The following is a 115,343-nucleotide window of genomic DNA, read 5'->3' as shown; positions in this document are numbered from 1 at the left end:
TGAGGATGCCGGCGAGATCGCCGACCCCGTCGCCGTCAGTGTCCTGAAACGAGCGCGGGTAGATCTGATAAAAGATGCCGTCGCGCCACCAGTTTTCGTCGTTCTCGGCCATGCTGGAATCGCCACCTTCGAAATCTGCCTCGCGCCAAGCAACGCGCTGGCAACGCTGGGGTTCAGACCAGCAGGCCTTTGAGACCGCCGTGTGACGGCGGAAGCGCCTGTTCCCGCATCCGGAATGCCGAATCTTTTGCTTGGCGGGCCGCCAAAAATCGGCAATGTGAGGCCATGACCGAGCAAACCGAACAATCCCAGGCGGCGAAAGCGGGCGCAATCATCGTTCCCGTGACGCTGTTCGAGCAGAACTGCACCATCATCTGGGACGAGCCCAGCAAGAAGGCCGTGGTGATCGATCCCGGCGGGGACGTTCCAAAAATCCTGGACGCGATCAGCCAGACCGGCGTGACCGTGGAGAAGATCTGGCTGACGCACGGCCATATCGATCACGTCGGCGGTGCCGCCGACCTGCGCGACGCACTGAAGGTGCCGATCGAAGGGCCGCACGTCGCCGACAAGTTCCTGCTCGACAATGTGGTCGAGAGCGGCGCGCGCTTCGGCATGAGCGGCGTGCGCAATTTCGCGCCGGACCGCTGGCTGGAGGAAGGCGACACCGTCTCGATCGGCGATCTCTCCTTCGACATCCTGCACTGCCCGGGCCACTCACCCGGCAGCGTCGTCTTCTTCAACAAGGAGCTGCGCTTTGCCCATGTCGGCGACGTCCTGTTCGCAGGTTCGGTCGGCCGCACCGACCTGCCCGGCGGCAGTCACGCGACGCTGATCAACTCGATCAAGACGAAACTCCTGCCGCTCGGCGACGACGTCGGCTTCATCTGCGGCCATGGCGCGGGCTCGCGCATCGGCCATGAGCGGATGACGAACCCGTTCATCACCGGGGAGATGTAGCTTTACTGCGTCACGAGCACACGCCCTCATCCTGAGGAGCCCGCGATAAGCGGGCGTCTCGAACGATAGCCGCGCGTGAGAGACGGGCCTTCATGGTTCGAGACGCGCGTTCCGCGCTCCTCACCATGAAGGTCCTGCGACGCAGCGAGTTTTAGGCTGCCCTACTCCGCGGCATCTGCGAGCGCCGCCGGCTCGCTCAAATGCCGCTCGCCCCAATCGCGGATCGCCGCAATCACGGGCACGAAGCTCTTGCCCTTGCGGGTGAGGCGGTATTCGACCTTCGGCGGCACCACGCCAAAATCGCGGCGGTCGATCAGCCCGCTCTCGGTGAGCGCCTTCAATTCGCGGCTGAGCACCCGCGGGGTGATCTCGGCGCTGCCCGCGGCACCTCGGAGCAGGCCGCTCCTGATCTCGCCATAGCGGCGCGGGCCGTCCTTCAGGTCCCAGACAATCCGCAGCTTGTACTTGCCTGCGATCATCTTCTGGAAGGCTGCGACCGGGCAGCTCCGCAGGGCCGATCTCGCTTTCGCCATCTCGTCACCTCTCTGCGCTCACAGGAGGATAGGAGGGATGCCGAAAAAGTCCATACTATCAATTTTGTCCATACTTGCAGAACTGCTCACGAGGCGCAGATGATGACGCACACGACGAAGGGAGCGTCACATGAAGCACTTCATGATCACGTATCAGTTCAGGAACGGCACGACGGAGGCCTGGCACCAGGAGATCGGCCGCTTCATCAAGGCGATCAACGAGGATGCGGAGCTGAAGGGACGGATCGGCTATCGCTGCATGAAGAACCGCGACGACAACAGCTATCTCCACCTTGCCAGCGTCACCGACGATGCCGCGCAGAAGACCCTGCAATCGCGCGACTTCTTCAAGCACTATACCGAGATGACGCGAAAGGTCGCCGACGGCGAGGTGACGGTGACGCCGATCGAGCTGATCGATCAGACGGCGTAGCGCTGGTCGGATTGCTGCGCCAAAAACGCAAACATCGTCCCGGATCCGCGCTGCGCTTGTCCGGGACGACAGTTGGGATTGGTTCTACTTCATCAGGCCAGCGGCCGTCAGCGCGCGCGTGATGACGGCGCTGAGGTCGAGGCGACGCCTGGCCTTCTTGCCGGGCTTGGCCTTGAGCTTTGCATTTCCTTGCGGCTCGGCAACGGCGGTACGGATCGACCTTGCAAGATGCGGCGCGGGCGACAGGGCCGGCGCCGGCTTCGCCGCCGCGGTCGGCTTCTTCTCGGGCGCGGCGCTGCGGATCCATTCCGTCAGGCCGAAGAATTTTGCGATGTGATACGACGAAGAAATGCCCGCCTCGATCAGGAAGGCGCCTTCGATGCCGTAGCGATGATCGTTGTCGGCGACGCCGAGCGGCGTGCCGTGCGCCATGTCGGTGATGGCGAAGGATTCGACGATGGTCTCGCCGTCCGCATTCCACCAGGCCTGGCGTGGATAGCCGTCGACGACGGTTTCCGACATCGGCGTCAGCGGCAGGTCATGCAGGTCAAGCCACTGCTTGACGATCTCATCGGCATTGCCGGGATTGACGGTGCGGTCGGCGCTGCCGTGCCAAACCGAAATCTTGGGCCAGGGACCGCGATGGTCGGACGCCTTGCGCACGAGATCGCCGAGCTCGCGCGCAGGGCGCTCCGGCGAATGAAACATACCATCGAGAGCCTGACGCAGATTCGATGCCACACCGTAGGGCAGGCCCGCAATGATGGCGCCAGCCGCGAAAACCTCCGGATAGGTCGCAAGCATCACCGAGGTCATGCCGCCGCCGGCCGACAGGCCGGTGATGAAGATGCGCCGCGCGTCGATGCCGTGCGTCGAGACCATGTGCGCGATCATCTCGCGAATCGAGCGCGCCTCGCCGCTGTCGCGCGCAGTGTCTTCCGGACTGAACCAGTTGAAGCAGGTGTTGGCATTGTTGGCGAGCTGCTGCTGCGGCATCAACAGCGCGAAGCCGTAATGCTTTGCAAGCGTCGACCATCCGGCGCCGAGATCGTAACCAGCCGCGGTCTGGCCGCAACCATGCAGCACGACGACGAGTGCACGCACCTGCTGCAATTGCGCCGGTACGTACGCGAACATGCGCAGGTTTCCGGGATTAGAGCCGAATCCGGTGATCTCCGTCAGCGGACTGTGCTGGCCCGTGCCGCGCAAGTTTTCGGCAAAGCGCAGACCGTCCAGCTTTGGCAGACGTCTTAAGAGATCGACATTCCTGGTTAACGACACCGACAGCTCCTGATGGGGCAACTTCCAACGCCACCCCAAAACAGATAGTTGCTGCGACGCAAAATAAAAAGTCTGTGTGCCGTCAATCCCCGTGAATTAACGGGCAATTCGACTACGCAATCGACAACGTTGCCTAGAGTTCATGCGGGCGCGCGGCGCATCCATGTCAGAAATGCGACGCAGATCATGATTAACGTCGCAAACAGGGCGATCGCGACAAAAAAACCTGCACGCGATGAGTGCAACGATTCGACAGCAAAGAATACCGCACCGATTGCGGCGACACCGGCTGCATTCCCGATCTGAATGGTTGTGCCGTACATGCCGGATGCCGAGCCTGCCGCGACAGGCTTCACCGTCGAGAGCACGGCACCCGAGAGCGGCGCCATCACGAGACCCTGGCCATAGCCGAAGATGATCATGGTGAGCGCAAGCATGACCGGCGTCGGCGCATCGACAGAGAAGGCAAGAAGCGCGAGCGCCGCGAGACCCGCGGTCTGAAGCGCGCAGCCCTCGATCAGCACCTTGGTGCCACGATGCCGCGCCCGCACGCCGCTGTGGCGCGACGCCACGACGAAGGCGAACGCGAGCGGAATGAAGGCGCTGCCGGCCGCGAGCGGCGGAATCTTCAACCCCTTTTGCATGAACAGCGTCATGATCAGGTAGAAGGACAGATTGGCGAGAAAGAAAAAGAACGCGGCGCCAAGTCCGCGCAGGAAAGCAGAGTCCGACAACAGCGTGAGATCGATCAGCGGCATGCCGCCGCGCCGCGCCACGGCGTGCTCCAGGCGCAGGAAGAACGCGAGCATAGCGACTCCAATGGCCACCACGCCCCAGAGCCACGGCGCCCAGCCAGCATCGTGGCCGAACAGCAGCGGCCCGATCAGGCACAACAAGCCTGCGAACAAGACAAGACTGCCGGCGACGTCGAGCCGCGTGCCGACTCGTCGCGTGGCCTGTGGCATGATGCGCATCGCGGCGGCGATGATGAGGAGGCCGAACGGCACGTTGACGAAGAACACCGAGCGCCAGCCGGCATGCGCAAGGTCGATCGTCAAGAGCAGGCCGCCGAGCAGGAAGCCGGCGGCACCGGCGAGCCCCAGCACGATGCCATAGATGCCAAACGCGCGGTGGCGCGACCCGTCAGTAAATAGAAGATGCAACGTCGCCAATACTTGCGGCACCATCAGTGCCGCGGTTGCGCCTTGCGCCAGCCGCGCGATGATCAGCTCGGAAGCGGATTGCGCAAGCCCGCACCACAGCGAGGTCAGCGTGAAGCCGGCAACACCGGCCAGAAACACGTTCTTCGTGCCATGGATGTCGCCGAGCCGACCGCCCGTGACCACCAGCGTCGCATAGGCGATCAGGTAGATCGCAACCACGGATTCGATCTGCGCCGGCGTCGCATGCAGGTCGACCGCGATGGTCGGGATCGCGACGTTGACCACGAAGGCGTCGACGCCGAACATGAACTGCGCGGCCACCACGATCGCCAACACCCACCAGCGGCGACTTGAATCCAGCGGCTTTGCGACGATCCGATGCATTGGCACGCGCCCGTTTCGAATTTCTCTGGCCGGATGCTTTCAGATTGGATGCAGCGGAGCGATTACCTCCGAGGTAGGATTCGCGCACTCTTCCTTCCGCCTGCGGCAAGAGAGAAAAGAAGCACGGTCGCTCTCATCCCCGCACATAGCTGCATTCCGCCGCGCGGGAGACGGCGCGATTGCCTTCGCATGCGCGAGCACGTAGCTTCGCGGACCAAACAAACAGAAAATTCAGCCGGAGAGAACGCCATGGCGCGCCTGAAATTCGGAGCCTTTCTTGCCCCGCATCACCCGATCGGGGAGCATCCGATGCTCCAGTTCCGGCGCGATCTCGACCTCGTCGAGCAACTCGACGCGCTCGGCTATGACGAGTTCTGGTGCGGCGAGCATCATTCCTCCGGTTGGGAGATGATTGCGTCGCCAGAGATGTTCCTGGCAGCGGCCGGCGAGCGCAGCAAACGCATCAGGCTCGGCACCGGCGTCGTCTCGCTGCCCTATCACCATCCGTTCAACGTCGCCCAGCGCATGGTGCAGCTCGACCACATGACCGGCGGACGCGCGATCTTCGGCTCCGGCCCCGGCGCGCTCGCATCCGACGCACATACGCTCGGCATCGACCCGATGACGCAGCGCGACCGTCAGGACGAGGCGATCGCCATTATCCGCCGCCTCTTCAATGGCGAGCGCGTCACTGCCAAGAGTGATTGGTTCACGATGAACGACGCCGCGCTCCAGCTCCTGCCGCTCCAGGAGGAGATGCCGTTCGTGGTGGCCTCGCAGATCTCACCCTCCGGCATGACGCTCGCCGGCAAATATGGCATCGGCATCATCTCGCTTGGCTCGATGACGACGCAGGGCCTGATGTCGCTGCGTCAGCAATGGGAATTCGCCGAGGATGCCGCGAAAAAGCACGGCACCAAGGTCGATCGCGCCGACTGGCGCGTGCTGCTCACCTGGCACATCGCCGAAACCCGCGAGCAGGCCCGCCGCGAGGCCGGCGCCGGGCTGATGCGCTGGCACAACGAATATAATGTCGGCACGCTGCAACGGCCGGGCCTGACCGCGTTCTCCTCGCCGGACGAGGCCGTGGACAAGACCGCCTTCGTCGACGGCGCGGCCTCCACCATCGGCACGCCCTATGATCTCGTGAATACCATCAAGAACGTGATGGAGGTGTCCGGCGGCGTCGGCGCCATCATCGGCTTCGTGCACGACTGGGCCAATCCGGAAGCCACGCGCCGGAGCTGGGACATGGTCGCGCGCTATGTGGTGCCCGAGATCAACGGCTACATCGACGGACTTCGCAGGTCGCAAAAATTCGTGATCGAGAACCGTGCGATCTTCGAGCGCGCGGGCCAGGCGGTGATGGCCAAGATCATGGAGAACGAGAAGGCCGCCGAGGCCCTGAAGCAGACCGGCCCCGGCCGCGTCGCGATCCCCGCCGTCAACGCGCCGGATTTGCAGAAGGAGGCGGCGAAAAGGCAGGCCTAGGGTCCGCGGCATTCGCTTGCGAACGCCGTCACATCGGTTCCGCCCCAACTGTGCTATGCTGACTGCGTAGCCGGCCGCGTGGTCGCACGATCCCGTTCGGTCAACAACCGGAGCCAACGCCATGTCGATGCAGAGTGTGGCCTCGCCCGCGATCAGCTGGACCGCCCCCAGGCGCAACGAGCTCAAGCACATTCCGGGTGACGAGGGCTGGCCGATCATCGGCAAGACGCTCCAGGTGCTGGCCGACCCCAAGGGGCACATCGAGGCGGCCGGGGCGAAATATGGGCCGGTCTATCGCACCCACATTTTCGGCGAGACCAATGTCGTGCTGCTCGGGCCCGAAGCAAACGAGCTCGTGCTGTTCGACCAGCAAAAGCTGTTCTCCTCGACCCATGGCTGGAACAAGGTGCTCGGCCTGTTGTTTCCACGCGGCCTGATGCTGCTCGATTTCGACGAGCACCGCCTGCACCGCAAGGCGCTGTCGGTCGCCTTCAAGTCCGGGCCGATGAAGTCCTATCTCAGCGATCTCGACAAGGGCATCGCGGCGCGAGTGGCGCAGTGGAAGACGAAGCCGGGCGTGATGCAGATCTATCCGGCGATGAAGCAGCTCACGCTCGATCTCGCCGCGACGTCGTTCCTCGGCGCCGATATCGGGCCGGAGGTCGACGAAATCAACCGCGCCTTCGTCGACATGGTGGCGGCCGCCGTCACCCCGATCCGCCGCCCCCTGCCGGGCACGCAGATGGCGCGCGGCGTGAACGGGCGCAAGCGGATCGTCGCCTTTTTCAGGGAGCAGATTCCGCTGCGCCGCGCCAGGCAAGGCGGCGAGGACCTGTTCTCGCAGCTCTGCCACGCCACCCATGAGGATGGCGCGCTGCTCTCCGAGCAGGACATCATCGACCATATGAGCTTCCTGATGATGGCCGCGCATGACACGCTGACCTCGTCACTGACGTCCTTCATCGGCGAGCTCGCGGCGCATCCGGAATGGCAAAGCAGGCTGCGCGACGAGGTTACGGCGCTAAAACTGTCGGCTGGCGCGCCGACGAGCTTCGACGATCTCGAAAAGATGCCGCTGTCGGAGATGGCGTTCAAGGAGGCGCTGCGGATCAAGCCGCCGGTGCCGTCGATGCCGCGCCGCGCGATGCGCGACTTCACGTTCAAGGGGTTTACGATTCCGGCCGGCACGGCGGTCGGCGTCAATCCGCTCTATACCCATCACATGAAGGACATCTGGCCGGAGCCGGATCATTTCGATCCCTTACGCTTCACCGAGGAGGCGCAGCGCAACCGTCACCGCTTCGCCTGGATACCCTTTGGCGGCGGCGCGCATATGTGCCTCGGCCTGCACTTCGCCTACATGCAGGCGAAATGCTTTGCGCGGCACTTCTTGCAGAATCTCGAGGTATCGCTGGAGCCGGGCTACAAGCCGGACTGGCAGATGTGGCCGATCCCGAAGCCGCGCGACGGATTGCGGGTTGTGGTGAAGGCGGTGTGACATCGTCGAGATCGTAGGGTGGGCAAAGCGAAGCGTGCCCACCACGTCTGTCGCAATCGTGGAGAGATGGTGGGCACGACGCGCGAAGAGCGCGTCTTTGCCCACCCTACGAATCCCGCCCTGCCTCGCCTTCCGGTATACGCCACCTCGCGATCACAATTTTGGCACCTTCAGCGACAAAGACTTCTGCTGGTCGCTCCAGCCTGCCCATGGGATGTTCCTGTCTTCGAATGCTTCAAGGCCAATCGACCGGCACTGCGCGGTGTCGTCGTTCCAAGGGCCAATAGTCCCGCCTGCCAATGCCGGGGCAAGCTATGCTTGCGCAGGCGGCCTGTGCAGCGCCTTCATTTGCAGCCCGCCTTCCGAGTTCGCTTTGCGGTTGAACGGCAGATGATGAAACTGGTCGACGAATTCCGGAAAGGCTGGCTCGGCATCTCGCCGCCTTCGCTGGCGCTCAGCGTCGGCTTTGCGACGATCTGTCTCGTGCTCGCGACGCTGGTGCGCTGGGGCCTCGCCCAGGTGCGGCCGGACATCTTCTTCACGCCGTATTTTCCGGCCGTGTTCTTTGCCGCCGCATTCGGGGGCCTGCGCATCGGCGTCATCACCGCGCTGATCGGCGGCGTGCTTGGCGTCAGCCTGAATTTCGGCGATGCCCATGCCGACACCGCGCGCTTCGTCCTGCTCGTGCTGTACTGGGCCGTCACCGCGCTCACGATCTGGGGCGTCGAGCACTACCGCTCACTGCTCATCGAGCAGCGGCGGATCTCCAAGCGCCTTATCGAGGAAGAGGATTATCGCAAGCTCCTGGTCGACGAATTGCAGCACCGGCTGAAGAACAAGCTCTCGACCGTGCACGCGGTGCTGCATCAGGTGCTGCATGACCAGCCGCAGGTCTGGGCCCGCGTCGATCCGCGGCTGCGGTCGCTGGCGGCAACTGACGATCTGATCGCGCGCGTCGACAATTCCGGCTGCGACATACGCGACCTCCTGATTTCCGAGCTCGGCCCTTACGGCCATGTCCGCTTCTCGCTGAACGGCGAGCGGCTGTTCCTGCCGGCAAAGCTTGCGGTCACGCTGTCACTGATGTTTCACGAGCTCGCCACCAATGCGAGCAAATATGGTGCGTTTTCTGCACCACGCGGCCTGTTGCAGGTGTCCTGGACCGTCTCCGACGATCGTCTCACCATCACGTGGGACGAAACGGAAGGACCCAGCGTCGACAAGGTCTCGGCACCGGGCTTCGGCACCAAATTGTTGAAATCGGCGCTAATCGCCTTCGACGGCAAGACCGAGATCTCATACCTGAAGAGCGGCGTTCATTGCATCATGCAATGTCGCATTCCCAAATCCTGACACTTTGGCGGCAAAGCCAAAGCAGTCCGCGCGCATTCCTCGCGGTTTCGCAGGTGCCGTTGATACTCTGTTAATGACGATGGGTGCCGCGCGTGCCGGCGCGAACAGGTTGTGGAAACCACGCCTGTATTTCTGCGTATCCCTTAACCAAAACTAAGAGGGACTTCGGCAAGATCGCGCCATTACAAAGCCGCGCCCGAACAACAAGATTCATGAATTCTATGGACGACAGCAAATACTGCGGCGCGACTGATGCCGAGCTCGGATTTCTCAAGGAAATCGTTAGAATGCTGCCTGCCGGCGTGACCGTGCAGGACGCGCGCGGCGACCTCATTCTGGTTAACGATGCCGCCGCCCGCCATCTCGGCATGGATGGCAACCGGCCCACACCGGACCTGGCGCAGCGCCGCCAGGCCTGCCAGCAGGCGATGCGGGGCGGCCAGCCGGTGGTGGCCGAGGAATCCGTCCATGATGGCACCGCGCGCCAGGTCCTGCTCACCACCCATCGTCCGGTCCGCCTTGCCGGCCGCGATCTCCTCATCTCCACCTCCTCCGACATCACCGAGCAGAAGAATTTCGAGGACCAGCTGTTTCGCTCGGCCTATTTCGACGAGCTCACCGGCCTGCCCTCCCGGCGCGTGATCGAGCACCGCGCCAACGGCATTTTGGCGCGCGAGCACAGCGGCGAACGTTTCGCACTCGCCTTTCTCGACATCGATAATTTCAAGCACATCAACGACTATTACGGTCATTCGGTCGGCGATGCGCTGCTGGTTGAGCTATCGAAGCGGCTCGGCCGCGACTTGCGCGAAACCGACATGCTGTCGCGGATCTCGGGCGACGAATTCCTGCTGCTGCTCTCGCCGATCAAGAGCGAGGAGGAGGTCGCCGAATTTATCCAGGCGACGCTGAAACGCCTCACCGCGCCCTTCTTCATCGACTCTTCCGAGATCTTCGCCTCCACCTCGGTCGGCGTCAGCCTCTATCCCGATCACGGCCGCTCCTTCGAGGTGCTGCGTCAAAATGCCGACATCGCGATGTACCGCATCAAGAACGACGGCAAGGGCTCCGCCGCGTTCTTCGATTCCGGCATGGAGCGCGAGGCGCTCGCGCGCATGAAGATCGAGCAGTCGCTGCGGCTCGCCATTCTCGAGAAGCGTTTCTGCTGCGCTTTCCAATCCAAGGTCGACATCCGCACGCAGGCGGTGAAGGGCATCGAGGCCTTGGTGCGCCTGCGCGACGACGAGGGCGTGATCCAGGCACCGGGCTCGTTCATCAACCTCGCGGTCGAGCTCGGGCTGATCGACGAGCTCACCCATCTCGTGCTGGCCGAGATCGTGCGGTCGATCGACCTGATCAACGACACCTTTGGCGCGGAAGCCAGCATCAGCATCAACATCGCCGCCAAGCAGGCGGGCAATCCCGAATTCATGCGCTCTTTTGCGCGGGCGCTGGACGAGACCGGCTTTCCGAAACGCTTCATGATCGAAGTGACGGAGGACGCCTTCGTCGCCACGAATCTTTTTCAGTCCGAGATCCTGCCGATGTTCCGCAAGCTTGGCGTCGGCATCTCCATCGACGATTTTGGCATCGGCTACTCCTCGCTTTCGGCTCTCGCCGACATCACGGCCGACGAGCTCAAGATCGACCGCTCCTTCATCACCGACATCCATAAGCGCCCGCGCAGCCAGGGCATCTTGCGCGCGATCGAATCCTTGAGCGAGGCGCTGGGCATGACAGTCATCGCGGAAGGCCTCGAATCCTATGAGGAGCTGGCCTATCTCCAGGCCGCGACCAAGATCCGCTATGCGCAGGGCTATTACTTCGCCCGGCCGATCTTCCTGGAGGAGCTGAAGCTCGCAACGCCCGCGGCCAGCGAAGCGCGCGTCAGCACCGCAAGCCGCCCGGCGCAGCAGAACCGCCAGGGCTATTCGCGCGCGAGCGGATACCGGCGATAGGGTCGGCGCTGGTGCAACATTCTCAGTGTCGTCCCGGCGAAGGCCGGGACCCACAACCCCAGGAAGGAGTCGTGGCGCGAGCTGGTAACCACGAGTCTTCGCCAAACCACTTCCTGTGGTAATCGCGACGAGCGCAGAGCGCTCGCGCGGAGGTCCTGGATTTGCGCTCCGCTTCGCTGCGCTTGTCCAGGACGACGTGCTGGACGAGTTTTCGCCCTTTGAAATTGCTGGCCTTTTGCTAAGAAGCAGGCGAACGTCCGGGCTTGCCTCGCTTGGCAGCCACCGAGGTACGCCATGTCCGCCTCCGTCGTCAGCGATTCCGCCTATATTCGCGCCCGCGCCATGGAGACGCTGTTCGAGCGGCTGGAGCATCTCTGCGAGGGTGCCATTGCGATCGATCGCAGCGGGCGCGTGGTCTATGTCAACGAGAAATACGTCACCGCGATCGGCCTTTCGCACGAGTCCGAGGCGCTCGGACGTCCGATCGAGGAGATCATTCCCAACAGCCTGATGCGGCGGGTGGTGGAGACCGGCGAGCCGATCATCCTCGACATCATGGAGCTCGGCGGCGAGCAGCTCGTCGTCACCCGCATGCCGATCGAGGACGAGCGCGGCAACATCATCGGCGCCATCGGCTTCGTGCTCTATGACCGCCTCGAGGGCCTGAAGCCGCTGCTCGCGCGTGTCACTCAGCTCGAGAGCGATCTGCGACTGGCGCGGCGGCAATTGTCGCATGTCCGCGCCGCACGCTTCACTTTTGCCGATTACGTCGGCGCGACGCCAGGCATCGCACAGGCCAAGGAGCTGGCGGCGCGCGCCGCGCGGCAGAACGTCACCGTGCTGCTGACCGGCGAGACCGGGACGGGCAAGGAGATGCTGGCGCAGGCCATCCACAACGCCTCCTCCCGCGCCGAAAAGCCGTTCGTCAGCGTCAACGTCGCCGCCATTCCCGACACGCTGATCGAGTCGGAATTCTTCGGGACAGTGCCGGGCGCCTATACCGGGGCCGACCGCAAGGGCCGCGAGGGAAAATTCCGCATCGCCGATGGCGGCACGCTGTTCCTCGACGAGATCGGCGAGATGCCGCTGCAGCTCCAGGCCAAGCTGCTCCGCGTGCTGCAGGAGCGCGAGATCGAGCCGCTCGGCTCCGACAAGGTCACCAAGATCGACGTGCGCGTGGTCGCCGCGACCAATGTGGATCTGCACAAGCGTGTCAGCGACGGCGCGTTCCGCGCCGATCTCTATTACCGGCTCAACGTGCTCTCGATCGGCCTGCCGCCCTTGCGCGACTGTCTCGGCGATCTTCCTGACATCTGCGCGCGACTGCTCGAGGACATCAGTGCGACCGGCGACTACGTCAACGCGAAGATCACACCGAGCGCGCTCGCCGCGCTTGCCCGCTACGACTGGCCCGGCAACGTCCGCGAGCTCCGCAATATTCTGGAGCGCGCGCTGATCCTGAGCGACTCGGGACGGCTGACCGGCGAGGATTTTGCCCGCATCCTGCCCGTCGGGGACACCAGACCTGTGGCGCAGGTCCGCACGGGCGGCACCATCGTCCCCTATGCCGAAGCGGAAGCCGAGTTCGAGAAGCACACGCTCGAGCAGGCGCTCGCCGCCAGCAACGGCCAGATCTCGGAAGCCGCAAAGATGCTCCAGATCTCGCGCGCGACCTTCTACAAGAAGCTCGCCAAGTTCGGCCTCGCCTCGGGACCGGCTTCCGTCTGAGTTTCGAGACTGAAAGTGTCCGGAGTCTCAGACTCCGGACACTGCGCACCGCGCTCCCTTCCCGTCGCCGATGCGCGAATTGCCGGGTTTTCAGCCACTTTGCCCACAACCGCCGCATCTGGCGCGGAGCTTGCTTTTCGCTCTGCACAAAGACGCATGTTGCAAGTGCGCGCTTGGCAAAAACAGGGAGAACCCAAGATGAGTGGAGCGATCACAGTCAATCAGCTTCAGGCAAAGCAGCCATCGCACGTCACCGTCGCCACTGCGAGCCTGATCGGCACGGCGATCGAATGGTACGATTTCTTCCTCTACGGCACCGCCGCCGCGCTGATCTTCAACAAGCTGTTCTTTCCGACCTTCGACCCCATGATGGGCACGCTGCTGGCGTTTGCGACCTATGCGCTCGGCTTCATCGCGCGCCCGCTCGGCGGCGTCGTGTTCGGCCACTACGGCGACAAGATCGGCCGCAAGACCATGCTCTATCTGACGCTTCTGATCATGGGCGCTGCGACCGCGGCAATCGGCTTCCTGCCGACCTATGAGACCGCCGGCATCTGGGCCGCGATCCTGCTCGTCGCCTGCCGCCTGATCCAGGGCTTTGGCTTAGGCGGCGAATGGGGCGGCGCCGTGCTGATGGCGGTCGAGCACGCGCCCGAGGACAAGAAGGGCTTTTACGGGAGCTGGCCGCAGCTCGGGGCGCCGCTTGGCCTGGTGCTCGGCACGCTGGTGTTCTCGGTCGTCTCGTCGATGCTGACCGACGCGCAGCTCTATGCCTGGGGCTGGCGCATCCCGTTTCTGTTCTCGATCGCGCTGGTGCTGGTCGGCCTATGGATCCGCTTCACCATCGCGGAATCGCCGGAGTTCCAGAAGGTCAAGGACACCAAGCAGGAAGTGAAGATGCCGATCCTCGAGGCGATCCGGATGTATCCGAAGAACATTCTGCTCGCGATGGGCGCGCGCTTCGCCGAGAACGGCTTCTTCTACATCTATGCAACCTTCGTGCTCGCCTATGCGACGCAATCGCTCGGCATGAACAAGCAGGACATGCTGAACGGCGTTCTGATCGCGGCCGCGATCGAGACGTTCACGATCCCTGCGTTCGGCGCGCTCTCCGACCGCGTCGGGCGGCGGCCGGTTTACATCTTCGGCGCGGTCTTTTCCGCGCTGATGTCGTTCCCGCTGTTCATGCTGCTGTCGACCAAGAATCCGCAAGCCGCCTGGATCGCGATCGTGCTGGGTCTCGCCGTCGGACATGCGGCGATGTACGGCCCGCAGGCGAGCTTCCTGTCGGAGCTGTTCGGCACCAAGGTGCGCTATAGCGGCGTCTCGCTCGGCTACAATCTCGCCTCGATCTTCGCCGGTGCGCTGTCGCCGCTGATCGCGACCGGTCTGATGACGGCCTATGCGCCGGCAACCTGGCCGATCTCACTGTACATGATCGTGCTCGCGATCATCACCATTGTGTCGGTCTACTTCGCCACCGAAACACGCAAAACAGCTCAGGCCTGGGCGGCCTGAGCCTCGTCTAGCGCCGCAGGGAGCGGCCTGTTCGAGGGTCGCTCCCCGCGATAAGATCGACCAAAGCGCGATGAGATTAGGTAGAATCGTCATCGCGCTTTAGGTTGTTGTTTGAGCATGATCTTTCCGGAAAACCGCTTCACACTTCTCCGGATCATGCTTTAGAGCAACAATAACGGCATGCGGTCCAGGGATCGGGAGAAACGCCGTGAGCCAGCACCCAGCTCTGCCTTACCTACGCAATTCCGAGAAGGGCAAGATCGTCACGGCGGCGGAAGCCGTCATGCTGATCCGCGACGGCGACACGGTCGCCACCGGCGGCTTCGTCGGCATCGGCTTTGCCGAGGAGATTGCGATTGCGCTGGAGGAGCTCTATCTCTCCAACGAGGGCGATGCGCCCTATACGCAAGGCAAACCGCAGAATCTGACGCTGGTCTATGCGGCGGGCCAGGGCGACGGCAAGCATCGCGGCCTCAACCATTTCGCGCATGAGGGCCTGGTCCGCCGCGTGATCGGCGGGCATTGGGGACTTGCCCCCAAATTGCAGCAGCTCGCAATCGCGGGCCAGATCGAGGCCTACAACCTGCCACAGGGCGTCATCACGCATCTGTTCCGCGACATCGCCGCGCACCGTCCCGGCCACATCACCCGCGTCGGCATGGGCACCTTCGTCGACCCCCGCAACGGCGGCGGCAAGCTGAACGCGCGCACCACCGAGGACATGGTGGAGCTGATCAAGATCGGCGGCGAGGAGTGCCTGCTGTACAGGACGTTTCCGATCCATGTCGGGATCATTCGCGCCACCACCGGCGATCCCGACGGCAACCTGACCATGGAGAAGGAGGCGCTGACGCTTGAAGCGCTCGCCATCGCTATGGCCGCGCATAATTCCGGCGGCATCGTCATCGCCCAGGTCGAGCGGGTCGCCGAAAGCGGCAGCCTCAATCCGCGCCAGGTCAAGATCCCCGGCATCCTCGTCGACTGCGTCGTGGTGGCAAAGCCCGAGCACCATTGGCAGACTTTTGGCACGCAATATAACCCGGCCTTCTCGGGCGAGATCAGGGTGCGTGCCACGTCGCTCCCCGCAATGCCAATGAACGAGCGCAAGATCATCGCCCGCCGCGCCGCCTTCGAATTGAAGGCCAACAGCGTCGTCAATCTCGGCATCGGCATGCCCGAGGGAATCGCCTCGATTGCCAACGAGGAGCGGATCATCGATCTCATCACGCTGACGGCCGAGCCCGGCGTGATCGGCGGCATCCCCGCCAGCGGAATCGACTTTGGCGCGGCGATCAACACGCAGGCCGTGATCGACCAGCCCTACCAGTTCGATTTCTACGACGGCGGCGGGCTCGATGCGGCTTTCCTCGGCCTTGCCCAGGTCGATCGTGCCGGCAATCTCAATGTCAGCAAGTTCGGACCGAAGCTTGCCGGCGCCGGCGGCTTCATCAACATCAGCCAGAACGCCAAGGAGGTCGTGTTCGTCGGCACCTTCGGCGCGGGCAAGCAGGCCATTGCGGTCAGCGACGGCAGGCTGTCGATCGTCCAGGAAGCGAAGTCGCGCAAGTTCGTGGACCATGTCGAGCACGTCACCTTCAGCGGCGTCGTGTCGGCGGCGCGTGGGCAGCGCGTGCTCTATGTCACCGAGCGCTGCGTCTTCAGCTTACGACCCGACGGCCTCGAGCTCGTCGAGGTCGCCCCCGGCATCGATATCGAGCGCGACATCCTGCGCCTGATGGACTTCAAGCCGCTGATCCCGCGCGACCCCGCCCCGATGGACGCGCGCATTTTCCGCGACGATCTGATGGAGCTGCGCGAACGGCTTCTGACGATCCCGCTCGACCAGCGCTTCACGCTGGACGAGCAGCAGAACCTGTTCTTCGTCAACCTGGAACGCTATCCCCTGCGCAGCAAGGCCGATATCGACGCCATCGCGCGGATCGTCGAGGCCAGGCTCGCCCCGCTCGGCCGCCGGGTCTACGCCATCGTCAACTACGACAACTTCTCGATCCTCCCCGAGCTGATGGACGACTACTCGGCCATGGTCCGCAGCCTCGTCGACCGCTTCTATTCCGGCGTGTCGCGCTATACGACTTCAGGGTTCCTGCGCATCAAGCTCGGCGAGGCCTTGGAGAAGCGCGGCGTAGCACCGCACATCTTCGAGAGCGCAGCCGAAGCGCAGTCGGACTGGCGGCAGATCGAAGGGACGGACGGACGCGATGACGGCGCGTCACGCGGCGCGCGGCAGGCTCAAAAATGATGCAGGCCTTGCATGCGCGATTTCAGGCGGAAGGTTGAATTGCAATGTTCGCCGCGCTGTGCAAATCGCTGTTGCCCAACAAAATCAATCAGGAGGGACCATCTTGCGTTTACCAGTCATAATAACAACAACCATAGCAACAACGATTTTTGGCCTCGCCGCAGCCACCGCCGCGCGCGCAGATGACCTGAAGATCGCGCTGATCTACGGCAAGACCGGTCCGCTGGAGGCCTATGCCAAGCAGACCGAGACCGGCCTGCAAATGGGTTTTGAATACGCCACCAAGGGCACCATGACGCTCGACGGTCGCAAGATCGTCATCATCACCAAGGACGACCAGGGCAAGCCGGACCTTGCCAAGGCCGCGCTCGCCGAAGCCTATCAGGACGACAAGGTCGATATCGCGATCGGCACGACGTCGTCGGCCGCGGCGCTGGCGATCCTGCCCGTTGCCGAAGAGAACAAGAAGATTCTGATCGTCGAGCCTGCCGTCGCGGACCAGATTACCGGCGAGAAGTGGAATCGCTACATCTTCCGCACCGCGCGCAACTCCTCGCAGGACGCGATCTCCAACGCGGTCGCGATCGGCAAGCAGGGCGTCACCGTTGCGACGCTGGCTCAGGACTATGCCTTCGGCCGCGACGGCGTCGCCGCCTTCAAGGAGGCGCTGGCCAAGACCGGCGCGACGTTAGCTGCCGAAGAATATGCCCCGACCTCGACCACCGACTTCACCGCGGTCGGCCAGCGTCTGTTCGACGCGCTAAAGGACAAGCCGGGCCGCAAGGTGATCTGGGTGATCTGGGCGGGCGCCGGCAATCCGCTGGCCAAGCTCCAGGACATGGATCCGAAACGCTACGGCATCGAGCTCTCGACCGGCGGCAACATCCTGCCGGCGCTCGCGGCATACAAGGCGCTGCCGGGCATGGAAGGCGCGACCTATTACTACTATGACATCCCGAAGAACCCGGTGAACGACTGGCTGGTGGCCGAGCACCAGAAGCGCTTCAACGCGCCGCCGGACTTCTTCACCGCGGGTGGCTTTGCCGCTGCGATGTCCGTCGTCGCCGCCGTCACCAAGGCGAAGTCGACCGACACCGAGAAGCTGATCACGGCGATGGAAGGCATGGAATTCGACACGCCGAAGGGCAAGATGGTGTTCCGCAAAGAAGACCATCAGGCGCTCCAGAGCATGTATCACTTCAAGGTCAAGGTCGATCCGAACGTTGCCTGGGCCATCCTCGAGCCGGTGCGCGAGCTGAAGATCGAGGACATGAACGTTCCGATCCGCAACAAGCGCTGAGCTTCTTTCTTCACCTCCCCCGCTTGCGGGGGAGGCCGGGTGGGGGCTCTTTCCTCTTGGGGGTTCTCGCCTGCGGAGACACCCTCTCCCGTAGCCGACGCTCCGCATCGGCGTCCTTTTCTAGAACGGCGGCCGCAGGCCGCCTATGCCTCCCCCGCAAGCGGGGGAGGGTGCGCAGTATGATCCGCGGTTAGATCCTCATCTCATCATTCGCCAGACTGCCAATGACGCTGACCCTTGAAACCCGCGACCTCACCATCCGCTTCGGCGGCCATGTCGCGGTCAACAACGTCACCTGTAGCTTCCGCCCGGGCGAGCTCACCGCCATCGTCGGACCGAACGGCGCCGGCAAGACCACCTATTTCAACCTGATCTCGGGCCAGTTGCGCGCGACGAGCGGCAGCATTTTGTTCGACGGTACCGACATCACCGAGCATTCCGCGCCGCTGCGCACCCGCGCCGGCCTCGGCCGCGCGTTCCAGCTCACAAACCTGTTTCCGAACCTGACGGTGGAAGAGAATGTCCGCCTCGCCGTGCAGGCGGCGAACGGCACGCATTACGAGATGCTGCGGCCCTGGATGGTGCGGCGTGACCTGATCACGCGCGCGGACGGCATCCTCGATCAGGTCGCGCTCGGCGGCCGCCGCGGCGTCGCCGCGACCGCACTGTCGCACGGCGACCAGCGCAAGCTCGAGGTCGCGCTGATGATCGCGCTGGAGCCGAAAGTGTTCATGTTCGACGAGCCGACCGCAGGCATGAGCATCGACGAGGTGCCCGTCGTTCTCAATCTCATCGCACAGCTCAAGCAGGACAGCAGCAAGATCATCCTCCTGGTCGAGCACAAGATGGACGTGGTGCGTTCGCTCGCCGACCGCATCATCGTGCTGCACAACGGACAACTCGTTGCCGATGGTCCGCCGGCCGAGGTGATCGCTTCCCCCATCGTGCAGGAAGCCTATCTCGGCGTCGCACCCAAGAAAGCTGCAGAGGGCGCAGCATGACCGACCTACTGACACTGTCCGGCGTGCACACCCATATCGGCCGCTATCACATCCTCCAGGGCATCGACCTCGTGGTCCCTCAGGGGCAGACCACCATGCTGCTCGGGCGCAACGGCGCCGGCAAGACCACGACGCTGCGCACCATCATGGGCCTGTGGCAGGCCTCCAGCGGCGAGATCAGCCTCGCCGGCGCGCGCATCGAGGGCCGCGCCACGCCCGACATCGCCCGGCTCGGCGTCGGCTACGTACCGGAGAGCATGGCGGTGTTCTCCGACCTCACGGTGAGGGAGAACCTGGTGCTGGCGGCGCGCGACGGCCCGCTCGACGACGCCCAGCTCGATTGGATTTTTGGCTTCTTCCCGGCGCTGCGCCGCTTCTGGCTGTCGCGCGCCGGCAGTCTCTCCGGCGGGCAGAAGCAGATGCTCTCGATTGCGCGGGCCATCATCGAGCCGCGCAAGCTCTTGCTGATCGACGAGCCGACCAAGGGGCTGGCGCCCGCGATCGTCATGGCGCTGATCGAGTGCCTGAAGGAGATCAAGCGCAAGGGCGCGACGATTCTCCTGGTCGAACAGAACTTCTTTGCCGCCCGCGAGCTCGGCGACAGCGTGCTGGTCATGGACAACGGCAAAATCGTCCATCGCGGCGAGATGGCGGCGCTCGCCGCCGACGTGCCGCTCCAGGAGCGGCTGCTCGGCCTGAGCCTAGAGGCACATCAATGACCGACCTTGCCGCAACCGATCCGCTGCCGAAGCCGAAACGCGACATCGCGCCGATCCTGCTGCCGATTGCGCTCGCACTCGCCGTGATTCCCTTCGTCGGCTCGACCAGCTCCTGGCTCACTCTGACTGCCGCGAGCCTCGCCATGGGCATGATGATCTTCATCATGGCCTCGGGGCTCACGCTGGTGTTCGGCCTGATGGACGTGCTCAATTTCGGCCACGGCGCCTTCATCGCGGTCGGCGCCTATGTGGCGACCCTGATCCTGCTGCCGTTCGCGGCCGCGATGCAGGCGGATTCGCTCTGGCTAAACCTTGCGGTGCTTGCGCCGGCCGCGCTGCTCTCGATGGCGGTGTCCGGCGCGCTCGGCCTCGTCGTCGAACGCGTGCTGATCCTCCCCGTCTACGGCCAGCACCTGAAGCAGATTTTGATGACGACCGGCGGCCTGATCGTCGCCGAGCAGACGCTTTATGCCGTGTGGGGCCCGCAGATCATCCCGCTGCCGCTGCCGACCTCGCTACGCGGCTCCTTCATCATCGGCGACGTCGCGATCGCGAAATACCGCCTGCTTGCGATGCTGGTCGGCCTCGTCGTCTTCATCGCGATCCAGCTCGTGCTCAACCGCAGCAAGCTCGGGCTCCTGATCCGCGCCGGCGTCGAGAACCGCGAGATGGTGGAGGCGCTCGGCTATCGTATCCGCCGCCTGTTCCTCGGCGTGTTCATGACGGGATCGGCCCTCGCCGGCCTCGGCGGCGTGATGTGGGCGCTCTATCGCGAGCAGGTTCACGCCTCCATGAGCGACGACCTCACCGTGCTGATCTTCATTGTCGTCATCATTGGCGGGTTAGGTTCGATCGGCGGCTGCTTCATCGGCGCACTTCTGGTCGCCATGGTCGCAAATTACGGCGGCTTCCTGGTGCCGAAACTCGCACTCGTCTCTAACATCCTACTGATGGTCGCCGTTCTGATGTGGCGGCCGCGCGGCCTCTATGCGGTGACCAGCCGATGATGATCCTGTCAGGCGACCCGCCGCGGAGCCGCGTTCTCACCCTCACTCTCCTCGTCATCATCCTGGCGCTGGCGGCAACGCCCTATTTGTTTCCGGGCGCCAAGGCGATGAACGTGGCGGCCAAGATCTGCATCTTCGCTGCGCTGGTCGCCTCCTATGACCTCCTGCTCGGCTACACCGGCACGGTGTCGTTCGCCCACACCATGTTCTACGGCATCGGTAGCTACGCGATCGCGATCGCGCTCTATTCGATGGGGCCCAATTGGGGTGCGGTGGCAACCGGCATCGTCATCGGCCTGCCCCTTGCGGCGCTGCTGGCGCTTGCGATCGGGCTGTTCTCGCTTAGGGTCGCGGCGATCTTCTTTGCAATGATCACGCTTGCGGTCGCCTCCGCTTTCCAGGTGTTGGCCTCGCAGCTCTCCTGGCTGACCGGCGGCGAGGACGGGCGGAGCTTTCAACTGCCGGAGCTACTGCGGCCTGGCACCGTGCTGATCCCAAAGAGCCTTGCAGGTTTCGAGTTCAACGGCCGGACCCTGACCTTCTATCTCGTCTTCGTTGCGTCGGCCCTGATGATCCTCGCGCTGCTGCGAGTCGTGAACTCTCCGTTCGGCCGCGTGCTCCAGGCGATCCGCGAGAACCGGTTTCGCGCCGAGGCACTCGGCTACCGCACCGTATTCCACCTCACCTATGCCAATTGCCTGGCTGCGCTGGTTGCCGCCAGCGCCGGCATCCTCAACGCTCTGTGGCTACGCTACGCCGGCCCCGACACCTCGCTGAGCTTCTCGATCATGCTGGATATTCTCCTGATGGTCGTGATCGGCGGCATGGGCACGATCTACGGCGCGATCATCGGCGCGACGATCTTCATCCTTGCGCAGAACTATCTGCAATCGTTGATGGGCGTTGCCTCGAAGGCAGCAGCCGACGCCGGCCTGCCGCTGCTGCCAGGCCTGTTGCACCCGGATCGCTGGCTGCTGTGGCTCGGACTGCTCTTCATTGCCAGCGTCTACTTCTTTCCGACCGGCGTGGTCGGACGTCTGCGCAATGCCGGCGCCAAGAAGACGTGACGCCTCACGCGTTAAGCCGTCATTAACGATGCGGCGCCCGCCCCTTCATCTGTGCAATACACAACCTTGAGACGACGCAGCACGATTCATCGCTTGCCAGACCGGCCTAATGGCCTTGTGGTAACCGATTAAAGCTTGGGTAACCGGCTTTCCTAAGGTTTGGGCCATCTGTGCATAGTAAGCCTCTTCCCCTAGGGAGGGGGAATGCGCCGGATGTCGTCCACGATCACGAGCAGAATATCCGCGGCCGCCAGGGGCGGCTGGAACGCTGCCATACGGCGCGGACCCGTGCTGTGGCTGACGCTGAGCGGCGCCCTGCTGGTGGCCGGCATTTTCGTCGTCACCACCATGGCGATCGGCGACTTCCGCGAACGCGCCCTCGTCAACAACGAGCGCGAGCTGGAAAACACGGTGCTCTTGCTGACTCGCCATTTCGATCAGCAGTTCGAGGATGCCGAGACTGTCGCCGCCGATCTGATCGCGCAGATGAACCTGCCAGACATCTCCTCGCCCGAGATGTTCCGCGAGCGCATGTCGAGCGATGAAGCCCATCGCATGCTTACGAACAAGATCAGCGCCGTGAACTATCTCGGCGATATCGCGATCTACGACACCGACGGCAACATCATCAACTGGTCGCGACACGAGCCGTTGCCGAAGATCAACATCTCCTCACGGGCCTATTTCCAGACCTTCAAATCCGATCCGCAATCCGAGCCGGTGCTGCTGGAAACCGTGCGCAGCCTTCTCATCGGCAGGTGGACCACGGTGGTGGCACGCCGGCTGACGAGCCCGCAGGGCGAATTCCTCGGCGTCATGCTGCGCCGGATCGATCCTGAGAGCTATCAGAAATATTTCTCCTCCGTTGCGCTCGGCAAGGGCGCAGCCATCTCGCTGTTCGACCGCCGCGGCGCGATGCTGGCACGCTACCCGCACATCGATGAGCTGATCGGAAAAAGTTACGCCAACGCACCGTTGTTGCAGAAGATTGCGACCAAGGGTGGCCGGCAGACGGTGCGGATCGAGAAGAGTCCGATCGACGGTCAGGGGCGGCTGGGTGCCGGTGCGCCGCTCGTGCATTTCCCGATCATCATCATCGCGACCAATACGATGGAATCGGCGCTTGCGGACTGGCGCGAGCAAACCCGTTTCATGATCATCGCGGCCACGCTGGTGGCGACGATCATTGCACTCATCCTCTATCTCATCATCCGCCAGATCAGTCGCCAGAGTCGCGAGGCGCAAGCGCGAATCGAGTCGGAACGACTGCGGCTCGACACTGCGCTGAATAACATGTCGCAGGGCCTGGTCCTCTACGACGCCACCGGACACATCGTCACCTGCAACCGGCGCTATACCGACCTGTTCGGCCTGTCCCCGGACGTCATCAAGCCCGGCTGCCACATCCAAGACGCAATGTACCACTGCAAGGAGATGGGGCTATTCGACGGCGACGTCATCGAATTCTGCGCCGGCGTGATGCGGATCGTCGCCGAGGGCAAGGTCTCGACAAAAGTGACGGAGCTGCCCGATGGGCGCGCCTTCCAGATCATCGATACGCCGCTCGCACAGGGCGGATGGGTCGCCACGATCGAGGAGATCACCGAGCGACGCAATCTCGAGCAGGAGCGCGACCGTAACTACACTTTCCTGCGCGAGATCATCGACCACATCCCGTCGCAGATCACGGTGAAGGACGCGCGCACGCGACAATATCTGCTGGTCAACCGGATTGCCGATGACGTGTTCGGTGAATCCGGCGCGTCGATCGTCGGCAAGACCGCCTTCGACATTATTCCGGAGCGGGACGCCAAGACCGTCACTTGCGACGACGACCGCCTGCTGCGATCGCCCGACGAGCTGCTCGTGGACGAGCGGGCCTGGGAAACGCGCACCGGCGGCCGCCGCCATGTCATCTCCAAGCGCATCGGCATTCGCGACAAGGCCGGCGAGCCGCGCTACATCATCAACGTCATCGAGGACGTGACCGAGCGGCGCCGCGCCGACGAGAAGATCGCGCATATGGCGCATTACGACGCGCTGACCGACCTGCCGAACCGCGTGCTGTTCCGCGAGCAGATCGAGCGCGAGCTCGAGAAGGTCGCGAGCGGCCAGCAGTTCGCGCTGCTTTACATCGACGTCGACGAGTTCAAGGGCATCAACGATTCACTCGGCCATCATGTCGGCGACGAGCTGTTGAAGGCGGTCGCGGCCCGCATCCGCGCCTGTCTCAAGCCGGGCGACCTGATCGCGCGGCTCGGCGGCGACGAGTTCGCGGTGATCCAGACCAGGATCGAGACATCCGCCGACGTGCTCGCGTTCGTGACGCGGATCCACGAGGCGATCCGCCGGCCCTACCATTGTCTCGGCCATCAGCTCTCGACCGATGCCTCGATCGGCATCGCGCTGGCGCCGCAGGACGGCATCGATCTCGACCAGCTGATCAAGAATGCCGACCTCGCGATGTACGGCGCCAAGGCGGAGGGACGCCGCACCTATCGCTTCTTCGTGCCGGCGATGGATGCGTGTGCCAAGGCACGCCTTGCGATGGAGCAGGACCTGCGTCAGGCCCTGGTCGACGGCGGCTTCGAGCTTCACTATCAGCCGCTGGTCAATCTGCGCTCCGGCGAGGTCTCCGGCTGCGAGGCGCTGCTCCGCTGGCGCCACCCCGAACGCGGCATGGTCTCGCCGGCCGAGTTCATTCCCGTGGCTGAGGACACCGGCCTGATCAACGAGCTCGGCGACTGGGTGCTGCGCACGGCCTGTGCCGAGGCCGCAAGCTGGCCCCGCCATGTGCGGCTTGCGGTCAACGTCTCGCCGGTGCAGCTCAAGTGCGAGACACTGGCTCTGAAGATTGCCGGCGCGCTCGCCGCGTCCGGTCTCGATCCCTGCCGCCTCGAGCTCGAGATCACCGAGGCCGTGCTGATCCGCGACGACGAGGCCGCGCTCTCGATCCTGCATCAGCTCCGCTCGATCGGCGTGCGCATCGCGCTCGACGATTTCGGCACCGGCTATTCGTCGCTGAGCTATCTGAAGCGCTTCCCGTTCGACAAGATCAAGATCGACCGCTGCTTCGTCGCCGACATCGCTGAGACCAGCGGCGCACCCGTCATCGTTCAGGCCGTGGTCAACATCGCCGGCGCCAGCAACATGACCACCGTCGCCGAAGGCGTCGAGACCGAGGCGCAGCGCGATATGCTGCGCGCCCTCGGCTGCACGGAGATGCAGGGCTATCTGTTCAGCGCGCCGAAGGCCGCGAACGATGTGCGAAAACTGTTCAGGCCGAGCAGCGCGCAAGTGCAGGCGGTGGCCTGAAGATGGCGAAGCCCGCCCGCCCCAAACAGTTAGACGTCGCGCATTCCTATGCCGTGCGGCTGATGCAGCATCTGGTGGTCCCGACCTTCGTGATCGACCCCAAGCGCCGCGTCGTGATCTGGAACAGAGCCTGCGAGCGCCTGACCGGGGTTGCCGCCTCCGAAGTGATGGGCACGAGCAAGCACTGGCAGGCCTTCTACGAGACGAAGCGCTATTGTCTTGCCGATCTCGTCGCGCTCGACCTGCCCGAGCAGCTGCCGGAGCTTTATTCCGAATACACCGCGCGCGGTCACAACGGGCTCGGCTTCGGCGCCGAGAACTGGTGCATGATGCCGAAGCTCGGCAACCAGCTCTATCTTGCGATCGATGCTGGCCCGATCCACGACGAGGCCGGCAATCTGATCGCGGTGGTCGAGACCTTGCGCGACCTGACCGACCAGAAGCGCGCCGAGATGGCCCTCAAGGAGCTCGCCAGCAAGGATGGGCTGACCGGGCTCTCCAACCGCCGCTCCTTCGACCAGATGCTGATGACCGAATGGTCGCGCGCGCAGCGGACGCAGCTGCCGCTCTCGCTGCTGTTCGTCGACGTCGACCATTTCAAGCTGTTCAACGACCTGCACGGCCACCAGACCGGCGACGAATGCCTGCGCGCGGTCGCCAACGTCGTCCGCAGCCACGCTGCGCGCCCGCTGGACCTTGCGACGCGCTATGGCGGCGAGGAGTTCGCGATGATCCTCCCCGAGATGAATTGCGAGGCCGCCTGCACCCTCGCCGAGCAGATCCGCTGCGCGGTCATGGACTTGCGGATCACGCATGGCGCGGAGGGCGCCGGCGACCACGTCACGCTCAGCGTCGGCGTCGCAAGCCACGTCCCCGGCGAACACGACGACCGCCCGGACCGATTGCTCGGAGCAGCCGACCAGGCGCTCTACGCCGCCAAACGGCTCGGCCGCAACCGTGTCATCTCCGCCGAAGCCATGTTGGCCGAATTCGCCCGCCTCGATCGCGGGATTCGGGAGGTTCCGGCCCTGGCAGCGCGCCGGTCCAGCCGGAGCTGACAAGGGCGTCGAGCGGAGGTTGCCGACCCCGCGCCAATCAGCTAAATGGGGCCTCGCTGCACCCGTAGCTCAGCTGGATAGAGCGTTGCCCTCCGAAGGCAAAGGTCACACGTTCGAATCGTGTCGGGTGCGCCAGCAAGTTCAAGCAGTTGTACGATTTTCGCCGTTTCGAAGGTGAGCCCGGGTAAGCAAGCCGAACGGCCGCACTAGCCTTTAACGATTCCGGTTATCTCAAGGCTGAACGCGACCGAACAGCTTGTTCGCGAGATCGGCCGAGGCATGAGCCTTGCCGACAAAGGCGGACAGATAACCAAGCACTTCGCCGGTTGCAGAGAGGATTGCGTCGCCCTCGACGCGGTAAGTCTCGCCGTTCTTGCCGATGAGCTTACCATCCTTGACCGATCCGATTGCCTCGCCGGTTTCAGGGTGAAGAACAACACCATAGGCTTCCATCGCGTCGCTCCTCAGCTTTGGCTGTATTGATCGCCGACCGGCACGATCGGCGGCTTCGGCGCCGCGACGGCGAAGGTGATCGGGTTCACGCTCAGGGCGATACTGCCGGGGCTTAGCAAGCCGGTGCTGCCGGCTGTGACGGCGATCTGCGCCATCTGCTTCACAGGCGGCTAAAGATACTCGAAATGGCTGCCGGCAAGCTAGGCGCTGAAGGCGGTGCCGAGAATGACGGGCGCTAATGGGCTACCAGTACGCTGTCTGATCGACATGTCCATGTACTCGAATCAATAGCGCTACCACCTGAACAATACGCTCCCGCGCAGTCCGGGGCGTCACAGGGACGTGAGTGCCCCGCGCCGACCGACCTCACTTGGCATCAGCCCGATCTTGGTTGGGAGGGTTTTCAACACCCACGAAACGCAATAGATCGCGGCCGCCCCGAGCCAGCCGCGAAGCCCCTCGCGCACGGCTCAGGTTGCAGAATTTCCCTCGGAGGTGACATGCAGGATCTTGTCACCCCTTCGGACGCAGCCATCGTCAAAATGGAATCCGAACAAGGTCTCGGCCTCATCTCCGAAGACGGTCAAATACCGGATTTGACCGTGAACGATAATCCGCGCGTCACCCTTGGCGATCGCCATCGCCTGTTCCTGTGTCAGAGGCTCGGTTGAAATCAGTTTTATGCTCTCGACAGCCCCGCTGCCGAGAGAGGAGCTCGACCTGGGCCCAGACTGTTTGAGCGTGAGGGGCCGTTTGTCGCTCTTGAGGCGATATTTGAGGGCTGCCACAAACGTCGTGCTATGCGAGGGCGTCTGGCCACTGTTCTTGGCAACGACAGAGATAGAGACCGGCTTGCCGACTTCGTACTCTTCTGTCCGGCAATTTTGGACGGAGACATAGGCCCGCAATTGCAATCCGGCGTTCCGATCTGCACTTTTGACCAAGGCGCGCGTGGCTAGCCATAACGCCACAGTCGCCAGGAACAGCAGGAACGTGAAGCCGACCAATAGCGTATCGCTTACCTTGAGGCGATAGCCGTAGATGGCCGGCCAATATTCGTCTCCTTCCGGCGTGGCTTCTCTGATCAGATCAGGCCTTTTTCCCCCGAGCACGGCTCCTTTCTCGAGATCAGCTTCGGCGAACTTCTGTTCGTAAACGGGGTTCGCCTGCTTTTCCGTTGTATTGGGTCCATAGACTCCCCAAAAGACGCTTCCGCCGAGCGCGAAGCCCATTACAAGAGCAAACAAGGGCCAAATCAGAGAGCGAGGCGTCATGGCAATTTGCATTGATGTGAAAAACTCAGTTCTGAAGCTAAAGTTGACTTAGAGCCCGCGTTTTGCGGCTCCAAGGCCTCTCTCACCCACGACCGGCAGTAGCTTGAAGGCGCTCCACGTCGCTAGTAATCGATAATTTGCGCCATATTTGCAATGCCGCTTTGATCGCGGGATGTGGCATCGAAAGATCACCCTGGGCGAAATGCGCGAGATCGGATGTCCGACCGGGGCGATTATGGAGCACTAGCAAGTACCGCCCGCACCCAGAGCGCAGCCGTGGGATTGTCAGGAAAAGCCCCAGCTGAAACCTCACGGACAATCAGATTGGTCCCCGGTGGGAGCATAACACCGGTTTCGTCATTAGGAGAGATCACACCCGAAGCTTCCTGCTGAACGTCCCTTCGCCAACCCGGAAGCCGCTGCCGGCAAGCCCGTCGAGCTTGCCGCCGGCATCGAAGCCGTCCAGGACGGCCACATCCCATCTCGGGAAGATCAACGCGCCGTTTCTCTACGCTTAAGGCCAACGGGCCCGAGTTTGGCGCCGGGATCAAACACGCGGTCGAACGCGGTTGGCTCGAGCTGCACGAGAGCGGGACCTATGTCCGGCTCCTGAAGGTCGACGCCGCGGGACATCAATCGGAATGAAAAAGAAACCCGCCTCCGAGTTAGGGAAGAACTGCACGAAATGCGTCCGAAGGCGGGGGCACGAGGACTTAAGTATTGCCATAACATCGAATGACAGTCCGTAAGCCCGCCATCCGACCAGATCAAACTAGCAGGACACCTTGGGAAAAAGTGGTAATTGGGTCTAGCGTGACTCTTGGACGCACCTCTGTGAGGTTGCTGGCCTTTCGAAGATCCGATCGAGGTTAGCCGGGCGCAAGCTGGTCACGCTGCGCGATGCGAGTACATCGCCAAGCTGCCCAAGGCCGTGCACAACGCGCCTTTCATCAAGACTGCCGTCGTGCAGGGGGTTACCGACGGCGCGACGGCTGGCAGAAGCACTGGATCAAGGTGAAGAACCGGAGCCACCCCGCGATGGGGCGCGAGATCTGAGGGCACCTACGTTTAAGCAGTACAGGTCGTGAAACTGCGAGGTATATTCATTTTTGATACGCATGACCAAACCGGATACGGTCGCCAACGTGAAGGACTCATAGACCCGCGATCTCTTAAGGCACCGAGGAACAGTGAAGTGTTGCGAGCGTTGAATTGCGGCTGGAGGCACAGCTGTGATCCGTTATTTTTTCGACATCAGGGACGGAGCCGCGCTTTATCCGGACGAAGAAGGCCTAGAACTGGCGAATCAAAGATCCGCCGAGCGGGAGGCGGTTAATACGTTGGCTGACATGGCGAAGGATCCGCTCGGTATGCGCGATCAGCAGGACATCGCTATCGAAGTCCGCACAGAGGTTGGACCGGTTTTTCAAATCGCCCTCGTATTCGGAGCGAACCGGTTGAAGAACTAGTGAAAATCCGAAGGCATCCCGCCCATGACGCGGATTCGGCGCCGGCAACAGATAGCGGTCGAGGGCGGCTGACTGGAGGCGCACGCGAACGGGACCATGCCGAACCCGCGAACCCAGGGCCTAGGGTTGCAGCATCAAGAGGATGCGATGGCGGTCTTGCTGGCGCCGCCGCTGGCTCTCACGCAACGCCTCCAATTCAGCCTCAGCGTAGCAGGTATCTTGATTCTGTCGTTTCAGACTAACTAGCAGCGCCTCTTGCTCTGCTAAGCGCCGCTCGCACCCAACTACCTCACGCTCTACCTGCCTCAACTCATCGAGAAGTGCGTCATTAATCATCATCATCAAACACGCTGACTCTGCCGACTGGTCCAAGGCAGGGCCCGCGCGGAGAGCCCCGCAAATTGAGACTACCCCGCCTCGCCAGGTCTGGAGAGTTCACTAACGCACACAACCCACATTAAATTTCAAATCCTCCAAGTTCAGTTTTCGATGCGGTCAGCACAGCTCTAGGAACCTAGGATGCTCTCTACACTTGCTTCTTTTTCTTCTCTTCCCAGGGAGCTCCCATGGCCAAAACGAATTGCTTGATTGTGCGAGCCGTCGGAAGTCAACTAGATCAACTGCGCGGAGAGGCATCCCGCCTTTCCCGAGGAAATAAGATCGACTGGTGGGTTGAGCGCGGCGACATTGGGACGCGGTTTTGCTTTGAGACCGCTGAAGCGAAACAAGCGTTTGCGTCAATCTGCGAAAACTTCGCAGTTGCTTGTAGGGAAGTCTAGCGAACGGTGTAGCAGGCCCGCCCGCGTGAACGGTGGCCTGTTCGAGTTTCACTTTTTCAGGCAAAGACCGATTGTCGGCGGGGTCCCGCACTTCGCGCCGTCCGCGGTTCCTCCACTTGGACAGAACACGGAGACAAGGGTTTCGTTGCTGTCGCAGTTGACGGCGCCGTCGGTCTGCACCGTTCGGATATTGAACGACGCTGGATCGCCCTTGTCGCCCTTGTCACCTTTCGGTCCCTGGGGTCCTTGTGGTCCCTGCGCGCCGGCTGGGCCTTGGGCACCTGGCACACCCTGAATCCCTTGGGCACCTTGCGGGCCGGCCGGCCCCTGCGGTCCTGGATCACCTTTCGGTCCAGGCTCCCTGCCACATGCTGCAAGTACGAGCGCGGCAGTCATCACGGCTACCGTAATCACTTTACGCATTGCGATCCTCCCGACGAGCGAAAAACAGTAAACGTAGCGGCAAAATGACACGATGGCCAACAGCGGAGCTTGTGGTGCAATGCGTTAGCCTCTGTGGTCAGGCTTTGATCCGTAAGGGTCGGAGATTTCCAATGTCAGATGCAACGCGATTTCAGTATACGAGCTCCTCGGTTCCGAAAGCTTACGATGAGTTCTTCGTGCCGCGGTTATTCGAGCCATGGGCAATACTGTTGCTCGATGAGGCCAATCTTCAAAGTGGCGAGGCCGTCCTGGACATCGCCACTGGTCCCGGGACGGTTGCACGACTCGCTGCAGCACGAGTTGGGCCCAAGGGCCGCGTCGTGGCGATCGATATCGCACAGCCAATGCTGGACATCGCTAAGGGCAAAGCGCCGCTCCTAGATGCTGCCCTGATTGAATATCTGCAATCTCCGGCCACGCAACTGCCATCCGAGGCCGGCGTGTTCGACGCGGTGTTGTGCCAGCAGGGATTGCAGTTCTTTCCTGATAGACCGGCCGCCCTGAGAGAGATGCATCGAGTACTGAAGCCAAATGGACGTGCGGCAATGGCCGTGTGGGCGGAGCTTGAACGCAATCCGATATTCGTAGCGTACCATACAGCCCTGCGTGCCACAGTGCCCTCCGAGCTGGCCGATTTAGCGACAGCACCGTTCAGTTTCTCAAGCGGCACGGCGTTGAAGGCCGCAGCCGAAAATGCGGGTTTCCGCCAAGTCCGTTTGTTGACGCCGAAGCTGCTCATGGTGTTGGAGGGTGGGTTGGAGCAAGCAGTACAATCCTTCGCTGCCACGCCAATATCGCCGAGTGTTGCAGCACTTCCCCAAGACGTTCAGGAAGCTTTCTTTGCCCGCGTGCGGCACGAAATGACTCCCCTCTTAAGGGAGGGCAAGGTGGTCGGGGAAATGCATTCAAATATCATCATAGCCAATCGCTAACTTCACGCCCGATCCATGCTGGTGAGCGGCCGACATGTCAAAGCAACGCAAGGATGTTTGGGCCAGTGGAAACGCCTACGCGCCGAAATTTATAGAGCCTGAGCATGATCTCCGCGCAAACCCGTTCCGCGTTTGTCGCGGGGGAAAACCGCTCCACACTTTTTCGGATCATGGACTGGGTTCGCAGCCGTGGCGCCTCAGTTGCGCTGGATCAGGTCCCAGCGGTTGCCACAGATATCCCTGAAAACCGCGACGACCCCATAGGCCTCATACCGCGGCTCTTCGACGAAGCGCACGCCGGCTGCGATCATGCGCGCATGATCGCGACCAAAATCATCCGTCTCCAGGAACAGAAAGACCCGCCCGCCGGCCTGGTCACCAATGCGCGCTACTTGGGCCGGATTGTCAGCCCGCGCCAATAGCAGGCCGGAGCCGGCGCCCCCCGTGGGCGCACGACCACCCAACGCTTGCCGCCGCCAAGCGGCGTGTCCTCGCAGAGCTCGAAATCCAGGGCACCGGTGAAGAAGGCGATCGCCTCGTCATAGTCCGCGACTACGAGGCTGACGAGGGAAAGCCGCTGATTCATCGTCCAACCAAGGGAGTTGCGCGACGTTGGCTGTCAAGAAGGGCAGGATACCATGATATCGGCTCGGTCAGGCGGCAGCGCGATGTGGCGTGCTGCAGCGTGAGTGCATGTAGCCGCTCAATTCCAGAGCCGGCGCACCTCCTCCAGTCAGCCAATGGTGTGTGCATTGCAAAACGGCATAGAGGCCCTAGCGCATTTCCTTCCGCGGGTGCATGCTGCCTTTCGCGGGGCTATGAGGAGGCTTGGCGATGCGTCACCCATCCAAACCGCTACTCGACAAGGCATTCGCTTACAAGGCCGGCGCGATCGGTCTCGGGTTGCTTCCCATAGCTATGGCGTTCGCTGCAGTCCTTATACCCTGATCGCGGCGTCGGACCCGCGAGCGCGACTTCGCAAGGCTTTCCACACCTGCGACCAGCAGTGGGCTTGCACTGCGCGGGTCCACTAGGAGTTTATCATTTGCCAGCCAGTTTCGGACGTCGCTGATCGCGGCATGCACCGCCCTCGCCCGCCGCAACGAGGGCGTTCCTTGTCGTGCGACTCGACTGGTCTACTTCGGCAATGCGCCGTTGTCGCGAGCGGACGGTGCCTGCCTCAGAGCGGGCAAGCTGTGCCCGGCGCCGGCGCGCACCCCTGACCAGGAATGATCGGTTGTGGCGTCGGAAGCGGCGGCCACGGATGAATCGGCACCGGATGGATCGGCACCGGATCGACCGGGATATGTGGCGGCCACCACGGCAACGGCGGAGGGCCGATGTGCACGGGAGGCAGCGGACCGATGATGATCGGCAAAGCGGGGTTCGCGGCATTACTGTCGGCATGCGCGACGCCGACCAATGCGCTCACAACGAGGGATGAGAGGCAGAACGCACGGAAAATCATTGTCGTCGGCTCCTGACTAGGCGCACGGCCAATACGATCGTGCCAAGCAAGAATTCCATTGCGCATCGCCAGCGCCAAGCCGGACATGAGAGCTAGAGATAAACGACTAGTCCCAAACAACTAGCCGCTCACCGAGGCGCAGCCGCAATCGAAAGCCCAGTTTGATGGACCGATTCTGCGGCGCGGCGGCAAGCTGACGGAGACACCGTCGAGCTTCCCGAGGTCTCTTTCAGTTTCAGTGCTTGCTCGGTTCGAACATCACGATCACGCCGGTGGGCTCCGGCTCGTGCGCCCTGAGGCTCGTCAGTTCCGGGGCGGTTCGGTCAGCGAGACCGTTGGTCTGTTCTTGAATACGTCGCCGATGGCGCGAAAAAAAATCGATACATGGATCGATACATGGAAGGTGCTTTTGAGGGTAACACGCGAGCGTTGAGTAACGCGCTGTCGCGGGCAACCGCCGGTTCGGTCGCAAAGTCGCGACGAGCGGCATCACTGACGCGTCTCGCGTCCAGTCGTCATCGACCGCGGCACGCCCATCAGCGCGCCGACGGCCGTCGCGGTCGCGCAAACTCCTTCAATGCTTGCTCGGCTCGAACACCACGATCACGCCGGTCGGCTCCGGCTCGTGCGCCCTGAGGCTGGTCAGCTCCGGATCGCTCCAGTCGGCAAGGCTGACGACTTCGCCGGTCCGGCTCTCCATCGCGGATGAGTCGGTGGGCTCCAGCACTTTCAGTCCGCTCTCGTCGACGAAGAACGTATGATCTCCGAACAGGCTGTTGAGCTGAGGCACGGCCGGGTGTCCGTCGGGAAGCACCTGGGCGTCCAACTGTCTCATGGTCTCCTTGACCTGGATGGCGTTCAGCTTCATGAGCCGCTCCATTTCGCGCTTGTGTGGTGTCCCTGGCGTCGCCGTGGCGGACTTTGTTCCAGCACTGGCCGCCCCGGCTTAGACTCCCGAACAGATCGCACGCGCAATTGTTCCGCAGCGCCTCCACGTCCGAGGCGATCGGTTGCGTCCGCCGTGCTCGTGGCATGATTGGGGCGACATCGAGATGGCAGTCGCACGTGGTCCAAAACGCGGCGGCGGTTGCATTCTCAAGAGGCGGCTAAAGATCAAGACGCGTCTAGAGATCGAAATTGGTCGGCAGCATGACCACATCGCGAATGGTCATGCCACGCGGGCGCGTCAGCATGAACATCACCACATTGGCGACCTCGCTGGCTTCGAGCAGGCTTCCGGAGGCCCTCGCTTCCTCCAGCTTCTCCGGCGGCCAGCCCGCGATCAGTGCGGTGATGACGGGACCGGGCGAAATCGATCCCACGCGGATGCCGTGCTTGATCACCTGGCGTCGCACGGTCTGCACGAAACAGTTGATCGCCCATTTGGACGATGCATAGACCGGCTCCCACGGTGTCGGAAAATGCGCCGCGAGCGAACTCGTGATGATGATGTCACCCGTCCGGCGCTCGATCATGTGAGGCAGCACGTCGTGGACATTCTTCATCACGACGTTGACGTTCAGGTTCAGCATCCGGTCGATCGCGATGCTGTCGGCCTCGACGAGATCGCCGCCAATGTACGTGCCCGCATTGGCGTGCAGGATGTCGAGCTGACCGGTCTTCTCCAGAACGCGCGGCAAGAGCGTGGCGCACTCCCTCGGGTCCAGCAGGTCGATGACGAGCGGGATCGCGGCGTCGCCGTGCCTGTCGCAAATGGCCTTCAGGGCTGCGGCGTCGCGGTCGACCAGCACCACGCGCGCGCCTGCGGCCAGCATCGCCTCGGTGCTCGCCAGGCCAATGCCCGACGCAGCCCCTGTCACGACGGCAACCTTGCCTTCCAGATCTCCTGCCATGGGCGCTTCTCCCTTGCTGGGCGCTTCTTCAGGCGCCCGCCGTGGCGCGGGGCCGTCACTCCCCGCGGTTTTCCCCGACCGATAACGCGCAGATGCGCGAGAGGTGCGTGTAGGGCAGGCCCGTCTCATTGGCCCAGGCATTGAACTGCGCCTGCACCTTGGCGAGATCGCCCTTTGACTTCACCTCCTCGGCGATGTCGAGGCCGGCATCGCGCAGGCACGCGACGACGTCCCTGGAGGTGACGAAGCCGTCCCAACCGACGAAGCGCAGCAGCATCTGGCCGGTGTTACCGCCCAGCCGGCTGCCACGCTTGGCAAGCAGATCGAGCAGGCCGACCTCGTCCGAAGCCGGCCATTTCGCCAGAAATTTTCCGAAGCTGCCATGCTCCTTGGCGATCTCCTGCACGAAGGTGGCATTCTCGCGCACCGACAGGATCTTTGCACCGTTGCGCACGATGCGGGCGTCGCGCATCAGGCCTTCCCAGTAGTCCTCGGGCTGAAAGGTCAGCTTGGCCGGCTGGAAGTGCAGGAAGGCCTGCTCGAAGCCGTCCCATTTTGAGTGGATCACGCTCCAGGCAAAGCCGGCGCAAAATACCCGCTTCGTCATCTCCGCGAGAATGCGATCGTCAGGCAGCTTTGTCAGCGCCTTTGCATCGGGCTTCGCCGGCAGGAGCTTCTCGAGCTGCTTGGGCCCGCCCTTGCGCTTCTCGGCGCGGGCGCGAATGGTCTTGAACGAGGTCATGCGATCACCTGCCATGAGGCCGCGCTACGACACCAGACTTCGCCGGGGAGGTCCAGCCCTTGCCAATTTGCCGCGGCTGCGGGCCGGCCACGCTGGTCTGCTTCTTGCTTTTCCGATGCGGAATTCCCGCGTTTTCTCATTTTCTGACCTGACGGATTTTCAATGCGCTGCCTGGTCGTCGCCGACCTACATTACTCGCTGCCGCAGCTCGACTGGCTCGTCAGCGCGGCGCCGCAATTCGACCTCGTGATCTTCGCCGGCGATGCGCTGGACATCTCCTCGCAGGTGGATTTTCGCGCGCAGATCGTGGTGGTGAAAAAATACCTCGCGATGCTGGCGCGTCAGACGCGCGTCATCCTGTGCTCGGGCAATCATGACCTCGACGAGCGCAGCGCCGAGGGCGAGAAAATCTCGCGCTGGATCACGGAGGCCCGCGAGCTCGGCATTGCCTGCGACGGCGACGACCTGAGGATCGGCGACACGCTGTTCACGGTCTGCCCGTGGTGGGACGGCCCGGTGGTCAAGGCGCGGATTGCCTCGCAACTGAGCGAGGCCGCCACAAGACGACCGCAGCGCTGGATCTGGGCGCATCACGCGCCACCTGCGAATTCGCCGACGAGCTGGGGCGGCAAGCGCTTCTTCGGTGACGTCGATCTGGTGCAATGGATCGCGCAGTATCAGCCGACGATGGTGATCTCCGGCCATGTGCACCAATCGCCCTTCATCACCGACGGCGCGTGGTACGACCGGCTCGGCACCACCTGGGTGTTCAACGCAGGCCTCCAGCATGGCCGGCCACCGACCCACATCGTGCTCGATCTCGACGCGGGCAAAGCGTTCTGGCTAGCGGCAGGCGAAGCGCAATGTATCGATCTCGATGCGGCCCTGCGGCGGCCCGCGTCGGCAGTCGCCGAGCCGCCGGACTGGCTCACATTCTTGGATCGGATTGCCGATCCGAGCCTGGCGAAACCTCCTGCGACGGCAGGTTGATCATGCTTTGCAGGACGTCGCCGACCATCGCCAGATGGTTGCCTTGCCCGGCATATTGCCGCTTGAGATCGGCAAGATAGGTGTTGGCGACGTTGAGCCGCTGCGCCAGCATACGCGCAAGCAGAAGCGCGACCTCGGGCTCCTGGATCAGGAACGAGGCGGCATCGTCGAACTCGTAGATGACGGAATCGGCGCAGGCGCGCACCGTCGCGGTGTGCGGCTGTTGGAGCAGTACCGACATCTCACCGAATACGGCGCCGGGCTCGGCGATGGTCGCAACCACGGTGCCGCCCTTGATCACCTCGAGCTTGCCTTCCATCAGCACGTAGAGATGCCCCGAGGCGCCGCCCTCGGTCAGGATCAGCGCGCCGGCTGCGACCCGCCGCTCCGTTCCGCTCCTGCAATAGTCCAGCACCGCGCGCATGTTGATATCCCCGTCCGTGCCAGACTAGGCACCGATGCGATCGGCGTCGAAGGGATAAAAGCGGCGAAGCTGCTCAACTTTTCGGCATCAGTGGCCATACCGCATCGCATCACAGGCTCGGCGCCGGCTCCAGCGGCAAGGACTGCAAGCCACCGAAGCGGCGTTCGCGCCGATGGAAGGAGGCCAGCGCCTCGGCGAGATCGCTGGCCTCGAATTCGGGCCACATCCGCTCGGTGAAATGCAGTTCGGCATAGGCGCCCTCCCACAGCAGGAAGTCCGACAGGCGCTTTTCGCCGGAGGTGCGGATGATGAGATCGACATCGCGCAAGAACGCTTCGCCGGTGACGAGCTGCGAGAAGGCCTCTCGGGTGAGGCTCGTCAGCGCGGCCGCCTTGGCGGCGGCGTTGAGGATGGCGTCGCGCGCCGAATAATCGACGGCGATGCGCAAATGCAGCGCTTTGCCGTGGGCGGTTGCGCGCTCGGCGCCGGCGATTGCCGCGGCAATGCCCTCGGGCAGGCGGTCGCGACGGCCGATCACCGAGAGCCGGACGCCGTTCTTGACCAGGCTCTGCACCTCGTTGGCGAGATAGAAGCGTAGCAGCGTCATCAGGGCCGCGACCTCGGCCCTCGGCCGGCGCCAATTGTCGGTCGAGAACGCATAGAGCGTCAGGGTGCCGATGCCTTGCTTGGGTGCGGCTTCGACGATGCGCCTGATCGTCTCGACACCGGCTTCGTGGCCGCGGACGCGCGACAGGCCGCGCCGCGTCGCCCACCTGCCATTGCCGTCCATGATGATGCCGACATGAAGCTTGTCGTTTGCCTGCGTGACGTCACTTTGCATTGCAAAGTCTCCGATCAAAAAAGGGGGGGGGTCAGGTCGAGATGATGCCGAGGCGGCCGAGCGGCGGCGCCTCGCGGCCGGCGGCCTTGGCGGCATCGCGCACCAGGCGTTCGAGCACGGTGAGATAATCGAGGAACCGGCGGCGGCCGGCCTTGGTCAGCCGGCAGGTGGTGTGGGGACGGTTGCCTTCGTAGCCTTTGGTCACGTCGACGAGGCCGGCCTCCTGCAGCACGGCGAGATGCCGGCTGAGATTGCCGTCGGTCAGGCCGCAGAGCTGCTTGAGATCTGCGAAGGCGAGCCCCTTCGGATGCGCCATCAGCGAGGTCAAAAGGCCGAGCCTTGCCTTTTCATGGATGACGCGATCGAGCCCCTCATAGGAGAAGGGTGCACTTTCAATCTTCGACATCATGGTCTCCGGACGCAACATAGAGAATGCCGGCCATCAGCGACTGCCCGATTACGAAGGGCAGCCCCATGGTCCAGGGCGAGAGCGTGTGAGTCTGGCTCGCCAGCACGACGATCACAAAGCCCGACACGAAATACCAGGCGCCCGCCAGCGCGACACTGCGCGGCAGCGAGCGGACGGAAGCGAAGATGCCGAGCGACACCAGGACCTGCCACAGGCCCGGCAACAGCCAGAGCGTTTCGGCCGCGAACTTCCACAACACCACCGCGAGCAGCACGCCGGCAACGCCAGCCGGCAGGAACTGCTCGATCGCCTGGTGAATCATGACATCGGCAAGACCGGAGTGATGGCGGCGCGAGCGCGCGCGCATCTCGATCCAGATAACGAAGCCCGAGAGGCCGGCCGCAAGACCCCAGCCGAGGAAAAAGGCAAGCGGCTGAGCGCTCGGATCGTCAATAAACCAGTATTGCAGGATGGTGGTGATGAGCGCGAGCGCGCCGGTTGCGACCATCGTCGCGGGACCATAGCCACGAAAGGCGGTGCCGGCTGCGATCTGGCTGCGGATCGCCACGATATCGGCCAGCGCCTTATCGAGATCGCGCATCTGCAACGTCGAACCTCGCTACACCCGCGGACCCCATCCGGGGGCGTCGTTTACTTTGTAATGCAAAGTATACCGTATCGCAAAGTAAAAGCAAGGGCGCCGTCATCCAACCGGGCGACGGCCGGCGCCGAACAACTGCCGGTTGCGCCAAACCGGGTCGTACGGGTAAGGTGTCGAACGAGAAGCGTTCCGGGGCTTTGCAATGTTGAAGTGGGCAGTGGCATGCGTGCTGCACATCGTTCTGATCGGGGTTGTCAATGCCGCGGGGCCGTTCGGATCCGTCAATATCGGCAATTGGATCGGCGGCGCGTTCAGCAATGATGAGTCCGGCGCGTTCTCTCATTGCGCAGCGACGGCGCCGTATGCCAACGGCGTCATTCTGGTCGTCGCCCAGAATGCAGCGGGCTCGTGGCTGCTGAGCTTCGCCAGTCCCGGTTACAAGTTCAACAAGGACGAGAACGCCGCGATCGACGTGACCTTTGACGGCCAGGAGCAAGCGCGCGTGTTTGCCACAGCCAATCGATCCGACATGCTGACCGCGATCATGCCGCCGAACGTGGTGCGGTCGTTTCAGAAGGCGAGCCTGATGGTCGCGACGGCCGGCCGCACCGTCCTGCAATTCCAGTTGACGTCGAGTGGGCCCGTGATCGCGGCGCTGGCCAATTGCGTCACCAAGGTGAAGGCCGACGGGCTAAGCAAGGCCGGCGATTTCACCAAGGTCGCGGCGAAGCCGGCGCCCGCTGACAAGCAGGCGCCGCCCAGCGGCAAACCGGGCAAGACCGGAAGCTACAGCGGCACAGGCTTCGTGGTCAGTGGCAGCGGTCACGTCGTCACCAACAATCATGTGATTGACGGCTGCGTCGGGGACATCAAGGGCAATCTCACCGGCGAAGCGAGGATGGTGCTGCGCGTGGTGTCGCGCGATGCGGTCAACGATCTGGCGCTGCTGCAGGCGCCAGCGACGGCGACGTTCAAGGACTTTGCCAAGATCCGCGATCGTTCAATCCGCTCCGGCGATTCCGTCGTGGCGATCGGCTTTCCATATCATGGCCTTTTGACCTCCGACTTCACGGTCACGACGGGCATCGTGAGTTCGCTCAGCGGCATTCTCAACGACACCCGTCACCTACAGATCAGCGCGGCCGTCCAGCCAGGCAACAGCGGCGGCCCGCTGTTCGACACGTCCGGCCAGTTGATCGGCGTGGTCGTGTCGAAGCTCGATGCCAGGATGCTGATGAGGGCGACGGGAACGATCCCCGAAAACATCAACTTCGCGATCAAGACCGGCGCGATGCGCGACTTCCTCGACAATTCCGTCGTGCCCTACCAGACCGCCGAGCCGAAGGGTGAGCTCAAGACCACCGACATCGCCGGCAACGCCCGCGCCTATACGATGCTGATCTCGTGCACCGGGACGGAGCAGGCCGACGCAAAGCGATAGGTTTGCTGCGCGTTGCCGCAACAAGCGCGACTGTCATTCCCCGCGAAGGCGGGGAATCCAGTACGCCGCGGCCTTTCCGTACTCGTCACGGCCTCTGGAATACTGGATCGCCCGCTTTCGCGGGCGATGACACTGTGGATGTGGACGGCGCCTTGCCACAAGCGTCGCTGAAGACCCAGCAACCCGACCAGCTCAGCCATGGCAGCACGCCGCCTTTGCTGCATCAGGCTCGTACTGGTCGCGTAGCCGCACCCAGTCCATCGGATAGGGCAGGCCTTCCTCGTGACGACCGAGCGGGGTGAGATCGAGATACTGGTAGGCCGCGTTCATCATGTCGAGACCGCGGGCAAAGCACGAGTAAGTGTGAAAGACGGCGCCAGTCTCGTCGCGGAAGAACACGCTGATGCCGGGCAGCTCGGGGCCGTAGAACGGCGTGGTGCCGAAATTGTATTTCGGCTCGCCGTTGTCGATCTCTTCGCGCGTAAACGTTACGCCAAAGTCATGGTTGAAGTCATTGTCATTGTCGCCCGAGGACACCCAGTCGAACGTCCAGCCCATGCGCTTCTTGAAGGCCTCGAGCTTGGCAACCGGCGCGAGCGAGATCGCGACCATGGCGGTATCGCGCGCGGCCAGATGTGGCACCATGCGCTCAAAACCGTCGGCCCAGAACGAGCAGCTCTTGCAGGCCGCCTCCCAATCGGGCGCGAACATGACATGCTGCACGACGAGCTGCGGGCGCCCCTTGAAGAGGTCGGCAAGCGTCACCTTGCCGTTCGCGCCGTCGAACACGTAATTCTTGTCCACCTTGATCCAGGGAAGGTTGCGGCGCTCCTCGGCGAGACGCTCGCGCGCTTTGCTGAACTCTTTCTCATGCGCCAGGTGCGCCTTGCGGGCAACGATCCACTCCTGGCGGGAAACGATCTGATGTTGCTGCATGATGAACTCCGTTGATCAGGCGACGAAGGCGTCGAGCTTGTCGAAGAACGAGCTCCAGCCGCGTTGATGGTTGTCGCGTGCGGTTTCGTCGAAGAACTGGGCATGATGGAAGATCATCAGCGTGCCACCGTTGTCGGGCTTGAACGTGATGGTGACGAGCGACTCGCGTTCCGGCGTCGAGTGCCAAGCCCAGGAGAACACCAGCCGCTCGTTCGGCACGACCTCGCGGTAGGTCCCCCCGGCCTCGAAATATTCGCCGTCGTCGCGGGTGAAGCTGATCCGGTAGCGGCCGCCGGTACGGACGTCGAGGTCGGCCTGCACCGTCGCGGGCTTCATGTTCGGCGGGCCGAACCACTGCGCTAGCTGCTCTGCCTGCGTCCACGCGGCGTAGACCCTTTCCGGCTTCGCGCGGAGCCGGCGCGTGAGGGTGAGGCTTGGACGTTCGCCGGCGCGGGCTGCGGCTGCTTGGTTGACGGCCATGGGTCTTCCTCCACAAAAGCTGCAAGGCGATCGAAATTGTCGGACCAGAAGCGCGCGTAGCGATTGAGCCAGTTCATCGCCTGCTCCATCGGCTGCGCGGTGAGCCGGCAGGCGACCGTCCGCCCGGTCTTCTCCCGCACGATCAGGCCTGCATCCGACAACACCTCGAGATGCTTCATGATTGCGGGCAGCGAGATCGAAAACGGCGCGGCCAGTTCGCTGACCGACAGGCCGTCCTCCTCGCCGAGCCGTGCCAGCAGCGCACGCCGCGTCGGATCGGACAACGCCGCAAAGGTTCGGTCTAGCGTCTCGCTCTGATACTTAACCATGTGGTTTAGTATAGGTGGAAGCAGCCTGCCGTCAAGCGGGAACGCGCATATGGAGGTCCGCACGACTGCGTGATTGCGCGCTCGCCTAAAAATCGGTTCCGGAACGCAAATGAAAAAAGCCCCGCCTCGCGGCGGGGCTTCGTCAGCGTCGACATGCGCGAGCCGGTATCGCTACTCGACCTTCAGGCCGGCGAACTCGACGACCTTCTTCCACTTGTCGGTCTCGGCCTTGATCATGTCGCCGAACGCATCCGGCGTCTGCACGAGCGGCTCGCCGCCGAGCTCGACCAGGCGCTTGGTCATGTCGGGCTCTTTCATGATTGCGTTGATCTCGCCGTTGAGCTTGGCGATGATCTCCTTCGGCGTGTTCTTCGGCGCGCCCATGCCGAACAGCGCACTCGCCTCGTAGTTCGGGACGGTCTCCGCGATCGCCTGCACGTCGGGTAATTGCGAGGAGCGCTCGGCCGTGGTGACGCCGAGCGCGCGAAGCGAGCCAGAGCGGATGTGCTGGATGATCGAGGGCATGTTGTCGAAGATCACCTGCACCTGGCCGCCCAGCATGTCGGTGATCGCGGGCGCCGCGCCGCGATAGGGCACGTGCTGCATCTTGCAGCCGGTCATCGCCATGAACATCTCGCCCGACAGATGCACCGAGGTGCCGTTGCCCGAGGAGGCCATGTTCACCTTGCCGGGATTGGCCTTCACATATTCGATAAATTCGGCGACGTTCTTCGCCGGCACGTCCTTGTTCACGGTCATCACGTTCGGCACACGCTGGAACGACGCTACCGGCGCGATGTCGCGCACGAAGTTGAACTTCAGATTGGCGTAGAGCGAAGCGTTGATGTAATTGGCCGGATTGACCAGCAGCAACGTATAGCCGTCGGGCTCGGCATTGACGACGGACTCCGTGCCGATGTTGTTGCCGGCGCCGGGCTTGTTCTCGATCACGAATTGCTGGCCGAATTTTTCCGACAGCCGCTGGCCGATCAGCCGCGCCAGGATATCGGTGGCGCCTCCCGGCGGATAGCCGACGACCCATTTCACCGGCCGCGCCGGATAATCCGCCGCAAAGGCCCTCGAGAGCGGCGCGGTTGCAAGCGGACTGGCGGCAAGCAGGCCCAGCGCAGTGCGGCGTGTGATCATCTGAAATCTTCTCCCAGTTTGTTGTTCTTGATGGCAGCGCGTTGTAACAAAGCCCGCCACCGACGAGAAGTGCGCTACCCGCATCGCGACGAAAGGATAAGGCATGTCCGTCAAGGTTCAGGCCCTCGATCACCTCGTCGTCAACGTCGCCGACGTCGCGCGCACCGCCGAGTGGTACCGCAAAATCCTCGGCATGGAAGTGAGGGTGTTCGACCCCGGCGGCGGCAAAGCGCCGCGGACGTCGCTTCAGTTCGGCAACCAGAAGATCAACGTCCGGCCGCGCGATGCCGACAAGGTTGAGTGGTTCACCGCGGACCATGCGACCGCCGGCAGCGAGGATCTGTGCTTCCTCACCACGGCCACCCCCGACGAGGTGGTGGCGCATCTGACGGCGCATGGCGTCGCGATCGAGGAAGGCCCGGTGGCCAGGCAGGGCGCCCGCGGCACGCTGCGCTCGGTCTATTGCCGCGATCCGGACGGCAGCCTGGTCGAGATTTCGTCGTATGAGGACGGCGGCCGGCAGAATTCGTAGGGTGGGTTAGCCCCGCGGCTGCGCGAAGCGCAGTCCGCTAGGCGTAACCCAACATGGCTGCAGGCGGTGGTGGGTTGTGCCTCGCTAACCCACCTAAGGCCGCGGAGAATGTTTCGTCAGAACGATCCCAGCGCGACCGGGCGGAAGGCCTGCACGAGCTGCTGGTCCAGCTTGCCGCCCATGCCCTCCAGCATCGCGAAGGCGCGGGAGTGGGTGAAGGGCAAGCGGTAGGCACGCTTCTCGACCAGTGCCGCGTAGATGTCGACGATGGTCGTCAGGCGAACGATGTCGCTGATCTGGTTCGAGGAGAGCTTGTTCGGATAGCCACTGCCGTCGAGGAATTCGTGGTGGTGCAGCACGACATCGAGCATTTCCGGCGGGAAGCCGCCTTGCTCGGCGAGCGCTTCGTAGCCGCGGCGCGGATGCTGGCGGACCTCGTCCAGCTCCTCGTCGGTGAGCTTGCCGGGCTTGTCCAGAAGCTGTGTCGGCACGAAGGCCTTGCCGACGTCGTGCAGCAGCGCGGCGCGAGTCAGGCGGCGCTGGTCGTCCTCGCGCATGCCGAGATGCTGCGCGAAGGCGACTGCAAAGCCGGTGACGAACAGACAGTGCCGGTAGCTGCCGACATGGTGGCAGCCGACGGTGGTGAGCCACTCGCGCAGCGAGGAATGCTTGATCGCCTTGAGGATCTTGTTCTCGGCGGCGACGACGTCATCGAACGTCAGGGGCACGCCGAGCGGCAGTTTCTCGAACATTTTCGCCAGCACGCCGTGCGCCGCCTCGACGCCGCGGTTCAGCGTCTTGCCGCGATCGCTGGCGTCATAGGTGGTGGTGTCCGGGAACGCGGCACGGATGCGCTGCAAAATGGCCTCGGGTTGCAGCGGCCGCGAGATCGTGTCGGTGGCGCCCAGCGCCCAGGCCTGCATGGTGCCGTGGTGGAGCGCATCCGCCAGCACGAACAGCCGCGGCATCGAACGATAGGCGTCGCCGCGCAGCTTGTTGCGCACCCGCTGCACGCTCTCGGACGAGCGCAGGTTGATGTCGACGATGATGCCGGAGAGATCGCGCGCCGGCTGCTCGGGGATCTCCTGGGTCGAGACCGTTGCGACCTCGCCGACCGACTGCAGGATATGGGCAAGCTCACTGCTCTGGTCGCTGCGGTCGGAGGCCAGCAAGAGCCTGCGTTTGGCGGCGGGTTTGGCTGAGGCGGTCATGGCTTCCCCAAAAGCAACTGAAACAGGCAACTGAAAAGAGCACTGCGCTCGACTGCACCACCCTAGCGGCATCAGGTTCTCCGGCCCTTAATGCGCGTGCTGAACGGGAACCTGCGGGGTTTGTTCAAATTTGAGGGATCTTGCCGAGGTGCCTAGAGACAGTGGACGTCACCAAACTCACCGCCGTCATCGTCCGGCTTGACCGGACGATCCAGTACTCCGAGACGGCTGTGATTCAATCGAGAAGCCGCTGCGTACTGGATGCCCCGCCTGCGCGAGGGCATGACAGCGAATGTTCGGAGCAGCATACCGATCAACAAAAAATCCGCCGGAGGCTGCCCCTCCGGCGGATCGTCTCGATTGCAATTTGCGGCGAGCTTACGCCTTCATGTTCGCCTTCACGGCCTCGGCCGTGATCGGCAGGCTGCGGACGCGGGCGCCCGAGGCGTTGAAGATGGCGTTGCCGATGGCCGGGGCGACCACCGTCACTGCGGGCTCGCCGACGCCGGTCGCCTTCTCGCCATTGGCGATCACGGCAACCGCGACCTCCGGCATCTGGCTCATGCGAAGGGGCGTGTAGCTGTCGAAGTTGGTCTGCTCGATGCCACCGTCCTTCAGCGTCGCCTTCTCGTACATCGCAAGCGACAGGCCCCACAGCGCCGCACCCTCGACCTGGGCGCGGATGTTGTCGGGATGCACCTGCGTGCCGACGTCGGTCGCGACCGTGAGCTTCTTCACAGTCACCTCGCCCGAGGGCGCAACGGCGACGTGGGCGACGCACGCCGTCCAGCTTGCGGTGGCGCGCTCCTGCGACGACACGCAGGCCACGCCCATGCCTTCACCCTTGGGGAGCTTCTTGGTGCCGTAGCCGGCAAGGCCCATCGCGGCGAGCAGCGTGTTGCGCAGCCGCTGCGCGCCGCCGTCATTCTTGCCCGCGCCGTCGAGCAGCGAGATGCGGAGCTGGGCGGGATCCTTGCCCGTCGCAGCCGCGATCTCGTCAATCATGCTTTCGACGGCCCAGAAGGTCCAGCCCGGTGCCACCGAGCGGAGCTGACCGGACGGGGTGGCGTTGTGCGCCATCTCGTTCTTGATCGCCCGCACATAATGGTTGGGTACGGTGTAGAAGAAGTCCGACCCGTTCACCGTGAAGGAGTCCAGCGGACCCTTCTTGTCGACCGAGGGCGTCAGGAAATCGGGAATTCCCCAGCGCGCGGTCGGCCAGGCCGAAACCACGTCGTGGCTGATCGCAACGATCTTACCGTCGCCGTCCACGCCGGCCTTGACCTTTTGATAGGTGAGCGGACGCGAGAAATCCATCGTCATGTCGTTCTCGCGCGAGTAGATCACCTTGACCGGCTTGCCCACGGCCTTGGCCGCCTGCACCGCCGGCACCATCATGTCGGCATCGAGTCGCCGGCCGAAGCCGCCGCCGAGCCACATCTGGTGCATGACCACGAACTTCGGGTCGATCCCGGCCGCACCGGCGGCGATCGCGCCGGAGCGCGTCGCGAACTGATTGCCGGAATAGATGTGCAGGATCTCGCCCTTGAACTCCGCGGTGGCGTTCATCGGCTCCATTGGCGCGTGGATGTTGATGTTGGTGGTGTACTCCGCCTCCAGCACCTTGGCCGCCGAGCCGAACGCCGCCGAGGGATCGCCGTCCTTGACGAAGTACTGGCCGGAATCGTCGAGGCCCTGGAGCCGCTTCGCTTCGTCCAGCAACGACTGGCTCGACAGCTTCGCGTTCGGACCGCCGTCATAGGCGATCTTCAGCGCATCCGCCGCCTTGCGGGCCTGCGCGTAGGTGTTGGCCACCGCGACGACCCAGCCCGAGGTGGTCTGCGTCTTGTCGTCGATGATGACCGCCTTGATGAAGCCCGGCATCTTCTTGGCGTTGCTGTCGTCGACCGATTTCACCGTGGCGCCGAAGCGCACCGGTGGGGTGACGACCTTGCCGTAGGCCATGCCGGGCAGCATGACGTCGATGCCATACTTGGCCGTGCCATTGGTCTTGGAGGGAATGTCGAGCTGCGGCACCGACACGCCGATCATCGTGTATTGATCCGGCGTCTTCAGCGCGATCGCCTTGAGCTCGTCGGCCGTGAAGGTCTTCGTCGCCTTGCCGCTCTTGACCACGTCGGCAAAGCTCATGTGCTTCTTCGACTTCGCGTGCGAGATCACGGAATCGCGCACCACGAGCTCGCCTGCCGGCACGCCCATCGCGGTCGCGGCAGCGTCCGTCAACGCCATGCGACCCGCGGCACCGGCGCGACTCATCGCGTCGAAGTTCATCATGGTCGACCAGCTGCCGCCGGTGATCTGTGCGCCCAGTACGGGGTCGTTGAACTTCGGATCGTTGGACGCGAGCTGCACCCGCATATCTTTCCAGCTGGCCCCCAATTCCTCGCAGACGATCTGCGCCATGGTGGAGGCGATGTGCTGGCCCATGTCGGCCTTGCCGCAGGTCACGGTGACGAGACCATCCGGCGCGATCGAATACCAGACGCTCGGCTCGAAATTGGCGGGCGCGGCGGCAAGCGCGTGGTCGATGCCGGGAACGCCGGCATAGCCGAGCACGAGACCGGTCGCCGCGGTGCCGACCAGGAACGAGCGGCGGCTGAGATCAGTCGCCTCGGGAGTGACGTTCTTCACGTGCTGATTCATGTGGGCCTCCGCTCATTGGCGGAAGCGGACGCGGTGCGCATCTCGGTTGCCGCACGCATGATCGCCTTCTGGATCCGTGAATAGGTCATGCAGCGGCAGAGATTGCCGTCCATGTGCGCGACGACTTCTTCCTTGGTCGGGTTGGGGTTCTTCGCCAGCAGCGAAGCGGCCTGCATGATCTGCCCGGACTGACAGTATCCGCATTGCGGGACCTGCTCGGCGATCCACGCCTTCTGCAAGGGATGGTCGCCCTTGGCGGAGAGACCTTCGATGGTGGTGATCTTCTTGCCGGCGACGTCGCCGACCATGGTCTGGCACGAGCGAACGGCTTCACCGTTGACGTGCACGGTGCAGGCGCCGCACAGACCGGCACCACAGCCGAATTTCGTGCCGGTCATCTGCAATTGCTCGCGGATCGCCCAAAGGAGCGGCGTATCGTTTGCCGCATCCACGGACATACTCCGCCCGTTGATGGTGAGAGTTGGCATGGTTTCTTCCCCTGCCGGTGCATGAAGCCGCTTACGGCGGCAACTTGTCTGACCGACACCCACCGGGCTGGCGTCGGCCTTGGACGCAAGAATGATCGCGTTCGTTTGCGGAGGCAAATGCAATTTGGAATCGATCGAAACAAACGTGATGCACGCATCACCTTTGTGCGTCGCGACAGGACCTTGATGCAAACCGGCTGACGGAATAAGCGGCAAAATTCGTGCGACGCATGCATGCCATCGCGGCATGCCCTCAAGGATCTGCAAGTATCCTCGAAGTAACCTGGCACGCCAGGATGTCCGAAGCAGGCGAAATTCGTAGGGTGGGTTGGCCGACGAACTCCCGTGGTTCAACAAGCGCCGCAGGAAGGCGTAACCCGCCACGCCGCTGGTGAGAAAAAATGTGGTGGGTTACGCTGCGCTAACTCACCTGCAAATCAGCGCGATGCCATCGATCGATCGGGACGTCGCTGATCGTGGTCGGCGCCGACGACACGCCGTTCCTCGCAGCGTCCGACTACATGGCGGCAAAAACCCCCGGCGCACACAAGGTCGTGATACCCGCGGCCGGGCACGCCGTGAACATCGATCAGCCGTAGGCTTTTGTTGACGCGATGGTTCCCTTCCTGAAAAATCTGCCGCGCGAGGTGCGCCGCGAAGGGACCTAAACGATGAAGTCGACGACTGTGGCGGGATTGGCAATCGCGCTAGGCATGATGACGGCCGCGGCGCACGCGGAGCAATGGGCGCCGCCGCGCCTGCCCTTCGTCATGACATTATCGAACACCACGCCGCTGGCCTTCGGAATGGATGCCGCCCAGGCAGCGCATGCGCTGGGCCAGCCGCTGCAATATGTTCGCGGACGCCCCGGCAACGAGATCTACCTCGCCTTGCGCAATCTCGGCGGCAGCCGGCTCATCCCCTACCGCCACCGCCTGTTCCTGCAATTCCGCCATGGTCGCCTCGCAGGCTGGAAAGAGGACTACGGCGAGAACTGGATGTGGGAGTAAGTGCCACCCCTCATGGTGAGGAGCGCCCACCGGGTCCGCGCGAAGCGCGGCCCGATGGCAGGCTCCGGCGCGTCTCGAACCATGCAGGCCCCGCTTAAGCAACAGGGCCTTCATCCTTCGGGACGCGCGCAAGGGCGCGCTCCTCAGGATGAGGTGAGAGAGCGGAATTTCGGGATCAACAACTCATTCAACAACCAACAACGAAGGACAACCTCGTGGGACATGACATTAAACTGACGGCCTCCGACAATTTCCAGTTCGGCGCCTATCGCGCCGATCCCAGTGCTGCGGCGAAAGGCGCGGTGGTGGTGATCCAGGAGATCTTTGGGGTCAATCATCACATCCGTTCGGTCTGCGATCGGCTGGCCAAGGAAGGCTATGTCGCAATCGCGCCGTCGATCTTCGATCGGACCTCGCCAAACTTCCAATCGGGCTATTCGCCCGACGAGATCGCCGAGGCGCGCAAGTTCGTCGCCAATCCCGACTGGGCGGCAATGTCGCGCGATACGCAGGCCGCGATCGATGCGGTGAAGAGCGTCGGTCCGGTCGGCATCATCGGCTTCTGCTTAGGCGGAAGCATCGCCTATGTCGCAGCGGCACGACTTTCCGGCCTCTCGGCCGCGATCGGCTATTACGGCGGCGCCATCGTGCGCTTTGCCGACGAGAAGCCGAGGGTGCCGACGCAGCTGCATTTCGGCGAGAAAGACGCCGGCATTCCCCTGACCGACGTCGAGACCATCAAGGGCAAGCGGGCGGACGTCGAGGTCTTCATCTATCCGGGCGCCCAGCACGGCTTCCATTGCGACGAGCGCCCAAGCTACGACAAGGCCAGCGCCGATATCGCCTGGCCGCGCAGCATGGCGTTCTTTGCGACGCATTTGAAGTAGCGCGCGCACCCTCTCACCGTCGTCATTCCGGGATGCGCAGACGGACGCAGGCCCGGAATGCTGAGGAGAGAGAACCGCACCGCTCACGCTGCGGGAATCGTGGGGGTGATGAACTGGTCACCTGCCCCATTCACCGTGTCGTACGCGAAAAGATCTCTAAAACCTTGCCAGCCAGGGCGTTGCCGAGATCCGCATTGTTTTGCGCGCAGAAATGGATTCCATCCAGCCCCCCTGTTGAGATCACGCTTCCTGCGTCGAAGAAGTCGACCTTCATGAAGTTGGCGAGAGATCTGTACTGTGTGGCAAGCTCGATCGTCTTCTCGCGCCCGCCCTCAAACATTCCCTGGAGCCAGGGATCGGCTACGGGCGCGAGTGGAGGCGGCGCCACAACGAGCACCCGCGGGGCTCCATAAACCGTGCCTACGCCACCAGTCGACGTGAGCACCTGGCCGACCAGCTTCGACATGCCGACCGCAATGTCATATGACGAGCGATGATAGTAACTCTTCGCATCGTTCGTTCCGAGCATGATGACGACGAGGTCCAACGGAAGATGACTTGCCAGAGCGGAGGGCAGATAGGCGGATCCGTTCAGGCGCGCATCAACGGGATCATCGATCGCCGTCGTTCGTGCGCTCAAACCCTCCTCCACGATTTCGTAATCGGACCCAAGCTTGGAGGCCATGATCCCCGTCCACCGCTCTGGATAGGGAAATCTCGTCGTTGGTGCTCCCTCGCGAACAGCAATCCAACCCCAGGTCAGAGAGTCGCCAAAACACAGGATTCGCCTGGCCATGAGATCCTCGCTCAGTTGAACAAAGGAACGGATGCTGGGGAAGATTGCAGCGAGCACTATGGACGCCGGGTCATCGCCTACCTCCGGCACCCTTCGCTCTCGCCGCTATAGCTCCAGTTAGGCTGATGAACGGCTCTCTCAGCATGTCATACCCGGATGCGTGTGTCAGCACGCAGGCCCGGACTGACGAAGAGAGGGCTGAATGAATTTCTAGAACCAGCGCTCGCCGACGTACACGGTGTCGCCGGGACCGACGGGGGTGCCGAGCGGCACCACGGCGCGCATCGCGCCGCCGGCATCGCTGCGGGTCACCGTGACCACGTCGCGCTTGGCGCGAGGCGAGAAGCCGCCGGCGATCGCCACCGCGCTCTCGACGGTCATGTTCGGCACGTAAGGATATTGGCCGGGCGCGGCGACTTCGCCCAGAATGAAGAAGGGACGATAGGCTTCGATCTCGACCGCCACGGACGGTTCCCGGATATAGCCGTTGCGCAAGCGCGCGGCGATTTCGGAGGCGAGCCCCGCCGTGGTGCGACCGCGCGCCGGCACTCCGCCGATCAGCGGCATGGTGATCGCACCGCCGGCGTCGATCGCGTAGGTGTTGGTGAGACCTTCCTGGCCGTAGACCACGACGCGCAGCTTGTCGCCGGCATCGAGATGATAGGACGCGTCATAGCGCACCGGCGCGGCATAGCCGACCGCTACGGGCGCGGGAGCTGCGGCAAAGGAATTGCGGAGCGCGCTGATGGCGCCGCCACCGGAATTGTCGACCGCAACCGGCTGCGGTCCGGCGGGCTGGCCATAGGCCATGTAGTCGAGATCGCTGCGCGGCTGCGCCACCGCGACTGGACCGACGGTTTGCATGCAGCCGCCAAGGGCAAGCGCGGCGGACGCTGCCAACATCGACAATCGAAACGCGCGCGCAACCCGCACTGGAGCCATCCCTCGAACCGAGATGGCTCCAGTCTTGCACCTGTTATGGTTAATAAAACGTTGAGGGGCGTAGGGCGCGACAATGCGGACAACGGGCACCGTGCGCTCCCTCTCCCGCTTGCGGGAGAGGGGTGGGGAGAGGATGCCTCCGCAATGAACGCTCTTTGAGTGGAGAGAGCCCTCACCCGCATTGCATCTCACGATGCAATGCGACCTCTCCCGCAAGCGGGAGAGGTGCAGCGAGTTCGCGGCTTACGCGCTGACGCCGACGCCGATCGGGCAGGAGACGCCGGTGCCACCTAAGCCGCAATAGCCGGCCGGATTCTTGGCGAGATATTGCTGGTGGTAGTCCTCGGCGAAATAGAACTCGCCGGCGGGGGCGATCTCGGTGGTGATGGCGCTGAGCCCCTTGGCTGCGAGCGCCTTCTGATAGAGTGCCCTGGAGTCGTCAGCCGCCTTCTTCTGCGCACTGTTATAGGTGTAGATCGCGCTTCGATATTGCGTGCCGACGTCATTGCCCTGACGCATGCCTTGCGTCGGGTTGTGGTTCTCCCAGAACACCTTCAACAGCCGCTCGTAGGAGATCTTCTTCGGATCGTACACGACAAGCACAACCTCGGTGTGGCCGGTGCGGCCCGAGCAGACCTCTTCATAGGTGGGATTGGGCGTATGGCCGCCGGCATAGCCGACCGCAGTGATGTAGATGCCCTCGCCGAGCTCCCAGAATTTGCGCTCGGCACCCCAGAAGCAGCCGAGCCCGAACACGGCCTGCTCGAGACCCGCGGGGTAAGGCGGCTTGAGCTTCTGACCGTTGACGAAATGGGTGGTAGCGGTCGGTAAAGGCTCCGCACGGCCCGGCAGCGCCTCGGCTGCGCTGGGGAGTGCAGTGGTCTTGCGCATGAACAGCATGGGTCGGATCTCCGAAACGAGCTGTCCGTCGCCCAAGCAGAGGTGCTTGAGGCGGCGTGCTCGTGATGCCAGGTGAATATAGGCATTTACGCCTGAAGAGGCAGCCCTGTTACGCCGGCGCCATTGCAGGAGCGGTCAGTCCCGCGAATAGCCGATCAGGGGTTTCCGCGGCCGGAACAGGATCATCAGGAGGATCCCGAGAATGCCGAGCACGGCAAAAACCGGCTGATCCAGCACCAGGCGGATCACCGAGGTCCATAGCCAGGGGGCCTTGGCCTCGACCCAGGTCCGGAACGCCTGCTGGCTGGATTGATGGATATCGTTCCAGAACTGGCCGAACCGGGTGAACCGGAGGGTCTGGTCCGCCACCCAGCGGGCGCCGTCATAGACCATGAAGATGAAGCCGCCAGCCAGCAGCAACAGGCCGATCAGTCGGAAAAAGCCGCGGATCATGCATCACCTTAAATGGGCCCGTCCGGCCGGGACGAGGCGAAACGCCGCCAGCCAATACCGGGGCGAGAACGGAAATTCAACCTCGTCAGTACGTTACGGCAGTTCCCGCCCTGACAAAGGCGGCTTTCCGGCCTCCCGAAGCCGTTGACGGTGCCGCAGGCCCCCTCTATAAGGGCGCCAACTGGCGGTGGGCGCAATCCCGCCGCCGCTGTTCTTTGAGCCATGCGAGACAGCCGTACAAGGCAATAGCCGCAAGGCTGGCGCGCGGGTTCTAAAGAACAGCCTTAGCAACCGAACACCCTAAAACCGAGCGTCGATTTCGCGGTTCAAGCAGCCGGCGCTAATCCGAGCAAGAAGCGACCGGTCACCGCAGAGGATTTTTGAGACAATGGCCAACACCACTTCCGCCAAGAAAGCGACGCGCAAGATTGCCCGTCGTACCGCCGTCAACAAGTCGCGTCGGACGCAGATGCGCGGCGCAGTCCGCACCGTCGAAGAGGCGATCAAGTCCGGCGATCGCGCCGCTGCGCTGAAGGCGTTGGCGAATGCCGAGCCCGCCCTGATGCGCGCCGCGCAGCGCAACATCATTCACAAGAACAACGCGAGCCGCAAAGTGTCGCGGCTGACGCATCAGATCGCCAAGCTCGGCAAGTGATCTGACCGAACATCGCGTAAGCAGACGAAGGCCCAGCATGCGCCGGGCTTTTTCTTTTTGTCGTGTACCCGACAGAGATCAGAGCGCCTCAGCCGAAGCCTCTGAAGCAGAGCTCCGCGATCCGAGCCGTTTGATCCGAGCTCTGCGATGGGGGCTCGCTGACAGATAAGAACTCTTGATCGCAGCTCCTGAAAAAATTCTTCGCCGCGCTATTTTACCTCCCGTAGTCTTACTGCTGGCGATTCTGTCACACTGGAAACTTTCATCGCAATTGCGAAAAGCCTGTGTGGCGCAGCAGGACGAATTCCTGCCTCGCCATTATTTGCACACAGTAGTTCCCAGGCGAGCTGTGCAACGGCGGGGTTACCCTGCAAAACGAGACTCGAAAAACGATGTCTCGATAATCACTTATCCACATAGTGACGGGAAGCATTTGGAAAATTGGCTCACACGGCACTCGCGTGACGCTTTTGTAAATTTTTTTTGCGCGCCGTCGGAGAATTGTCACATGACGCGCATTGCCTTCGATTCTGCACGGCGATTCAAAAACTTGGTTCTCGGCCCTGTGAACAACTCTGCGCACGCGTTAACGCAGATCAGGATTTAAGCTCCTCAACTGTGAATCAATTCCGTTGCGAGTCTCTGCGCATCGTGTATTTCTTAAAGCCGTCCGCAGCGCCCACGATCTTGAGACCAGCGCGGTTTTAGAAACGGGGTGAGCGTGCAAATCGGCGGCGGTGTGCACGTGGGCGACGCTTTACCAAGCGATTGTCGGTTTCAAACCCATAGCAATATGGGAACGATAGTGCTTTGTCCAAATGTCTCCAAGCGGGGCATTCGTGTCTCGTTCGCGTTTAGACGCAACGGAGAGACAGCGACGAACCACCCGACAAGCGCGAAGGCGGCGCCATCCGGACGAGCTAGGAAAGACGGGCGGACCTCGCGTTGGGAATGTGGAGTTCCTACGCGAAGTTCATAGGCGACACGCAGGACCTTGCCGTGAGCAATCACGGCAGGACGGGGAGGCACCATGTCGAACGAACGCAACGCGGTATTGAATCACATCTCTTCTTCCAACGATGCCGTTTCGAGTTCGTCCTCCGACCAGCCTCCGGCGTGCCCTTGCGCGCTGAGTACGCGCTGACCTCGCGAACCCTCCATTCTTGACATCATTGGTCTGTTCAACGGCATTCGCGCCGAACGGCTGACCTGTGCCTTCAAGATGGCCTCGCTTGAGGTCGTGCCGTGGCAGGAAACCTGCAACGGCACTCGCAACGCAACCTTATCTCCAAAGAAAAGTTTTCAAACAATGACATCGGAACAGGATCGCTGGTCACGCGTGAAGGGGCGGCTACGCTCGAGTGTTGGCGAGGACGTCTACACCAGCTGGTTTGCACGCATGGATCTCGAAGGGGTCCAGGAGGAGAGCGTGCGGCTGTCAGTGCCTACGCGCTTCCTGAAGAGCTGGATCCAGGCGCATTATGCCGAGCGCGTGCTCTCCTGCTGGCAGGCCGAGATGCCGGAAGTGCATCGTATCGACCTCACCGTGCGCACCGCTGTGCGCCCGACCGTCGCGCTCAAGGAAGCGCCGGCGCCGATTGAGGCCAAGCGCATGGATGGCCGCCCCTCGGCCGAGCTGCGCGCGACTGCGACCGCGCCGGTCTCCGCCAACCATGACGCGCTCGGCGGCTCGCCGCTCGACCCGCGCCTGACCTTTGCAAGCTTCGTCGTCGGCCGCGCCAACACGCTGGCGCATGCGGCGGCACGCCAGGTCGCGGAGGGACGCCGCGGCGATCCCGTGATGTTCAATCCGCTCTACATCCATGCCGGCGTTGGCCTCGGCAAGACGCATCTCTTGCAGGCGGTGACCTGGGCCGGCAATTCCGGCAGCGAGCGCAAGGTGCTCTATCTCACCGCGGAAAAATTCATGTACGGCTTCGTCGCCGCGCTGAAGACGCAAACGGCACTCGCCTTCAAGGAGGCGCTGCGCGGCATCGACGTCCTGGTCATCGACGACCTCCAGTTCCTCCAGGGCAAGTCGACGCAGGCCGAGTTCTGCCACACGCTGAATGCGCTGATCGATGCCGGCCGCCAGGTCGTGATCGCGGCCGACCGCCCGCCGTCCGATCTCGAGAGCCTTGACGATCGCGTCCGCTCGCGGCTGGCCGGCGGCCTCGTCGTGGAGATGGGATCGCTCGGAGAAGATTTGCGGCTTGGCATTCTCAAGTCGCGCGTTGCAGCGGCCCGCGCCCATCACGCCAGCTTCGACGTGCCTGAGGAGGTGCTGAACTATCTGGCGCGCACCATCACCCATAACGGCAGGGATCTCGAAGGTTCGATCAATCGGCTGCTTGCTCACTCGAAACTGAACAACCAGCCGGTGACGCTGGAAATGGCCGAGCGCGAGGTGCGCGACCTGATCCGGCCGCAGGAGCCCAAGCGCATCAAGATCGAGGACATCCAGCGCGTGGTGGCACGACAATATAATGTCAGCCGCTCCGATCTCTTGTCCTCGCGCCGCACCGCCAACGTGGTCCGGCCGCGGCAGGTCGCGATGTACCTCGCCAAGACGCTGACCCTGCGCTCGCTGCCGGAGATCGGCCGCCGTTTTGGCGGGCGCGACCACACCACGGTGCTGCACGCGGTGCGCAAGATCGAGGCACTCGTCAGCAAGGACGCGGCGCTGTCCGAAGAGGTCGAGTCCTTGAAGCGCCAGCTTCAGGAATAAACCCCTAAGGCCATTCCCACCTGCGATCGTCCCGGCTTCGCCGCCGGGGCGATGGGCAAGATCGGGATGTAAATCGTGGGGAACAGCTCCCCAATCCCTTGAATCGGATGGCTTTACGCGCCACCTTGCGCGACCCTGACGGCTTTGATCATATCGGCTGGATGATCCGGCTTTGTCGGGTTTCTTCCGTGCCGCGGCGCCGCTTTCGGCCGCCCGGCTTTTCCAACGATGTGTTCTCTTGGGGATCGGGCGGGTAGTGCAATGAAGGTTACGGTCGAACGCGCGCAACTCCTGAAATCGCTGGGCCACGTCCACCGCGTGGTCGAGCGACGCAACACGATCCCGATCCTCGGCAACGTGCTGGTGCGCGCAGAGGGCGCGAAATTGTCGCTGAAGGCGACCGACCTCGATCTCGAGGTGACGGAGACGCTCGCCGCGGAAACCGCGACCGCCGGTTCCACGACCGTGCCAGCGCATATGTTCTACGACATCGTGCGCAAGCTGCCAGACGGCTCGCAGATCGTGCTGGAAGGCGACGGCGACCGCTCAGTGCTGGCGATCCGCGCCGGCCGCTCGCGTTTCACGCTGCAGACGCTGCCGGAGAATGATTTTCCCGATCTCGCGGCTGGCGACATGTCGCATTCCTTCAATCTCGCCGCCAAGGACGTGAAGCGGCTGATCGACCGCACCCAGTTCGCGATCTCGACCGAGGAGACGCGCTACTATCTCAACGGCATCTATCTGCATGCCGCGGGCTCTGCCAAAGCGGCGACCCTGCGCGGCGTCGCCACCGACGGCCATCGCCTCGCCCAGATCGACCTGGTGCAGCCCAACGGCGCCGCCGGCATGCCCGGCGTGATCGTGCCGCGCAAGACCGTCGGCGAGGTGCAGCGCCTGATCGAGGATAGCGAAGCCGAAGTGACGATCGAGCTGTCGCAGGCCAAGATCCGCTTCACCATCGGCAATGTGGTGCTGACCTCCAAGCTGATCGACGGCACCTTCCCCGACTACGGCCGCGTCATCCCACAGAATAACGACAAAGAACTGGTCGTGGACAAGAAGGATTTTGAGGCCGCGGTCGACCGTGTCTCCACCATCTCCAGCGAGCGCGGCCGCGCGGTGAAGCTGTCGCTGTCCGCTGGCAAGCTCGTGCTGTCGGTGACCAATCCGGATTCCGGCAGCGCCACCGAAGAGCTCGAGGTCGAATACGCCTCTGATGCACTCGATATCGGCTTCAACTCGCGTTATCTGCTCGACATCGCCGCCCAGATCGAGGGCGAGGTCGCAACCCTCAAGCTCGCCGACCCCGGCTCCCCGACCCTCGTCCAGGACCGCGACGACAAGAGCGCACTGTACGTGCTGATGCCGATGCGGGTGTGAGGCCTGCTCCTCTCGCCATGGCCGGGCTTGACCCGGCCATCCATCAAGTAAGATGACCTATTGGGTGTACATCCTCGCCCGTAAACCCGGTGGAACGCTGTGATGAAATTGTCCGCTGATGCGGACGATGGATTGCCGGGTCAAGCCCGGCAATGACGAGTTGATATGACCCCCTCCCGCATTCATCGCCTGACGCTGACGCAGTTTCGCAACTACCGCGCGGCGGGGCTCGAGACGGCGGCTGACATGGTGGCGCTGGTCGGGCCCAATGGTGCGGGCAAGACCAATTGCATCGAGGCGATCTCGTTTCTGTCGCCGGGCCGCGGCCTGCGGCGGGCGACGCTGGAGGACGTTGCCGACAATCAGGGCGATGGCTCCTGGGCCGTGTCGGCGCAGGTCGAGGGCGCGCTGGGCCTTGCCACGCTCGGCACCGGTATCGATGCGCCGCGCGCCGACAGCGCAGTGAGCCGACGTTGCCGCGTCGACCGCGAGCCGGTCAACTCGGCGAGCGCCTTCGGCGACCACATCCGCATGGTATGGCTGACGCCGGCAATGGACGGCCTGTTCATGGGCGCAGCCTCCGAGCGACGGCGCTTCTTCGACCGCCTGGTGCTCGCCATCGACAGCGAGCATTCAGGGCGCATCTCCGCGCTCGAGCGTTCGCTGCGCTCACGCAACCGGCTGCTCGAAGTGCGCAACTATGACGACCACTGGTGCGACGCCATCGAGCGCGAGACCGCCGAGCTTGCGGTCGCGGTCGCAGCGACGCGCGGCCAGACCGCTGCAAAACTCACCGAGATGCTCAACACGCGCGCGCAATCTTCCGCCTTCCCGTCGGCGCAGATCGCGCTCGACGGCTGGATGGAGAACGCGCTGCTCAGCGAGACCGCCACCGCCGTCGAGGACCGCTACCGCCAGATCCTGCGCGACAACCGCCCGCGCGATGCGATCGCCGGCCGCACCACCGATGGGCCGCACATCACCGACCTCCAGGTGATCTACGCGCCAAAAAGCATGCCGGCGCGCGATGCCTCGACCGGCGAGCAGAAGGCGCTGCTGATCGGACTCGTGCTGGCGCATGCAACGCTGGTTGCCGAGATGACCGGCATCGTGCCGCTCTTGCTGCTCGACGAGGTCGTCGCGCATCTCGACCCCAACCGCCGCGCCGCCTTGTTTGCCGAGCTGCAAAAGCTCGGCGCGCAGGTGTGGTTGACCGGCGCCGACCCTGCCGCCTTTGCCGAGATCGGCGCCAGCGGCGAAGTGTTCGACGTCGAAAACGGGCGCATTTCGGCACGCCGATAGGGCGTCACTGTTGAACCTGACGGGCTCCCCTGGCGACTAGTCTCTTGAGGCCGCGCCGGCCGTGTCGCAGTCGTTGCTATCGCGCGAGGCCCCGAGCGGCGCGCGACATCCTTGGAGAGTAAGCATGACGACGACGTTCAAGCGCGGGACGAGAGTTCCGGCACGATGGCGGCTGGTCGCGTGCGGTCTCTTCCTTATCGCAAGCTGCCCGCTTCCGGCACAGGCCGAGGGCTGGGTCTCGCACCTGTCGCGGCTGTACGTGGCGCGGCTGTGGCCGGGGCCGCTCAAGCTCGATCCCGATGTCGATATGCCTGTGCCGACCCGCATCAGCCACAGAGAGTTCACCTCCAACTATGCCAACGGCGTCAAGTCCCCGATCCGGCGCACGCTCAAAGCCAGCATACCCGCCGAGTTCGGCGACGTGCTCGCGTTCTACCGCACCGAGCTGGCAAAGCGCGGCTGGCAGGAAGTGGCAGATGGCGCTGCGGTTGCGGCCGAGCAGGCGGAGCTCTCGTTCGCATCTTCGGAGGGGCCGGCCACCCTGAAGCTTGGCCGTGCGAAGGACGAGACCACAGTCGACCTGGTGCAGCGGAATCCGGAGGCCGCGGCCAAGGCCAGGTTCCTGCCGATGCCCGGACAAGCGCGCCTGATATTCGGCTATCTTGTACCGGACGTGGCTTTGCTCGCGATCAACGATCAAACCATCAAGATCGCAGGCGGCGTGAACCACCCACAAACGCTGGATCTGCCACCCGGCACCTATTCCTACGAGCTGCTCGTGTCGGGCCACCCAGTCGGCACCAATACCATCACTGTGGCCTCAGGCGAGGCTTGGTCCCTCGGGGAAGATAACGGCGATAAGCCCTCCCGGATTTACTGAACCCCAAAGCCTTCCCCGGGGCGCCCACGGCGCCTCGGAACCGGCGCCGTCACACCGGGGAAATGCGGTCATTCTCGACGCGAGAAAGCACCCCCGAATCGGGCTTTTTGCAACGCCCAGAATCCGTCTTCGAACGTCTTGAAAACTGCCTGAAAATCCCTATCTGATCAAAGGGTTGCGGGAGGATACTTTGCGCTAGGCGCAATCCTCCTTTCATGGCACAAATAGCTCTCAAATCAGCGCCTTTTGCGCCGCTGATTCGGGCGACACCCTCGAAGGCCTCTCATGACAGAACCTGCTCGGCAGCCGCGTGCCGAAAACGAGCCCTCCAACGCGAGCGATTACGGCGCGGAATCGATCCGCGTGCTCAAGGGTCTCGATGCCGTACGCAAGCGTCCAGGCATGTATATCGGCGACACTGACGACGGCTCGGGCCTGCATCACATGGTCTACGAGGTCGTCGACAACGCGATCGACGAAGCGCTCGCGGGCCACGCCACGCGCGTCGACGTCGTGCTCAATGCGGACAATTCCGTCACCGTGCGCGACGACGGGCGCGGCATTCCTGTCGACATCCACAAGGGCGAAGGCATCTCGGCGGCCGAGGTCATCATGACCCAGCTCCACGCCGGTGGAAAGTTCGACCAGAACTCCTACAAGGTCTCCGGTGGTCTGCACGGCGTCGGCGTGTCCGTCGTCAACGCGCTGTCGAGCAAACTCGGCCTGCGCATCTGGCGCGACGACAAGGAACACTACATCGAGTTCGCCCATGGCGATGCCGTCGCACCGCTGAAAGTCGTCGGCGACGCGCCGGGCAAGCGCGGCACCGAGGTGACGTTCCTCGCCTCGACCGAAACCTTCAAGAACGTCGAATATGATTTCGCAACGCTCGAGCATCGCCTGCGCGAGCTCGCCTTCCTCAATTCCGGCGTCAACATCATCCTCTCCGACATGCGTCATGCGGTCGAGAAGCGCGAGGAGATGCATTATTCCGGCGGCGTCGAGGAGTTCGTCAAATATCTCGACCGCAACAAGAAGGCACTCGTGCCCTCTCCGATCATGGTGCGCTCGGAGGCCAACGGCATCGGTGTCGAGGCCGCCTTGTGGTGGAACGACAGCTACCACGAGAACGTGCTGTGCTTCACCAACAACATCCCGCAGCGTGACGGCGGCACCCATCTCGCCGGTTTCCGCGGCGCGCTGACGCGCCAGGTCAACGGCTACGCCGAGGCCAACGCCAAAAAGGAAAAGATCGCCCTCACCGGCGATGACTGCCGCGAAGGTTTGACGGCCGTGCTGTCGGTGAAGGTGCCCGACCCGAAATTTTCGTCGCAGACCAAGGACAAGCTGGTGTCCTCGGAAGTGCGTCCCGTGGTCGAGAACGTGCTCAACGAGGCGCTTGCGGCGTGGTTCGAGGAACACCCCAGCGAAGCCAAGATGATCGTCGGCAAGGTGATCCAGGCCGCGGCCGCCCGCGAGGCCGCGCGCAAGGCGCGCGAGCTGACGCGCAAGAGCCCGCTCTCGGTCTCCTCGCTGCCCGGCAAGCTTGCCGACTGCCAGGAGAAGGATCCGGCGAAGTCCGAGCTGTTCATCGTCGAGGGTGACTCGGCAGGCGGCAGCGCCAAGCAGGGCCGCAACCGCGAGTTTCAGGCGGTGCTGCCGTTGCGCGGCAAGATCCTCAACGTGGAACGCGTGCGCCCCGACAAGATGCTGTCGTCCGAGCAGATCGGCACGCTGATCACCGCGCTCGGCACCGGCATCAGCGACGATTTCTCGGTCGAGAAGCTGCGCTATCACAAGATCATCGTCATGACGGACGCCGACGTCGACGGCGCCCACATCCGCACGCTGCTGCTGACCTTCTTCTACCGGCAGATGCGCGACATCATCGACGGCGGCTATCTCTACATCGCCCAGCCCCCGCTCTATAAGGTCAGCCGCGGCAAGTCCGAGCAGTATCTGAAGGACGAGCGCGCGCTGGAGGACTATCTGATCGACGCCGGGCTCGATGATTGCGTGTTCAGCTCCGGAAACGGTGGCGATCGCACTGGCCGCGACTTGCGCGCGCTGGTCGACGACGCCCGCGTCGTCCGCAGCATCCTGCGTAACTTGCACAGCCGCTATAACCGCAAGGTCGTCGAGCAGGCCGCGATCACCGGCGTGCTGAACAAGGCGATCTACGGCGATCCCGAGAAGGCTGCCGCGGCCGCGCAATACATCGCCGGGCGCCTCGACAGCCAGGCCGAGGAGGTCGAACGCGGCTGGATCGGCCACTACGTGGAGGGCCAAGGCTTCCAGTTCGAGCGCACGGTGCGCGGCGTCAAGGAAGCCGCCATCATCGACGATGCCTTCCTCGGCTCGGCCGAAGCCCGCAAGCTCGACGAGTACACGCTGAAGCTCCAGGATGTCTACGGCCGCTCCGGCAAGCTTCGGCGCAAGGACACCGAGCAACTGGTCCACGGCCCCGTCGATCTGTTCGAGGCCGTCACTGAAGCTGGCCGCAAGGGCATCACGCTCCAGCGCTACAAAGGTCTGGGCGAGATGAACCCGGAGCAGCTCTGGGAAACCACGCTCGACACCGAGGTGCGTTCGCTGCTCCAGGTGAAGGTCAAGGAGGTCGACGAGGCCGACGATATCTTCACCAAGCTGATGGGCGACGTGGTCGAGCCGCGCCGCGACTTCATCCAGGAACATTCCCTCAGCGCCACGATCGATATCTAGCGGCCCTTCCGGCTGCCGGAGCTTCTTGAGGTAGAGGACGCATGCACCTCGACCCCTTACAACGGCTCGATGCCGACCTGCTGCTGACGCTTGACGCGCTGCTGAGCGAATCGAACGTCACCCGCGCCGCGCAGCGCCTCGGCGTGCGACAGTCCGCCATGTCCGCGCGGCTCGCGCGCTTGCGCGAGATCTTCGACGACCGGTTGTTCGTGGCTTCGCCAGACGGACGCGGCGTGCTTGCCACGCCTCGCGCGCTGGCGCTTCAGCCCGCGCTGACCAGAGTGATCGAGCTCATGGAGGGCATGCTTGGCCCAGCGGCGGATTTCGATCCGGCGACGGCGCGCCGGACCTTCACGCTCGCGCTTCACGAGATCCCCGCGATGATGCTCGCGCCCGATCTCGTTCCGCGGATTGCGACGGCGGCGCCGTCAGCCAGGCTCGTGCTCGTCGCGCCGCCGGAGCCGCAAACCCTCGCCGATCGGCTCGAGGGCGGCGAAGTGGACATCTGCATCGGCAACCGAGCGACGGCGCAGAGCGCCTGGCAGGCGCGCACGCTTTTCGAGGACCGTTTCCTGACCGCGCAGCGAAAGGGCCATCCACGCGGTTGCGCTCCACTCGACCTCGAGGCCTTCTGCGACGCCGAACATCTGCTGGTCTCGGCCGACGGGGGCGGATTCTTCGGTCACGTCGATGCCGCTCTGGCGACACTCGGCCGCGAGCGGCGCGTGGCATTGTCGATCCAAAACTACGCACTGGCGCCTACGATCGTCGGCGCCAGCGATTATCTGTGCACGTTGCCGAGCCGCTTCCTAAGTCGGTTCGAGAATACGCTCGACTTCTTCGAGCCACCACTAGAACTCGGCGCTGCGGAGCTGGCGGCCTATTGGCACCCCCGGTTTCAAGACGACCCGGCGCATCGCTGGCTGCGCGAGCAGCTCTTCGCTGCAGCGAGCTCTACCGGGCGTCGCTAGATCATGATCCGGAAAAGTGTGCAGCGGTTTGCCGAAGAGGCCATGCCCAATCAACAAACCAAAGCGCGATGACAATTCTTCCTAGATTCATCGCGCTTCGGATTTAGTCCACCTGCCGGTTGCCGTACTCGATGGGGACCCATTGATAGCCCTTGTCCGCCCGGCGGACATGGCCGATGCCGGGGAACGGCAGGTGCGGAGCCGCAATGAGCTCGCGCTCGCTGGCAAATTGAGCGAAAGCCTGCTCGCGCGTCGCTTCGGCAGCCTTCGGATTGACGTCGTAGACGATGGTAATGCTCGGGTCAGGAAACTGCACCGAGGCGACGTGGATGATGTCCCCGATGAAGGTCATCCGCTCGCCCTGGCTAACCAGGGTGTAAAACGCGCTGCCTGGCGTATGACCGGGGTGGAGCGTTGCCGTGATCCCTGGGACGACTTCCGTGGTGCTCGAGAAAGCAGCGACCTTGCCGGCATCCACATAGGGCTTTAGCGTCTTGATCGCTTCGTCGAAGTATTTGCGGTCATAGCCCGACTCAACGGAGTTTGCCGGGTTGAGGAAAAAGTCGATATCGGGCTTCCCGAGATGGACCGTCGCGCTCGGGAATACGATTCTCCCGCCTTCCACGAGGCCGCCGCTGTGGTCCGTATGGACGTGTGTGATCAGGATGTCGGTGATCTGTTCCGGCCGGTAGCCTGCCGCCGCCAGACTGGCGCGAAGCTTGCCGCCATTCCCCGGACCAAAGAGCTCGCCGGAGCCGGTGTCGACGAGCACGAGACGATCCGGCAACGCGATCAGGAAAGCGTTGATCGAAGCCTCGATCGGATTGTGCAGGAAGCTCGCATCAAGAAGCTTGTCCGTCTTTGCACGAGTCGTGCTGGTCAGCAGGGCATGCAGATCCTGCGGCACCGTGCCGTCGGACAGGACAGTAACGGTGACCGCTCCGACGTGGACACGATAGAAATCGGCACCCTGCGCGGCGACATGTGGCGTTGGGCCCGTCACCTGGGCAAACGTCGGTGAGGTTCCGTAGAGGGATAGAAGGGTAACGGCGATAGCCAGATGAAACTTGCGCATGGATGTCTCCCGAGGTTGTTCGAGCGACGATCTAGGTGCACGTCTTCATCGCGCGCAGGCCGCTGGGATCGATCGGTGGCATCGACGCCGTTGATGGCCTTCGGTCAGTCGGCCTGTTGCGACCGGTGACGGCGGGACGGGCCTGAACCGCGGCAAGTGCAGAATTGATACTGCGCTCAATTCTCTGTATTTTCCGCCCCCGAAGCGGCCCCGCCCAACCGAACTCAGGAAAGCGAGAATCTCAGTGGCGCCCATCCAATATATCGTCGAGGGCGGTCACCGGCTCTCGGGCTCGATCGAGCCGTCCGGCAACAAGAACTCGGCGCTGCCGATCATCGCGGCTGCCCTGCTCACCGAACATCCGGTGACGCTTCAGAACGTGCCGCGCATCCGCGACACCGAGACGCTGGTCGAGCTGATCCGCTCGGTCGGTGCATCGGCCGAATGGCGCGAGCGCAACACGCTCGTCATTCATGCCAAGAGCATCCGCGCGGCCGATCTCGATCCTGAGCTCTGCGTCCGCATCCGCGCCTCGATCCTGCTCGCGGGGCCCCTCCTCGCTCGCTGCGGCGAGGTGATGCTGCCGCCGCCCGGCGGCGACGTCATCGGCCGGCGCAGGCTCGATACGCATGTGCTGGCGCTGGAGCAGTTGGGCGCCAAGGTCACCGCGACCGACCGGCTGGAATTCCGCGCGCCAAAGCTGACCGGCGCCGACGTGTTCCTGGACGAGCCGAGCGTCACCGCGACCGAGAACGCACTCGTTGCGGCCGTCGCTGCCGACGGCGTCACCTATTTGCGCAACGCGGCCTCCGAACCGCATGTGCAGGACCTCGCCAATTTCCTGGTCGCACTCGGTGCGAAGATCGAGGGCATCGGCACCAACACCATGATCGTGCATGGGCAGGCCACGCTTGGCTCGGCAACTTACGCGATCCAACCCGACCATATCGAAGTCGGCTCGCTGATCGGACTTGCCGCCGTGACGCGCTCGCCTTTGCGCATCGTCCGCGCCGGCGTCGAGCATCTGCGCTCGATCCGCATGGGTTTTGAGCGGCTCGGCATCGTCTGCCGGGTCGAGGGCGACGACCTGATTGTGCCCTCCAACCAGACGCTGAAGATCCAGGACGATTTCGGCGGCCACGTGCCCAAGCTGGAGGACCAGCCCTGGCCGGCCTTTCCGGCCGATTTGATGTCGATCGCGATCGTCACCGCCACGCAATGCGAGGGCGTGATCCTGATGTTCGAGAAGATGTTCGAATCCCGGATGTTCTTCGTCGACAAGCTGATCGCGATGGGCGCGCGCATCGTGCTGTGCGACCCGCACCGCGCCATCATCGCGGGGCCCAGCCGCCTGCGCGGCGCCTCGATGATCTCGCCCGACATCCGCGCCGGCATGGCCATGCTGCTTGCGGCGGTCTGCGCCGAAGGCACCTCGACGATCAATAACGCCGACCAGATCGAGCGTGGCTATGAGCGCATCGACGAACGGCTGAACGCACTCGGCGCCAAGATCAAGCGCGTGCCGGAACGGAAGAGCTGAGGCGCCTCCTCGCTTAAACCCTGTCGTGCCCCGGACGCAGCGCAGTACCAAAAGCGCGCTACGGTGATGCGCTGCTGAGCCGGGGCCCATGTTGCGAGGCCCGTGCCCGTGGCTTCTGGGTCCCGGCTCGCGCTTTGCGGTCCGGGACACGAGAGGAGGCCATGTTTTCGACGTGGGGCTGTGTTATCGGCCGGCCATGCTCGAAACCGTCCGCCGCCCATCGCAGCAGCTCGCCGCGCAAAACCACCTCGCCGATGAATTCGGCGAGACGTTGCGGCTGGCAGTGCCGATGATGCTGACGCAGCTCGGGCAGATCGCGATGATCACCAGCGATCTCGCACTGATCGGGCGGCTCGGCGAGGACGCCGTCGCAGCTGCGGCACTTGCGCACACCGTCTATTTCGTCAGCTTCACCTTCGGGCTCGGCTTGATGGCGGCCGTATCGCCACTGGCAGCCCAGGCGTTCGGCGCCGGCGACGTCAGACGCATCCGCCGCTCCTTGCGCGTGGGCTTGTGGGTTGCGTTCCTCATCTCGCTGCCGATGATGGCTTCGCCGCTTTATGGCGAGCACATACTGATCGCGCTCGGACAGGCGCCACCTTCGGCCGTGCTCGCGCAGCGCTATCTGAACGGTCTGGCCTGGGGCATTGCGCCGGCGCTCGGCTTCATCGCGCTGCGAAGCATGATGAGCGCGGTGAACCGGCCACAGGCACCGCTATGGATCACGCTGGCGGCGATCCCCGCGAATTTCGCGCTGGTCTATTGCCTGATCCATGGCCTGTTCGGCTTGCCGAAGCTCGGCCTGTTCGGCGCGGGGCTTGCGACCACGCTCGTCAATCTCGGCACCTTTCTCGCAGCACTCGCCATTGCGGCGTGGCGCAAGCCGTTCGCCGACTATCATCCGCTCGCGCATCTCTGGCGGATCGACTGGCCCTTGATGCGCCAGCTGATCGTGATCGGCGCGCCGATTTCGTTCTCGCTGTTGCTGGAATACGGCCTGTTCTCCTCGGCGGCGCTGTTGATGGGCCTGATCTCGACCACCGCATTGGCCGCGCACCAGATCGCGCTTCAGGTCACGGCTGTGCTGTTCATGGTCCCGCTCGGCATCGGCATGGCTGCGACGGTGCGGGTCGGCCACGCCTTCGGCCGCGACGACCCGGCGGGCGTCCGACGCGCGGGTCTCGTCGCAGCCCTGCTCGGGATTACGTTCGTCGCGGTGCTGACGGTTGCGATCATCCTCGGCCGCTATGAGCTCGGACGGCTGTTCTTCGGAAGCAGCGAGGCGAGCGCACCGACTGTCAATCTGACCGCGACGCTTCTTCTGGTCGGCGCGACCTTCTTCATCGCCGATGCGTTGCAGACCATCATGGGCGGCGCGCTGCGCGGCATCAATGACACCCAGATGACATTGGTGTTCGCGGCAATAGGCTATTGGTGCGTCGGCTTCCCGATCGCCTGGGTTCTCGCCTTCCACGCCGGCCTCGGCGCGGTCGGCGTCTGGATCGGATTGTCGATCGGATCGTTCGTCTATGCCGGCCTCTTGATCTTGCGCTTTCGGATGCTGACGCGCAAAATCCCGGGATGACAAGTCCCGTTCGCGAAATCACCCCGAACGTCGATACCGGCACGGTGCTGTCAGGCGCGCAGTTCATCGACGCCTTTCGCGTCGACATTGGCACCGCGGCAGTCAACGCCCGTGAGGCCTGCACACGGATGGTCTTGAACGGACCACGCTGGGTCGATGCGCTGGTGCGCCTGCGTAATATTCTGGTGACGCCGTTCGGGCTGAAAAAATCGGGCGAAGGCGCACCTGCGCCCGGCGGCTTGATCGGCCTGTTTCCAGTGTTGAGCGAGACGCCCGAGCGGCTGGTCGCCGGCTTCGACGATTCTCACCTCGATTTTCGCATTGTCGTCGACGTGGCCGGGGATGCAGCGAGCCGCCAGGTCACCGTGACCACTCTGGTGAAGACAAACAATTTCCTCGGCCGGACCTACCTCATGCTCATCACACCGTTCCACAAGCTCGTGGCCCGCGGCATGATGGGAAGGATCGAGGAGCCGGTCCGCTAATTATTCCGCCGCTTTCACCGGCCCATCGGCCACAGCTTCGGACCACTCGCCGATGACGCGATCGAGGTCGCAGAGATTCTGGTGCATCTGCTCCAGCGAGAAGCCGAGGGCGAAGAAGCGCTCCGCGGTGTCGCCGGGATGTCCGCGGATCACGCCGTCCTGACGGACGGCGGCAACCGCCTCGGCATAGTGCTGGAGCGCGACGTGCACGGGGTGGATCGGCGGCGCGCCGGCACCCTCGCGCATGGCGTCGGCCGCCGACTTCAGGAAGCGCACGATCGCCGCGCTGACCTCTGTCAGGGGTGCCGCGAGCCTGACCTGCACCTCGACGGGCAGTGGCACCACGGTCGCGCGGCCGATCATCACGACGTCGTGGCGCAGCCGCAAGATCGTGCGCAGCAACGGGCCGGTATCCGGTCCGCTGGACAATCGCGCGGAACGCTCGCGCTCGGCTTCGGCACCAATGGTATTCATGCCGACCATTGCGGCGCCGATCCCGTCCTGAATCCGATGCAACGCATCGTTGTCGCGGCCGCGCGTCAGACCCGCGAGCAGTTCGGTAAAGGCCTCCGCAATCAGCTCGAGCAGCTTGGCAGCGCTCGCGCGAATCTGCCGTACCGCGCGCGACGGCAGCACCAGGAACGAGACGAGCAGCCCCGTCACGGCGCCGACCGAAACCTCGCTGACGCGATCGATCGCCGAGGCCATGGGATCGGCATGATGCATGGTCGGAAGCACAAGCACGATTACGGCCGTCACCGTTGCAGAGCTCAGATTCGGATAGATCGACGCGATATAGGCAAGTGGCGCCACGGCCAGCACCAGCAAACACAGCAGGCCCAGTTCGCCGGAATAGGGGATCAGGATTGCGATGGCGCCGCCGTAGACGGCGCCGCCGATCGTGCCCAGCATGTAGTCGCGCGTCGCCTTGAGCGAGCGCCCTACGCTCATCTGAGTCACGATGATGGACGTCAGCACAGCCCAGAGTGGCAACAACAGGTGTAGCGCGGTGGCGAGTGCATAGGCGGCGGTGGCGGCCACCGTGACCCGGACCGCCAGCCCCAACTGGGTCTTTCGCAACCAGAGCCGGTCGAACAGCTGTCTTACGCCTACCATCGTCAAACGTCCCGGTCCCATCCTCGTCAACCGACCAAAAGCATAGCTGATACCCGTGGCCGCGAGGCGGCTTGAAAGGGGAAATCCGCCCGCCTACCCTGCCGGCCAAAACGAGGAAACACGATGGCCCACGAAACCGCAACGCTCGCGGCCTATGTCGCCAAGCTAAAATATGAGGATATTCCAGCGGAGGTACTTGAGCGCGCAAAGGTGCTGACGCTCGATTTCCTCGGCAGCGCCATTCGCGCACGGCGCGAGGCGGAATCGACGCCGTCGCTGCTGAAGATGCTGGAAGCGCTGGCGCTCGACGGCAAGGGCGAATCCACCGTGTTCGGCGATACCAAAACCTGGACGCCGGCGGTCGCCGCACTCCTCAACGGTGCCCTCGGCCACTCCCTCGATTTCGACGACACGCATGCCGATTCCTCGCTGCATCCGAGCGCGCCGGTGGTGCCGGCCGCGTTCGCGGTCGGCGAGATGGTCGGCGCCTCCGGACGCGACGTGCTGACCGCGATCGTTGCGGGCTATGAGGTCTGCTGCCGGCTCGGCAACGCGCTCGATCCGACTTCGCACTACGCCCGCGGCTTTCATCCGACCGCGACCGCAGGCACCTATGGCGCGGCGGCCGCAGCCGGCAAGCTGTTCGGCCTCTCCGAGACGCAGATCATCTCAGCCTTCGGCGTCTCCGGCAGCCAGGCCGCGGGCTCGCTGCAGTTTCTGCTCAGCGGCGCCTGGAACAAGCGCTATCAGGTCGGCGCCGCCGCGATGAACGGCGTGATCGCCGCCACGCTGGCGCGCAACGATTTCGTGGGTTCGACGGAATCGGTCGAGGGCAAGCACGGCCTGCTCGTCGGCTACACCGACGACGCGCATCCGGACAAGGCCGTCGCCGAACTCGGCAAGAGCTACGAGACCATGAAGATCGGCGTCAAACCCTATCCGAGCTGCCGCTATACCCACGCCGCAATCGACGCGCTGATCGCGATGCGGCGCGAGCACAATCTGACGCCCGAGCAGGTCAAGCGTGTCGAGATCGGCCTGCACCGCAACGGCATCACGCTGACCGGCGATGCCCCGACCAAGCGGCACCCGCGCTCGATCGTCGGGGGCCAGTTCTCGATGTTCTTCACCGGCGCGCTTGCGCTCGACCAGGGCAGCTTCGGCTGGGACGATTACAAACGACTTGGCGATGCCGCGATCGACGCGCTCGCCGACAAGTTCGAGGTGGTGCAGGATTCGCGGCTGGAAGGCCGCGTCCATCCGTTCGGCGCGCGCGTCAGCATCACCACCGACGACGGTGTGCACGAGCGACTGCACGCCGACCCATCCGGCGAACCGACCTCATTCCCTGACGCGCAGGCAATGCAACAGAAATTCTTGACGCTGGCACGCCCGGTGCTGAATGCACGCGCTGAACAATTCGCGGATGCGATCCTATCGCTGGAGCGGTTCGATCGCGTGGCGAAGGCAACGCAGCTGGGGAGGCAGTGAGTTAGCGCCGCGCTGACACACCCTCTCCCCTTGCGGGAGAGGGTGGATTCGATGCGAAGCATCGAAGCCGGGTGAGGGGTCTCTCTCCGCGCGTGAACCTTTCACAATTGAGTTCGCGGAGAGAACCGCTCATCCGGCGCCATTCTCTTAAGAACGGCCGACGAAAGCGGCCTGTGCCACCTTCTCCCGCAAGGGAGAAGGGAAGAGGAGTTCGCCAGCTCAGTTCCCACCCGCCATCTTCGCCTTGTCATGCGTCGCCGCAACCACGTCGCTTACAAGCTGAAACACCCCGTCCACCTCCGGCGGCCAGTTCGGCGAGCGGCCGAGGCGCACGATCACCAGGCGCTCGGACGGGATCACGATCGCATATTGCCCGATCGTGCCCTTGGCGAAGAAGGCATCGCACGGCCAACCGTGCTCGATGCGGTAGTTCGCGCCAAAACTGTCGCCACGATTGGTCCAGAAGCCGGCGCCGATGCCGACCCAGCCGTTCGGCGTGGCCGTCGCGGAATAGTTCACCCAGCTCTCGGGCAGGATACGCTTGCCGCCAACGACGCCGTCGTCAAGATAGAGCTGGCCGAAGCGCGCCCAGTCGCGTGCCGACGCCAGCATTTCGCCGGAGCCCTCGATCGTGCCGGCGCCGTCGAGCTGAATCATGACGTTGACCATGCCGAGCGGCGCGAACAGTTCGCGGCGCGCGAAGCGAAGCGCATCTGCGGGCTTACCGCCGGCGGCATTGCGAATCAGCTGCGCGAGGATGAGGAAGTTGCCGTCGTGATAGTTCCAGGCCGTGCCCGGCGCGGTCGCAAGCGGCGCGCGCTCGGCAAAGGCGGCCATGTCGTTTTCCGCATACTTCATCGTGTTGACCGGCTCGAGCACAGAGCCGAGCGACGCCTGCAACGAGCTTCCGAGCGCGAGCCCGGCGGTGTGGCGCAGCAATTGGTCGACGGTGATGGCATGGCGCGGATCGTCCGGACTCTGCCAGGCGGCGATCGGCGCGGGCCCGTCGAGCTTGAGTTTACCCTGGCGCACCAGAATGCCTGTCAGCGCCGAGGTCACCGACTTGGTCATGGAGAAGCCGAGCAGCGGCGTCTCCGGTCCGATGCCATCGGCATAGCGCTCGGCGATAATGCGGCCGGCTTTCATGACAACGATCGCACGGGTGCGCCGATAAGGCGCTTGCGCTGGCTCGGCGAAGGCACGGTCGAGCGCGGTTGACAGTCCTTCGCTTTGCGGCGCCACCAGTCCCGGGCCGGCGATCTCCGGCAGCAAGGCAGGCTGCTTGTCATCCGGCGACAACGCGACGTCGGTGATCCCCTGGCCGTGCTCGAGCGTGCAGCCGAGCCCCTCGCGATAGACGGCATGGCTGCGGCCGATGCCGAACAGAGACACGGTCACGTCCTTGCGCGCACGATCGACCTGAAAATCCATCGCCCAGGTGAGCGGGCCCGCGCCCGGCATCGCATCCGTGGTCTCGGCGAGATTGCGGCTGGGATCGAGGCCGGAGACGAACGTCTCCGAACAGAGCGTGTGGGCGATGAAGCCAGTCGCAACCTTGGGCACGTCACGGGCCCTCGCCGCGGCGAGCGCGAGGCCTGTACAGGCAATGGCGGTGGTGAGGAGGACGATCTTGCGGCGGCGGGTCACGGGCTTTCTCCGGCTTTGGGGCGAATACCGGAGAAGGACCAGAGCGGGCCGATGGCAGCTCGCCGGATTTGGAAAATGACCAGGTTGAAACTGATCGGACCTGGCCGATTCTAGAGTTATCCTGTGATTTCAAAGGCATAAAACTAAGCCACATCGGCCTTGAGGCGCCGATATTCCGTCGGTGTCACGCCCGTGACCGCCTTGAAGGCGCGGTTGAACGGGCCGAGGGACTGGAAGCCGGCATCCATCGCGATGGTGATGACGGGCACTTCGGCCTGCGAGGGATCGGCCAGCGCGGCCTTGGCTTCCTCGATCCGGTGGTTGTTCAGGAACACATTGAAGTTGCGGTAGCCAAGCCGCTGGTTGATCAGCCGGCGCAACCGGTATTCCGGAATCTTGAGCCGGCCCGCCAGCGCGCCGATGGTGATGTTCTCTTGGCGGTAGATCCGCTCGTCTGCCATCAGCCGCATCAGGGCGTCGATCAGCTTCTGGTCGGCGGCGTCTTCGCTAGCTTGCGGGCGGAAAATGACCGCCGGTGCGGCCTCGGCGACAACCGGAAACAGATCGGCGGCATCGACCCGCATCATGGCGTAGGCGATGGCCGCGACGATGCAGGCGAGCACGCCGGCATTGATCGTATCGGCGGCATCGCCGACGCGATAACCCGCGACGGAGATCTGAAGCAGCGCATTCACCCCGCCATAGAGCGCGCCGGCACAGACGAGGAAGACGCGAACGCGGCGGCGGCGCTCGACCAGGTCGGCCGGCCACGAGGCGATCGTCTGCCCAATCGCAAGCGCGATGAAGCCGAGCACGATCAGGTTGACCACCGTCACCGAAAACCGTACGTGGCCGCCAGGCGCAATCCAGACGCAGCCTGCGAAGCTGAACGCCGTCACCAGCGCCCAGACCCATCCGTGCCACCAGCTTAAGCGAAACTCGTCGTCGAACAGCGCGCGCGTGAACAGCCAGAACACGACGATGTTACCGGTCGATAGCGCAACTAGCGGCGCATGCGATGCCGGGATCCGAGACGTGACACCAACCGAATAGCTCACCGCATGCGCGGCCAAGCCCAGTGCGAGAGCAGCACCGAGCCGCCCCGCCAGCACGTTGCGGAAATCGGCGACCAATGACGCAGCCAGCACCAGCAGCAGCGCGACGCTGGCGGAGCGGAAGGCGAGCTCGAGAGCGGCTGTTGTCATCGAATGCTGCGGTCGATCACGGTTGAGATCGGCCGAACATCGTTCGTTACACCGGCTTTTTCAAGGACCATCCGCATCCCCCACGCACACTGTCATCGCCCGGCTTGCAGCCTCCGCTGAAGCTTCGGCGAGCCGAGTTTGCGAGCCTCGTCGGAGCCTTGGCGGAGACCGGACCTGGCGATGACAGTGGAGTTTGTGGCCGGCCTTTGTCGCGACGGCGCTGCAAATTCCTGCTAGGCTCGCGCCCAAGAAAGCCAAAAGGAGTCCACCATGAGCTGGATGCCCGACAACGATCCCGTGCTCGGCGATCCCAAAACATGCGATGCGCTCGATCTCGTCATCGTGCCGCGCACCCGTGATCTCGGCGATGGATTTGAAGTCCGCCGCGCGCTGCCGCATGGCAAGCGGCAGATGGTCGGGCCCTTCATCTTCTTCGATCATTTCGGACCGGTGCAATTCGTCTCCGGGAAGGGCATGGACGTGCGGCCGCATCCGCATATCGGCCTTGCCACCGTCACCTATCTGTTCGACGGCGCGATCATGCACCGCGACAGCGAAGGCAACATCCAGGAGATCCAGCCCGGCGCGATGAATCTGATGACCGCAGGCCGCGGCATCGCGCATTCCGAGCGCACGCCCGATACGCAGCGCGCCTCGGGTCAGAAGATGCTGGGGTTGCAAAGCTGGATCGCACTGCCGGCGGCATCGGAAGAGATCGCCCCGTCATTCCAGCACTACGCCGCGGGCGATCTGCCGATGATCTCCGAGCGCGATTTCACCGCGCGGGTGATCGCCGGCTCCGCGTTCGGCATCACATCGCCGGTCACGATGGTCTCGCCCTGGTTCTATACCGAGGTCACGGCGGTGGCGGGCGCGCGCGTGCCGCTCGATCCCGATCACGAGGAACGCGCGATCTATGTCGTCGACGGCGAGGTCGAGATCGCCAACGAACGGTATGAGGGGCCGCGCCTGCTGATCTTCCGGCCCGGCGATCGCATCACCGTGAAGGCCGTAAGGCCGACGCGGATGATGTTTCTCGGCGGCGATGCACTCGAGGGGCCACGCCACATCTGGTGGAATTTCGTGTCCTCCAGCAAGGAGCGGATCGAGCAGGCCAAGCAGGACTGGAAAACCGGTCGCTTCGCGGCGGTTCCGCAGGAACACGAATTCATTCCGCTGCCGGAATAGGCTATCCCGATCCTGGGCCGCGCTGTCGCGCGGCCCTAAGATCTCCTGCCTGAAGGCCCTGCCGATGACCACGATGCTGACCAGTGAACTGCCGCTCCCCAAGATCGGGCGTGGCAAGGTACGCGATATCTACGCCGTTGATGACGATCGCCTGCTGCTCGTCACCACCGACCGTATCAGCGCCTTCGACGTCGTGATGGGCGAGACCATCCCGATGAAGGGCGCGGTGCTCACGCAAATCAGCGCCTTCTGGTTCAGAGAGCTTGAGGGCGTGGTGCCGCATCACGTCATCAGCGCCAACACCGACGAGATCATCGCAGCCGTGCCAGCGCTGAAAGCGCACCGCGCCGACATCCTCGGCCGCGCGATGCTGTGCAAGCGCACCACCGTGTTTCCGATCGAATGCGTGATCCGCGGCTACATCTCCGGCTCCGCCTGGAAGGAATACGCGGCGTCCGGCACGCTCGCCGGCGAGAAGCTGCCGGCAGGCCTCGTCGAGAGTGAAAAACTCAATCCTGCGATCTTCAGCCCGGCGACCAAGGCCGAGACCGGCCATGACGAGAACATCACGATCGCGCGGATGCGCGAGATCGTCGGCGACGAGGTCGCCCATACGCTGGAGAGCATGACGCGCGCGATCTACACGCTCGGTGAGGAGCTCGCGCGTGAGCAGGGCATCATCATCGCCGACACCAAGTTCGAGTTCGGCCGCGACAAGGACGGCCGCATCATCCTGATCGACGAGGTGATGACGCCGGACAGCTCGCGCTTCTGGGCGGTCGACGCCTACAGGCCAGGCCAGCCGCAGGCCAGCTTCGACAAGCAGCCCTTGCGCGACTACCTGGATGTCGAACGCCGCGCCGGCCGCTGGAACGGCGACGCCCCGCCCCCGCCGCTCCCGGCAAGCGTGGTCGAGGCGACGAGCAAGAGATATCTGGAAGCGTATCGGCGGATGACGGGAAAAGAGCTGAAGATCTAGCGCGGTCGCAAGTCATCGGGCGAGGACGCCCCTCCGACGTTGACCGCCATTCACATTCACTGTCGTCCTGGACAAGCGAGCAGAGCGAGCGCTGATCCAGGACCCATTACCACAGGACAGGGTTTGGCGAAGACTCGCGGTTAACCGATTTCGCTCCACGACTTCTCCCTGGGTAATGGGTCCTGGCTTTCGCCAGGACGACATCGAGAGATCGCCCGAAACTGTTGGCGATTTCATATTTGCAAAAATCCTTTTGCGCTAGGCTCGCAGTCGTCTACGTCTCGGACGGAAATTTTCAGGGGCGAGCACAAGGGCGTGACAGATCCAGCAATCACCTACAGTCCGGCCGCTCGATTCGATCCGGCCATCAAGCGTGCGCTGAATGATATACTGGGCGGAAGCGCAGCGAGTGTCCTGACCGTCACCTTTGGGCTTTCCTATGCGCTGCTGATCTTCGCCGGTCCGCTCTCCCCCTATCTGTCCTACGGAATCGCCGCGACCTTCATCAGCTCCGCCGTGCTTGCGGCCATCATCGGATTCGGAAGCTCTCTGCCCTTTGCGATTGCCGCACCGGACAGCTCCACCGCCGCGGTGACGGGAATCCTGGCCGCCTCGCTGGTCGAACGCATCGAGACGGCGAATCTGCCAGCACCATTGCTCTCGTCCGTATTGATCACGCTCGGCCTGTCGACCGTTCTGACCGGACTCACTCTGTGTGGATTGGGACTGACACGGATGGGCCGCGCGATCCGCTCCGTGCCTTTTCCCGTGGTCGGCGGCTTCCTCGGCGCCACCGGACTTCTGATCGTCATGGGCGCCATCCGGGTCATCACCAATCATCCGGTGCAGTTCGGGACGCTGCTGGGCTTCACGAGCGGCATCATGCTGTCGGAACTGGGGGCGGCGTGCGCGATGGCGCTGGTGCTGTATTTCACCTGGCATCGCTCGCGCAGCCCGTTCGGACTGCCGATCATCCTGGTCGGCGGCATGCTCACGGCACATGTGGCGTTCTGGATCGCGGGCATCTCGCCGGAGGACGCGCGCGCCATGGGCTGGACCTTCGAGCCTCCGCCGCCGGCCGCCTTCATGCTGCCCTGGCATACCGACGGTCTCGTCCGCTATCCTTGGCCGGCCGTGCCGGACCTGCTCGGCAACGTGGTCGCCGTGATCTTCGTCACGGCATCCAGCACGCTGTTCAACACCACGGGTATCGAGGTCGCCGTGCATCGCGAGGCTAATCTCGAGCGCGAGCTGAACGTCACGGGCGCGGCCAACATCCTGGCCGGAGCGCTCGCCGGCTATGCCGGCTGCATTTCGGTCAGCCGTTCGATCCTCAATTTCCGCAGCGGCGGCCGCGGACGCCTGTCGGGTCTGACCGTCGCGGCGATGTCGCTCTTGATGCTGGCCATCGCGCCCGATCTGCTCGGGTTCATGCCGAAATTCGTGCTTGGCGGCCTTCTGCTCTATCTCGGCGCCGATCAGCTCCACAAATGGATCATCGAGTCGCGCAAGCGGCTATCGAAGCTCGAATATCTGTCGCTGATCGCCATCATCGTGATCATCGTGATCTGGGGCTTCGTGCCGGGCATCCTGATCGGGGTGATCATCGGCTGCCTGACATTCGCGTTCAGCGCGGCGCGGGTGGAGTCGATCAAATACAGCTTTGACGGCTCCGAATACCGCTCTTCGCTCGACCGCTCGCGGGACGATCAGGACGTGCTACTGGCCCATGGCGGCACGATCCAGGGCCTGAATCTCCAGAGCTACCTGTTCTTCGGCTCGGCCAACCGGCTCTATCAGCACGTCAAGCGCCTGCTCGGGGAGCGGCCGGAGTGCCGCTATCTGCTGTTCGACTTCAAGCTCGTGACCGGCGTCGATTCCTCGGCCGCCTACAGTTTTGCCCAGATCAAGCGCAGCGCGCGCGACCTCGGCGTCGAGCTGATCCTGGTGCATCTGTCGGCCGCGGCCGAAAAGGTGCTGCGGTCCAGCGATTTCATCAGCGAAGGCGTCACCATCATTCCCGAGCTCGATCATGCGCTGGAATGGTGCGAGAACGAGATCATCTCGCAACATCAGGGGCTCGCTCAGGAAGAGGCCAACTTGCGGGACTGGTTCGCGCGGATTCTCGATAGCGAACGGGACGCCGACGAGCTGATCCGCCGCTGCCAGCGCCTCGAGGTCGATGCCGGGGAGATCATCGTGCACGCCGGCGACCCCGCCGATTCCATGCACTTCATCCTCGACGGACGCGTCGGCATCATGGTCCCTGCCGAGGACGACCGGACCACGCGCGTACGGAGCCTCGGCCGCTACACCACGATCGGCGAGATGGGGCTGGTGTCGCACACGCCGCGCAGCGCGACCATCCAGGCCGAGGTCGCAAGCGTGCTGTACGTGCTGAACACGCACCAGTTCGATGCGATCAGGGACGAAGACCCCGAGCTCAGCCACAAGCTGCTGACCTATTTCGTCTCGGTCATGGCCGAGCGGCTTAGCTTTGCAAACAGGACCATTGCGGTGCTGCGCCGGTAAGGCCGGCGTAGCTCGGAGCAAAGCGCAATCCGGGCTTTCGCACGAGGCTCGAACGTTCCGGATTTCGCTTCGCTCCATCCCGGCGACGGCACTCCCTCCGCGGCTACAGGCCTACACCCCTGCCATCATCACGTATTTGATCTCGACATATTCTTCCATGCCGTGATGCGAACCCTCGCGGCCGAGACCGCTCTCCTTGACGCCGCCAAAGGGCGCGACTTCCGTCGTGATCAGGCCGGTGTTGACGCCGACCATTCCCGACTCCAGTGCCTCGGCAACGCGCCAGACGCGGCCGAGGTCGCGGGAATAGAAGTAGGAGGCGAGACCGAACGGCGAGTTGTTGCACATCGTGATCACCTCGGCTTCGTCCTTGAAACGGAACACCGGCGCGAGCGGGCCGAAGGTCTCCTCATGCGCAACGAGTGCGTCCGGCTTGACGTTGGCGAGCACCGTCGGCTCGAAGAAGCTGCCGCCGAGCGCATGGCGCTTACCACCGGTGACGATCTTCGCGCCACCCTTCACCGCGTCCGCAATGTGTTTTTCGACTTTGTCGACGGCTTCCAGATTGATCAGCGGGCCCTGCACCACGCCGGCCTCGGTGCCGTCGCCGATCTTCATTGCAGCGACTTTCTTGGAAAGCTTTTCGACGAACTCGTCGTAGACCTTATCCTGGGCGTAAATGCGGTTGGCGCAGACGCAGGTCTGGCCCATGTTGCGATATTTCGAGACGATTGCGCCCTCGACCGCGGCATCGATATCGGCATCGTCGAACACCACGAAGGGCGCGTTGCCACCAAGCTCGAGGCCGAGCTTCTTCACACCGACGGAGGCTTGCTGATAAAGAATCTTGCCGACCTCGGTCGAGCCGGTGAAGCCAACGAAACGCACGGCGGGATGCTCGCACAGCACCTTGCCGATGGCCGACGAATTGCCGGTGAGGATATTGAATACGCCCTTCGGCACGCCGGCCTTTTCGGCGAGCGCGACCAGCGCAAGCGCCGTCAGCGGCGTTTCGTTCGCGGGCTTCAGCACAACGGTGCAGCCGGCCGCGAGCGCAGGCGAGACCTTGCGGGTGATCATCGAGCAGGGAAAATTCCACGGCGTAATCGCGCCGCAGACTCCGATCGGCTGCTTGATCGCAAGCAGGCGCGCATCGGGGCGCTGCGTCGGGATCGTCTCGCCATAGACACGGCGCGCCTCCTCCGCGAAAAATTCGACATAGGCGCCACCGATATCGACCTCGCCGAGCGCCTCGGTCAGCGGCTTGCCCTGCTCCGAGGTGAGGATCAGTGCCAGATCTTCGCGATTGGCTGCAATCAATTCGAACCATTTGCGCAAGATATTGGAGCGCTGTTTTGCCGTCAGCTTGGCCCAGGCCGGAAACGCCCGCTCGGCGGCTTTCACCGCCTGCGTGGTCTCCGCCGTGCTCATAACGGGGATTTTGGCTAGCTCGGCACCGTTCGCCGGATTGGTCACTGGCCGCGACGGCGTGCCGACCCAGGCGCCGTCGATGTAGCAGGCCTCGCGCAGCAGCGCGGGATCCTTGAGACGGTCGCGCAGGGTGGAGGTGGCTTGCGAGGCGCGTGCGGCGGCGGTCGGGGTCATGACGTTGCTCCTGGGACTGTCGGATTGGCCCGGAATATAGGGGCATGCGGCGCATCTTGCATCGCCCCGCAAACGCAAATCTGCTTCAAGCTAATCTGGGGGCAGCGCGAAGCCCGCGCAGGACGATTCTTGCTTGAGCCTGTCTTGCTTGAGCCTGGCCGCGATCTCTTAACCTCTCCCTACGGGAGGGGTCCTGCATCGTAGGCAGAAACTCAGCCCAACTCAGTCTTGTCGTTGGTCTACGCTGCGCCGCTCATATAGGTCTCGCGCCGGCCGACCATGTGCTCGGCGGCCGCCTTGGCATCGGCCTTGGTCGAGGTCGCGCAGGTCCGGTATTCGAGATCCGGCACGGCCGTGGTGTCGCGCCGGCCGAACCACGACTTTGAGCCGACCGGCAGCAGTGCGAGAGCCTGCGCCAGATTGAGCCGACCGGCAGCAGTGCGAGAGCCTGCGCCAGATTCTCGACCGCTCCGAAGGAAAATAGCGCGCCGGTACCGGCGATCCGGACTTCGTAAATGCCGGGCGAAATCGGCGCCTCGAGGTTGTCGCCCCGCCCAGCACGGGGATAGCGCTTCCATTCGCTCCAGGTCGAAATCATTTCAAGCCCCCTCGCGGTCATCGAAGCCGCCAAGATTTGCATCAATTGTTTGGCCGGCCGCGTCGATTCAGCCGTGTTCTGAACGCCTTGGTGCACAAAATGTTTCAGAGCAGTATGTTCGAAGCATACCGCCTGTTACCCTACGAGGTCTCGGCGAAGTGCGGTCATCCACCGCCGATTGTGACGAGGTGTTGCAGTTTGGTTCGCCTGTCGTCCTTCGCACGTGACCCGCCGTCAAGTCACGACATCGCGAACGGCGCGGGGGTTGAGATGCTTGCCGCACGTGGTTGCCGGGAGGACAATCGATCACTTCCAACAATAATCAAACCGGAGGAAACGCGCATGCAAAGCAAAGCCCAGATCGATCAGGTTCTGCGCCAGAAGAGCGATGCGAAGGCCATTCCAGGCGTCGTCGCCATCGCCGCGACCGGTAAGGACGTGCTGTACGAAGGCGCGTTCGGCAAACGCGACCTGTCCAAGCCCGATGCGATGACGGTGGACAGCGTATTCTGGATCGCCTCGATGACGAAGGCGGTCACCGCGGCAGGTGCGATGCAGCTGGTCGAGCAGGGCAAGCTTTCGCTCGAAGCGCCGATCAGCACGGTGTTGCCGGACCTCGCCTCAGTGCAAGTGCTCGAAGGTTTTGACGCCAGCGGCGCGCCGAAGCTGCGCCCGGCATCGCGACCGATCACGCTACGTCAGCTCCTGACCCATACGGCCGGCTTCTGCTACAACGTGTGGAACGGCGACTGCGCTCAATATCTGGAGAAGACCGGGACCCCGAACATCTTTTCCTGCCAGAACGTCGCGCTGAAGACGCCGATCATGTCCGACCCTGGCACACGCTGGGAATATGGCATCAATATTGACTTCGTCGGCAAGGCCGTGGAGGCCGTCAGCGGCAAGAAGCTCGATGCTTACTTGCGCGACAATCTGTTCACGCCGCTTGGCATGAGCGATACCGCGTTCAAGATCACCGACGACATGCGCCAGCGGCTGGTCGCCACGCATGCACGCGGCGAGGATGGATCGCTGGCGCCGATCCTGTTCGAGATCGAACAGAACCCGGAATTCCACATGGGCGGCGGCGGCCTTTACAGCACTGCCGGCGACTACATCAAGTTCACCCAGATGATCCTCAACAAGGGCCGCGGCAACGGCAACCAGGTGCTCCGGCCCGAGACGATCGCGACGATGAGCCAGAACCACATCGGCGATCTCAACGTCACCAAGCTGACGTCCGTGGCACCGATGTACACCAACGACGTCGATCTCTACCCGGAGCAGACGAAGAAATGGGGCCTCAGCTTCCTCATCAACACGGTCAAGACTGCTGAAGGCCGCAGCGCCGGCAGCCTCGCCTGGGCCGGACTTGCCAACACCTATTTCTGGATCGACCCGTCACGCGACGTTACGGGCGTCATCCTGATGCAACTCCTGCCATTCGTCGATAAGGAGTGCCTCGAGGCCTACGCCGGCTTCGAGCGCGGCGTCTATGCCGGGCTCGATGCCGGAAGCGGCCAGAGGGCGGCATAGCCCCTTAAGTCTAAGGCGCGCCCTGTCGCGCGCGCCGAGAACAGGATGTACCGTGCCCCGAAGGCCCTCGCCCTCGGGGCACGCGGCCATCATGAACCAGGCTGGAGGACACGACCTTGGCGGACAAAGCTGAAAGCTATGTATGTGGCATCTCCGATACGCCGCTGCTCGGCGACACTATCGGCCGCAGCCTCGACCTGGCCGTGCGGCGCTGGCCCGATCGTGAAGCGCTGGTCTCGCCGAGTCATGGCGTGCGATGGACCTGGAAGGAATTTGCCGAGCGGGTCGACGCGCTCGCCGCCGGTTTTCTTGCGCTCGGTCTTGAGCACGGGGCACGGATCGGCATCTGGTCGCTGAACCGCCCGGAATGGACACTGACCCAGTTCGCGGCCGCCAAGGCCGGACTGATCCTGGTGACGATCAATCCCGCCTACCGCCTCAGCGAGCTGGAATTCGCCCTTTATAAGGTCGGCTGCGCAGCGATCGTCACCGCGACAGCCTTCAAGACCAGCAACTACATGGAGATGCTCAATACGCTGCTCCCCGAGCTTGCCGGCGCCAGGCCCGGGCAGCTGCAAGCGGCGCGGCTCCCCGATTTGCGCATCGTCATCCAGATCGGCGATCCCGCCGTATCAGGCACGATTCCGTTCGACGAGGTCGCGCGCATGGGCGGCGCCCGTCACCGCGAACAGTTGGCCGCGCTCGGCGCGTCGCTGCAGTTCGACGATCCCGTCAACATCCAGTTCACCAGCGGCACGACCGGCTCGCCGAAGGGCGTGACGCTCACCCATCACAACATCCTCAACAACGGCTATTTCACCGGACGCGCGATGCGCCTCACCGAGACAGACCGCATCTGCATTCCGGTGCCGCTCTATCACTGTTTCGGCATGGTGATGGGCAACCTCGCCTCCGTCACGCTCGGCGCGGCCATGGTCTACCCCGGCGAGGGCTTTGATCCGCTCGCGACACTGCGCACGATCGAGCAGGAGAAGTGCACCGCAGTCTACGGCGTGCCGACCATGTTCATCGCAGAGCTCGATCATCCCGAGTTCTCGAAGTTCAATCTAACATCGCTGCGTACCGGCATCATGGCCGGGGCGCCGTGCCCGATCGAAGTGATGAAGCGCGTCAACACCGAGATGAACATGCGGGAGGTGACGATCGCCTACGGCATGACCGAGACCAGCCCGGTCAGCTTCCAGAGCGCGATCGACGATCCACTCGAACGCCGCGTTTCCACCGTCGGACGCATTCATCCTCATGTCGAGGTCAAGGTCGTCGATCTCGACGGCAAGATCGTCAAGCGCGGCGAACGCGGCGAGCTCTGCACCCGCGGCTACAGCGTCATGCTGGGCTATTGGGAGGACGAGGAGAAGACCGCCGACGTGCTCGACGCCAATGGCTGGATGCACACCGGCGATCTCGCCACCATCGACGCCGAAGGCTATTGCAACATCGTCGGCCGCATCAAGGACATGGTGATCCGCGGCGGCGAGAACCTCTATCCGCGCGAGATCGAGGAATTCCTCTATCGTCACCCCAAGATCCAGGACGTGCAGATCTTTGGCGTGGCGGATACACGCTACGGCGAGGAGCTCTGCGCCTGGATCCGCGTCAGGTCAGGCGAGACGCTCACGGCCGAGGAGGTTCGCGCCTTCTGCGAGGGCCAGATCGCTCACAACAAGATCCCGCGCTACGTCGAATTCGTCGACGAATTCCCGATGACCGTGACGGGCAAGATCCAGAAGTTTTTGATGCGGGATGCCGTGGAGCAACGGCTCGGGCTAAAGGCGGCGAAAACGGCGTGAGGACACTCATATCAAAATGACGCTGCCATTCCCCGCGAAAGCGGGGAATCCAGTACGCCGCGGCCTCTTCGTATTCGTCGCTGTCTCTGGAATACTGGATCGCCCGGTCCCGTCTCCGCCAAGGCTCCGACGAGGCTCGCGAACTCGGCTCGCCGGAGCTTCAGCGAAGGCGGCAAGCCGGGCGATGACGGCGAGTGTGCGGAACGTCAGTATCACGAGCTCGTCATTGCGAGCGCAGCGAAGCAATCCAGAGTCTTTCCGCGGAGATGGTCTGGATTGCTTCGTCGCTTCGCTCCTCGCAATGACGGCGCGTTACACCGTCAGCCCGCGCTGCTGCGCCAGCTCCTTCAGCGACACCTGCGGACGGGCGCCGATGTGCTGGATGACTTCGGCGGCGGCGAGCGCGCCAAGCTGGCCGCATTGGTTGTAGGAGAGATCCCGCGCGAGACCGAACAGGAAACCGGCAGCAAAGAGATCGCCGGCGCCGGTGGTGTCGACGAGCTTGTCGATCGGCGAAGCGGGCACCGCGACGGCATCTTCCGACGACACTACCATGCAGCCCTTCTCGCTGCGCGTGACCACGCCGAGATTGACGTCGTTACGGAGCTGCTTGAGCGCGGTGTCGAAGTCCGACGTCATGTACAGCGAATGTAATTCCGACTCGTTGGCAAACACGATATCGACCGTGCTGTTCTTCATCAGCGACAGGAACTCGTCGCGATAGCGGTCGACACAGAATGAATCCGACAGCGTCAGCGCCACCCTGCGGCGCGCATCATGCGCGATCTTCGCCGCCTTGACGAAAGCATCCTTGGCGTTTTTCGGATCCCAGAGATAACCCTCGAGATAGACGATGCGCGCGGCCGCGATCTCGGCCGGATCGATGTCGGCGGGCGACAGATCCTGCGCCGCGCCGAGATAGGTGTTCATGGTTCGCTCGCCATCCGCCGTCACCAGGATGTAGGAGCAGCCGGTGGCCGGACCATCCTTGGCGGCCGGCGTGTCGAAGGCGACGCCGGCGGCGCGGATGTCGTGGACATAGAGCTTGCCGATCTGGTCGTCCTTGACCTTGCCGACATAGGATGCCCGCGCCCCCAGGCTCGCAACGCCGACGATGGTGTTGGCGGCCGAGCCGCCCGACACTTCCGTGGCCGGGCCCATGTCCTTGTAGATGGCGGCCGCACGGGCCTCGTCGATCAGGGACATGCTGCCCTTGGTCATGCCGTGCTTGGCGAGAAAAGCCTCATCGGTCCGAACCAGCACGTCGAACAGCGCATTACCGATCCCCAGGACGTCATATTTGGCGTCATATTTTGCGTCAGCCATTCACCTTGATCCCGTTGCCTGATTGCGGTTAGGCGGAAAATCCGCTTCCTACTGCTTGAAAATCCGGCTCGCGGCCTATCACGACCGACCCCGCGCGAGCAAGCAACGAAGGGTTATCTTTTGACGCGTTTTCTTCACGCGAACCGGGACCACTTCGCTCGAAAACGCTATTGTATTCAGGCCTCATGATCCGCTCCTTCCTGACAGTCTCGACGGGAACATTGGCCTCGCGGCTGCTGGGATTTGCGCGGGATTCCCTAATCGCAGCGCTGCTCGGGACCGGTGCCGTCGCGGACGCATTTCTCGCCGCGTTCCAGCTCGTCAACGTGGTGCGCCGGCTGCTCAGTGAAGGCGCGCTCAATGCGGCGTTGGTCCCGGCCTGGTTGCGCACGCGCGAGCGCGCCGGCGACGAGGCCGCAGCGGCTTTCGCCGGCCGTGTGCTGGGGACGATCAGCGCGGCACTCATCGTGGCCTCGATCGCCATCGCGCTGGTGATGCCGCTGATCATCACCATCATCGCGCCGGGATTCGCCGGAAGCAACACGCGCGATCTTGCAGTGGCGAACGCGCGACTGATGCTGCCCTACCTCGCCTTCGCCGGACCGGTCACGGTGCTGATGGGGCTGCTCAATGCGCAAGGCCGTTTCGCGCTCACCGCGTTCTCGCCGCTGCTGTTCAACATCGCGCTGATCGCCGCGATCGCAGCTCTGCTGCTGGGGCACGCCGATGCCGTCTTCGCTGCATGGACGCTTGCCGCGACCGTCGGCATTGCCGGCCTCTTGCAGCTGTTGATGCTGGGCTCGCAGCGCAGCGCGCGCCTTGCCACGCCCCTGCGCGTCACCTTCGACAAGGAGATGCGCGGCTTCTTCGCCAAGGCGATCCCCGGCATGATCGCCAGCTCCGGCCCGCAATGGCTGATGGTGGCCGGCGCCATAATCGCATCGGCAACGCCGTCAGCTGTCTCCTGGCTTTATTTCGCCAACCGCCTGATCGAATTGCCGCTCGGCATCGTCGGCGTCGCCATGGGCACCGTTCTGATGCCGGAGCTGACGCGCGCGACCGGAAGCGGCGACCGTAGCGCCGTGGCGCATGCGGAATCGCGGGCGCTCGAGCTTGCCACGGGTCTCGCGCTGCCGGCGACCCTTGGCCTGATCGTGCTGGCCGAGCCGATCGTGCGATTGCTATTCGAGCATGGCGCATTTGGCGCGAGCGACAGTGCGGCAACAGCAAGCGCGCTGATGGCGCTGGCGCTGGGTCTTCCCGCCCATGTCCTGATCAAGGCGCTGTCACCGGCTTTTTTCGCCCGCGGCGACACGATGGCACCGCTGATCGCTACCGCAAAAGGGTTCGTGGTCGCCGTGGCGCTCGCCGTGGTGCTTGGCCATGTCTTCGGCGCGACGGGTATCGCGGCGAGCATCGCGTGCGGCGCCTGGAGCAGCGCGCTCTCGCTGCTTCGCAAAGGCGCCGCCGAATTCGGCTTCGCGGTCGACGCCGCCGCCCGCAAGCGGCTGCCGCGGATTGCGCTCGCCGCGCTTCTCATGGGCGCCCTGCTCTGGCTCGCGACCGCCATCGCGCCCGCCGGCGGCCACAGCCTGCTCGGGCTGATCGTTCTCGGCCTCCAGATCACAGGCGGCCTGGTGGCCTACGGCCTGTTCCTGAAACTGCTCGGCATTGCCTCCTGGCGCGAGGCGCTTGCCGCCTTGAGGCGGCCGGCGCATCTGGACCAGGACGCGTAGGAAGCAGCGAATTACACTTGACGGAGCAGCGCCGCTGTTGGAAACGACGGCCCGTCGACCTCAGGAAGGCTTGCCAGGAAAGCTTACCATGCCATTCGTTGAACGGGTTTTTTCGGGCGTCCAGCCGACGGGCAATCTGCACCTCGGCAACTATCTCGGCGCCATCGTCAACTTCGTGAAGATGCAAGAAACGCACAACTGCATCTATTGCGTCGTCGACATGCACGCGATCACGCAAGGGGTGGACGTCTGGGGTGGGCCCGCCGAGCTCGCGCGCAACACCCGCGAGGTGACCGCGGCGTTCATCGCCAGCGGCATCGATCCGAAGAAGCACATCGTGTTCAACCAGAGCCAGGTCGCAGGCCACGCCGAGCTCGCCTGGATCTTCAACTGCGTCGCGCGCATGGGTTGGCTGAACCGTATGACCCAGTTCAAGGAGAAGGCCGGCAAGGACCGCGAGAACGCCTCTGTCGGTCTTTACGACTACCCCGTGCTGATGGCGGCCGACATTCTGCTGTACCGCGCCACGCATGTTCCGGTCGGCGAGGACCAGAAGCAGCACCTCGAGCTTTCGCGCGACATCGCGCAGAAGTTCAACAACGATTTTGGCGATTCGATCCGCAGCCACGGCGCCAATGACGGCCTGTTCTTCCCGCTCCCGGAACCGCTGATCACGGGACCGGCGACGCGTGTAATGAGCTTGCGCGACGGCACCAAGAAGATGTCGAAGTCGGATGCGTCGGACTATTCGCGCATCAATTTGACCGACGATGCCGACACCATCGCGCAGAAGGTCCGCAAGGCGAAGACCGATCCGGAGCCGCTGCCGACGGAGGAGAAGGGCCTGGAAGCGCGCCCCGAGGCCGACAACCTCGTCGGCATTTTCGCCGCGCTGTCGGGCCAGGCGAAGGCCGAGGTGCTGCGCGATTTCGGCGGCGGCCAGTTCTCCGGCTTCAAGAACGCGCTGGTCGATCTCTGCGTCACCAAGCTGGCGCCGATCGCCGGCGAGATGAAGCGCCTGGTCGCCGACCCCGGTCACATCGACGCCATCCTGAACGACGGCGCCGACCGCGCGCGCGCGATTGCGGACGAAACCATGGCGCTGTCCAAGGACATCGTCGGCTTCATCCGCAAGCGTTGATTGTTGCGCCTGCGAAGTCTGGCCGACGCCGCGGCGCCGGCCAACGTCCCTCTCCCAAAGGCAAGGGGAGTGTGGCAGCATGCCGGGCGGGGATACGCCGGGACATGCATGAGCAGCAAGCGACGATGCTTTGAGCCGGGTCACAAGCCGAAATGCCTTGTCATCGTTGACGACACCGCCGAATGGGATCGCGCGGTCTATTACGCCAGCCGCTGGGCGATCCGCGCCGGCGGCGGCGTGGTGATGCTGCGCATCATCGAGACCGAAGACCAGAACCAGCAATGGCTGGGTGTCGCCGACATCATGCGCGCCGAGGCGCAGGAGGCGGCCGATGCCGCGCTCGACCGCGCTGCCGGCCGCGCCAACGGCATCGCCGCGATCACGCCGGAACGGGTGATCCGGGAGGGCGCCCCAATGGAACAGCTGCTCGATGTCATCGATCAGGATCCGGATATCGCGATGCTGGTGCTCGCTGCCAATCCCGGCGCCGAGGGACCGGGGCCGCACGTCGCACTGCTCGCCAATGCCGTCGGCACGTTCCCGATTCCAGTAACGATCATTTCAGGCGAATTGAGCGACCCCGAAGTCGACGCACTGTCGTAAGGCGCTGCGCTCATCCCCCCTCAAGGGAAGGGTAAGTGACAGCGTCTTCTCTAACCCGCTGATCCCACAACGAAACTTCCCTACCCGCCCCTTGACCGTGCGTTTGGCGTCGCCATCTGGTACTGAGAACTCACGCGCCGGCCTTGAACCGGCGACGTCCGGAGAAAACCATGTTCATTCAGACCGAAGCCACCCCCAATCCCGCCACGTTGAAGTTCATTCCCGGCCGCCTCGTGTCCGACGGCGGCCCGATGGAATTCGCCTCGCGCGAGGCCGCCGCCCGCTCGCCGCTGGCCGAAAGGCTGTTCGACGTGCCCGGCGTCACCAGCGTCTTCTACGGCAGCGACTTCATCACCGTGACCAAGGCGAGTGGTGAGTGGCAGCAGCTCAAGCCCGCGATCCTCGGCGCCATCATGGAGCACTACATGTCCGGCGCGCCGCTGCTCGCCGATGGCGTGGCCGCCAGCGACGACGCCCTCGACGAGGACGACGAATTTTTCGACGAGGCGGATGCCGAGACAGTCGACATGATCAAGGATCTGATCGAGACCCGCGTGCGGCCCGCTGTCGCCAATGACGGCGGCGACATCACCTTCCGCGGCTTCAAGGACGGCGTCGTCTACCTCAACATGAAGGGCGCCTGCTCCGGCTGCCCGTCATCGACCGCGACGCTCCAGCACGGCATCCAGAACCTCTTGAAGCATTTCGTGCCCGACGTGGTCGAAGTCCGGCCGATGTGATCAAGGTATAGTAGGGTGGGCAAAGGCGCAGTGCGCCGTGCCCACCATCCAAGGTGTGTTAGAAGTGGTGGGCACGCTTCCGCCTTCGCTCTTCGAGCTACGGCGGACAAGTCGATTTGCCCACCCTACGAAGTGCGGCGATGGCAGGGGGGCTGCGAATAGTGCGTGACGGATGGCGAATAGGCGCTTGGTTCGCTAGACTTTTCACCATTCACCACTCGCCATTCGTTCTTGCATGCTGATCCTTGCCATCGATACTGCGCTCGACGCCTGCGCCGCAGCGGTGCTGAACACCGAAACCGCCAAACTGGTCGCGCAGGAATCGCTGCCGATGAAGCGCGGGCATGCGGAAGCGCTGATGCCGCTGATCGCGCGGGTGATGCGATCGGCCGAGCTCAGCTTCACCGCGCTCGACCGCATCGCGGTTACCACCGGTCCCGGCAGCTTCACGGGTCTGCGCGTCGGGATTTCGGCCGCGCGCGGACTTGCGCTCGCCGCCGGCAAGCCGGCGGTGGGGCTGACGACGCTGTCGGCCTATGCAGCCGCCATCGTCAGCCAGAACAAGCCGGCGCCCGTCATCTCCGCGATCGATGCGCGGCATGATCACGTCTATTTCCAGATCGTCGCCGGCGATGGCAGGCAGCTCGTGCGGCCAAGAGTTGCCGGCATCGACGAGGCGATTGCCGCCTCGCAATTCGGCGCGCCGCACCTGGTCGGCAATGCCGCCAAGATTCTCGCCGATCGCTGGCCGAAGGACGCAGCCCAACCGATCGCCGTCGATCCGCAGGCCGCGCCTGACATCAATTGGGTGGCGTGGCTGGCGGCGGCCGCTGATCCCGACACCACGCCGGCGCGTCCATTTTACCTGCGTGCGCCCGATGCGAAACCGGCCGCCATTCCGCCACTCGCAGCACACGCCGCAACCTCATGATGAATTGGCTCGCCGAATGGTGGCGCGGCGGCAGCGCCGTCGTCGAGGGTGCGACCGCGCGCGACGCCGCGCGGCTGGCAGAGCTGCACGCCGCATCCTTTGCGCGCGGCTGGGGCGAAGGCGAATTCGAAAGCATGATGAGCGAGCGCAACACGCAGGTAGATCGCTTACGATTGGGCCGCAAGACGATCGGTTTTGCGGTGTCGCGGATGGGTGCGGACGAGGCGGAAATCCTCTCCGTTGCCGTGGATCAGGCCTATCGCGGCCGCGGATTCTCCCGCGCGCTGCTCTTGACCCATCTCGGCCACCTCGCTGGCCGCGGTGTGCGCACTATATTTCTCGAAGTTGAGGAAAATAACCGGCCGGCGCGGGCGCTCTACGACGGCGTCGGATTCATGGTGGTCGGGCGCCGCGAACGCTACTATAAGCAGGCAAACGGGGAACAATTGAACGCACTTCTGATGCGACGTGACTTGTCGTAACATCGATTGAACAAAGTGCCCGCCAGGCAGACAACCCTATGACCGTACTCAAACATTCGTCCGTGAAGGCGACCGGCATCGAGGCGCGCTGTGCCGCTACCGGCATGCGCATGACCGAGCAGCGCCGCGTCATCGCCCGCGTGCTCGCGGAAGCCGTGGATCACCCTGATGTCGAGGAACTCTACCGGCGCTGCGTCGCAGTCGACGACAAGATCTCGATCTCGACCGTCTATCGCACCGTAAAACTGTTCGAGGATGCCGGCATCATCGAGCGCCACGATTTTCGCGAGGGCCGCGCGCGCTACGAGCAGATGCGCGACAGTCATCACGACCACCTCATCAACCTGCGCGACGGCAAGGTGATCGAATTCACCTCCGAAGAGATCGAGAAGCTGCAGGCGGAGATCGCCCGCAAGCTCGGCTACAAGCTGGTCGACCACCGGCTCGAGCTCTATTGCGTCCCGCTCGACGACGACAAGCCATCCAACTGATGGCGATTTTGCACAGACCGCCCCGCGCGATCGGTTCACCTCTCCCCATCGGGGAGAGGTCGATTTGCTCCTGGCGATGCGAAGCATCGTCCAGTGCAAATCGGGTGAGGGGGCGCAGGTCCCACGAGAGACTGAAGCCCCTCACCCGGCGCGTCGCGCCGACCTCTCCCTATGGGAGAGGTGAAAACGGCGCGCTCTAGTGCCGATCGACCTCATCATCTTCGACTGCGACGGTGTGCTCGTCGACAGCGAGGTCATCTCGTGTCAGGCGCATGCGGACGTGCTGAGCCGACACGGCTATCCGATCACGTCGGAAGAGGTGTTCGCGCGCTTTCTCGGACGATCGACGCGACAGGCCAATCTCGAGATCGAGACCGAGCTTGGCCGCAAGCTGCCAGACACCTATCACACCGATCTGCAGGATGAATTGTTCGGCTCGTTCGAGCGCGACCTGGAAGCGATACGCGGCATTCACGACGTGCTCGACCAGGTCACACAACGCGTGTGCGTGGCCTCCAGTGGCTCGCATCAGCGCATGCGGGTCAGCCTGGGGAGAACTGCGCTCTACGAGCGCCTTGTGCCGAACATCTTCTCGGCCTCGCAAGTGAAGAACGGCAAGCCGGCGCCGGACCTGTTCCTGTTTGCCGCAAGCGAGATGAAGGTGCCGCCGGAGCGCTGCGTCGTGATCGAGGATAGTGTAGCCGGCATCGCCGGCGCGCGGGCAGCCGGAATGACCGTGTTCGGCTTTTACGGGGGTAGCCATTGTCGTCCAGGCTATGCCGATGTCCTGCGACAAGCGGGCGCCGACCTGACCTTCGACGATATGCGGCAATTGCCGGACCTGGTCCGCCGGGTCGAAGCCGACGCCTTGGCCGAGTGATTTCACCACCGCCTCTGTCATTCCGGGGCATCGCGCAGCGATGAACCCGGAATCTCGCGCCGAAACCTCTGGATTCCGGGCTCGCTCGCTATGCGAGCGCCCCGGAATGACGGCCCAGGGGCCTCCATTCGCTGGATTTTCGCTCGTCCAACCTATATCTGAGGGCCGTTCTCCACCTCAAATCCGGGTTCCATGACGCCGCCGCGCAAGCTGCACATCAAATCATATGGCTGCCAGATGAACGTCTACGATGCCCAGCGCATGGTGGACACGCTGGCTCCGGAAGGATTCGTGGAGACGGCGAGCGCAGAGGATGCCGACCTCGTCATCCTCAATACCTGCCATATCCGCGAGAAGGCCTCGGAGAAGGTCTATTCCGAGCTCGGCCGCCTGCGCGCCGCCAAGGACGAGGCGGCGCGCGGTGGCCGCACCATGCAGATCGCGGTCGCCGGCTGCGTGGCGCAGGCCGAGGGCGATGAGATCGTGCGCCGCGCGCCTGTCGTCGATGTCGTGGTGGGCCCGCAGAGCTATCATCATTTGCCGGAGCTGTTGAAGCGCGCAGGCCACGACGGCCGCGCGATCGAGACCGAATTTCCGGCGGCCGACAAGTTCGGCTTCCTCGCCCAGCCAAAGCCCGAAGCGATCCGCGCGCGCGGCATCTCCGCTTTCGTCACCGTGCAGGAAGGCTGCGACAAGTTCTGCACCTTCTGCGTCGTGCCCTATACGCGCGGCGCCGAGGTGTCGCGGCCCGTGGCGAAGATCGTCGACGACGTGAAGCGGCTCGCCGACAACGGCGTGCGCGAGCTCACGCTGATCGGCCAGAACGTCAACGCCTATCATGGCGAGGGACCGGACGGACGAAGCTGGCCGCTCGGCAAGCTGCTCGAGCATCTCGCGCAGATTCCCGGCATCGCGCGCCTGCGCTATTCCACCAGCCACCCTCGCGACGTCGATGACAGTCTGATTGCGGCCCACCGCGATCTGCCCGGCCTGATGCCCTTCGTGCACCTGCCGGTGCAGTCCGGCTCGGACCGGATCCTGGCGGCCATGAACCGCAAACATACCGCCGATGATTATCGGAAGATCATCGACCGTTTCCGGGCTGTGCGCCAAGACATTGCTTTTTCATCAGATTTTATCGTGGGCTTCCCTGGGGAGACCGAGCAAGATTTTCGCGCGACCCTCGCACTGGTCACACAAATCGGCTACGCTGCAGCCTACTCGTTCAAATATTCGGCCCGGCCGGGAACCCCGGCCGCGGACATGCAGGAGACGGTGTCCCTAGTCGAGATGGACCAGCGATTGGAGCGGCTCCAGGAGTTGATCGACGCCCAGCAATCGGCCTTCAACAAGGCTGCGATTGGCACAACCGTCGACGTGTTGTTCGAGCGCGAGGCGCGCAAGGACGGCCAGATCGTCGGCCGCACCGCTTACCTTCAGCCCGCGCATGTGATGGCTTCGCCCGACATCATCGGTAAAATCCTGCCGGTGCGCATCGACAGCCTCGAACGCTACAGCCTGCTCGGCGCGCTCGCGACGCCTGAGCCCGCGCAGCGGCCCGCTTTATCGCCAATCGCCACTGGAGCCTGAAACCCTTGCCCAAAAGCGCATCGGATTCGTCTTCGTTCGCTCCCAGCCGCAAATTTGACCGCGACATGCAAGTTCCGCCCGAAACCCAGGTCGTCATCGACTTCGACGACAACCGCGCCGCTTCCGCGCTGGTCGGCCCCTACGGGCAGAATCTGGCACAGGTCGAGCGCCGGCTCGGCGTCGTCGTCGACTCCAAGGGCAACCACATCACCATCGGCGGCACGCGCGATGGCTGCGACGCCGCGCGGCGCGTGCTGGAAATGCTCTACGCCCAGGCGGTGAAGGGACAGGATCTCGACCAGGGCGAGGTCGAAGGCGCGATCCGCGCCGTGATCGCGCAGGGCTCGCTGTTCGAGTTCGACGCCAAGTCGGCCAAGTCGACCTTCGAAAGCATCAATTTGCGCAAGCGCCCCGTGCGCGCACGCACCGCCGCGCAGGATTCCTATATTCGTGCACTGAAGCGCCATGAGCTGGTGTTCGGCATCGGCCCGGCCGGCACCGGCAAGACCTGGCTCGCCGTCGCGCACGCCGCGCAACTATTCGAGCGCAAGGAGGTCGACAAGATCATCCTGTCGCGCCCGGCGGTGGAGGCCGGCGAGCGGCTCGGCTTCCTGCCTGGCGATCTCCGCGAGAAGGTCGATCCCTATCTGCGCCCGATCTATGACGCGCTGTATGACCTGATGGATGCGCGTATCGTCGAGCGCGCGCTGCAGACCGGCGAGATCGAGATCGCGCCGCTCGCCTTCATGCGCGGCCGCACGCTGACCAATGCCGTGATCATCCTGGACGAGGCGCAGAACACCACCTCGATGCAGATGAAGATGTTTCTGACCCGTCTCGGCGAGAACAGCCGCATGATCGTGACCGGCGATCCGTCGCAGATCGACCTGCCGAACGGCCAGACCTCCGGCCTGTCGGAGGCGACCCGTCTGCTCGGCGGCGTCGAGGGCATTTCACAAGTTCATTTCACCGCCGAGGACGTGATCCGGCACGAGCTCGTGGCGCGGATCGTTGCCGCCTATGAGGGGTCGGCGCAACGGCCGGCCGCAGGCAAGCCATAGCGAGAAAATCCGGATCGAACGACGCAAGCCAAGCGCCGTCCGTTCCGAACAACACCATGTCGCATTCCAATCTTCCCATGACCGAGGTTCTCGTCGTTGCCGACTGCTGGCAGAGCGAGCCCGATGCCGAAGCGGTGATCCAGCGCGCGATCGCCGCGGCGGCCTCTTCCGTCGACGACGACGTCACCGACGCCGAAGTGGCCGTGATGCTGACCGATGATTCCGGCATCCGCACGCTGAACAGCAACTGGCGCGGCATCGACAAGCCGACCAACGTGCTGTCCTTTCCTGCACTCCAGCCGGAGGGCGAATGGAAGGCGGGCGATGCGCCGCGCATGCTCGGCGACATCGCCATCGCCTATGAGACCCTGCGGCGCGAGGCGGACGAGGAACAGAAGCCGTTCGACCACCATTTGAGCCATCTCGCGGTGCACGGTTTCCTGCACCTGATCGGCTACGACCACGAAAACGATGCTGACGCAGAGGAGATGGAAGCACTCGAACAGGACGTCCTGGCCCAGCTCGGTATCCCGGACCCCTATGCAGAGCGCTGACGGATCGATTGAGATGGCGGATTCCGAACCAATCCACGACAATCCGCGCAACACCCGCAACCTGCCGGCGGTGGTGCAGCCGGGCGAGATCGCGCGTCCGACAGCCGAAGGCTGGCTGATCCGCGCCATCCGCACGCTGTTCGGCTGGAAGGCCGGTTCGGTTCGCGACGATCTCCAGGTCGTGCTCGACGCCACGACGCCTGACGATGCCGGCTTCTCCGCCGTCGAGCGCACCATGCTGCGCAACATCCTCAACCTGCATGAGCGCCGCATCGCCGACGTCATGGTGCATCGCGCCGACATCATCGCAGTGAAGCGCGACATTCCGCTCGGCGAGCTGATGGACCGCTTCGAGAGCGCGGGCCATTCCCGCTTCGTGGTCTACAACGAGACGCTCGACGATCCCGTCGGCATCGTGCACATCCGCGATCTCCTGACCTTCATGACGGCCAAGGCCCGCGTCTCGGAAGCCACCAAGACCAAGCGCAAGAAGCCGCTGCCCGCCGGTCTCGATTTGCGCGCGGTCGACCTCGCGCTGCCGCTGCAGGATGCCAACATCATCCGCAAGCTCCTCTACGTGCCGCCGTCGATGCGGGCAATCGACCTGCTCGCACAGATGCAGGCCTCGCGCATCCATCTCGCGCTCGTCGTCGACGAATATGGCGGCTCCGACGGGCTGGTCTCGCTCGAGGACATCGTCGAGCAGATCGTCGGCGAGATCGACGACGAGCACGACAGCGACGAGCCGCCGTCGATCGTACGCCAGCTCGACAATTCCTTCATCGCCGATGCGCGCGCGAGCCTGGACGACGTCCGCTCCGTGATCGGCGAGGATTTCGTCACCGGCGAAGCGGGTGAGGAGGTCGAGACGCTCGGCGGCTATCTCGTCAGCTTCGTCGGCCGCCTGCCGGTGCGCGGCGAAGTGATCTCCGGTCCCGGCAATTACGAGGTCGAGGTGCTCGACGCCGATCCGCGCCGCGTCAAGCGCCTGCGCATCGCGGCTCGCAAGGAACGTCCGGCCCCGCGCACCCAGCGCGAAAGCCGCCGCCGCGAGGCCTCACCCGATCAAGGCACGCCGCCATCCGGCGACACGCCCAATCCGCCGCCCGGCGACGGAGCCGGCACGCAGTGACCCCGGCGCAACGACTTCGGATGGTCGCCCTTGCCATCATCCTCACCTGGGGATGGAAGCGCGCGCTCATTGCCATGGCGGCCGGCGCGCTCTCGGTGCTGGCGCTGGCGCCTTTCAACGCCTGGCCGGTGCTATTTCTGACCTTCCCGGTGCTGGTCTGGCTGATCGACGGGGCCGGCGGCGGCCGGTTCGGCGGCGTTCCCGCCGCGGCGCTGACAGGCTACTGGTTCGGGCTCGGCTATTTCGTCCCCGGCCTCTACTGGATCGGCTACGCCTTCTTCGTCGATGCCCAGACCTTTGCCTGGCTGACGCCGTTCGCAGTGCTGGGCCTGCCGGCCTATCTCGCAATCTACACGGCGATCGGATTTGCGCTGGCGCGGCTGCTCTGGACCAAGGACGCCGGGCGCATCCTCGCGCTCGCGGCAAGTCTCACCGTCGCCGAGTGGATGCGCGGCCATGCCCTGACCGGCTTTCCATGGAACGCCTTCGGCTACTCGCTGTCCGAGCCGCTGCCGCTGGCGCAGACTGCGTCACTGATCGGCCTCTGGGGCATGACGTTCCTGACGGTCGCGATCTTCGCCAGCCCTGCGGCGCTGATCGACCGCACGCCGGACAAGAAAATTCCGTGGCGCGTGCCGGTCGCAGCGATCGCACTGCTGATCGTCATGGGCATCTTCGGCGCGATCCGCCTGTCGCTGCATCCAACGACGATGGTGGCGGGCGCAAAGCTTCGCCTGATGCAGCCGAACCTTCAGCAGGATGCCAAGTTCAACTACTCCGCCAAGGCGGAGGTGATGAAGAAGTACCTGGCTTTGTCGGACCGCGCCTCCGGACCCCAGTCGACTGGCGTACGCGATACCACCATCCTGATCTGGCCTGAATCCGCCTTTCCGTTCTTCCTGGCCCGCGAAGCCGACGCGATGGCGCAAATCGCGGACCTCCTGCCCAAGGGAACAGTGCTGATCACGGGATCGGTCCGCGCGCCCGATCTGCCACCGGGCACGCGAATCACGCGCGCCTTTAACTCCATCTACGTGATCGACCACGACGGCAGCGTGCTTTCCGTCTACGACAAGCTGCACCTGGTACCGTTCGGAGAATTTCTTCCCTATCAGGACCTGATGGAGAAGCTTGGCTTCGAGCAACTGACGCGGGTTCAGGGCGGCTTCATTCCCGGCACCGTGCGGCATGCACTGCCGGTGCCGAGCGTGCCGCCCGCGCTACCGCTCATTTGCTACGAAGCCATCTTTCCCGGTGACGTTGCAGGACGCGAAGAACGGCCGGGCTGGATCGTCAACCTGACCAATGACGGCTGGTTCGGAATTTCCACTGGCCCCTACCAGCACATGGAGCAGGCTCGAATGCGTGCCATCGAGCTTGGATTGCCGCTGGTCCGCTCGGCAAATACGGGAATTTCGGCGGTCGTCGATCCCGTCGGTCGGACCATCGCCAGCCTTGGCCTCGGTATCGAGGGCGTTCTGGATTCGGGCCTGCCCGCTGCGATCCCAGCAACCGTGTATGCCAGGGTCGGCGACATTCCGGCCGCGATCCTCGTCGCGCTCGCCGTCATTCTTGCGGTGCGTAAGCGCGTTGCCAGACGACGTCCCTGATCGCCAACGGCGCTGCCGGTAAACTTTTGACAACCGTAATCCTCCGGTTGACAGAGCGGCAGCACGCTCCGCATTCTGCCCTTGCTGCAGGAAGACAGCGGGCGTTGCTAAATTTCTCCGCAATGTTTCCCAAGAATCCAAACAGAGGTTTTGGCGACGTTATCACCTGACGCATACTCCCCTGTTGCGCTAAAGGTGTCTGAGGAGGGCAGGAGAGATGTCGAAAGCGCCCAACCCTGTTGACAAATATGTCGGCAGCCGCGTGCGCATGCGCCGCATCATGTTGGGCATGAGCCAGGAGAAGCTTGGCGAAGCGCTTGGCCTGACGTTCCAACAGATCCAGAAATACGAGAAGGGCACCAACCGGGTCGGCGCGAGTCGCATCCAGCAGATCGCGGAAATTCTCCAGGTGCCGGTCTCGTTCCTGTTCGAGGGCGGACCAAGCGGCACGCCGGGCCCCGATGGCTTCAGCGAGGGCGCCTCGCCCTCCTATGTTTCCGACTTCCTCGCCACATCCGAAGGGCTGGCGCTGACGAAAGCCTTCACCCGGATCACCGATTCCAAGATGCGTCGCTCGATCGTCGATCTCGTCGAGCAGATCGCTGCCCGCGAAGGCCCCGACAAGCGCTGAGGCGCCCTGCATTCGGGCCATGAGGCTGCGCCAAATCTGGCCTATGTCGTGATGTGTGGTCCGCGTATAAGGCACGCGAATTTCCACGACATTCCTCACCCCGAGGCACAGGCGACGACATGTCCAGCTCAAATCCGTTCGACACTGCGACCATCCTTGAGGGCATCCGCCGCTGGGTGGAGATCGAGACGCCGACGGAAGCGCCTGAGCAGGTCAACAAGCTGATGTCTGTCGTCACCGAGCAGCATCGCGACCTGCCCGTCACGACCGAACGCGTCGCCGGCATCAATGGCTGCGGTGATCATCTCGTGGTGCGCTCTGCATGGGGACAGGACAGACCCGGCATCCTCGTGCTCAGCCATCTCGATACCGTACACCCGATAGGCTTCATCGAGCGCCTGCCCTTCAAGGTCGAGGGCGACAGCGCCTTCGGCCCCGGCATCTACGACATGAAGGGCGGCGCCTATATCGCCCATCACGCATTCCGCAACATCTGCGCCACGTCCGACCACTCGCCGCTCGGCATCACCCACATGTTCACCTCCGACGAGGAGATCGGCAGCCCAACCTCGCGCACGCTGATCGAAGCGGAAGGACGGAAGGCCAAATATGTGCTGGTGACGGAGCCGGCGCGCGACGGCGGCAAGATCGTCACGGGCCGCAAGGGCGTCGGGCGGTTCGAAGTCTTCATCAGAGGCGTGCCCGCGCATGCGGGCTCGCGGCCCGAGGATGGCCGCAGCGCCATCCGCGAGCTCGCCAACATCATCCAGACGCTGGAAGGGATGAACGATCTCAAGCGCGGCGTTACCGTCAATGTCGGCGTGGTGCGTGGCGGCACGCGGCCCAACGTCACGCCGGAAGAAGCCTATGCCGAGGTCGACCTGCGCGTGCTCAGCAATGCCGACGCCGAGGAATTCGTCGGAAAGATTCTTGGGCTGACCTCGAAGACCGATGGCGTCACCGTCAAGGTGACGGGCGACCTCAACCGGCCGCCCTACGAGAAGAGCAATTCCGGTGCCTCGCTCTACGAGCACGCGAAAACGCTGGCCGGCGAGCTCGGCTTCGATCTGATCGACACCCACACCGGCGGCGGATCGGACGGCAATTTCACCGCGGCCCATACCGCAACGCTCGACGGGCTCGGCGTCGACGGCAAGGGCGCACACACTCATTATGAGCAGCTCTATGTTTCCTCGCTCGAGCCACGCGCGCGGCTGCTCTACCGCCTGTACCAGACGCTGCGATGAGCGAGCGCAGATCGGATCCGGCTCGCGCTGACGACGGCGAGCGCGCGTTCTTCGGCCGCCGCAAGGGGCACAAGCTTCGGCAGCACCAGGCCGACCTCGTTGCGCATCTGCTGCCGCATCTTGCGCTCGACATCACGCAAGCGGCGCCTGCGAATGCGTGCGCGATCTTCGATCCAGCCGCGCAAGCGCTGCGGCTCGAGATCGGCTTCGGCGGCGGCGAGCATCTCGCGGCGGAGGCGCAACACTTTCCGGCCACCGGCTTCATCGGCTGCGAGCCCTATGTCAACGGCATGGCCAAGATCCTCGCGCAGATCGAGGCGCACAATATCGGCAACATCCGCCTGTTCGCGGGCGACGCCGCCGAGCTGCTGGCCTGGCTGCCGAACTCTTCGCTGTCGCGGATCGACCTGATCCATCCCGATCCGTGGCCGAAGCGGCGGCACTGGAAGCGGCGGTTCGTCCAGGACAAGACCATATCCGCGATGGCGCGCGTGCTCGAAAGCGGCGGCGAATTCCGCTTCGTCTGCGACATCGACGATTATTGCGCCTGGACGTTGTCGCATCTCGCCCGCTCGCCGGACTTCGTCTGGCTCGCCGAGCGCGCCGACGATTTTCGATTGCCCTGGGCCGGCTACACCATGACGCGCTACGGCAGAAAAGCCGCGCGCGAGGGCCGCAAGGCTGCGTATTTGCGATTCAGGCGAGTATAGATTCTTCGCGCGGTCCATCTGCAGTCGTCATGGCCAGGCTCGTCCCGGCCATGACGCCAAGCGTAGATGCCCAGGTGCGTTACTTTGAGCTCAGATCGTCTGGCGGCTGCGCCAGAAATTCACGACCCGCTCGGCGGTCGACGGCATCAGCTTGGTGAAGTTCATTCGCGCCGCTTCGATATCGGCATCTGCGGGCGCGCGCTGCGGGCCGTACCACAACAGGATCAGGGCGCGCACGGTCGGCCAGCCGAGGTTCAAAACCCGGCCCATGATCAGGATCGGGTCGTAGCGGTCGCCGGCGATCAGACGGTCGAGGACGGGGAGCCTGACGCCGGACATCGCGGACAGCGCAGCGATGGATTCCTCATATTTGTGGGCCTTTGCGAAACCGAGCAGCGCACTTTCGCCAAGATGGCCTTCGCGGTTGAGACCGAGCACGGTGCGCTGCGCCGCCGAGAAGTCGCGCCGCGGACCTTGCGGCAGCGAGGCCTCCTCGAGCTCGTTCATCGCGCGCCTGATCTCCATCTGGCGCGCAGGCTTGACCACGCTCGACAGGCGGCGGCGGATGACGTCGAGCGTTCCGCCGAGAAGGTCCTTGAGCTGATCGCCGGAGAGATCGTCGCGCTGGCCGATCTTGAGCGTCAGCACGCCGTCCTGCGCGGCGCGCTTGATCAGCTCCGAATAGCCGCCCGCCGAGAACACGGCACCGGCATTGCCAGCAGCACGCCGCACCACGTCGCGATCGCCGCGCTCGACCAGCACATCGGTGATATCGGCGGACAGGACTGGCCGCTCGGTCATGGCGAGAAGGTGGCTCTGGCCTTTCAGGCGCGCAATCTCGATCAGCGCGGCTTCGTCGAGCACAGGCGAGCGGCGTAACACGGGGCCCGCCACCTGAATTTCGTTTTCGTGCGCGAGCTGACCGACGAGATGGCGCGGTGCGTTCGCCACGCGCGAAAATCGCTCGGCAAGATCGATACGCGCCGTCAGGTCAGCATGCGGAACGAGGTCGATCAGCAGATTGTCGAAGAGATCGACGAGATCAGGCCTGAGCTTGGTGGCGTCCTGGAAGAACAGATCGGCGATGGCGCGCGCGATGTCGCTGCGACGCCTGGGGTCGCCGCGCCTGACGATCTCGTCCAGTCCGGGAATGAGCGACGTGGCAACGGTCATGAAACGCGAACTCGCATTGGGCACGCCGGGAGTACACGAGAAGCCTTAAAATGCACCGCCAGCAGGCAAATTAGGCCATCCTTGGTGAAGGAACGGTTAGAGCATGATCCGGAAAAGTGTGTAGCGGTTTTCCGAAAAGATCATGCTCAAACAAGGACCTAAAGCGGGATGACGCTCCATCCTGATTTCATCGCGCTTTAGGCCGGGCACCGCATAAAAAGGCGGTCCTGGGGCGGCCGGGCCTTGTCGAGAGCGCCGAAAAGCGCTATATCCGCGCCAACTTATCTTCTCATACGATCGGTATTGAGAGTGGGCCCGGAAGGACCCGCTCTTTTTTATTACCTGCATCGAGATCGGGCGACCACGTCTGTAGGGGCCGACCGACCCCGCGAGTTCCCTGAAGCAGCGTAAAGCAAGCGTTAACCACTAGAAGCGTCTTGACCCCAGATATGATCGAACCCAGCGCTGGTTCCACAGATACCGAGCTATTGGCCGAGCCGCGGCTCGTGGTCGAGCCGGGCGTGGCCGCGCGGGTCTCGGCGATCGCCGGCCCGGTGCTGCAAGGCATGGGCTATCGCCTGGTGCGGATCCGCATCTCCGGGGAAGCCGGCTGCACGGTCCAGGTCATGGCGGAGCGGCCGGACGGCTCGATGCAGATCGAGGATTGCGAGGCGATCTCTCGGGCGCTGTCGCCGGTGCTCGATGTCGCCGATCCCATCGACCGCGCCTATCGGCTGGAGGTTTCCTCGCCGGGGATCGACCGGCCGCTGGTGCGGCGCTCCGATTTCGAGCGCCATCTGGGGCATCTGTTGAAGATCGAGATGGCCGTCGCCCATGACGGACGAAAGCGCTTTCGCGGCGCCATCGCCGGCATCGAAGGCGACCGCGTTCGCATCACGCGCGACGACGTCAAGGCCGGCGAGGACGCCGACGTTCTCCTGGTGATGGAGGATATCGGCGAGGCGCGGCTGGTCCTGACCGACGAGCTGATCGCGGAGTCCATGCGCCGGGGTAAGGCGCAGGAGCGCGAGATGCGCCGCAATCTCGGCCTGGAGCCGCCGCAACCGGCGCACGCCAAGATCAGCGAGAAGACGACCAAGAACACCAAGCCGAAGAAGAAGCCGGCACCGAAAAACACCAAGCAACATCGCCTGACCGCCGAACGTGCGCGGCGCGGCGAAATCGAGCCTGACGAAGGAGACTAGCCATGGCAGTCAGCGCCAATCGACTTGAATTGCTGCAGATCGCCGACGCCGTTGCGCGCGAGAAATCGATCGACCGCGGCATCGTCATTGCCGCGATGGAGGACGCCATCGCGAAGGCGGCGCGCGCCCGCTACGGCAGCGAGACCGACGTTCATGCCGAGATCGATCCCAAGAAGGGCGAACTCCGGCTGTCGCGCCACATGCTGGTCGTCGACAAGGTCGAAAATCATTCCAACCAGATTTCACTGGTCGACGCGCAGCGCGCCAATCCCGGGGCCCAGGTCGGCGACACCATCGCCGATACGCTGCCGCCGCTGGAATATGGCCGTATCGCCGCGCAGTCGGCCAAGCAGGTCATCGTGCAGAAAGTGCGCGAGGCCGAGCGAGACCGGCAGTACCAGGAATTCAAGGACCGCATCGGCGACATCGTCAACGGCGTCGTCAAGCGTGTCGAATATGGCAGCGTGATCGTCGATCTCGGCCGCGGCGAAGCCATCATCCGCCGCGACGAGATGCTGCCGCGCGAGGTGTTCCGCAACGGCGACCGCGTCCGCGCCTATATCTTCGACGTGCGCCGCGAGACTCGCGGGCCGCAGATCTTCCTCTCCCGCACCCATCCGCAGTTCATGGCAAAGCTGTTCGCGCAGGAAGTGCCGGAAATCTATGACGGCATCGTCGAGATCAAGGCGGTGGCCCGCGATCCCGGCTCGCGCGCGAAAATCGGCGTGATTTCCCGCGATTCCTCGGTCGATCCGGTCGGCGCCTGCGTCGGCATGCGCGGCTCGCGCGTGCAGGCAGTGGTGAACGAATTGCAGGGCGAGAAGATCGACATCATCCCCTGGTCGCCCGACATCGCGACCTTCGTGGTCAACGCGCTGGCGCCGGCCGAAGTGTCCAAGGTCGTCATCGACGAGGACCGCGAGCGCATCGAGGTCGTGGTGCCCGACACCAACAACCAGCTTTCGCTGGCGATCGGCCGCCGCGGCCAGAACGTCCGCCTCGCCTCGCAGCTCACCGGCTGGGACATCGACATCCTGACCGAGCAGGAGGAATCCGAGCGCCGCCAGGCCGACTTCGAGAACTCCACCCGCGTCTTCATGGAATCGCTCAATGTCGACGAGGTGGTCGGTCAATTGCTGGCATCCGAAGGCTTCACCTCGGTCGAGGAACTGGCGATGGTCGACGTCAAGGAACTCGCCGGCATCGAAGGTTTCGACGAGGAGACCGCGCAGGAGCTGCAGAACCGCGCGCGCGAATATCTCGAGCAGCAGGAAGCCGAGCTCGAGGCCAGGCGCAAGGAACTCGGCGTCGAGGATGCGGTTAAGGACGTGCCCGGCGTCACCTCGAAGATGCTGGTGAAGTTCGGCGAGAACGACATCAAGACGGTCGACGACCTCGCCGGCTGCGCCACCGACGATCTGGTCGGCTGGACCGAGCGCAAGGAAGGCGGCGAGCAGACCAAGTTCAAGGGCGCGCTCGACGGCATCGACATCTCCCGCGACGATGCCGAGGCGATGATCATGCAGGCACGCGTCAAGGCCGGCTGGATCACCGAGGCGGACCTCGCCAAGCCCGCTGAAGACGCCGAGGCGTCCGAACAGCAGCCGGCTTAAGGGCGATCAGGAGATGTCGCCCGGATGCTTGCCAGCACTGACCCCGAACTCGACCATGGACCGCGGACCGAAAGGTCCGCGACCATGCGCATGTGCGTGGTCAGCCGAAAGGTCCGGCCGATCGACGAGCTGATCCGCTTCGTCGTTTCACCCCAGGGCGATATTGTTCCCGACCTCAAGCGCAAGCTGCCTGGCCGGGGCATGTGGATATCGGCCTCGCGACAAGCAGTTGCGGAAGCCGTCCACCGTCACCATTTCAGCAAGGCCTTCAGGCGCGATTTGCGCGTCCCGCCAACGCTTCCCTCTGACACGGAAACGCTGCTGGTTCGGAGTGTGACCGAGGCGCTGGCGATTGCCACCAAGGCAGGTCAGGTCCTGGCCGGCTTCGGCAAGGTCGAGACCGCCCTGAAAGAGGGAGCGGTTGCGGTCCTGATCCACGCCAGTGACGGAGCCCAGGACGGAATCCGCAAATTGGACGGGTTGGCGCGGCAAAACGAGCGGAATCGCGACGAGAAGCTGCAAATTCCCGTCGTCACCGCATTGAAATCGGCAGAATTGGATTTGGCACTAGGCAGGTCAAATGTGATACATGCTGCGCTGCTCGCGGGCCCGGCGAGCAGGACATTTTTGTCACGTAGCCAGATGCTGGTCCGATACCGGATGGCGGACGATGACGGGACTGCCGAAAAGCGCGGCCAGGATTTCTGAAGACAGAACGACGACCGGTATGACAGTGCGGCAACGCACAATGACAACAAGATCAGGATTAGGACTGCTGAATGGTTGATACCAAGACCCCTGGCGACAAGAAGCTGAGCGTTCCGAGCAAGACGCTGACGCTCAAGCCGCGCGTCGAAACGGGCACCGTGCGCCAGAGCTTCAGCCATGGCCGCAGCAAGCAGGTTGTGGTCGAGAAGCGCGGCAAGCGCCGGATCGGGGACACCGGTCCCGAGCCGCACACCCCGGAGGTTGCGAAGCCGGCCCCGGCCGCACCCCCTCCTGCGGCCCGCCCGGCTCCGCCCCCTGCCCCGCCGCGCAACGCCAATTCCGGCGTGGTGCTGCGCACCCTGACCGAGGACGAACGTTCCGCCCGCGCCAGCGCGCTGGCCGATGCCAAGCTGCGCGAGGTCGAAGAGCGCCGTCAGGCCGAGGAAGAAGCCCAGCGCCGCGCCATTCGCGAAAGCGCCGAGCGTGCCGAGCGCGAGGCCGCTGAAGCGCGCCGCAAGGCCGAGGACGAGCGTCATCGCCACGAGGACGAAGCCAAGCGGAAGGCCGAGATCGAGGCCAAGAAGCGTTTTGGCGAAGGCGAGCAGCCGCAATCTCCCGCGCGTACCGCGACGGCGGCACCGGCCGCTCCTGCGCCGCGGCCCGGGACCACCACTGCGCGGCCGACGGCCTCCGCGGCCCGGCCCGCAACGACCACACAGCGGCCGGCCGGCCCGGCGGGTCGCGCCCCCGCAGTCGCGGCCGGACCGGACGAGGACGAGGGTCCGCGCCAGATCCGTCGCGGTCCTGGCGGCGCCGCACGTCCCGTGGCGGCCCCCAAGACCACCCACAAGCCCGGCCCGCAGAAGGAGCGCGGCCGCCTGACCGTCGTCACCGCGCTCAATGCCGACGAGGTGCGCGAGCGCTCGATCGCCTCGTTCCGCCGCCGCACTCAGCGCCTGAAGGGCCATGCCTCGAACGAACCGAAGGAAAAGCTGATCCGCGAGGTGACGATCCCGGAGGCGATCACGATCCAGGAACTCGCGAATCGCATGTCCGAGCGCGCGGTCGACGTCATCCGCATGCTGATGAAGCAGGGCGCGATGCACAAGATCACCGACGTGATCGACGCCGACACCGCTCAGCTCATCGCCGAAGAGCTTGGCCACACCGTGAAGCGTGTTGCGGCCTCCGACGTCGAAGAAGGCCTGTTCGACGTCGTCGACGATTCCACCGACACCGAGCCGCGTTCGCCGGTCGTGACCGTGATGGGTCACGTCGACCACGGCAAGACCTCGCTGCTCGACGCGCTCCGTCACGCCAATGTGGTCTCGGGCGAAGCCGGCGGCATCACCCAACACATCGGCGCCTATCAGGTGTCTTCGCCCGAAACCGGCAAGAAGATCACCTTCATCGACACGCCCGGCCACGCCGCGTTCACCGCGATGCGCGCCCGCGGCGCCAAGGTCACCGACATCGTCGTGCTGGTGGTCGCGGCCGATGACGGCGTGATGCCGCAGACGGTCGAGGCCATCAATCACGCCAAGGCGGCGGGCGTACCGATCATTGTTGCGATCAACAAGATCGACAAGCCCGACGCCAAGCCCGAGCGCGTGCGCACCGAACTGCTCCAGCACGAGGTTCAGGTCGAATCCTTCGGCGGCGAAGTGGTCGACGTCGAGGTGTCCGCCAAGAACAAGACCAATCTCGACAAGCTCCTGGAGATGATCGCGCTGCAGGCCGAAATCCTCGACCTGAAGACCAATTCGGAGCGTCCGGCCGAAGGCACCGTGATCGAGGCCAAGCTCGACCGCGGCCGTGGTCCGGTCGCCACCGTGCTGGTCCAGCGCGGCACGCTTCGTGTCGGCGACATCATCGTCGCCGGCGCCGAGATGGGCCGCGTCCGCGCGCTGATCTCGGATCAGGGCGAGACCGTGCAGGAAGCCGGCCCCTCCGTGCCGGTCGAGGTGCTCGGCTTCAATGGCCCGCCTGAGGCAGGCGATCGTCTCGCGGTCGTCGAGAACGAAGCCCGTGCCCGCCAGATCACCAGCTACCGCGCGCACCAGAAGCGCGAGAACGCGGCAGCCTCGATCTCCGGCATGCGCGGCTCACTCGAGCAGATGATGTCGCAGTTGAAGACCGCGGGCCGCAAGGAGTTCCCGCTGATTGTCAAGGCCGACGTGCAGGGCTCGCTGGAAGCGATCCTCGGCTCGCTCGAGAAGCTCGGCACCGAGGAAGTCGCAGCCCGCATCCTGCATGCCGGCGTCGGCGGCATCTCGGAGTCCGACGTCACGCTCGCGGAAGGCTTCAACGCAGCGATCATCGGATTCAGCGTTCGCGCCAACAAGGAGGCGGCCGCGGCCGCCAAGCGCAACGGCATCGAGATCCGCTACTACAACATCATCTACGACCTCGTGGATGACGTGAAGAAGGCGATGAGCGGCCTGCTCGCACCGACCCTGCGCGAAACCATGCTGGGCAATGCCGAGATCCTGGAGATCTTCAACATCTCCAAGGTCGGCAAGGTCGCCGGTTGCCGCGTCACCGACGGCACCGTGGAACGCGGCGCCAATGTGCGCCTGATCCGCGACAACGTCGTCGTGCACGAAGGCAAGCTGTCGACGCTGAAGCGCTTCAAGGACGAAGTGAAGGAAGTCCAGTCTGGTCAGGAATGCGGCATGGCGTTCGAGAACTACCACGACATGCGTGCCGGTGACGTGATCGAGTGTTATCGAGTGGAGACGATCCAGCGCTCCCTGTAAGTCCAAATCTTACCGAAGCGACCGGATCCTTTTGAACTGAAATTGCGAGAGCGCGATGGCCGGATTCATTCCGGCCATCGATGTCTCGTTCGTTTCGACGTGACAAATGACAATGCCGGTGTCCCATCACGGGCATGACGAGGTGATTTTCCAGACAATGCCCCGCCACCATCAGAAAAAGAGCTCCGCGCCTGGCGGCTCGCAGCGGCAGCTGCGCGTCGGCGAGCAGGTTCGCCACGCGATGGCCGAGATTCTGGCGCAAGGCAATGTGCATGATGCGGATCTCGAAGGTCACATCATCACCGTGCCGGAGGTACGGATGTCGCCGGATCTGAAGCTCGCGACCATCTACGTGATGCCGCTTGGCGGTCGCGACACCGAGCGCGTGATTGCCGCGCTCGATCGCAACAAGAAATTCCTGCGCGGCGAAGTCGCGCGGCGCGTTAACCTGAAATTTGCACCTGACATTCGCTTCCGCGTCGACGAGCGATTCGACGAAGCGGAACGGATCGAGAAATTATTGCGAACGCCTGCGGTGCAAAAAGACTTGGACAAGGATCCGGAACAGAATCCGGATTCGGATCGGGAAGAAGAACAATGATGATGGACCCGGCTCACGGTGCAATCGGCACCGAAGACGCTGACTCGGGCGACGTGCAGAAAAATAATTTAGCCGAGCTGCGCAGCGACGCCACGCCGCATGCGCAGGAGCGCCGCGTCAACAACGATCCGCGCGCCAAGCAGCAGAAGAACAATCAGCCGCGCCGCGACCGGCGCGACGTGCACGGCTGGGTCGTGCTCGACAAGCCGATCGGGATGACCTCGACGCAGGCCGTCGCCGTGCTCAAGCGTCTGTTCAACGCCAAGCGCGCCGGCCACGCCGGCACGCTGGATCCGCTCGCCTCCGGCGGCCTGCCGATCGCACTCGGCGAGGCCACCAAGACCGTCCCCTTCGTGATGGACGGCCGCAAGCGCTACCGCTTCACCGTCTGCTGGGGGGAAGAGCGCGATACCGACGATATCGAGGGCCGGGCGACCGCCAGCTCCGACCAGCGTCCGACTCGGGAAGCCATCCTGGCGCTGCTGCCCCGGTTCACCGGCGTGATCGAGCAGGTCCCGCCGCGCTATTCCGCGATCAAGGTCCAGGGCGAGCGCGCCTACGACCTGGCACGCGACGGCGAGGTCGTGGAGCTGGCACCCCGCCCGGTCGAGATTCACCATTTATCCCTTGTCGATCAACCAGATAGCGATCGAGCGGTATTCGAGGCCGAATGCGGCAAGGGAACCTATGTCCGCGCCCTGGCCCGAGATATGGGCCGGATTCTCGGCACTTTCGGCCATATCTGCGCGCTGCGGCGGACCCTGGTCGGCCCGTTTGGCGAGAACGACATGATTCCGCTGGATCAGTTGGAGGCTTTGTGCCATAGAGCCGCGTCCGGCGAGGGCAGCCTCGCCGACGCGCTTTTGCCCGTTGAGACCGCGCTGGACGACATCCCGGCACTGGCCGTCACTCGGGCTGATGCGGCAAGGCTCCATCGGGGCCAAGCCGTTTTGTTGCGCGGACGGGATGCGCCCACTTGTAGCGGCACAGTCTATGTCACGGTGGCAGGCCGTCTTTTGGCGCTTGCTGAAGTTGGCAATGGCGAAATCATCCCCAAGCGTGTGTTCAACCTGACCGGCCTGACTGCCAGCACCGGTCGCAACGAGAGAAATTGACGATGTCGATTGCCGCAGAACGCAAAGCGGAAGTCATCAAGACGAATGCCACCAAGGCCGGCGACACCGGCTCGCCCGAGGTCCAGGTCGCGATCCTTTCGGAACGCATCAACAACCTCACGAACCATTTCAAGACCCACGTGAAGGACAATCATTCGCGCCGCGGCCTCTTGAAGCTCGTGTCGACGCGCCGTTCGCTCCTCGATTACCTGAAGAAGAAGGACGAGGCGCGGTACAAGGCGCTGCTCGAGAAGCATAACATTCGTCGTTAAGAGCTCTTGCGCGCGCCACCGGCGCGCGTTTCTGCGCGTGGTTTCGAACGAAAGCACTTTTTTCAAGGTTTTTGATCGAGGCTCACGCGCATGTCGGGTGCGGGCCAATACCGATTCGCATCCGGGCATGATGGTCGAAGGCCGCGATACGGCGTTCGCGCTCGTGCCGACTGACCAGTCCAGCAGCAATCCGGCGGCTGGGCGCAACGGGCAAGGCGCCCGTATGACCCGAAAGGATGGACGCCATCCGAAATCCAAAAACCATGGCAGGATCGCAGGACGCTGATCACCCGCTTCGATCAGCGTCCCGCAATCTTGCGCATGGTTTTTGTTTTTCGACGCGTCTCCTCTTTCGAGAACCCATGAAAGAAGACATCTATGTTCAATAAGCATTCAGTCGAGATCGACTGGGGCGGACGCCCTCTTAAGCTTGAAACCGGCAAGGTCGCACGCCAGGCCGACGGCGCCGTCCTCGCGACCTACGGCGAGACCGTGGTGCTCGCCACCGTCGTCGCCGCGAAGGCGCCGCGCGAAGGCGTCGACTTCCTGCCGCTGACGGTCGACTACCAGGAGAAGGCCTATGCCGCGGGCCGCATTCCCGGCGGCTATTTCAAGCGCGAGGGCCGTCCGACCGAGAAGGAGACGCTGGTCTCCCGCCTGATCGACCGCCCGATCCGTCCGCTGTTCGTCGACGGCTGGCGCAACGAGACCCAGGTGATTGCCACCGTGCTGTCGCACGACATGGAGAACGACCCCGATATCGTCGCGCTGGTGGCATCGTCCGCTGCGCTGACCCTGTCCGGCGCTCCGTTCAAGGGCCCGATCGGTGCTGCGCGCGTCGGCTTCGCCAATGACGAGTTCATCCTCAACCCGACGCTCGACGAGATGGTCGAGACCCAGCTCGATCTCGTGGTCGCCGGCACCGCCGACGCCGTGCTGATGGTGGAATCGGAGGCCAAGGAGCTCAACGAAGACATCATGCTCGGCGCCGTGATGTTCGGCCACCGCCACTTCCAGCCGGTGATCAACGCGATCATCGAGCTCGCCGAGAAGGCCGCCAAGGAGCCGCGCGAAGTCACCGTCATCGACAATTCGGCGCTCGAAAAGGAAATGCTCGGCCTCGTCGAGCAGGAGCTGCGCGCCGCTTACGCCATTCCCGTCAAGCAGGATCGCTACGCCGCGGTCGGCAAGGTCAAGGAAAAGGTGATCGCCCATTACTTCCCTGAAGGGCAGGAGCCGAAGTACGACAAGCTGCGCGTCGCGGGCGTGTTCAAGGAGCTTGAGGCCAAGATCGTTCGCTGGAACATCCTGGACACCGGCAAGCGCATCGATGGTCGCGACTCCAAGACGGTCCGCAACATCGTCGCCGAAGTCGGCGTGCTGCCCCGCGCCCACGGCTCGGCGCTGTTCACCCGCGGCGAGACCCAGGCGATGGTCGTGACCACGCTCGGCACCGGCGAGGACGAGCAGTACATCGACGCGCTGTCGGGAACGTACAAGGAGACGTTCCTGCTGCACTACAACTTCCCGCCCTACTCGGTCGGTGAGACCGGCCGTCTCGGCGGCACCAAGCGTCGCGAGATCGGCCATGGCAAGCTCGCCTGGCGCGCGATCCATCCCGTGCTGCCGCCGCACCACGAATTCCCCTACACCACGCGCGTGGTGTCGGAGATCACCGAGTCCAATGGCTCCTCGTCGATGGCGTCGGTCTGCGGCGCCTCGCTCGCGCTGATGGACGCCGGCGTGCCGTTGAAGCGGCCGACCGCGGGCATCGCGATGGGCCTGATCCTCGAAGACAAGCGCTTCGCGGTTCTCTCGGACATTCTCGGTGACGAGGACCATCTCGGCGACATGGACTTCAAGGTCGCCGGCACGGAAGCGGGCATCACCTCGCTCCAGATGGACATCAAGATCGAGGGTATCACCGAGGAGATCATGCGTGTCGCCCTTGGCCAGGCCAAGGAAGGCCGCATCCACATCCTTGGCGAGATGGCGAAGGCCCTGACCGCGGCCCGCGCCGAGCTCGGCGAATACGCGCCGCGCATCGAGACCTTCAAGATCCCGACCGACAAGATCCGCGAAGTGATCGGCACCGGCGGCAAGGTGATCCGCGAGATCGTCGAGAAGACCGGCGCCAAGGTCAACATCGAGGACGACGGCACCGTGAAGGTCGCCTCCAGCGACGGCGAGGCGATGAAGGCTGCGATCAAGTGGATCAAGTCGATCGCGTCCGAGCCCGAAGTCGGCCAGATCTATGACGGCACCGTCGTCAAGGTGATGGAGTTCGGAGCCTTCGTGAACTTCTTCGGTTCCAAGGACGGCCTCGTCCACATCAGCCAGCTCGCGGCCAGCCGCGTGCAGAAGACCACCGACGTCGTCAAGGAAGGCGACAAGGTCAAGGTCAAGCTGCTCGGCTTCGACGACCGCGGCAAGACGCGCCTGTCGATGAAGGCCGTCGACCAGCAGACCGGCGAGGACCTCGAGGCCAAGCAGAAGGCCGCTGAGGGCCAGCAGGCTCCGCGCGAAGCGGCCGGCGAGTAAGCTCTCGGCACATCAGAAACGCGAAGGGCGGCCGAAAGGCCGCCCTTTTTGTTTGTGTTCGTCTTGGGCGACATGCGCTCCCTCTCCCGCTTGCGGGAGAGGGCTGGGGAGAGGGTCTCTCCCCAAGCGAGAGCCCCCGTGTGGAGCGAGCCCTCATCCGACGCTTCGCGTCGACCTCTCCCGCAAGTGGGAGAGGTGAACAGCAACTGCTACTCAGACCAGATCGAAGCGATCGGCGTTCATCACCTTGGTCCAGGCGGCCACGAAGTCCTTGGCGAACTTCTGCTTCGAATCCCCGCTCGCGTAGACTTCCGCGAATGCGCGGAGCTGCGAGTGCGAGCCGAAGATCAGGTCGGCGCGGGTCGCGGTCCACTTGACCGCATTGGTCTTGCGGTCACGCCCCTCATACGCGCCGTTGGCGGCCGGCGCCCACTGCGTGCTCATGTCGAGCAGGTTGACGAAGAAATCGTTGGTCAACGTCCCCGGCTTCTCCGTGAAGACGCCGTTCTTCGAGCCACCTGCGTTGGCGCCGAGCACGCGCAGACCGCCGACGAGAGCCGTCAGCTCGGGCGCAGTGAGCCCCAACAGCTGCGCCCGGTCCACCAGGGCTTCCTCCTGCCTCAGGAACTGATGCTTGCCGCCGACGTAGTTGCGGAAGCCGTCAGCCCGCGGCTCGAGCGGCGCGAAGGACGGAACGTCCGTCTGCTCCTGCGAGGCATCCGTGCGGCCCGGCGTGAACGGCACCTTCACGTCGACGCCGGCGTCCTTCGCAGCCTTTTCGACCGCGGCGCCACCGCCGAGGACGATGAGATCGGCAAGCGAGATCTTCTTCTTGCCTGCGCCAAACTCCTTCTGGATCGCCTCGAGCTTGCCGAGCACCTTGGAGAGCTGGGCCGGCTGGTTGACCTCCCAATCCTTCTGCGGAGCAAGGCGGATGCGCGCGCCATTGGCGCCGCCGCGCTTGTCGGAGCCGCGGAATGTCGAGGCCGATGCCCAGGCCGTCGAGACCAGCTCGGACACCGAGAGGCCGGAAGCCAGGATCTTCGTCTTCAGCCCCGCGACGTCCTGCTCGCTGACGAGCTCATGATCGACGGCCGGAATTGGATCCTGCCAGATCAACGTCTCCTTCGGCACCAGCGGGCCGAGATAGCGCGCGATCGGGCCCATGTCGCGGTGGGTAAGCTTGAACCAGGCGCGGGCAAAGGCGTCCGCGAACTGATCCGGGTTCTCCAGGAAGCGCCGCGAGATCTTCTCATAGGCCGGATCGAAACGCAGCGAGAGATCAGTCGTGAGCATGGTCGGCACATGCTTCTTGGACTTGTCGAACGCGTCCGGAATGACCGCCTCAGTGCTCTTGGCCTTCCACTGCTGCGCGCCGGCCGGGCTCTTGGTCAGCTCCCATTCGTGACCGAACAGGTTCTCGAAGAAGTAGTTGCTCCACTTCGTCGGCGTCTGCGTCCAGGTGACTTCCGGGCCGCCGGTGATCGCGTCAGCGCCGATGCCCGTACCGTGCTTGCTCTTCCACCCGAGGCCCTGATCCTCCAGCGCACCGGCTTCCGGCTCCGGCCCGACGAGGGACGGGTCGCCTGCACCGTGCGTCTTGCCGAAGGTGTGGCCGCCGGCGATCAGCGCGACGGTCTCCTCGTCATTCATCGCCATGCGGAAGAACGTCTCACGGATGTCGTTGGCGGCCGCGACCGGATCCGGCTTGCCGTTCGGCCCCTCGGGATTGACGTAGATGAGGCCCATCTGCACCGCGCCGAGCGGTTCGGCGAGCTGGCGCTCGCCGCTGTAGCGTTCATCGCCCAGCCACGTGCCTTCGGGACCCCAATACAATTCCTCAGGCTCCCAGACGTCGGCGCGGCCACCCGCAAAACCGAACGTCTTGAAGCCCATCGATTCCAGCGCGACGTTGCCGGCGAGGACCATCAGGTCGGCCCACGAGATCTTGCGGCCGTACTTCTGCTTGATCGGCCAGAGCAGCCGGCGAGCCTTGTCGAGATTGGCGTTATCGGGCCAGCTATTCAGCGGCGCGAAGCGCTGCTGACCAGCACCTGCGCCACCGCGACCGTCGGTGATGCGGTAGGTGCCCGCGCTGTGCCAGGCCATGCGGATCATCAGGCCACCATAGTGACCGAAGTCGGCCGGCCACCACTCCTGAGAGTTGGTCATCAGGGCATGCAGGTCCTTGACGACCGCATTCAGGTCGAGCGTCTTGAATTCCTTGGCATAGTCGAAGTCCTTGCCCATCGGATCCGACAGATCGGAATTCCGGTGCAGGACCTGGACATCCAGTTGATTCGGCCACCACTCGCGGTTCGAGGGTGCGGGTTTTCCGCCCGTGAACGGGCATTTTGCTTGATCGTCCATGAATACCTCCTCTGGTGGCGTCGAACTTCGCCATGACCCAGGTCAAACGACTCTAGGCGCTGCCTCTTATCAGGTAAAGTTGACTTTAATGATCGCTGCGATAGGATTTTCTGATGATCAATCTGACGCTGCGGCAGCTCCGATATTTCGATGCGCTGGCGCGTCTCGGC

Annotated in this window: 97 protein-coding genes, 1 tRNA gene and 4 pseudogenes (2 of these 102 only partly in view); 66 read left to right on the top strand and 36 right to left on the bottom strand. The window is 63.8% G+C overall.

The features are described 5' to 3' along the window. Window positions 1-112, bottom strand: partial view of an alpha-amylase family glycosyl hydrolase gene (locus SO140_RS06760; RefSeq protein ID WP_449382631.1) — the 5' portion only. 1,493 nt of this gene lie to the left of the window's left edge; only the first 112 of its 1,605 coding nucleotides appear in the window; it begins with the start codon at window positions 110-112; its stop codon lies beyond the left edge, outside the window. A gap of 173 nt (window positions 113-285) precedes the next feature. Here SO140_RS06760 and SO140_RS06755 point away from each other — a divergent pair, with 173 nt between their 5' ends. Beyond that, on the top strand, window positions 286-960 hold the full coding sequence (locus SO140_RS06755; RefSeq protein WP_449382632.1) for an MBL fold metallo-hydrolase: 675 nt from the start codon (window positions 286-288) through the stop codon (window positions 958-960). Between the two features lie 161 nt (window positions 961-1,121). On the opposite strand, the gene SO140_RS06750 is transcribed toward SO140_RS06755, so the two are convergent. Then, window positions 1,122-1,493, bottom strand: a complete 372-nt coding sequence (locus SO140_RS06750) for a winged helix-turn-helix transcriptional regulator (protein ID WP_449382633.1) — start codon at window positions 1,491-1,493, stop codon at window positions 1,122-1,124. Window positions 1,494-1,623: 130 nt separating this feature from the next. Here SO140_RS06750 and SO140_RS06745 point away from each other — a divergent pair, with 130 nt between their 5' ends. Then, window positions 1,624-1,926, top strand: a complete 303-nt coding sequence (locus SO140_RS06745) for a hypothetical protein (protein ID WP_449382634.1) — start codon at window positions 1,624-1,626, stop codon at window positions 1,924-1,926. An 84-nt stretch (window positions 1,927-2,010) separates the two neighbouring features. Here the strand turns inward: SO140_RS06745 and SO140_RS06740 are convergent, their stop codons facing one another. Beyond that, window positions 2,011-3,207: an extracellular catalytic domain type 1 short-chain-length polyhydroxyalkanoate depolymerase gene (locus tag SO140_RS06740; protein WP_474800035.1), complete on the bottom strand. Its 1,197-nt coding sequence runs from the start codon at window positions 3,205-3,207 to the stop codon at window positions 2,011-2,013. Window positions 3,208-3,347: 140 nt separating this feature from the next. Then, window positions 3,348-4,754: an MFS transporter gene (locus tag SO140_RS06735; protein WP_449377586.1), complete on the bottom strand. Its 1,407-nt coding sequence runs from the start codon at window positions 4,752-4,754 to the stop codon at window positions 3,348-3,350. Between the two features lie 249 nt (window positions 4,755-5,003). Here SO140_RS06735 and SO140_RS06730 point away from each other — a divergent pair, with 249 nt between their 5' ends. The 15 genes from SO140_RS06730 (at window position 5,004) to SO140_RS06660 (ending at window position 26,162) form a co-directional block, all read left to right on the top strand. Beyond that, window positions 5,004-6,245, top strand: coding sequence for an LLM class flavin-dependent oxidoreductase (locus SO140_RS06730; RefSeq protein WP_449377587.1), 1,242 nt, complete (start codon window positions 5,004-5,006; stop codon window positions 6,243-6,245). A 121-nt stretch (window positions 6,246-6,366) separates the two neighbouring features. Then, window positions 6,367-7,743 (top strand): cytochrome P450, encoded by a 1,377-nt coding sequence (locus tag SO140_RS06725; protein ID WP_449377588.1) that lies wholly within the window; start codon window positions 6,367-6,369, stop codon window positions 7,741-7,743. Between the two features lie 390 nt (window positions 7,744-8,133). Beyond that, complete coding sequence (locus SO140_RS06720; RefSeq protein ID WP_449377589.1) at window positions 8,134-9,096, top strand: sensor histidine kinase; 963 nt, start codon at window positions 8,134-8,136, stop codon at window positions 9,094-9,096. Between the two features lie 221 nt (window positions 9,097-9,317). Then, a complete protein-coding gene (locus SO140_RS06715; RefSeq protein WP_449377702.1) occupies window positions 9,318-11,054 on the top strand; it encodes a putative bifunctional diguanylate cyclase/phosphodiesterase in 1,737 nt (578 codons plus the stop codon). Window positions 11,055-11,348: 294 nt separating this feature from the next. Beyond that, window positions 11,349-12,782, top strand: coding sequence for a sigma-54 interaction domain-containing protein (locus SO140_RS06710; RefSeq protein ID WP_449377590.1), 1,434 nt, complete (start codon window positions 11,349-11,351; stop codon window positions 12,780-12,782). A 198-nt stretch (window positions 12,783-12,980) separates the two neighbouring features. Further along, window positions 12,981-14,300: an MFS transporter gene (locus SO140_RS06705; protein WP_449377591.1), complete on the top strand. Its 1,320-nt coding sequence runs from the start codon at window positions 12,981-12,983 to the stop codon at window positions 14,298-14,300. A 208-nt stretch (window positions 14,301-14,508) separates the two neighbouring features. Further along, entirely contained in the window at window positions 14,509-16,560 is a 2,052-nt protein-coding gene (locus tag SO140_RS06700; RefSeq protein ID WP_449377592.1) for an acyl CoA:acetate/3-ketoacid CoA transferase, read from the top strand. 118 nt (window positions 16,561-16,678) lie between these two features. Beyond that, the gene (locus tag SO140_RS06695; RefSeq protein WP_449377703.1) at window positions 16,679-17,860 is read left to right on the top strand and encodes a substrate-binding domain-containing protein; all 1,182 of its coding nucleotides are present in this window, start codon (window positions 16,679-16,681) and stop codon (window positions 17,858-17,860) included. A 224-nt stretch (window positions 17,861-18,084) separates the two neighbouring features. Next, on the top strand, window positions 18,085-18,861 hold the full coding sequence (locus SO140_RS06690; RefSeq protein WP_449377593.1) for an ABC transporter ATP-binding protein: 777 nt from the start codon (window positions 18,085-18,087) through the stop codon (window positions 18,859-18,861). Continuing rightward, window positions 18,858-19,580, top strand: a complete 723-nt coding sequence (locus SO140_RS06685; RefSeq protein WP_449377594.1) for an ABC transporter ATP-binding protein — start codon at window positions 18,858-18,860, stop codon at window positions 19,578-19,580. Before SO140_RS06690 ends, SO140_RS06685 begins: the two co-directional genes overlap by 4 nt. Next, window positions 19,577-20,587, top strand: coding sequence for a branched-chain amino acid ABC transporter permease (locus tag SO140_RS06680; protein WP_449377595.1), 1,011 nt, complete (start codon window positions 19,577-19,579; stop codon window positions 20,585-20,587). The genes SO140_RS06685 and SO140_RS06680 overlap by 4 nt, the downstream gene beginning before the upstream one ends. Continuing rightward, window positions 20,584-21,654: a branched-chain amino acid ABC transporter permease gene (locus tag SO140_RS06675; RefSeq protein WP_449377596.1), complete on the top strand. Its 1,071-nt coding sequence runs from the start codon at window positions 20,584-20,586 to the stop codon at window positions 21,652-21,654. Before SO140_RS06680 ends, SO140_RS06675 begins: the two co-directional genes overlap by 4 nt. Before the next feature lie 204 nt (window positions 21,655-21,858). Beyond that, window positions 21,859-24,969 (top strand): bifunctional diguanylate cyclase/phosphodiesterase, encoded by a 3,111-nt coding sequence (locus SO140_RS06670; RefSeq protein ID WP_449377597.1) that lies wholly within the window; start codon window positions 21,859-21,861, stop codon window positions 24,967-24,969. A 2-nt stretch (window positions 24,970-24,971) separates the two neighbouring features. Then, window positions 24,972-26,027: a sensor domain-containing diguanylate cyclase gene (locus SO140_RS06665; RefSeq protein WP_449377598.1), complete on the top strand. Its 1,056-nt coding sequence runs from the start codon at window positions 24,972-24,974 to the stop codon at window positions 26,025-26,027. A 58-nt stretch (window positions 26,028-26,085) separates the two neighbouring features. After that, window positions 26,086-26,162, top strand: a tRNA-Arg gene (locus SO140_RS06660). A 96-nt stretch (window positions 26,163-26,258) separates the two neighbouring features. On the opposite strand, the gene SO140_RS06655 is transcribed toward SO140_RS06660, so the two are convergent. From SO140_RS06655 to SO140_RS06645, 3 genes are all read right to left on the bottom strand, one after another. Then, a complete protein-coding gene (locus SO140_RS06655) occupies window positions 26,259-26,480 on the bottom strand; it encodes a KH domain-containing protein (protein ID WP_449377638.1) in 222 nt (73 codons plus the stop codon). Window positions 26,481-26,491: 11 nt separating this feature from the next. Beyond that, the gene (locus SO140_RS06650) at window positions 26,492-26,635 is read right to left on the bottom strand and encodes a hypothetical protein (RefSeq protein WP_449377639.1); all 144 of its coding nucleotides are present in this window, start codon (window positions 26,633-26,635) and stop codon (window positions 26,492-26,494) included. 315 nt (window positions 26,636-26,950) lie between these two features. Next, window positions 26,951-27,754: a hypothetical protein gene (locus SO140_RS06645; protein WP_498542387.1), complete on the bottom strand. Its 804-nt coding sequence runs from the start codon at window positions 27,752-27,754 to the stop codon at window positions 26,951-26,953. Between the two features lie 1,232 nt (window positions 27,755-28,986). On the opposite strand from SO140_RS06645, the gene SO140_RS06640 reads away from it, so the two are divergent. Beyond that, a complete protein-coding gene (locus SO140_RS06640) occupies window positions 28,987-29,223 on the top strand; it encodes a DUF6894 family protein (protein WP_449377641.1) in 237 nt (78 codons plus the stop codon). Between the two features lie 1,333 nt (window positions 29,224-30,556). Next, entirely contained in the window at window positions 30,557-31,378 is an 822-nt protein-coding gene (locus SO140_RS06635; protein ID WP_474800045.1) for a class I SAM-dependent methyltransferase, read from the top strand. Between the two features lie 197 nt (window positions 31,379-31,575). Here the strand turns inward: SO140_RS06635 and SO140_RS06630 are convergent. The 5 genes and pseudogenes from SO140_RS06630 to SO140_RS06610 form a co-directional block, all read right to left on the bottom strand. Beyond that, window positions 31,576-31,964, bottom strand: a pseudogene (locus SO140_RS06630) (VOC family protein). Between the two features lie 594 nt (window positions 31,965-32,558). Then, window positions 32,559-32,846: a hypothetical protein gene (locus SO140_RS06625; RefSeq protein WP_449377643.1), complete on the bottom strand. Its 288-nt coding sequence runs from the start codon at window positions 32,844-32,846 to the stop codon at window positions 32,559-32,561. A gap of 574 nt (window positions 32,847-33,420) precedes the next feature. Next, window positions 33,421-33,714: a hypothetical protein gene (locus tag SO140_RS06620; protein ID WP_449377644.1), complete on the bottom strand. Its 294-nt coding sequence runs from the start codon at window positions 33,712-33,714 to the stop codon at window positions 33,421-33,423. 256 nt (window positions 33,715-33,970) lie between these two features. Further along, the gene (locus tag SO140_RS06615) at window positions 33,971-34,699 is read right to left on the bottom strand and encodes an SDR family oxidoreductase (protein WP_449377645.1); all 729 of its coding nucleotides are present in this window, start codon (window positions 34,697-34,699) and stop codon (window positions 33,971-33,973) included. 55 nt (window positions 34,700-34,754) lie between these two features. Continuing rightward, window positions 34,755-35,441 (bottom strand): DNA-3-methyladenine glycosylase I, encoded by a 687-nt coding sequence (locus SO140_RS06610; RefSeq protein WP_449377646.1) that lies wholly within the window; start codon window positions 35,439-35,441, stop codon window positions 34,755-34,757. Window positions 35,442-35,603: 162 nt separating this feature from the next. On the opposite strand from SO140_RS06610, the gene SO140_RS06605 reads away from it, so the two are divergent. Next, window positions 35,604-36,431, top strand: coding sequence for a metallophosphoesterase family protein (locus SO140_RS06605; protein WP_449377647.1), 828 nt, complete (start codon window positions 35,604-35,606; stop codon window positions 36,429-36,431). Here the strand turns inward: SO140_RS06605 and SO140_RS06600 are convergent. The 4 genes from SO140_RS06600 to SO140_RS06585 form a co-directional block, all read right to left on the bottom strand. Next, window positions 36,370-36,855: a Crp/Fnr family transcriptional regulator gene (locus SO140_RS06600; RefSeq protein ID WP_449377648.1), complete on the bottom strand. Its 486-nt coding sequence runs from the start codon at window positions 36,853-36,855 to the stop codon at window positions 36,370-36,372. The two genes, SO140_RS06605 and SO140_RS06600, sit on opposite strands and share 62 nt — an antisense overlap. Before the next feature lie 109 nt (window positions 36,856-36,964). Continuing rightward, window positions 36,965-37,696, bottom strand: a complete 732-nt coding sequence (locus tag SO140_RS06595) for a di-trans,poly-cis-decaprenylcistransferase (RefSeq protein ID WP_449377649.1) — start codon at window positions 37,694-37,696, stop codon at window positions 36,965-36,967. A 31-nt stretch (window positions 37,697-37,727) separates the two neighbouring features. Next, window positions 37,728-38,102, bottom strand: coding sequence for a transcriptional regulator (locus tag SO140_RS06590; RefSeq protein WP_283038759.1), 375 nt, complete (start codon window positions 38,100-38,102; stop codon window positions 37,728-37,730). Further along, the gene (locus SO140_RS06585; RefSeq protein ID WP_449377650.1) at window positions 38,089-38,706 is read right to left on the bottom strand and encodes a hypothetical protein; all 618 of its coding nucleotides are present in this window, start codon (window positions 38,704-38,706) and stop codon (window positions 38,089-38,091) included. The genes SO140_RS06590 and SO140_RS06585 overlap by 14 nt, the downstream gene beginning before the upstream one ends. A 202-nt stretch (window positions 38,707-38,908) precedes the next feature. Between SO140_RS06585 and SO140_RS06580 the strand changes: the two genes are divergently transcribed. Further along, window positions 38,909-40,147, top strand: a complete 1,239-nt coding sequence (locus SO140_RS06580; RefSeq protein ID WP_449377651.1) for a S1C family serine protease — start codon at window positions 38,909-38,911, stop codon at window positions 40,145-40,147. Window positions 40,148-40,339: 192 nt separating this feature from the next. Here the strand turns inward: SO140_RS06580 and SO140_RS06575 are convergent, their stop codons facing one another. The 4 genes and pseudogenes from SO140_RS06575 to SO140_RS06560 all read right to left on the bottom strand — a co-directional run bounded on the left by SO140_RS06575 (window position 40,340) and on the right by SO140_RS06560 (window position 43,038). Next, window positions 40,340-41,083: a DUF899 domain-containing protein gene (locus tag SO140_RS06575; RefSeq protein WP_449377652.1), complete on the bottom strand. Its 744-nt coding sequence runs from the start codon at window positions 41,081-41,083 to the stop codon at window positions 40,340-40,342. A gap of 15 nt (window positions 41,084-41,098) precedes the next feature. After that, a pseudogene (locus SO140_RS06570) lies at window positions 41,099-41,431 on the bottom strand (SRPBCC family protein); the annotation flags it as partial. Window positions 41,432-41,442: 11 nt separating this feature from the next. Beyond that, entirely contained in the window at window positions 41,443-41,892 is a 450-nt protein-coding gene (locus tag SO140_RS06565) for an ArsR/SmtB family transcription factor (protein ID WP_449377653.1), read from the bottom strand. Between the two features lie 171 nt (window positions 41,893-42,063). Continuing rightward, window positions 42,064-43,038 (bottom strand): Bug family tripartite tricarboxylate transporter substrate binding protein, encoded by a 975-nt coding sequence (locus SO140_RS06560; RefSeq protein ID WP_449377654.1) that lies wholly within the window; start codon window positions 43,036-43,038, stop codon window positions 42,064-42,066. 103 nt (window positions 43,039-43,141) lie between these two features. Here SO140_RS06560 and SO140_RS06555 point away from each other — a divergent pair, with 103 nt between their 5' ends. After that, window positions 43,142-43,570 (top strand): VOC family protein, encoded by a 429-nt coding sequence (locus tag SO140_RS06555; RefSeq protein ID WP_449377655.1) that lies wholly within the window; start codon window positions 43,142-43,144, stop codon window positions 43,568-43,570. A 116-nt stretch (window positions 43,571-43,686) separates the two neighbouring features. Here the strand turns inward: SO140_RS06555 and SO140_RS06550 are convergent, their stop codons facing one another. The 3 genes from SO140_RS06550 to SO140_RS06540 form a co-directional block, all read right to left on the bottom strand. Next, window positions 43,687-44,781, bottom strand: coding sequence for an HD-GYP domain-containing protein (locus SO140_RS06550; protein WP_449377656.1), 1,095 nt, complete (start codon window positions 44,779-44,781; stop codon window positions 43,687-43,689). A 378-nt stretch (window positions 44,782-45,159) separates the two neighbouring features. Next, a complete protein-coding gene (locus SO140_RS06545; protein WP_449377657.1) occupies window positions 45,160-47,445 on the bottom strand; it encodes a xanthine dehydrogenase family protein molybdopterin-binding subunit in 2,286 nt (761 codons plus the stop codon). Beyond that, on the bottom strand, window positions 47,442-47,933 hold the full coding sequence (locus SO140_RS06540) for a (2Fe-2S)-binding protein (RefSeq protein WP_449377707.1): 492 nt from the start codon (window positions 47,931-47,933) through the stop codon (window positions 47,442-47,444). Before SO140_RS06540 ends, SO140_RS06545 begins: the two co-directional genes overlap by 4 nt. 467 nt (window positions 47,934-48,400) lie before the next feature. Between SO140_RS06540 and SO140_RS06535 the strand changes: the two are divergent. The 3 genes and pseudogenes from SO140_RS06535 to SO140_RS06525 form a co-directional block, all read left to right on the top strand. After that, window positions 48,401-48,532: pseudogene (locus SO140_RS06535) on the top strand (alpha/beta fold hydrolase); the annotation flags it as partial. 72 nt (window positions 48,533-48,604) lie between these two features. Next, on the top strand, window positions 48,605-48,943 hold the full coding sequence (locus tag SO140_RS06530; RefSeq protein WP_449377658.1) for a hypothetical protein: 339 nt from the start codon (window positions 48,605-48,607) through the stop codon (window positions 48,941-48,943). A 215-nt stretch (window positions 48,944-49,158) separates the two neighbouring features. After that, the gene (locus SO140_RS06525) at window positions 49,159-49,830 is read left to right on the top strand and encodes a dienelactone hydrolase family protein (protein ID WP_449377659.1); all 672 of its coding nucleotides are present in this window, start codon (window positions 49,159-49,161) and stop codon (window positions 49,828-49,830) included. 130 nt (window positions 49,831-49,960) lie between these two features. On the opposite strand, the gene SO140_RS06520 is transcribed toward SO140_RS06525, so the two are convergent. The 4 genes from SO140_RS06520 to SO140_RS06505 all read right to left on the bottom strand — a co-directional run bounded on the left by SO140_RS06520 (window position 49,961) and on the right by SO140_RS06505 (window position 52,921). Continuing rightward, window positions 49,961-50,626 carry an SGNH/GDSL hydrolase family protein gene (locus SO140_RS06520; protein WP_449377660.1) on the bottom strand — a complete coding sequence of 222 codons (666 nt, stop codon included), beginning with the start codon at window positions 50,624-50,626 and terminating at the stop codon, window positions 49,961-49,963. A gap of 210 nt (window positions 50,627-50,836) precedes the next feature. Next, on the bottom strand, window positions 50,837-51,529 hold the full coding sequence (locus SO140_RS06515; RefSeq protein ID WP_449377661.1) for a polysaccharide biosynthesis/export family protein: 693 nt from the start codon (window positions 51,527-51,529) through the stop codon (window positions 50,837-50,839). 282 nt (window positions 51,530-51,811) lie between these two features. Continuing rightward, entirely contained in the window at window positions 51,812-52,468 is a 657-nt protein-coding gene (gene msrA / locus SO140_RS06510) for a peptide-methionine (S)-S-oxide reductase MsrA (protein ID WP_449377662.1), read from the bottom strand. 135 nt (window positions 52,469-52,603) lie between these two features. Further along, window positions 52,604-52,921: a hypothetical protein gene (locus tag SO140_RS06505; RefSeq protein WP_027527813.1), complete on the bottom strand. Its 318-nt coding sequence runs from the start codon at window positions 52,919-52,921 to the stop codon at window positions 52,604-52,606. Window positions 52,922-53,309: 388 nt separating this feature from the next. Between SO140_RS06505 and rpsT the strand changes: the two genes are divergently transcribed. The 7 genes from rpsT to SO140_RS06470 all read left to right on the top strand — a co-directional run bounded on the left by rpsT (window position 53,310) and on the right by SO140_RS06470 (window position 63,558). Next, window positions 53,310-53,576: a 30S ribosomal protein S20 gene (gene rpsT, locus SO140_RS06500; RefSeq protein WP_027527812.1), complete on the top strand. Its 267-nt coding sequence runs from the start codon at window positions 53,310-53,312 to the stop codon at window positions 53,574-53,576. Between the two features lie 1,309 nt (window positions 53,577-54,885). After that, window positions 54,886-56,304 (top strand): chromosomal replication initiator protein DnaA, encoded by a 1,419-nt coding sequence (dnaA, locus tag SO140_RS06495; RefSeq protein WP_449377663.1) that lies wholly within the window; start codon window positions 54,886-54,888, stop codon window positions 56,302-56,304. A 261-nt stretch (window positions 56,305-56,565) separates the two neighbouring features. Next, window positions 56,566-57,684 (top strand): DNA polymerase III subunit beta, encoded by a 1,119-nt coding sequence (gene dnaN, locus SO140_RS06490; protein WP_449377664.1) that lies wholly within the window; start codon window positions 56,566-56,568, stop codon window positions 57,682-57,684. Between the two features lie 165 nt (window positions 57,685-57,849). Further along, complete coding sequence (gene recF, locus SO140_RS06485; protein ID WP_449377665.1) at window positions 57,850-58,986, top strand: DNA replication/repair protein RecF; 1,137 nt, start codon at window positions 57,850-57,852, stop codon at window positions 58,984-58,986. 124 nt (window positions 58,987-59,110) lie between these two features. Further along, window positions 59,111-59,866 (top strand): hypothetical protein, encoded by a 756-nt coding sequence (locus SO140_RS06480; RefSeq protein ID WP_498542386.1) that lies wholly within the window; start codon window positions 59,111-59,113, stop codon window positions 59,864-59,866. A gap of 285 nt (window positions 59,867-60,151) precedes the next feature. Continuing rightward, window positions 60,152-62,587 carry a DNA topoisomerase (ATP-hydrolyzing) subunit B gene (gene gyrB / locus SO140_RS06475; protein WP_449377667.1) on the top strand — a complete coding sequence of 812 codons (2,436 nt, stop codon included), beginning with the start codon at window positions 60,152-60,154 and terminating at the stop codon, window positions 62,585-62,587. Window positions 62,588-62,628: 41 nt separating this feature from the next. Next, complete coding sequence (locus tag SO140_RS06470) at window positions 62,629-63,558, top strand: LysR family transcriptional regulator (RefSeq protein WP_449377668.1); 930 nt, start codon at window positions 62,629-62,631, stop codon at window positions 63,556-63,558. Window positions 63,559-63,661: 103 nt separating this feature from the next. Here SO140_RS06470 and SO140_RS06465 read toward each other — a convergent pair whose 3' ends face one another. After that, window positions 63,662-64,633, bottom strand: a complete 972-nt coding sequence (locus SO140_RS06465; RefSeq protein WP_449377669.1) for an MBL fold metallo-hydrolase — start codon at window positions 64,631-64,633, stop codon at window positions 63,662-63,664. Window positions 64,634-64,877: 244 nt separating this feature from the next. Here SO140_RS06465 and murA point away from each other — a divergent pair, with 244 nt between their 5' ends. From murA to SO140_RS06450, 3 genes are all read left to right on the top strand, one after another. Then, entirely contained in the window at window positions 64,878-66,173 is a 1,296-nt protein-coding gene (gene murA / locus SO140_RS06460) for a UDP-N-acetylglucosamine 1-carboxyvinyltransferase (RefSeq protein ID WP_449377670.1), read from the top strand. Window positions 66,174-66,369: 196 nt separating this feature from the next. Continuing rightward, the gene (locus SO140_RS06455; protein WP_449377671.1) at window positions 66,370-67,758 is read left to right on the top strand and encodes an MATE family efflux transporter; all 1,389 of its coding nucleotides are present in this window, start codon (window positions 66,370-66,372) and stop codon (window positions 67,756-67,758) included. Beyond that, on the top strand, window positions 67,755-68,243 hold the full coding sequence (locus SO140_RS06450) for a DUF2867 domain-containing protein (RefSeq protein WP_449377672.1): 489 nt from the start codon (window positions 67,755-67,757) through the stop codon (window positions 68,241-68,243). Before SO140_RS06455 ends, SO140_RS06450 begins: the two co-directional genes overlap by 4 nt. Here SO140_RS06450 and SO140_RS06445 read toward each other — a convergent pair whose 3' ends face one another. Next, on the bottom strand, window positions 68,244-69,359 hold the full coding sequence (locus tag SO140_RS06445; RefSeq protein WP_449377673.1) for an FUSC family protein: 1,116 nt from the start codon (window positions 69,357-69,359) through the stop codon (window positions 68,244-68,246). 123 nt (window positions 69,360-69,482) lie between these two features. Between SO140_RS06445 and SO140_RS06440 the strand changes: the two genes are divergently transcribed. After that, window positions 69,483-70,850 carry an MmgE/PrpD family protein gene (locus SO140_RS06440; protein ID WP_449377674.1) on the top strand — a complete coding sequence of 456 codons (1,368 nt, stop codon included), beginning with the start codon at window positions 69,483-69,485 and terminating at the stop codon, window positions 70,848-70,850. A 219-nt stretch (window positions 70,851-71,069) separates the two neighbouring features. Here the strand turns inward: SO140_RS06440 and SO140_RS06435 are convergent, their stop codons facing one another. Continuing rightward, entirely contained in the window at window positions 71,070-72,497 is a 1,428-nt protein-coding gene (locus SO140_RS06435) for a serine hydrolase domain-containing protein (protein WP_474800879.1), read from the bottom strand. 143 nt (window positions 72,498-72,640) lie between these two features. Next, complete coding sequence (locus SO140_RS06430) at window positions 72,641-73,702, bottom strand: AraC family transcriptional regulator (RefSeq protein ID WP_449377676.1); 1,062 nt, start codon at window positions 73,700-73,702, stop codon at window positions 72,641-72,643. Window positions 73,703-73,972: 270 nt separating this feature from the next. Here SO140_RS06430 and SO140_RS06425 point away from each other — a divergent pair, with 270 nt between their 5' ends. The 3 genes from SO140_RS06425 to SO140_RS06415 all read left to right on the top strand — a co-directional run bounded on the left by SO140_RS06425 (window position 73,973) and on the right by SO140_RS06415 (window position 78,401). Then, window positions 73,973-74,890 (top strand): pirin family protein, encoded by a 918-nt coding sequence (locus SO140_RS06425; RefSeq protein WP_449377677.1) that lies wholly within the window; start codon window positions 73,973-73,975, stop codon window positions 74,888-74,890. A 64-nt stretch (window positions 74,891-74,954) separates the two neighbouring features. After that, on the top strand, window positions 74,955-75,869 hold the full coding sequence (locus SO140_RS06420; RefSeq protein WP_449377678.1) for a phosphoribosylaminoimidazolesuccinocarboxamide synthase: 915 nt from the start codon (window positions 74,955-74,957) through the stop codon (window positions 75,867-75,869). A gap of 315 nt (window positions 75,870-76,184) precedes the next feature. After that, on the top strand, window positions 76,185-78,401 hold the full coding sequence (locus SO140_RS06415; RefSeq protein WP_449377679.1) for an SLC26A/SulP transporter family protein: 2,217 nt from the start codon (window positions 76,185-76,187) through the stop codon (window positions 78,399-78,401). Window positions 78,402-78,512: 111 nt separating this feature from the next. Here SO140_RS06415 and SO140_RS06410 read toward each other — a convergent pair whose 3' ends face one another. Beyond that, entirely contained in the window at window positions 78,513-80,006 is a 1,494-nt protein-coding gene (locus SO140_RS06410; RefSeq protein WP_449377680.1) for an NAD-dependent succinate-semialdehyde dehydrogenase, read from the bottom strand. 239 nt (window positions 80,007-80,245) lie between these two features. Beyond that, a pseudogene (locus tag SO140_RS06405) lies at window positions 80,246-80,604 on the bottom strand (hypothetical protein). Window positions 80,605-80,946: 342 nt separating this feature from the next. On the opposite strand from SO140_RS06405, the gene SO140_RS06400 reads away from it, so the two are divergent. Together SO140_RS06400 and SO140_RS06395 are read left to right on the top strand one after the other, a co-directional pair. Further along, window positions 80,947-82,140 carry a serine hydrolase domain-containing protein gene (locus SO140_RS06400; RefSeq protein WP_449377681.1) on the top strand — a complete coding sequence of 398 codons (1,194 nt, stop codon included), beginning with the start codon at window positions 80,947-80,949 and terminating at the stop codon, window positions 82,138-82,140. 116 nt (window positions 82,141-82,256) lie between these two features. After that, complete coding sequence (locus SO140_RS06395; RefSeq protein WP_449377682.1) at window positions 82,257-83,951, top strand: AMP-binding protein; 1,695 nt, start codon at window positions 82,257-82,259, stop codon at window positions 83,949-83,951. 312 nt (window positions 83,952-84,263) lie between these two features. Here SO140_RS06395 and SO140_RS06390 read toward each other — a convergent pair whose 3' ends face one another. After that, window positions 84,264-85,277, bottom strand: a complete 1,014-nt coding sequence (locus SO140_RS06390) for an adenosine kinase (protein ID WP_449377683.1) — start codon at window positions 85,275-85,277, stop codon at window positions 84,264-84,266. Window positions 85,278-85,462: 185 nt separating this feature from the next. Between SO140_RS06390 and murJ the strand changes: the two genes are divergently transcribed. From murJ to trmB, 16 genes are all read left to right on the top strand, one after another. Further along, window positions 85,463-87,013, top strand: a complete 1,551-nt coding sequence (gene murJ / locus SO140_RS06385; RefSeq protein WP_449377708.1) for a murein biosynthesis integral membrane protein MurJ — start codon at window positions 85,463-85,465, stop codon at window positions 87,011-87,013. A gap of 88 nt (window positions 87,014-87,101) precedes the next feature. Continuing rightward, window positions 87,102-88,154 carry a tryptophan--tRNA ligase gene (gene trpS / locus SO140_RS06380; RefSeq protein ID WP_449377684.1) on the top strand — a complete coding sequence of 351 codons (1,053 nt, stop codon included), beginning with the start codon at window positions 87,102-87,104 and terminating at the stop codon, window positions 88,152-88,154. A gap of 108 nt (window positions 88,155-88,262) precedes the next feature. Continuing rightward, window positions 88,263-88,757: a universal stress protein gene (locus tag SO140_RS06375; protein ID WP_449377685.1), complete on the top strand. Its 495-nt coding sequence runs from the start codon at window positions 88,263-88,265 to the stop codon at window positions 88,755-88,757. A gap of 170 nt (window positions 88,758-88,927) precedes the next feature. Beyond that, window positions 88,928-89,497: a NifU family protein gene (locus SO140_RS06370; protein ID WP_449377686.1), complete on the top strand. Its 570-nt coding sequence runs from the start codon at window positions 88,928-88,930 to the stop codon at window positions 89,495-89,497. Between the two features lie 235 nt (window positions 89,498-89,732). Next, entirely contained in the window at window positions 89,733-90,428 is a 696-nt protein-coding gene (gene tsaB / locus SO140_RS06365) for a tRNA (adenosine(37)-N6)-threonylcarbamoyltransferase complex dimerization subunit type 1 TsaB (RefSeq protein ID WP_449377687.1), read from the top strand. Continuing rightward, window positions 90,425-90,910, top strand: coding sequence for a ribosomal protein S18-alanine N-acetyltransferase (gene rimI, locus SO140_RS06360; RefSeq protein WP_449377688.1), 486 nt, complete (start codon window positions 90,425-90,427; stop codon window positions 90,908-90,910). Before tsaB ends, rimI begins: the two co-directional genes overlap by 4 nt. A gap of 38 nt (window positions 90,911-90,948) precedes the next feature. After that, window positions 90,949-91,401: a Fur family transcriptional regulator gene (locus SO140_RS06355; RefSeq protein WP_449377689.1), complete on the top strand. Its 453-nt coding sequence runs from the start codon at window positions 90,949-90,951 to the stop codon at window positions 91,399-91,401. A 199-nt stretch (window positions 91,402-91,600) separates the two neighbouring features. After that, entirely contained in the window at window positions 91,601-92,281 is a 681-nt protein-coding gene (locus SO140_RS06350; protein ID WP_449377690.1) for an HAD family hydrolase, read from the top strand. 192 nt (window positions 92,282-92,473) lie between these two features. Continuing rightward, window positions 92,474-93,871, top strand: coding sequence for a tRNA (N6-isopentenyl adenosine(37)-C2)-methylthiotransferase MiaB (miaB, locus tag SO140_RS06345; RefSeq protein ID WP_449377691.1), 1,398 nt, complete (start codon window positions 92,474-92,476; stop codon window positions 93,869-93,871). A gap of 65 nt (window positions 93,872-93,936) precedes the next feature. Beyond that, window positions 93,937-94,932 carry a PhoH family protein gene (locus tag SO140_RS06340; RefSeq protein ID WP_027528338.1) on the top strand — a complete coding sequence of 332 codons (996 nt, stop codon included), beginning with the start codon at window positions 93,937-93,939 and terminating at the stop codon, window positions 94,930-94,932. A 56-nt stretch (window positions 94,933-94,988) separates the two neighbouring features. Next, a complete protein-coding gene (ybeY, locus tag SO140_RS06335) occupies window positions 94,989-95,486 on the top strand; it encodes an rRNA maturation RNase YbeY (protein WP_449377692.1) in 498 nt (165 codons plus the stop codon). 13 nt (window positions 95,487-95,499) lie between these two features. Further along, window positions 95,500-96,618 carry a hemolysin family protein gene (locus SO140_RS06330; RefSeq protein WP_449377693.1) on the top strand — a complete coding sequence of 373 codons (1,119 nt, stop codon included), beginning with the start codon at window positions 95,500-95,502 and terminating at the stop codon, window positions 96,616-96,618. After that, window positions 96,615-98,228 (top strand): apolipoprotein N-acyltransferase, encoded by a 1,614-nt coding sequence (lnt, locus tag SO140_RS06325; protein WP_449377694.1) that lies wholly within the window; start codon window positions 96,615-96,617, stop codon window positions 98,226-98,228. Before SO140_RS06330 ends, lnt begins: the two co-directional genes overlap by 4 nt. Before the next feature lie 217 nt (window positions 98,229-98,445). Continuing rightward, window positions 98,446-98,859, top strand: coding sequence for a helix-turn-helix domain-containing protein (locus tag SO140_RS06320; RefSeq protein WP_074121911.1), 414 nt, complete (start codon window positions 98,446-98,448; stop codon window positions 98,857-98,859). A gap of 119 nt (window positions 98,860-98,978) precedes the next feature. After that, the gene (locus SO140_RS06315; RefSeq protein WP_449377695.1) at window positions 98,979-100,106 is read left to right on the top strand and encodes a M20 family metallopeptidase; all 1,128 of its coding nucleotides are present in this window, start codon (window positions 98,979-98,981) and stop codon (window positions 100,104-100,106) included. Continuing rightward, the gene (trmB, locus tag SO140_RS06310; protein WP_449377696.1) at window positions 100,103-100,816 is read left to right on the top strand and encodes a tRNA (guanosine(46)-N7)-methyltransferase TrmB; all 714 of its coding nucleotides are present in this window, start codon (window positions 100,103-100,105) and stop codon (window positions 100,814-100,816) included. Before SO140_RS06315 ends, trmB begins: the two co-directional genes overlap by 4 nt. A gap of 90 nt (window positions 100,817-100,906) precedes the next feature. Here trmB and SO140_RS06305 read toward each other — a convergent pair whose 3' ends face one another. Further along, window positions 100,907-101,989, bottom strand: a complete 1,083-nt coding sequence (locus tag SO140_RS06305) for a DUF2336 domain-containing protein (RefSeq protein ID WP_449377697.1) — start codon at window positions 101,987-101,989, stop codon at window positions 100,907-100,909. Window positions 101,990-102,438: 449 nt separating this feature from the next. Between SO140_RS06305 and rimP the strand changes: the two genes are divergently transcribed. The 8 genes from rimP (at window position 102,439) to pnp (ending at window position 112,803) form a co-directional block, all read left to right on the top strand. Next, window positions 102,439-103,194, top strand: a complete 756-nt coding sequence (rimP, locus tag SO140_RS06300; RefSeq protein WP_449377698.1) for a ribosome maturation factor RimP — start codon at window positions 102,439-102,441, stop codon at window positions 103,192-103,194. A 2-nt stretch (window positions 103,195-103,196) separates the two neighbouring features. Beyond that, a complete protein-coding gene (gene nusA, locus SO140_RS06295; RefSeq protein ID WP_449377699.1) occupies window positions 103,197-104,807 on the top strand; it encodes a transcription termination factor NusA in 1,611 nt (536 codons plus the stop codon). Window positions 104,808-104,831: 24 nt separating this feature from the next. Next, on the top strand, window positions 104,832-105,515 hold the full coding sequence (locus SO140_RS06290) for an RNA-binding protein (RefSeq protein WP_449377700.1): 684 nt from the start codon (window positions 104,832-104,834) through the stop codon (window positions 105,513-105,515). A 71-nt stretch (window positions 105,516-105,586) separates the two neighbouring features. Next, a complete protein-coding gene (infB, locus tag SO140_RS06285; protein ID WP_498542385.1) occupies window positions 105,587-108,274 on the top strand; it encodes a translation initiation factor IF-2 in 2,688 nt (895 codons plus the stop codon). 157 nt (window positions 108,275-108,431) lie between these two features. Further along, window positions 108,432-108,875, top strand: coding sequence for a 30S ribosome-binding factor RbfA (rbfA, locus tag SO140_RS06280; RefSeq protein ID WP_449381562.1), 444 nt, complete (start codon window positions 108,432-108,434; stop codon window positions 108,873-108,875). Next, a complete protein-coding gene (gene truB / locus SO140_RS06275; RefSeq protein ID WP_449381558.1) occupies window positions 108,872-109,990 on the top strand; it encodes a tRNA pseudouridine(55) synthase TruB in 1,119 nt (372 codons plus the stop codon). The genes rbfA and truB overlap by 4 nt, the downstream gene beginning before the upstream one ends. 2 nt (window positions 109,991-109,992) lie before the next feature. Continuing rightward, window positions 109,993-110,262, top strand: a complete 270-nt coding sequence (rpsO, locus tag SO140_RS06270; protein WP_008540131.1) for a 30S ribosomal protein S15 — start codon at window positions 109,993-109,995, stop codon at window positions 110,260-110,262. A gap of 378 nt (window positions 110,263-110,640) precedes the next feature. Further along, window positions 110,641-112,803 (top strand): polyribonucleotide nucleotidyltransferase, encoded by a 2,163-nt coding sequence (gene pnp, locus SO140_RS06265; protein ID WP_449381557.1) that lies wholly within the window; start codon window positions 110,641-110,643, stop codon window positions 112,801-112,803. Between the two features lie 213 nt (window positions 112,804-113,016). On the opposite strand, the gene katG is transcribed toward pnp, so the two are convergent. Next, the gene (gene katG / locus SO140_RS06260; protein WP_449381556.1) at window positions 113,017-115,173 is read right to left on the bottom strand and encodes a catalase/peroxidase HPI; all 2,157 of its coding nucleotides are present in this window, start codon (window positions 115,171-115,173) and stop codon (window positions 113,017-113,019) included. A gap of 113 nt (window positions 115,174-115,286) precedes the next feature. Between katG and SO140_RS06255 the strand changes: the two genes are divergently transcribed. Continuing rightward, a protein-coding gene (locus SO140_RS06255; protein WP_449381555.1) for a hydrogen peroxide-inducible genes activator crosses the window boundary here: on the top strand, window positions 115,287-115,343 show its start. The gene runs 882 nt beyond the window's last position; only the first 57 of its 939 coding nucleotides appear in the window; it begins with the start codon at window positions 115,287-115,289; its stop codon lies beyond the right edge, outside the window.

The organism is Bradyrhizobium sp. UFLA05-108, from assembly GCF_059803455.1.
This window is presented reverse-complemented; position numbering and strand designations above follow the sequence as displayed.

What these genes read in the sequence shown, in the direction of transcription:
- SO140_RS06755 (WP_449382632.1), top strand. Translation starts at nt 286, where the DNA reads ATGACCGAGCAAACCGAACAATCCCAGGCGGCGAAAGCGGGCGCAATC.
- SO140_RS06750 (WP_449382633.1), bottom strand. Translation starts at nt 1,493, where the DNA reads ATGGCGAAAGCGAGATCGGCCCTGCGGAGCTGCCCGGTCGCAGCCTTC.
- SO140_RS06745 (WP_449382634.1), top strand. Translation starts at nt 1,624, where the DNA reads ATGAAGCACTTCATGATCACGTATCAGTTCAGGAACGGCACGACGGAG.
- SO140_RS06735 (WP_449377586.1), bottom strand. Translation starts at nt 4,754, where the DNA reads ATGCATCGGATCGTCGCAAAGCCGCTGGATTCAAGTCGCCGCTGGTGG.
- SO140_RS06730 (WP_449377587.1), top strand. Translation starts at nt 5,004, where the DNA reads ATGGCGCGCCTGAAATTCGGAGCCTTTCTTGCCCCGCATCACCCGATC.
- SO140_RS06725 (WP_449377588.1), top strand. Translation starts at nt 6,367, where the DNA reads ATGTCGATGCAGAGTGTGGCCTCGCCCGCGATCAGCTGGACCGCCCCC.
- SO140_RS06720 (WP_449377589.1), top strand. Translation starts at nt 8,134, where the DNA reads ATGATGAAACTGGTCGACGAATTCCGGAAAGGCTGGCTCGGCATCTCG.
- SO140_RS06715 (WP_449377702.1), top strand. Translation starts at nt 9,318, where the DNA reads ATGGACGACAGCAAATACTGCGGCGCGACTGATGCCGAGCTCGGATTT.
- SO140_RS06710 (WP_449377590.1), top strand. Translation starts at nt 11,349, where the DNA reads ATGTCCGCCTCCGTCGTCAGCGATTCCGCCTATATTCGCGCCCGCGCC.
- SO140_RS06705 (WP_449377591.1), top strand. Translation starts at nt 12,981, where the DNA reads ATGAGTGGAGCGATCACAGTCAATCAGCTTCAGGCAAAGCAGCCATCG.
- SO140_RS06690 (WP_449377593.1), top strand. Translation starts at nt 18,085, where the DNA reads ATGACGCTGACCCTTGAAACCCGCGACCTCACCATCCGCTTCGGCGGC.
- SO140_RS06685 (WP_449377594.1), top strand. Translation starts at nt 18,858, where the DNA reads ATGACCGACCTACTGACACTGTCCGGCGTGCACACCCATATCGGCCGC.
- SO140_RS06680 (WP_449377595.1), top strand. Translation starts at nt 19,577, where the DNA reads ATGACCGACCTTGCCGCAACCGATCCGCTGCCGAAGCCGAAACGCGAC.
- SO140_RS06675 (WP_449377596.1), top strand. Translation starts at nt 20,584, where the DNA reads ATGATGATCCTGTCAGGCGACCCGCCGCGGAGCCGCGTTCTCACCCTC.
- SO140_RS06670 (WP_449377597.1), top strand. Translation starts at nt 21,859, where the DNA reads ATGCGCCGGATGTCGTCCACGATCACGAGCAGAATATCCGCGGCCGCC.
- SO140_RS06665 (WP_449377598.1), top strand. Translation starts at nt 24,972, where the DNA reads ATGGCGAAGCCCGCCCGCCCCAAACAGTTAGACGTCGCGCATTCCTAT.
- SO140_RS06655 (WP_449377638.1), bottom strand. Translation starts at nt 26,480, where the DNA reads ATGGAAGCCTATGGTGTTGTTCTTCACCCTGAAACCGGCGAGGCAATC.
- SO140_RS06650 (WP_449377639.1), bottom strand. Translation starts at nt 26,635, where the DNA reads ATGGCGCAGATCGCCGTCACAGCCGGCAGCACCGGCTTGCTAAGCCCC.
- SO140_RS06645 (WP_498542387.1), bottom strand. Translation starts at nt 27,754, where the DNA reads ATGACGCCTCGCTCTCTGATTTGGCCCTTGTTTGCTCTTGTAATGGGC.
- SO140_RS06635 (WP_474800045.1), top strand. Translation starts at nt 30,557, where the DNA reads ATGTCAGATGCAACGCGATTTCAGTATACGAGCTCCTCGGTTCCGAAA.
- SO140_RS06625 (WP_449377643.1), bottom strand. Translation starts at nt 32,846, where the DNA reads ATGATTTTCCGTGCGTTCTGCCTCTCATCCCTCGTTGTGAGCGCATTG.
- SO140_RS06620 (WP_449377644.1), bottom strand. Translation starts at nt 33,714, where the DNA reads ATGAAGCTGAACGCCATCCAGGTCAAGGAGACCATGAGACAGTTGGAC.
- SO140_RS06615 (WP_449377645.1), bottom strand. Translation starts at nt 34,699, where the DNA reads ATGGCAGGAGATCTGGAAGGCAAGGTTGCCGTCGTGACAGGGGCTGCG.
- SO140_RS06610 (WP_449377646.1), bottom strand. Translation starts at nt 35,441, where the DNA reads ATGACCTCGTTCAAGACCATTCGCGCCCGCGCCGAGAAGCGCAAGGGC.
- SO140_RS06605 (WP_449377647.1), top strand. Translation starts at nt 35,604, where the DNA reads ATGCGCTGCCTGGTCGTCGCCGACCTACATTACTCGCTGCCGCAGCTC.
- SO140_RS06600 (WP_449377648.1), bottom strand. Translation starts at nt 36,855, where the DNA reads ATGCGCGCGGTGCTGGACTATTGCAGGAGCGGAACGGAGCGGCGGGTC.
- SO140_RS06595 (WP_449377649.1), bottom strand. Translation starts at nt 37,696, where the DNA reads ATGCAAAGTGACGTCACGCAGGCAAACGACAAGCTTCATGTCGGCATC.
- SO140_RS06590 (WP_283038759.1), bottom strand. Translation starts at nt 38,102, where the DNA reads ATGTCGAAGATTGAAAGTGCACCCTTCTCCTATGAGGGGCTCGATCGC.
- SO140_RS06585 (WP_449377650.1), bottom strand. Translation starts at nt 38,706, where the DNA reads ATGCGCGATCTCGATAAGGCGCTGGCCGATATCGTGGCGATCCGCAGC.
- SO140_RS06580 (WP_449377651.1), top strand. Translation starts at nt 38,909, where the DNA reads ATGTTGAAGTGGGCAGTGGCATGCGTGCTGCACATCGTTCTGATCGGG.
- SO140_RS06575 (WP_449377652.1), bottom strand. Translation starts at nt 41,083, where the DNA reads ATGCAGCAACATCAGATCGTTTCCCGCCAGGAGTGGATCGTTGCCCGC.
- SO140_RS06565 (WP_449377653.1), bottom strand. Translation starts at nt 41,892, where the DNA reads ATGGTTAAGTATCAGAGCGAGACGCTAGACCGAACCTTTGCGGCGTTG.
- SO140_RS06560 (WP_449377654.1), bottom strand. Translation starts at nt 43,038, where the DNA reads ATGATCACACGCCGCACTGCGCTGGGCCTGCTTGCCGCCAGTCCGCTT.
- SO140_RS06555 (WP_449377655.1), top strand. Translation starts at nt 43,142, where the DNA reads ATGTCCGTCAAGGTTCAGGCCCTCGATCACCTCGTCGTCAACGTCGCC.
- SO140_RS06550 (WP_449377656.1), bottom strand. Translation starts at nt 44,781, where the DNA reads ATGACCGCCTCAGCCAAACCCGCCGCCAAACGCAGGCTCTTGCTGGCC.
- SO140_RS06545 (WP_449377657.1), bottom strand. Translation starts at nt 47,445, where the DNA reads ATGAATCAGCACGTGAAGAACGTCACTCCCGAGGCGACTGATCTCAGC.
- SO140_RS06540 (WP_449377707.1), bottom strand. Translation starts at nt 47,933, where the DNA reads ATGCCAACTCTCACCATCAACGGGCGGAGTATGTCCGTGGATGCGGCA.
- SO140_RS06530 (WP_449377658.1), top strand. Translation starts at nt 48,605, where the DNA reads ATGAAGTCGACGACTGTGGCGGGATTGGCAATCGCGCTAGGCATGATG.
- SO140_RS06520 (WP_449377660.1), bottom strand. Translation starts at nt 50,626, where the DNA reads ATGGCCAGGCGAATCCTGTGTTTTGGCGACTCTCTGACCTGGGGTTGG.
- SO140_RS06515 (WP_449377661.1), bottom strand. Translation starts at nt 51,529, where the DNA reads ATGTTGGCAGCGTCCGCCGCGCTTGCCCTTGGCGGCTGCATGCAAACC.
- msrA (WP_449377662.1), bottom strand. Translation starts at nt 52,468, where the DNA reads ATGCTGTTCATGCGCAAGACCACTGCACTCCCCAGCGCAGCCGAGGCG.
- SO140_RS06505 (WP_027527813.1), bottom strand. Translation starts at nt 52,921, where the DNA reads ATGATCCGCGGCTTTTTCCGACTGATCGGCCTGTTGCTGCTGGCTGGC.
- rpsT (WP_027527812.1), top strand. Translation starts at nt 53,310, where the DNA reads ATGGCCAACACCACTTCCGCCAAGAAAGCGACGCGCAAGATTGCCCGT.
- dnaA (WP_449377663.1), top strand. Translation starts at nt 54,886, where the DNA reads ATGACATCGGAACAGGATCGCTGGTCACGCGTGAAGGGGCGGCTACGC.
- dnaN (WP_449377664.1), top strand. Translation starts at nt 56,566, where the DNA reads ATGAAGGTTACGGTCGAACGCGCGCAACTCCTGAAATCGCTGGGCCAC.
- recF (WP_449377665.1), top strand. Translation starts at nt 57,850, where the DNA reads ATGACCCCCTCCCGCATTCATCGCCTGACGCTGACGCAGTTTCGCAAC.
- SO140_RS06480 (WP_498542386.1), top strand. Translation starts at nt 59,111, where the DNA reads ATGACGACGACGTTCAAGCGCGGGACGAGAGTTCCGGCACGATGGCGG.
- gyrB (WP_449377667.1), top strand. Translation starts at nt 60,152, where the DNA reads ATGACAGAACCTGCTCGGCAGCCGCGTGCCGAAAACGAGCCCTCCAAC.
- SO140_RS06470 (WP_449377668.1), top strand. Translation starts at nt 62,629, where the DNA reads ATGCACCTCGACCCCTTACAACGGCTCGATGCCGACCTGCTGCTGACG.
- SO140_RS06465 (WP_449377669.1), bottom strand. Translation starts at nt 64,633, where the DNA reads ATGCGCAAGTTTCATCTGGCTATCGCCGTTACCCTTCTATCCCTCTAC.
- SO140_RS06455 (WP_449377671.1), top strand. Translation starts at nt 66,370, where the DNA reads ATGCTCGAAACCGTCCGCCGCCCATCGCAGCAGCTCGCCGCGCAAAAC.
- SO140_RS06450 (WP_449377672.1), top strand. Translation starts at nt 67,755, where the DNA reads ATGACAAGTCCCGTTCGCGAAATCACCCCGAACGTCGATACCGGCACG.
- SO140_RS06445 (WP_449377673.1), bottom strand. Translation starts at nt 69,359, where the DNA reads ATGGTAGGCGTAAGACAGCTGTTCGACCGGCTCTGGTTGCGAAAGACC.
- SO140_RS06440 (WP_449377674.1), top strand. Translation starts at nt 69,483, where the DNA reads ATGGCCCACGAAACCGCAACGCTCGCGGCCTATGTCGCCAAGCTAAAA.
- SO140_RS06430 (WP_449377676.1), bottom strand. Translation starts at nt 73,702, where the DNA reads ATGACAACAGCCGCTCTCGAGCTCGCCTTCCGCTCCGCCAGCGTCGCG.
- SO140_RS06425 (WP_449377677.1), top strand. Translation starts at nt 73,973, where the DNA reads ATGAGCTGGATGCCCGACAACGATCCCGTGCTCGGCGATCCCAAAACA.
- SO140_RS06420 (WP_449377678.1), top strand. Translation starts at nt 74,955, where the DNA reads ATGACCACGATGCTGACCAGTGAACTGCCGCTCCCCAAGATCGGGCGT.
- SO140_RS06410 (WP_449377680.1), bottom strand. Translation starts at nt 80,006, where the DNA reads ATGACCCCGACCGCCGCCGCACGCGCCTCGCAAGCCACCTCCACCCTG.
- SO140_RS06400 (WP_449377681.1), top strand. Translation starts at nt 80,947, where the DNA reads ATGCAAAGCAAAGCCCAGATCGATCAGGTTCTGCGCCAGAAGAGCGAT.
- SO140_RS06390 (WP_449377683.1), bottom strand. Translation starts at nt 85,277, where the DNA reads ATGGCTGACGCAAAATATGACGCCAAATATGACGTCCTGGGGATCGGT.
- murJ (WP_449377708.1), top strand. Translation starts at nt 85,463, where the DNA reads ATGATCCGCTCCTTCCTGACAGTCTCGACGGGAACATTGGCCTCGCGG.
- trpS (WP_449377684.1), top strand. Translation starts at nt 87,102, where the DNA reads ATGCCATTCGTTGAACGGGTTTTTTCGGGCGTCCAGCCGACGGGCAAT.
- SO140_RS06375 (WP_449377685.1), top strand. Translation starts at nt 88,263, where the DNA reads ATGAGCAGCAAGCGACGATGCTTTGAGCCGGGTCACAAGCCGAAATGC.
- SO140_RS06370 (WP_449377686.1), top strand. Translation starts at nt 88,928, where the DNA reads ATGTTCATTCAGACCGAAGCCACCCCCAATCCCGCCACGTTGAAGTTC.
- tsaB (WP_449377687.1), top strand. Translation starts at nt 89,733, where the DNA reads ATGCTGATCCTTGCCATCGATACTGCGCTCGACGCCTGCGCCGCAGCG.
- rimI (WP_449377688.1), top strand. Translation starts at nt 90,425, where the DNA reads ATGATGAATTGGCTCGCCGAATGGTGGCGCGGCGGCAGCGCCGTCGTC.
- SO140_RS06355 (WP_449377689.1), top strand. Translation starts at nt 90,949, where the DNA reads ATGACCGTACTCAAACATTCGTCCGTGAAGGCGACCGGCATCGAGGCG.
- miaB (WP_449377691.1), top strand. Translation starts at nt 92,474, where the DNA reads ATGACGCCGCCGCGCAAGCTGCACATCAAATCATATGGCTGCCAGATG.
- SO140_RS06340 (WP_027528338.1), top strand. Translation starts at nt 93,937, where the DNA reads ATGCAAGTTCCGCCCGAAACCCAGGTCGTCATCGACTTCGACGACAAC.
- ybeY (WP_449377692.1), top strand. Translation starts at nt 94,989, where the DNA reads ATGTCGCATTCCAATCTTCCCATGACCGAGGTTCTCGTCGTTGCCGAC.
- SO140_RS06330 (WP_449377693.1), top strand. Translation starts at nt 95,500, where the DNA reads ATGGCGGATTCCGAACCAATCCACGACAATCCGCGCAACACCCGCAAC.
- SO140_RS06320 (WP_074121911.1), top strand. Translation starts at nt 98,446, where the DNA reads ATGTCGAAAGCGCCCAACCCTGTTGACAAATATGTCGGCAGCCGCGTG.
- SO140_RS06315 (WP_449377695.1), top strand. Translation starts at nt 98,979, where the DNA reads ATGTCCAGCTCAAATCCGTTCGACACTGCGACCATCCTTGAGGGCATC.
- trmB (WP_449377696.1), top strand. Translation starts at nt 100,103, where the DNA reads ATGAGCGAGCGCAGATCGGATCCGGCTCGCGCTGACGACGGCGAGCGC.
- SO140_RS06305 (WP_449377697.1), bottom strand. Translation starts at nt 101,989, where the DNA reads ATGACCGTTGCCACGTCGCTCATTCCCGGACTGGACGAGATCGTCAGG.
- rimP (WP_449377698.1), top strand. Translation starts at nt 102,439, where the DNA reads ATGATCGAACCCAGCGCTGGTTCCACAGATACCGAGCTATTGGCCGAG.
- nusA (WP_449377699.1), top strand. Translation starts at nt 103,197, where the DNA reads ATGGCAGTCAGCGCCAATCGACTTGAATTGCTGCAGATCGCCGACGCC.
- SO140_RS06290 (WP_449377700.1), top strand. Translation starts at nt 104,832, where the DNA reads ATGCTTGCCAGCACTGACCCCGAACTCGACCATGGACCGCGGACCGAA.
- infB (WP_498542385.1), top strand. Translation starts at nt 105,587, where the DNA reads ATGGTTGATACCAAGACCCCTGGCGACAAGAAGCTGAGCGTTCCGAGC.
- rbfA (WP_449381562.1), top strand. Translation starts at nt 108,432, where the DNA reads ATGCCCCGCCACCATCAGAAAAAGAGCTCCGCGCCTGGCGGCTCGCAG.
- truB (WP_449381558.1), top strand. Translation starts at nt 108,872, where the DNA reads ATGATGATGGACCCGGCTCACGGTGCAATCGGCACCGAAGACGCTGAC.
- rpsO (WP_008540131.1), top strand. Translation starts at nt 109,993, where the DNA reads ATGTCGATTGCCGCAGAACGCAAAGCGGAAGTCATCAAGACGAATGCC.
- pnp (WP_449381557.1), top strand. Translation starts at nt 110,641, where the DNA reads ATGTTCAATAAGCATTCAGTCGAGATCGACTGGGGCGGACGCCCTCTT.
- katG (WP_449381556.1), bottom strand. Translation starts at nt 115,173, where the DNA reads ATGGACGATCAAGCAAAATGCCCGTTCACGGGCGGAAAACCCGCACCC.